Origin of the sequence: Streptomyces sp. NBC_01481, assembly GCF_026339995.1 — a bacterium.
GTDB lineage: Bacteria > Actinomycetota > Actinomycetes > Streptomycetales > Streptomycetaceae > Streptomyces.
In genome coordinates this window covers 114,260-228,595 of record NZ_JAPEPT010000007.1, presented here as the reverse complement: position 1 = coordinate 228,595, position 114,336 = coordinate 114,260, and the positions used below count along the sequence as shown (strand labels likewise).

The window sequence follows — 114,336 nt, the reverse complement described above, 5'->3', positions numbered from 1 at the left end:
CGAGACGGGGTCGCCCTTCTTGCAGGTGTCACGGTCCTCGCTCTGCGAGATGACGCACTTCTGTACGCCCGCGACCTCGGTGGTCTGGGTGGCGAAGCCGTACGCCATAGCGACGCCGAGGAAGATCGCGACGGCGAGGACCAGATTCATGAACGGTCCCGCGAACATCACGATCACGCGCTTCCAGGGCTTGCGCGTGTAGAAGAGACGGTTCTCGTCGCCGGGCTTGAGCTCCTCGAAGGCCGCCGAGCGGGCGTCCTCGATCATGCTGCGGAACGGCGAGGTGGACCGCGACTCGATCCGGCCGTCGTCGCCGGGCGGGAACATCCCGATCATGCGGATGTAGCCGCCGGCCGGGATGGCCTTGATCCCGTACTCCGTCTCGCCCTTGTGCCGGGACCAGATGGTCGGGCCGAAGCCGACCATGTACTGGGGCACCCGGATACCGAAGAGTTTCGCCGTCGACAGATGGCCGAGCTCGTGCCAGGCGATGGAGATCAGCAGGCCCACAGCAAAGAGAGCTATGCCGATAACCGTCAACAGAATCGTCATGCGCGAGCCTCCGCTGTCGCCTTCACTGCCAGTTCCCGCGCCCGTGCCCGGGCCCAGGTCTCCGCTTCCAGGACGTCCGCCACCGTGAGCGGAGTTCCCCTGGCGGGCACACCGTGCTCGGTGACGACTTCGGTGACCGTATCCATGATTCCGTTGAACGGCAGCCGCCCGGCGAGGAAAGCGTCCACGCACTCCTCGTTCGCGGCATTGAACACCGCCGGGGCTGTTCCGCCCAGCTCCCCCACGTGCCTGGCGAGTCCCACCGAGGGGAAGGCCTCGGTGTCGAGCGGGAAGAACTCCCAGGTCGAGGCCTTGGTCCAGTCGAAGGCGGGTGCGGCGTCGGGGACCCGCTCGGGCCAGCCGATGCCGATGGCGATCGGGCCGCGCATATCGGGCGGGGTGGCCTGGGCGAGGGTGGAGCCGTCCGAGAATTCCACCATGGAGTGGACATAGGACTGGGGGTGGACGACGACCTCGATGCTCTCGAAGGGGATGTCGTAGAGGAGATGCGCCTCGATGACCTCAAGACCCTTGTTGACCAGCGTCGCGCTGTTGACGGTGATGACCGGGCCCATCGCCCAGGTGGGGTGCGCGAGGGCGTCCTTGGGAGTGACATCCGCCAGCTCGGCGCGGGTACGGCCGCGGAACGGGCCGCCGGAGGCCGTCACCACGAGCTTGCGCACATCGGCTCTCGTCCCTGCCGCCAGCGCCTGGAAGAGGGCGGCGTGCTCGGAGTCGACGGGGATGATCTGGCCGGGCTTGGCGAGCGCCTTGACCAGCGGCCCGCCCACGATGAGCGACTCCTTGTTGGCGAGGGCGAGGGTGCGGCCCGCTTCGAGGGCGGCGAGGGTGGGCGCGAGGCCGATGGAGCCGGTGATGCCGTTGAGCACGGTGTGACAGGCGGATGCGGCAAGCTGGGTGGCGGCCTCGGGGCCCGCCAGGATCTCGGGTACGGGTTCGGAGCCGTACTGCTCGGCCAGCGCCTCGCGCAGTGCGGGCACCACGTCCTCGCGGGCCACCGCGACCGTGTCGACCCGCAACTGCCGCGCCTGCTCGGCGAGGAGTGCGACCCGCCCGCCGGCGGCGGAGAGCGCGGTGACACGGAAGCGGTCGGGGTTGCGCAGAACCAGGTCGATGGCCTGGGTGCCGATGGACCCGGTGGAGCCGAGGACGACGATGTCGCGGCGGCCTTCGGTCGCGTCGAAGGCGAGATGCGGGTCGGCGAGGGGGGATGGGCTGTCGCTCATGACCCCATTGTGGCCGTAACTGCTGTCCGACTGGACAGTGCGTCCCTATGCGCCGCTCTTCGCGCCCGCAGCGAACTTCTCCCACTGGGCGTTCATGACCTCTTCGGGCACCTTTCCGATGTCCTTGGTACCGAGGAACTCGGCGCGGAAGGACAGGGTGGTCGAGCCGGAGCGGACGACGGTCAGGTACTCGTACAGCTTCAGCTTCCCCTTCACATCCAGGACGGTGAAGCGGTACGCCCTGGCCTCGTCCCCGAAGGCGGGCGCCTTGACGGGCTGCACGGTGAGGACCGTCGCCCTGGCGAGGGCACGCTCCTCGATGTAGCCCCCGGCGCACGAGGTTCCCGCGGTGGCCAGTGCCTTCATGACGGCGGTGGCCCGAGCTTTCTCGTACGACCGCAGCTGTACGGCAACGCTGAGTCCGGCCATCTGTCCGGGTACGTCGACCTCACGGTTGACCTCGGCGGCGGGGTCGTGGGCGGTGGCGCCCTTGGCGAGGCTGACGAGGGGCCGGCAGACGGCGGGATCGGCGGTGTAATCCTCCCCGAGCGGCCCACCGAGGGTGTACTCGGATGCGGTGTACGCGCCGACCTTCTCGCCCTCGGTGAAGGAGACGGCCTTGAGTTGCGCCTCGGTCAGGGCGGCGGGGGCGGCAGCAGGGGGCTTGTCGTCGGACTTCTTCTCCTTGGCGCCGTCGCAGGCGCCGATACCGCCGAGGACGACCGCCACAAGGGCGGCCGTCCCTAGGCCCTGTCCGGCCGATCTTGCCGGGCTCGCGTGCCCTGGCACGGCACCTCGCTGCGTTGTCGTCAGTCGCCTACGCTCCGCGTGGGCTCCTTCCTCCGCCTTGCGATGCACCACGCCAGACCCCGCTCGCTGATCCGGCCTGATCGACCGGACAGGGCCTGGTCGGTCACTCCGATTCCCCGCCCCGAACATCCCTGCCCCGTTTCCGTGTTGACCGTGATCCGTGATCAGAGGTCGATTGTGGGGCAGGGGCGCCGGAGCGGTCGAGCAATCAGCGGATCGGACGGTGGAGGTTGGTGCGTTCGGACGCGCCGGGCGTCGCGTCGGCGATCCAGGGGCCCTCGCCGCTGGGGTCGACGATGCCCTGTTCCAGCCAGGTGTACGAGCCGGACAGCACGCCGTCCACGACCTTGCGGTCCAGGTCGTCGGTGTTGGACCACAGGCGCGTGAAGAGCTCCTCGACGCGGATGCGGGCCTGACGGCAGAAGACGTCGGCCAGTTGGTACGCCGCGCGGCCGTGGTCCTCGCTCGTGCGCAGCAGCTCCGCGCGTACGCATGCCGCGCTCATCGCGAAGAGTTCCGCGCCGATGTCGACGATGCGGCCGAGGAAGCCCTGCTTGGTCTCCATCCTGCCCTGCCAGCGGGACATGGCGTAGAAGGTGGAGCGGGCAAGCTTGCGGGCCGAGCGTTCGACGTAGCGCAGATGGCCGGAGAGATCCGCATGGCCCGCCGGGTGGAACTCGCTGTACGTGCGCGGGAGTTGACCCGGTCCTGCGACCAGTTTGGGCAGCCAGCGGGCGTAGAAGGCGGTTGCGTGGGCGCCGGCCTTGGCCTTGTCGCCGAGCGACTTGTCCGGGTCGATCAGGTCGCCCGCCACCTTGAGGTGTGCGTCGACCGCCTCGCGGGCGATCAGCAGATGCATGATCTCGGTAGAGCCCTCGAAGATGCGATTGATGCGCAGGTCGCGCAGGATCTGCTCGGCGGGCACGGCCCGTTCGCCGCGGGCCGCAAGGGAGTCCGCCGTCTCGAAGCCGCGGCCGCCCCGGATCTGGACCAGCTCGTCGGCCATGACCCAACCCATCTCGGAGGCGAAGAGCTTGGCCAGCGCGCCTTCGATACGGATGTCGTTGCGGTCCTCGTCAGCCATCTGACTGGACAGGTCGAGCACCGCCTCGAGGGCGAAGGTGGTCGCCGCAATGAAGGAGATCTTCGAGCCGACGGCCTCGTGCTTGGCGATCGGCTTGCCCCACTGCTCGCGCGCGACGGACCACTCCCGGGCGATTTTCAGGGCCCACTTGCCGGCCGCTACACAGGAGGCGGGCAGCGAGAGGCGGCCGGTGTTGAGCGTGGTGAGGGCGATCTTCAGACCAGCGCCCTCGGAGCCGATGCGGTTCTCCGCGGGGACCCGGACCTGGTGGAAGCGGGTTACGCCATTCTCGATGCCGCGCAGCCCCATGAAGGAGTTGCGGTTCTCGACGGTGATGCCCTCCGAGGCGGCCTCGACGACAAAGGCGGTGATGCCGCCCTTGTGGCCCTCGCTCTTCGGCACCCTGGCCATGACGACGAGCAGGTCGGCGACGACGCCGTTGGTGGTCCAGAGCTTGACGCCGTCGAGGACGTACGAGTCCCCGTCGGGCAAGGCCGTGGTCGCCAGGCGTGCAGGGTCGGAGCCGACGTCCGGCTCGGTGAGCAGGAAGGCGGAGATGTCGGTGCGGGCGCAGCGCGGCAGAAACCGCTCTTTCTGTTCGGGCGTGCCGAACATCTTCAGGGGCTGCGGTACGCCGATCGACTGGTGCGCGGAGAGCAGCACGCCGATGGCGGGGCTGGCGGATCCGGCAAGGGCCAGCGCCTTGTTGTAGTACACCTGGGTCAGGCCGAGGCCCCCGTACTTCGGGTCGATCTTCATACCGAGCGCGCCGAGTTCCTTGAGTCCGTTGATCACCTCGTCGGGGATCCGCGCCTCGCGCTCGATCAGCGCCCCGTCGATCTTCGTCTCGCAGAAGTCGCGCAGCTTGGCGAGGAAAGCCTCGCCACGCCGGGTGTCCTCGTCCGCGGGCAACGGGTGCGGATGGATCAGATCGAGGCGAAAGCGGCCGAGGAAGAGCTCTTTGGCGAAGCTTGGCTTGCGCCAGTCCTTTTCGCGCGCGGCCTCGGCGACCTGTCGCGCTTCGCGCTCACTGACCTTCGGAGTCTGTGTCGTGTCGAGTGGTGCGGACATGAGGCTCACCTCGCCGCGAGTCGGGGCTTCCGGGGCGTCGGCCGGGGCACACACGCTCTACCGACCGGTGCTACTCGTCCGTAGTACCCGATTCCTGCCCTCTCCACCAGTCCGCGTACCGCAGTGGAGGGAAGTGCGGGAGAAAACGGCAACGGCCGGAGCCCCCGCACAGTGGGCTCCGGCCGTCGGTCTTGACGCGTACGGGTTAAGGGCGCGCGGGCTACAGCGCGAGGCCCGTGAGGACCAGCACCCGCTCGTAGGTGTAGTCGTCCATCGCGTAGCGCACGCCCTCGCGGCCCACGCCGGACTGCTTGGCGCCGCCGTACGGCATCTGGTCCGCGCGGTACGAGGGGACGTCGCCGATGATCACGCCGCCGACCTCGAGAGCACGGTGGGCGCGGAAGGCGGTCTGCACGTCGTGCGTGAACACACCCGCCTGCAGGCCGTACTTGGAGTCGTTGACCGCGGCGAAGGCCTCGGCCTCCCCATCGACCTTCCGGACCGTCAGGACCGGTCCGAAGACCTCCTCGCAGGCCAGCGTGGTGTCCTCGGGGACGTCGGTGAGGACGGTCGGCGCGTAGGAGGCGCCGTCGCGCTTGCCGCCCGCGAGCAGCTTCGCGCCCGCCTGCACGGCCTCGTCCACCCAGGACTCGACGCGCTTGGCGGCGTCCTCGCTGACCAGCGGGCCGACGTCGGTGGCGCTGTCGGACGGGTCGCCGGTGACCTGGGCCTCGACGGCAGCGACGATCTTCGGCAGCAGCCGGTCGTACACCGTGGCGTCGGCGATCACGCGCTGCACGGAGATGCAGGACTGGCCGCCCTGGTAGTTGGAGAAGGTGGCGATACGGGTCGCCGCCCAGTCCAGATCCTGCTCGGACGCGAAGTCGCCGAGGACGACGGCCGCGCCGTTACCGCCCAGCTCCAGGGTGCAGTGCTTGCGCGGCACCGAGTCCATGATCGCGTAACCGACCTTGTCGGAGCCGGTGAAGGAGATGACCGGAAGGCGCTCGTCCTGGACGAGGGCGGGCATCTGGTCGTTCGGGACCGGGAGCACGGACCAGGAACCCACGGGCAGCTCGGTCTCGGCGAGCAGCTCGCCGATGATCAGGCCGGAGAGCGGGGTCGCCGGGGCGGGCTTGAGGATGATCGGCACGCCGACCGCGATCGCGGGGGCGATCTTGTGGGCGCAGAGGTTCAGCGGGAAGTTGAACGGCGCGATACCGAGGACGACACCCTTGGGGAAGCGGCGGGTGAGCGCGAGACGGCCCTGGCCACCGGCGTCGGTGTCGAGGCGCTGGGCCTCGCCGCCGTTGAAGCGGCGGGCCTCTTCGGCGGCGAAGCGGAAGACGGAGACGGCACGGCCGACCTCACCGCGGGCCCATTTGACCGGCTTGCCGTTCTCGGCGGAGATCAGCTGGGCGATCTCCTCGGTGCGCTCTGCGAGCCGGCGCGACACATGGTCGAGTGCGGTGGCGCGTACATGGGCCGGGGTGGCCGCGAACTCGTCCCGCACGGCATGCGCGGCGGCCACGGCCTCCTCGATCTGGGCCTCGGTCGGGACCGAGACCTGGCCGACGAGGCGTCCGTCCCAGGGGGAGGTGACGTCGAGGGCGGTCTCGCCGGTGGCCTCGCGGCCGGCGAGCCAGAAGGCGTGGGTGGAGGTCATGTCCCGGCCCTTCCGAGATAGATGGGGTGTCTCTGCCCCACGGTAGGGGCGGGAGGGCGCGTCGGCGTTTGTCCGGGGTGGAGTGGTGGGCGCGGCGTGTCCGCCGCTTTGGCCAGTCACCGGGATCGTGGTGAGCGTGGGCCGGGGGGCGTTGGCGGTTGCTGTCCGGTGGGTGGTTTCGCGGGCGAACCGCGACGGGAGGACGCGACGCCCGGCCTCAATCGCCGGCCCGGTGGGGAAACTAGCGGCGGCGTTCCGTCGAGACGATCAGGAAGACCCCCGCCACGACGACCGCACCGCCGAGGGCGATCGGCCAGGTCAGCTGCTCGTTCAGGATCAGCGCTCCGAGGAGGACGGCGACCACCGGATTGACGTACGCGTACGTCGCGACCAGGGACAGCGGCGCGGAGTGCAGCAGCCAGGCGTACGCCGTGAACGCGACGACCGAGCCGAAGACGACGAGATAGCCGAGCGCCGTCCAGGAGCGGCCGGAGACCTCGTCGAGGGCGAAGCCGTACTGCTCGCCCCGGCCGAGGCCCACCAGCAGACAGCCGATGCCGCCCGCGACCATCTCGTACGCACTGGCCGCGAAGGGATTGGCAGGCATCGGGATGCGCGAGGAGGAGAAGGAGCCCACCGACCACATGACGGTCGCCACGATCACGGTGAGGACGCCCCACAGGCGCACGTCACCGCTGAGGCCGGGCAGGGTCAGCACGGCCAGGCCCGCCAGCCCGAGCAGCACGCCCAGATAAGCGCCGAGGCCGGGCCGCTCGCCGAAGGCCCTGCGCAGCACGACCACCCACGCGGGCACGACGGCGATCAGCAGGGCGGCGAGCCCGGAGGGCACCGAGGTCTCGGCGAGTACGACCATTCCGTTGCCGCCGAGCAGGAGCAGCAGGCCGACCACGGCCGTGGATGCGAGCTGGACCCGGGTGACCTTGAGAGCCGCCGTCCCCTGCCGCCAGGCCACGAGCCCGGCGAGGATCAGCCCCGCGACGATGAAGCGGGCCCCCGCTGAGAGGAAGGGCGGCATGGTCTCCACGACGACCCGGATACCGAGGTAGGTGGAGCCCCAGACCACGTACACGATGGCGAGCGCGCCCCATACGGCTCCGGATATCCGGCGGCGGGGTTCGGCCGCCACGAGGGCGTCGGAGATGTCGGGCGCGGGGGTGTCCGAGGGGGAAGCGCCTGCCTCGGGGGTGCTGGAGTTGGTGGCCACGAGGCAGGACTTTAGGCACTTCGGCTGGCAAGTTCCAATGATTTTGCCCGACTTCGGGCACGAAATCGGAAGAATCAATGGCGCCCGCCGATTATTCGGTCGACGGGCCCGCCGTCGTCTTCAGCGCCAGCCACAGCTCCATACGTACGTCCGGGTCGTCCAGCGAGCGGCCCAGGATCTCCTCGACCCGGCGCATCCGGTAGCGCAGCGTATGGCGGTGGACTCCGAGGTCGGCGGCTGCCGCGTCCCACTGGCCGTGGCGCGAGAGCCAGGCGCGCAGCGAGGCGACCAGATCGCCCCTGCCGGTCGCGTCGTGCTCGTACAGCGCGCGCAGCATGCCGTCCGCGAAGGCGCGCACCGCGTCGTCCGCGAGCAGCGGCAGGATGGAGCCGGCGGCCAGCTCCTCGTGCTCGACGAGGGCGCGGCCGCGGCGCCGGGCCACCGAGAGCGCCTGTTCGGCCTGTTTGTACGCGCCTGCGGCGGCAATCGGCCCGGTCGGCGCCGAGAGCCCGACGACCACCTCGGCGTCCTCGGCCTCCTTGTCGGCGTACGCCGCGGTGCAGGCCGCGACGACCGCGCCCCCGTCCGCGGCCAGCACCACGAGACGGCCGTCGACGTCGGGGACGACGAGCAGGGGCTCGGGGGCCCGGGACGCCGCGGCCTCCAGCGATTCGGCGAAGGCCGGCAGCGGGTCCTCGGCGGCCGGGTCCGGCTCGCCCGCGAGTTCGGCGATCAGCAGCCGGAAGGGCGCGTCGAGCAGTCCGCCGTACAGGTCCCCGGCGACCGCGCGGGCATGGTCCTGCTGGCCGGAGAGCAGCATGCGCAGCACCGCGGCGCCGAGGCGCTGTTCGGCGGCCTGGAGCGAGCGCGAGCGCTCGGTGGTGAGGGTCAGCAGGGCGACGGCGGAGTGCACGGCATAGCGCTCGGCGGTGCCGAGCGGGGCTCCCGTGCCAACGGCCAGCGCGCCGCGGACCCGACGTCCGCTGCCCAGCGACTGCAGTTCGACCCGGTCGTCGTCGGTGTCGCCGACCACCGCGCTGGCGGGTGCGGGCCGCTCGCGCAGCCGCTCCACGTCGGCGGTGAGCCGCGCGGCCCGGCGAGCGGCCCATTCGGGAGCCGCGGCGACGACGGCACCGGAGGCGTCGTACAGCGCGGCCCAGCCGTCCACGGTCGCGGCGAGCCGGGCGACGACGGCCCCCGGGCCTTCGGCGAGCGCGGCCCGCGTCAGCTCCCGCTGGGCCTCGAAACCGGCCGTCACCGCGCGGTACTGGTCGGCCGCGATCGCCGCCGAGACCGCCTTGCTGATGGCGAGGAAGGGCGTGCGACGCGGCACGGCGAGCAGCGGCAGGTCCTCCTCCTTCGCGGCCTCGACCAGCGCGTCCGGGATGTCCTCGTAGTACACGCCGACCGCGAAGCCGAGCCCGACGACACCGGCGCCCACCAGCCTGCGTACGTAGCGCCGCATGGCCTCGCGGTCCTCGGCGTCCAGAGTCATCGCCGTCACCAGCAGCAGCTCGCCGCCCTCCATGTACGGCACGGGGTCGGCGAGTTCACTGACATGCGCCCAGCGCACGGGCGTCTCCAGCCGGTCCTCCCCGGCGCGCACGGTGAGTTTGAGCGCCGAGTGCTGGACGAGCGAGGCGAGCGTGGGCGGCATGGGGACCGGGGGCCCTTCGAGCAGAGGTGCAGAGGCAGACATGCGGGTGATTTCGCCGTCCCGTATGAACGGCCTACCTCGATTCTGCCAGGGCGTAGCAGTACGGGGATCTGCTCAGGTCCTCAGATCCACCAGAAGCGGCGGTGCGTGCTCGCCCCGTACGGTCGTCAGCGAGAGCACCGCATGCCCGGCGGGCACGGCGTGCGCCAGGTCGGAGGCAGACCAGCGGGCCCGCTCGACCTCGCGGACCGTGACCGCCTCGGCCGTGGCCGCCTTGCCGGTCACCAGGCGGCGCATCATGTGCAGCGCCTTGGTGAGGGGCTCGTCGGAGATGATCTGCCGGTTGGTGACGTCCCTGGTCTGCACCCACTCGGTGCCCCAGGCCTCGGCGAACCGGCCGCCGTCCCAGGGCGCGAGCCCGGCGAACGCCATCCGGCAGCCGACCGCGCCGAGCAGCGGGCCGCGCAGCGGCTCCGGCACGTCCTCCAGCGTGCGCAGCGCGAACACCACACCGGCGTTGGCGGAGCGCAGCCGCTGGACAGCGCGCACCGAGTCGGCGGTCACGGTGTAGGTCGCGTCGTCGAGGACGAGACACGCGAAGAGCGAGCGGTCCGAGCGGGTCAGCGCGGCCTCGTTGAACTGAGCGAGCACCAGGCGCGCCACTATGCGCGAGGCCTCGGCGTGGCCGCGCTCGGGCAGGTCGATACGGACCCGCAGCGGGTGCTCGATGGCGCGCAGCGAGAACTGCCGGCCGCCGCCGTCGGTGCGGAAGAACTCCGCGAACGCGGGCCGGTCCAGGAAGGCGATGCGCTCGGCGAGCAGGACGCCGATGTCGTCGGCGCGGGCCGACTGCCGTTCGCGGGCGTCCAGTTCACGCAGCTGGGCCGCCTCCCCGGCGGCCTCCAGCGCGGTGCGCAGTACGCCCACGGCAGTGGGCGCGCCACCGAGCAGCTCGCGCAGTTCGGGTACGGCCGGGAAGTGGCCGTGGACGCACTGGTAGGGCCCGATCAGCTGCGCCAGCGCGGTGGCGGCGCGCCTGCTGTCGCCGCCGGGCAGGGTGGCGGCGAGATCCCCGACCAGGGCCTCGGCGAGTACGCGGGCGGCCTCGTCGGGGTCCTCGGCGCCGCCGTAGAGGTCGAGGTCATGGGTCGAGTCGGGCCGGCCGACACCGATGACGAGGTCGAAGGCGTCGTCGGGGGCGAGCCCGGTGCCATAGGCCGTGACGGCGACGACGGCGGCGCGGTTGGCGAGCGCGAGCAGACACATGGACTCGACGACGGGCCGCACGAGCCGCACGCTCTTGCCGGACCCGGAGGGGCCGACGGCGAGCAGCGAGGTCCCGAGAAGCGCGGGTTCGAGGGCGACGCCGGTGGTGCGGCGGGCATAGGGGTTGCGCTCGTCGTCGACGGCGGTGCCGATCTTGACCTGGGCGGTGGCCAGATCGTGGGTGGCGGTGCGTACGGGCAGGTCGCGCAGGCCGGAGGGGTGCCCGCAGGCGGCGGCGCCGTGCTTGCGCACGGTGTCGGTGAAGGCGGCGAGCCGGTCCGGGCGGGCATGGACGCCCTGCCAGGCGCGCCGGATCCTTGCGTAGTCGACATCGCCGAGCGCGCCCGAGCGGGTCGCGTCGGTAAGGCTCTGCGCCGCGTCGAGGAGGCCCGCGGAGCGCAGGTCGGGCCAGTCGGCGGGGTCGGCATCGGGGCGCGGCGGCGGGGCGGTGACCGGCTTGTCGCTACGGAGCACGTAGCGTTGCCAGATCTCCGGCACGTGGCCGATCCGGCCGAAGAACACGAGCAGGCCGCCGCCAACGATCGCGTAGTAGGTGTACGAGGCGACGACCTGGGCCATGGTGCCGTTCCAGGAGTCCGGGGTGAGGACGAGGAAGGGCCACAGCCAATAGCGGCCGAGGTAGCCGTTCCACAGCAGTGACCACAGCAGCCAGCCGCTGAGCAGCGCGATGAGGGCGCCGGCGAAGAGCCGCCGGGCCGGAACGAGCTCCGGCTCCTCGTCGGGCCTGGCGCGGTGGCCGAGCCGCCAGACACCGGGCTCGGCGGCCGGGCGGGGGGTGCGCAGCCAGTCGGCGACGGCGGGGCGGGTGGTCGGGGCGTGGCCGGGGACGGCCGGGATCCCGGGCGCGACGGGTGGCCGCGCGGGCCGTGGCACCGGGTTGGACCGTGTGCCCCGTGCGTCGAATGTGCCTTCGGAATCCATGAACCGCTGCCCCCTGACCAGCCAGGCCCGCTCTGTGCACCCGTCAATCTAGTGCCCGCCGCGGGTAGTTCACAGGTTCGCCCCGCCCTGTGCGGTCTCTCCCGGGGGTCCGGGGGTCGCCCCCCGGGAAGACACAGCACAGGTTCGCCCCGCCCTGTGCGGTCTCTCCCGGGGGTCCGGGGGTCGCCCCCCGGGAAGACACAGCACAGGTTCGCCCCGCCCTGTGCGGTCTCTCCCCGGGGTCCGGGGGTCGCCCCCCGGGAAGACACAGCACAGGTCCGCCCCGCCCCGCGCGCTCCGCGCCGGGTGTCCGGGGCGGACTCCGCCTATGTCCGGCGCGGACAACGACACACCCCCAACACTCCCGAACGGCGCATGCCCGCCCCCCTCCCCCGCGCCTAGCCTGCGGAGTAAAGAGAACACGTAGCGTCCAAAGCACCCCCAGGAGCCCCTCATGACCGCAATCCCGCAGGAGCGCCGCGTCGTCACCGCCATTCCCGGGCCGAAGTCGATCGAGCTGCAGGCCCGCCGTACCGCCGCGGTCGCCGGCGGTGTGGGGTCCGTGCTGCCCGTCTTCACCGCCCGCGCCGGCGGCGGTGTCATCGAGGACGTGGACGGCAACCGCCTCATCGACTTCGGTTCCGGTATCGCCGTGACCTCCGTCGGCGCCTCCGCCGAGGCCGTCGTACGCCGGGCCTCCGCGCAGCTCGCGGACTTCACCCACACCTGTTTCATGGTCACGCCCTACGAGGGGTACGTGGAGGTCGCCGAGGCCCTCGCCGAGCTGACCCCTGGTGACCACGCGAAGAAGTCCGCGCTGTTCAACTCCGGCGCCGAGGCCGTCGAGAACGCCGTCAAGATCGCCCGCGCCTACACCAAGCGCCAGGCGGTCGTCGTCTTCGACCACGGCTACCACGGCCGCACCAACCTCACGATGGCGCTGACCGCCAAGAACATGCCGTACAAGCAGGGCTTCGGGCCGTTCGCGCCCGAGGTCTACCGGGTGCCCGTGGCCTACGGCTACCGCTGGCCGACGGGTGCCGAGAACGCCGGTGCCGAGGCGTCCGCCCAGGCCATCGACATGATCAACAAGCAGGTCGGCGCCGACAACGTCGCCGCGATCATCATCGAGCCGGTCCTCGGCGAGGGCGGCTTCATCGAGCCGGCCAAGGGCTTCCTGCCCGCGATCGCGCAGTTCGCGAAGGACAACGGGATCGTCTTCGTCGCGGACGAGATCCAGTCCGGCTTCTGCCGCACCGGCCAGTGGTTCGCCTGTGAGGACGAGGGCATCGTCCCCGACCTGATCACCACGGCCAAGGGCATCGCGGGCGGTCTGCCGCTCGCCGCCGTCACGGGCCGCGCCGAGATCATGGACGCCCCGCACGCGGGCGGCCTCGGTGGCACCTACGGCGGCAACCCGGTTGCCTGTGCCGGTGCGCTCGGCGCCATCGAGACCATGAAGGAGCTCGACCTCAACGGCAGGGCCAAGCACATCGAGCAGGTCATGAAGGGCCGCCTCGCCGCGATGGCCGAGAAGTTCGACATCATCGGCGACATCCGCGGCCGCGGCGCGATGATCGCGATCGAGCTGGTCAAGGACCGGGACACCAAGGAGCCGAACGCGGAAGCGACCGCCGCGCTCGCCAAGGCCTGCCACGCCGAGGGTCTGCTCGTCCTCACCTGTGGCACGTACGGCAACGTGCTGCGCTTCCTGCCCCCGCTGGTGATCGGCGAGGACCTGCTCAACGAGGGTCTGGACATCATCGAGCAGGCCTTCGCCGGCGTCTGACGGGGGTCTGACCGGCGGTAACGGTCGGGGCCTGTGAAGACTCTGTGGGGGGGCGATGGCGGGATGGAGATCCGCCTGTCGGTGACCCAGCGCCTGCCGTACGGTTTCTGCAGATGAGAGAAACACCCCGCTCGCAGGGGACTGCGGGCGACTCCAGGGCGGAGCCTCCCCAGCCCCGACCTGGTCGTGCCCTCGCGCACACCACTGGAGCCTCTGGCTCCGGAACTCCTCACCGATCGGATGGCCGCCCGCCCCAAACCCCCCGGGGCGTGCGGCACACCGGTCCGGCCGGCCGGCTCGGAACCACCCCCCCTGTTCCGAGGCGGCCGGCTTCTCTATTTCCGGCGCTTCCGGCGCTTCTGACGCTGTGCGTCGCTCTCTTCACGCTGATCACCTGGCAGGTGGCCGCCAACGGGCCACTGCGGTCCCTGGACGAACGCGTCGAACTCAGGATCGCCGGCCGCGGCCCCCAGGCACTGGCCGATCGGCTCGCAGACCTCGGCAGCATGCAGGTCGCCCTTCCGGTCCTGGCCGTGGCGGTCGGGTACGCCCTGCGCCATCGCCGCGGGACCGACGCCCTGTACGCCGGGCTCACCATGGCCGCCGTTCCCGCGCTCGTCGTTCCGCTGAAGGCGCTGATCGACCGTCAGGGCCCGCTCACCGAGGCGGTCGGCTTCTACCCGTCGGGCCACACGGCGACCGCGATGGTCGCGTACTGCGGCGCTGCGCTGCTCGTATCGGTGCGGCTGATGCCCGTCGCCGTCCTGCTGACGGGGGCGACGGGCATCGGCCTGCTGTTGCGCGGCTACCACTGGCCCCTCGATGTGCTGGCCAGTTGCTGCCTGGGCGGGGCGCTGCTGCTGATCAGCTCCATGGGTAGGCGTCGAAGTTCTTCGAGAACTCCCACTGGTTGTAGCGGTCCCAGTTGACCGACCAGGTCATCAGGCCGCGCAGCGACGGCCAGCTGCCATGGGTCTGGTACGAGCCGCAACTCACCTTCTTCGTCAGGCAGTCCAGCGCCTTGTTCACCTCGGCGGGCGCGGTGTGGCCGTTGCCCGCCTGGGTGGAGGCGGGCAGTCCGATCGCCACCTGCTCGGGGCGCAGGGCCGGGAAGACCCTGGTGGTGTCGCCGGCGACCGGGAAGCCTGTCAGCAGCATGTCGGTCATGGCGATGTGGAAGTCGGCGCCGCCCATCGAGTGGTACTGGTTGTCCAGGCCCATGATCGAGCCCGAATTGTAGTCCTGGACGTGCAGCAGCGTCAGGTCGTCGCGCAGGGCGTGGATGACCGGCAGGTAGGCGCCCGCCCTCGGGTCCTGGCCGCCCCAGGGGCCCGAGCCGTAGTACTGGTAGCCCAGCTGTACGAAGAAGGTCTCCGGGGCCATGGTGAGCACGAAGTCGGAGCCGTACTTCGCCTTGAGGGTCTTGACCGCCGAGATCAGATTGACGATCACCGGCGAGGTCGGGGAGCGGAAGTCCGTGTCGCCGGTGTTCAGCGACAGTGAGTGGCCCTCGAAGTCGATGTCGAGGCCGTCGAGTCCGTACTCGTCGATGATCTTCGAGACCGAGGAGACGAAGGTGTCGCGGGCGGCTGTGGTGCTGAGCTGCACCTGGCCGTTGGCGCCGCCGATGGAGATCAGCACCTTCTTGCCCGCGGCCTGCTTGGCCTTGATGGCGGCCTTGAAGTCGGCGAGGGACTCGACGTTCGGGCACTCGGAGGCCGGGCAGAAGCTGAAGCGGATCTCGCCCGATGTGACGGACGTCGGTTCGCCGAAGGCGAGGTTGATGATGTCCCAGGAGTCGGGCACGTCCGCCATGCGTGTGTAGCCGGAGCCGTTGGCGAAGCTGGCGTGCAGATAGCCGACAAGGGCATGGGCCGGGAGGCCGGTGCCCGGGTTGCCGCCGCTGGTGGTCGTCGCGCTGACGGCGGCGGACTTCGGGGACTCTCCGGCGCTGTTCGTCGCGGTGACCTGGAAGCTGTACGAGGTGGAGGGGGCGAGCCCGGTGGCGGTGGCCGAAGTCCCGCTGACGGAATGGACCTTGGTGCCGCCGCGGTAGACGTTGTAGCCGGTGGCGCCGGAGACCGGGGACCAGCTCAGCGGGACCGAGCTGGAGCCGGGGGATCCGGCGGTCAGGCCGGTGGGGGCGGCCGGTGTCTGGACCGGGTCGCCGCCCGGGCCGAGCAGGGAGAGGTCGTCGGCGCCGTAGGCGGGGGTGCCGTACCAGCCGTGCGTGTAGATGGTCACCGAGGTGGTCGAGGCGCCGGTGCGGAAGGTCGTCGAGAGCTTCTGCCAGCTCGGCGCCGACGCCGTCCAGGTGGAGACGTCGCTCGTGCCGGTGCCGGAGGCGCCGAGGTAGACATAGCTGCCCTGGACCCAGGCGCTGAGCGTGTAGTCGGAGTTGGGCTTGACGGTGACGGTCTGGCTGCACTTGGCGTTGTCGCTGCCCGCGGGTGTGGCCTTGAGTGCGGAACTGCCGCCGTGGACCGGCGAGTTGACGACGGCGCCGCTGCCCGCCGTGCAGCTCCAGCCGTCGAGACCCGTCTCGAAGCCGCCGTTGCGCGCGAGTTCGGTGTCTGCCGCCCCGGCCGAGGCCGCCGTGGCAACGAGTCCGCTGATGGCGAGGGCGGCCGCCGCGAGGGCAGCCGGAAGTCTGGTGCGGTCCACAACTGCCTCCGGGCATGGGGGGATTGAGTGGGAGCGCGCTCAACATGGTCCAGACCAATCAATGTTGTCAAGACCTCTGGCAGCGCCCGGCTCCCCTCACTCCCCCCATGCCCGGAGCATCCGAAAACGTGCGACCTCTCTAGCTGTCGAAGCCGAGGCCGAGCCTGTCCATCGCCTTCAGCCACACATTGCGGCGGCCGCCATTGGCGTCCGCCCTGGCCAGCGCCCATTTGGTGAGACCGATACCGGCCCAGGCGACGGGCTCCGGCGGGAACGGCAGCGGCTTGCTGCGCACCATCTCCAGCTCCGTGCGCTCGGTCGGCTGCCCGGAGAGCAGATCGAGCATGACGTCCGCGCCGAAGCGGGTCGCGCCGACGCCCAGACCCGTGTAGCCGGCCGCGTAGGCGACCTTGCCGCCGTGCGCGGTTCCGAAGAAGGCCGAGAAGCGCGAACACGTGTCGATCGCACCGCCCCAGGCATGGCTGAAGCGCAGCCCCTCCAGCTGCGGGAAGCAGCGGAAGAAGTGGCCGGCGAGCTTCAGATAGGTCTCGGGCCGGTGGTCCATCTCGGCGCTGACCCTGCCGCCGTACGGATAGATCGCGTCGTAGCCACCCCAGAGGATGCGGTGGTCGGCGGTGATCCGGAAGTAGTGGAACTGGTTCGCGCTGTCGCCCAGTCCCTGCCGGCGCTTCCAGCCGATCGCGGCGAGCTGCTCCGGGCTGAGAGGTTCGGTCATCAGGGCGTAGTCGTAGACCGGGACGGTGTACGCGCGCACCCGCTTGACCAGGGACGGGAAGACGTTCGTGCCGAGCGCGACCTGGCGTGCGAAGACCCGGCCGTAGGGGGTGCGGACCGCCATCCCCGGGCCGGACGCAGCGAGTTGCTGCCCGCTGGTGTTCTCGTAGATCCGTACGCCGAGGTCCAGGCAGGCTTGCTTCAGACCCCAGGCGAGCTTGGCCGGATGCAGCATCGCGACACCGCGCCGGTCCCACAGGCCGCCGAGGAAGGTCGGGGAGTTCACCTCGGCCCGTACCGCGTCCTGGTCGAGGAGTTCGAGCCCGGTGAAGCCGAGCTGTGTCGCCTCCTCGTACATCTCCCGGAGCTCTTCGGCCTGGTGGGGCTCGGTGGCGACGTCGATCTCACCGGTGCGCTCGAAGTCGCAGTCGATGGAGTACGTGGCGACCGCCGCCTCGATGGCGTCGAGATTGCGGCCGCCGAGCTCCTCCAGCTTCGCCATGTCCCCGGGCCAGCGGGCGAGTCCGTTGCCGAGGCCGTGGGTGAGCGATGCGGCGCAGAAGCCGCCGTTGCGGCCCGAGGCGGCCCAGCCCACCTCGCGCCCCTCGATCAGTACGACGTTCCGCCCGGGGTCGCGCTCCTTGGCGAGCAGCGCGGTCCACAGTCCGCTGTATCCGCCGCCGACGACGAGGAGGTCACAGTGCTCGTCGCCGGTCAGTGCCGGCAGTGCGCCGGGCTTCGCGGGGTCGTCCAGCCAGTAGGAGACGGGCTGGGCGTCGGAGAGTGATGAGGCAAAGGTCATGGCAGCTGGGGCCATGGTTTCCACTCCTTCGGAGCTACTTGGACAAGGCGCTGTTCTTCCGCCTGCCGCTGATGATCTGGCCACCGGCCACGATCAGCACGGCGATGGCGAACATCGCTGTGCCGATGACATTGATCTGGACGGGCGTGCCGCGCTGCGCCGAGCCCCACACGAACATGGGGAAGGTGACGGTGTTGCCCGAGTTGAAGTTGGTGATGATGAAGTCGTCGAAGGAGAGCGCGAACGCGAGCATCGCGCCGGCCGCGATGCCGGGAGCGGCGATCGGCAGCGTGACCCGTACGAAGGTCTGCACAGGTCCCGCGTACAGGTCGCGCGCGGCCTCCTCGAGGCGCGGGTCCATCGACAGCACACGCGCCTTGACCGCGACCACCACGAAGCTGAGGCAGAACATGGTGTGCGCGATGAGGATGGTCCAGAAGCCCAGCTCCGCGCCCAGGTTGAGGAACAGCGTGAGCAGGGATGCGGCCATGACGACCTCGGGCATCGCCATCGGCAGGAAGATCAGCGAGTTGACCGCGCCACGCGCCCGGAAGCGGTAGCGGACCAGCGCGAAGGCGATCATCGAGCCAAGGACGGTCGCGCCGATGGTGGCCCACAGCGCGAGCTGGAGGGACAGGGAGAGCGAGCCGCACATGTCGGCGACTCCGCACGGGTCCTTCCAGGCGTCGGTGGAGAACTCCTGCCAGGAGTAGTTGAACCGCCCGGCGGGCTTGTTGAACGAGAACACCATCACGACGATGTTCGGCAGGATCAGGTACGCGAGCGTGAGCAGCCCCGCGATGACCACAAGGTTGTTCCGTATCCAGCGCATCAGACCAGGTCCTCCGTTCCGGCCCGGCGGATGTAGACGGTGACCATGATCAGCACGACCGCCATGAGAATGAACGACAGCGCGGCCGCGGTCGGGTAGTCGAGCACCCTCAGGAACTGCGACTGGATGACGTTGCCGACCATCTTGGTGTCGGTGGAGCCGAGCAGTTCGGCATTCACGTAGTCACCGCTGGCCGGGATGAAGGTCAGCAGGGTGCCGGAGACGACACCGGGCATGGACAGCGGGAAGGTCACCTTGCGGAAGGTGGTGGACCCCTTCGCGTACAGGTCCCCCGCCGCCTCGTGGAGCCGCGGGTCGATCCGCTCCAGCGAGGTGTACAGCGGCAGGATCATGAACGGCAGGAAGTTGTACGTCAGACCGCAGACCACCGCGAGCGGGGTGGCGAGCAGCCGGTTGCCCTCGGTCATTCCGAGCCAGCCGGTGACGTCCAGGAAGCCGACGCTGTCCAGCACGTTCACCACCGGGCCGCCGTCCGCGAGGATCGTCTTCCAGGCGAGCGTACGGATCAGGAAGCTGGTGAAGAACGGTGCGATGACCAGCACCAGCAGCAGGTTGCGCCAGCGGCCCGCCTTGAACGCGATCAGATACGCGAGCGGGTAGCCGAGCAGCAGACACAGGATCGTGGCCGTGCCGGCGTAGAGCACCGAGCGCAGGAACTGCGGGTAGTACTCGGTCAGCGCGTCCCAGTAGGTCTGGAAGTGCCAGGTGACCTTGAAGCCCCCTTCGAGGGAGCCCGTCTGCACGGATGTCGAGGCCTGGTAGACCAGCGGCAGCGCGAAGAAGACGATCAGCCAGAGGATGCCGGGCAGCAGCAGCCAGTACGGGACAAGCTTGCGGCGTACGGACGGTTTGTGGACGACCGGCTCGACGGCGGGCGAGGCGGGCGGTGCCTCGGTGACGGTCATGGCGTCTCCTCCACCGTCTCCACACCGGCGTCGATGTCCTGGGCGGCGTCCAGACCGAAGGTGTGCTCCGGGTTCCAGTGCAGGACGACCTCGGCGCCGGGCACCAGGCGCGGGTCCCGCTCGATGTTCTGTACGTACACCTCAAGCTCCGGGCAGACCGGGCTGTCGATGACGAACTGGGTGGAGACACCGATGAAGCTGGAGTCGGCGATCGTGCCGGTGAACCGGTTGCGGCCGTCGTTGATCGTGCCCGCGTCGTCCGCGTGCGCCAGCGATATCTTCTCCGGGCGCACGCCGACCAGCAGCTTCCCGCCGGTGCGGGGCTGGGTGGCGCAGCGCTGGGCGGGCAGCCGCAGCTTGGCGTCGGCGGCCGTGACGATGACCTCGCCGCCGCTGTTGGACGCGACCTCGGCCTCGATGAGGTTGGAGGTGCCCAGGAAGTTGGCGACAAAAGTGGTCTGCGGGTTCTCGTAGAGCTCGGCGGGCGCGCCGAGCTGCTCGACCCGTCCGCCGCTCATGACCGCGACCGTGTCGGCCATGGTCATGGCCTCCTCCTGGTCGTGGGTGACATGTACGAAGGTGATGCCGACCTCGGTCTGGATGCGCTTGAGCTCCAGCTGCATCTGGCGGCGCAGCTTGAGGTCGAGGGCGCCGAGGGGCTCGTCGAGGAGCAGCACCTGGGGGTGGTTGATGAGCGCGCGGGCCACGGCGACGCGCTGCTGCTGGCCGCCGGAGAGCTGGTGCGGCTTGCGCTTGGCGAAGTCGCCGAGCTCGACGAGGTCGAGCATGTCGCCGACCTGCTTCTTCACCGACTTGATGCCGCGCCTGCGCAGTCCGAAGGCGACGTTCTCGTAGATGTCGAGGTGCGGGAAGAGCGCATAGCTCTGGAAGACGGTGTTGACGGGGCGTTTGTACGGCGGCAGGCCGGTAACGTCCTTGTCGCCGAGGAACACCGTTCCGGTGCTCGGGTCCTCAAGACCGGCGATCATCCGCAGGGTGGTGGTCTTTCCGCAGCCGGAAGCGCCGAGCAGGGCGAAGAACGAGCCCTGCGGGATGGTCAGATCGAGCGGATGGACGGCCGTGAAACTGCCGAAGGTCTTGCTGATCCCGGAGAGGCGGACGTCGCCGCCCTCTGTCTTTTCAGTCATGGGTCGCGGTCCCAGTGGTGTCGAGGGGAGCAGGGGGGGCAGATCAGGCGCCGATGAGCTTGGCGAACTTCTCTTCGTACGCCTTCTCCTCCGCGCTGCTGAGCGAGCGGAAGGCGTGGGACTTGGCGGCCATGGCCTTGTCCGGGAGGATCAGCGTGTTCTCGGCAAGCGACTTGTCTATCTTGGTGAGTTCGGCGGCGACGCCCTCGACCGGGCACACATAGTTGATGTACGCGGCGAGCTGGGCGGCGACGGGGAGCTCGTAGTAGTAGTCGATCAGCCGGGTGGCGTTCTTCTGGTGCCTGGCGTTGGCCGGGACCAGCAGATTGTCGGACGAGGTCATGTAACCGGCCGCCGGGATCGAGAACTTGATGTCGGGGTTGTCGACCTGGAGCTGAATGAGGTCACCGGCCCAGGCGAGACAGGCGGCGATATCGCCCTTGTCCAGGTCCGAGGTGTAGTCGTTGCCCGTGAAGCGCCGGATCTGCTTCTTGTCGACGCCCTTCTGGAGCCGGCCGATCGCCGCGTCGTAGTCGGCGTCGTTGACCTTGGCCGGGTCTTTGCCCATGTCGAGAAGGGTCATGCCGACCGAGTCACGCATCTCGGTGAGGAAGCCGACCCGGCCCTTGAGCGTGGGGTCGTCCAGGAGCTGCGTGACGGAGTCGACCTTCTTGCCGCCGGTCGCCTTGGCGTTGTAGGCGATGACGGTCGAAATGCCGGTCCACGGGTAGGAGTAGGCGCGACCCGGGTCCCAGTCGGGGCTGCGGAACTGGGGGGAGAGATTGGCGTACGCGTGCGGAAGCAGCGAGGCGTCGAGCTTCTGCACCCAGCCGAGCCGGATCATCCGCGCCGCCAGCCAGTCGGTGACGCATATCAGGTCGCGGCCGGTGTCCTGGCCCGCGGCGAGCTGCGGCTGGATCTTTCCGAAGAACTCGACGTTGTCGTTGATGTCCTCGGTGTACTTGACCTTGATACCGGTCCGCTTGGTGAACTGCTCCAGCGTGGGACGGTGCTTCTCGTCCTCGCTGACGTCCATGTACTCGGTCCAGTTGGAGAAGCTGATCCGCTTCTCCGCACTGGAGTGGTCGTCCGAGACCGCTCCCTCTCCCTCGCGCTTCGCGGGCGGGATGCCGCAGGCGCTGAGAGAGGCGAGGCCGCCGACGGTGAGCGCGCCTATACCACCGGCGCGCAGCATCGAACGGCGGGTGAGGGCGCCCCGGCCGCTGGTGATGCTGCGTCGCATCGCTGCCAGTTGGGCTGCGGACAGGACGTCCGGCTCGTGCTGATCCATGCGCTGTGCCCTTTCGGGATGGTGCCGCCGGTCGAGCGGCGCTGGGCTGGCTATCGGTCCCCGAAGATGGTGCGGTGCCAGTCCTTCCTGGCTACCGCGGTGTTGTCGTACATCACGTGCTTGACCTGCGTGTACTCCTCGAAGGAGTACGCCGACATGTCCTTTCCGAAGCCAGAGGCCTTGTATCCGCCATGAGGCATCTCGCTGATGATCGGAATGTGGTCGTTGACCCAGACGCACCCCGCCTTGATCTCGCGGGTGGCGCGGTTCGCGCGGAACACGTCGCGGCTCCAGGCGGAGGCGGCGAGGCCGTAGGGGGTGTCGTTGGCCAGCGCGATGCCTTCGTCGTCGGAGTCGAAGGGGAGGACGACGAGGACCGGACCGAAGATCTCGGACTGGACGATCTCGCTGTCCTGGGCTGCGCCGGCGACGAGGGTGGGCCGGTAGTAGGCGCCCTTCTCCAGGTCACCGCCCGGGGCTTCGCCGCCGGTGACGACCGTGGCGTAGGCGCGGGCACGGTCGACGAAGCCCGCGACGCGGTCGCGCTGGAGGTGCGAGACGAGCGGGCCGAGGTCGGTGGCGGGGTCGAGGGGGTCACCGAGGCGGACGCCCGCCATCAGATCGGCGACACCGCTGACGAAGGCGTCGTACAGCGGCCGCTGCACATAGGCGCGGGTGGCGGCCGTGCAGTCCTGGCCGGAGTTGATCAGCGAGCCGGCAACGGCGCCGTGGATCGCGGCCTCCAGGTCGGCGTCGTCGAAGACCACGAAGGGGGCCTTGCCGCCGAGCTCCAGATGCAGGCGCTTGACGGTGGCGGTGGCGATCTCGGCGACGCGCTTGCCGACGGGGGTCGAACCGGTGAAGGAGGTCATGGCGACATCGGGGTGCCCGACGAGATGCTCGCCCGCGTCCTTGCCCGCGCCGTTGACGATGTTGACCACGCCGTCGGGGATCCCGGCCGCCTTGGCGGCCTCGGCGAACATCAGCGAGGTCAGCGGGGTGATCTCGGCGGGCTTGAGGACGATGGTGTTGCCCGCGGCGATGGCCGGGAGGACCTTCCAGGCAGCCATCTGGAGCGGGTAGTTCCAGGGAGCGATGGAGCCGACGACTCCGATCGGCTCCCGGCGTACGTACGAGGTGTGGTCACCGCTGTACTCACCGGCCGACTGCCCCTGGAGATGGCGCGCGGCGCCCGCGAAGAAGGCCGTGTTGTCGACGGTGCCCGGGACGTCGAACTCGGTGGTGAGCCGGATCGGCTTGCCGCACTGGAGGGACTCGGCGTACGCGAGGTCGGCGGACTGCTCCGCGAGGACGGAGGCGAAGCGGTGCAGGGCGTCGGAGCGCTCGCCCGGGGTGGCGCCCGCCCAGCCGGGGAAGGCATCGCGGGCAGCGGCGACGGCCGCGTCGACATCGGCGGTGGCTGCCAGCTCGTAGCTGTGGACCGTCTCCCCGGTGGCCGGGTCGACGATGTCCTGCGTACGTCCTGAGGTGCCGGGCCGCAGCCGCCCGCCGATGTACTGCGCGCCGTCGGCGTAGCGGTCCCGCGCCTGGAAGCGGTTGCTCATGAAGCTCTCCGTTGTTCCAGCTCGAATTGAGTGCCGATCCTGACAGAGCAACCCGTCTCCAACAAGGGATTCCGTTGTTGCCTTTTGGTTACGCGACGGAATCGGTCGACCATGTGTCGGGTCATGGCGACAAAAGGCGTACGGAGTGTCAGTGCTGGATGCCAGACTCGCGTGCATGGGGATGGAAGAGCTGATCCAGCAGGTCAGCAGCGACAAGCGAGTGAAGTTTCTGCACTTCTGGGGGCACGCGCCGCGCCGGGACGGGAGCATCGGCCCGAGCTGTCTCAGCCAGTGGTGGCCGTCACCGTTCGTGGTCGACGGCGTGCGGTACGCCACGGCGGAGCACTGGATGATGGCGGGCAAGGCACGGCTCTTCGGCGACGCGGAGGCCGAGCGGCAGGCGCTCACCGCGACCAGCCCTGCCGCGGCCAAGCGGGCCGGGCGGCTGGTGCGCGGTTTCGACGACGCGATATGGGAGCGCGAGCGGTTCGCGATCGTGCGCTCGGGCAGTGTGCACAAGTTCGGACAGCATGCCGAGCTGCGCGACTATCTGCTGGGCACGGGGGACCGGGTGCTCGTGGAGGCCAGCCCGCTCGACCGGGTGTGGGGCATCGGGCTGGCCGCGGACGACGAGCGGGCGCAGGATCCCGCGCGCTGGCGCGGGCTCAATCTGCTGGGGTTCGCGCTGATGGAGGCACGGGAGGAGCTACGGAAGCGCGGGTGACGGGGTGACCGGGGCTCCGCCCCGGCAAGATCGGCCGGACAGGGCTTAGCGGGCCACGTCCTGGAGCACGAGCGTGTTCGAGTAGTCGCCGTAGCGGTCGTCCCTGTTCCGCTCGTCGTTGACCGCCTTGGTGATGCCCCAGATCATCAGGCCCACGACGACCAGGCCGAGCACGATGCCGATGGAGCCGGTGATGATGCCCGCGAGCGCCATGCCGCCGTTGGTCGCCTCGCCGCGCTGGGCGCGCTTGCGGCCCAGGATGCCGAAGATCAGGCCGAGCACGCCGAGGACGATCGACACGACTCCGTACAGACAGAACAGGCAGATCGACAGGATGCCGAGCACCATCGCGGTGATGCCCATGCCGTTCGCCGGCTGGGCCTGCCAGCCCGGCTGGCTGTAGCTCTGGTAGCCCGGGTATCCGGGGTAGCCGCCGTACAGATCACCGGTACCGACACCGGGCTGCGGGAGGCTCGGGGCTGCGGGGTAGCCGTAGGGACCCGCGACGGGCTGAGCAGGTCCGCCCGGGGCTATCGGGGGCGGCGGCACGGTACCCGCGTCGGGAACCGGACCGGCACCCGGCATCGACGTGACGGTCGGCTGGTCGTGCACCGGCGACGTCGGCGGGCGCTGGGCGGCGGGCTTGTCCAGCGGCACCCTGTTCTGTGCCGAACCGCTCTCCGGCGGAGCCCACGGATCGCGGTCGCGGGGCTCGGACCCGCCCGTCGGCTGGGCCTGGTTGTCTGACATTGTTCTCCCCCATCGTGGTTCGCCGTCATGCTACGGCCCCTCACCCTGTCCCCGGCCGGGCACCCTACGATGATCCCTGACCCGAGCGGCGCATTGAACACGGAGGACCCCGATGACCGATCTGCACCCCTTCATCGCGGGGCTCCCCAAGGCCGAACTGCATGTGCACCACGTCGGCTCGGCTTCGCCGCGCATCGTCGCCGAACTGGCCGCCCGCCACCCCGACTCGAAGGTCCCCACCGACCCCGAGGCGCTCGCGGACTACTTCACGTTCACCGACTTCGCGCACTTCATCGAGGTCTATCTCTCGGTCGTGGACCTGATCCGCACCCCCGAGGACGTACGGCTGCTGACCTTCGAGGTGGCCCGTGACATGGCTCGCCAGAACATCCGCTACGCCGAGCTGACCATCACGCCCTTCAGCTCGACCCGCCGCGGCATCGACGAGAAGGCCTTCATGGCGGCGATCGAGGACGCCCGCCGGGCGGCCGAGGCCGAGCTCGGTGTCGTACTGCGCTGGTGCTTCGACATCCCCGGCGAGGCCGGGCTCGAAGCGGCCGAGGAGACCGCACGACTCGCTGTGGACCTGCACCCCGAGGGCCTGGTCTCCTTCGGACTCGGCGGCCCGGAGATCGGTGTACCGCGCCCGCAGTTCAAGCCGTACTTCGACCGTGCGATCGCGGCGGGACTGCACTCCGTGCCGCACGCCGGGGAGACGACGGGACCGGGGACCATCTGGGACGCGCTGAACGACCTGCGCGCCGAGCGCATCGGCCACGGCACCAGCGCAACGCAGGACCCGAAGCTGCTCGCCCATCTCGCGGAGCACCGGATCGCGCTGGAGGTCTGCCCGACCTCGAACATCGCCACCCGCGCGGTCGCCGACCTCGACCAGCACCCCATCAAGGAGATGGTCGCCGCCGGAGTGCTGGTGACGATCAACAGCGACGACCCGCCGATGTTCGGCACCGACCTGAACAACGAGTACGCGGTCGCCGCCCGGCTGCTGGAACTGGACGAGCGCGGACTCGCCGGCCTCGCCAAGAACGCCTTGGACGCGTCCTTCCTCGACCCGGCGGGCAAGGCGCGCATCGCGGCCGAGATCGACACCTACACCGCTGCCTGGCTCGCGCGCTGAGCGAACCCGACAATGGGCCCCATGCGCAGAGTCAGTGTTGTCGGCCATCGCGGCGATCCGTACCGCGTCCGTGAGAACACCCTTCCCTCGCTCCGCTCCGCCCTCGAACAGGGCGCGGACGCGGTGGAGATCGACGTACGCCTCACCCGTGACGACGTGCCGGTGCTGCTGCACGACGACTCGCTGAAACGGCTGTGGGGCCACGACCGGCCCCTCGCCGGACTCACCCGGGACGAGCTGCACGAGCTCACCGGCGGCGGGGTGCCCACGTTGAGCGAGGCTCTGAACGCCCTCGGATCGCACCGCGTGATGATCGATCTGCCCGGCGCCTCGAAGGAGTCGGTGCGGACCGTGGTGGGCACGGTCCGCGAGTGCGGCGCGGGCGAGCGGGTGTACTACTGCGCGGGCCCGGTCACCATGCTCACGGTGCGCGCGGCCGACCCGTCGGCCGAGATCGCGATGACGTGGACGTCCCTGGCCCCGCCGCGGCCCGCGCTGCTTGCCGCCGTGGGGCCGCGCTGGCTCAACTACCGGTTCAGCCTGCTCGGCCAGGAGCTGACGGACCGTATCCACCGGGACGGCATGCTCGTCTCGGCCTGGGTGGCGGACACCCGGCGCAGCATGCGACGGCTGGTCCGGTACGGCGTCGACTCGATCACCACCAACCGTGTCGACGCGCTGCACGGTGTTGTCACCCCGCGGCCGAACTCGTAGGCCTGAACCAGGCCTGAACTAGGCCGCGACGGCGGCCGGTTCGGGACCGGCCGCCTGTCCCGTCAAGGCCTCCAGCTGCTTGATCTTCCGGCGCAGGACGTACAGCGGGATCACTCCGAACACCCCGAACGACATGTCGACGACCGACCACCAGACGGGGATCCCGCGGATCGGACCGCAGATCAGGGCGAGCGGGATGATCCCGGCGCAGGCGATCATCCCGAACTCGACGACCCAGATGTTCCGTACGGGATCGCGGTACGGGCCGTAGAAGGCGACCGCGATCACGAGGTGGGCGAAGGCGAGCCAGTCCGTTCCGTACAGCACGAAGGGGTACTTCTCGTCGGTGGCGTCCAGCCCGGCCCGTACCCGCTCGATCCACTCCATCAGCGCCGGGAATGGCCCGCCGGTCCCCAGCGAGTTCAACAGGTCTTCCAGCCAGTGCAGTTCGTGCACCAGGGGGAAGGCCGTCAGCCCGCTCAGCACCAGGCAGACGATGAAGACGATCAACCACACGCGTATGCGCCGCAACAGGGCTCGCTCGCTCATGACCGCAGCGTACGCCCGTTGTGAACGCGTTCAAAAGCGGGGGGTCCCCGTGATCCGGCGCGCGATCGCGTGCGAGACGACCGTGGCACCTGCGGCCAGTACCAGGCCTGTTGCCGCGTCACGGGCCCGTGCAGGGCGGAGCACTCCCCCGCGTCGCAGTCGGCCGCGCGCCCAGAGCGCGAACGGGACCACGAGCAGCGGCGAGGTCGCCGAGCCCGGGGTGTAGCCGCGTACCGCCGCGGCCTGGGCGAGATGGACGAGGCTGTGGAGGCCGAAGCCGTTCAGCACGGCCTGATAGAAGCCGGACCGGCCGCCGGAGTGCCGGCCCGCGACTGCGGCGGACGCGACGATCGCACCCATCACCCCGACGGCGACGGCGAATTCGCGTTCGTCGACCGACTCCATCGAGCGCCAGAGCCTCTCGGGCACGCCGGGGAAGCGTTTGCGCAGCACAGGGACGTTCTCCCGTATCCAGCGCGGCCCCGTGGCCAACTCTTCGGCGTCGTGCAGCAGCCAGGCCGCGAACAGCCCGTAGGTGACAGCGGAGTTCACGTGATCCTCGCTCATGATCGCGAGTCTGCTACAGCCCGACGATGGAGTTCCACCCCTTCGCGAACGGTGCCCGAACGCTGCGTCGATCCGTGCGGAACCCGCCCGACACCCCACCGTCATGGACATGTGTCTATACTTACTGGACATCTGTCCATGAACTGAGGATCCGCGATGAACACAACGGCAAACGTCCTGGTCGGCCTGGTGGCCGCGCTGCACATCTACATCCTGGTTCTGGAGATGTTCCTCTGGGAGCGCAGGCCCGGCCGCGAGCTCTCCGGCTTCGACGCGGAAATGGCCCGCGCGACCGCCCCGCTCGCCGCGAACCAGGGGCTCTACAACGGCTTTCTCGCCGCGGGCCTGATCTGGGGCCTGATAGCCGCCGACCCGACGGGATACCGCGTCCAGGTCTTCTTCCTCAGCTGTGTGCTCGTCGCGGGCCTGTACGGCGGCTTCACCGCGAACCGGCGCATCCTGGTGGCGCAGGCGCTGCCCGGCGCGCTCGCGCTGGCGGCCGTGCTGGTGGCGGGATGAGCGCCCCCGCGGGAGACCCGCGCGCCGAACGTACCCGGGCCAGGCTGCGCGAGGCTCTACTGGAGGAGTGCGCCGAGCGTCCGCTCGCGGAGGTCCGCGTCGCGGCGCTGGTCCGCAGGGCGGGCCTGGGCCGGGCCACGTTCTACCTGCACTACCCGGACCTCGACGCCCTGGCGGTCGACGCCTGCGCCGAGGTCGTACGGGACGCGGTGGACGCCCTTCACGCCTGGCGAGGTACCCCGGATCCGGCCGCTCCCCCGCCGGCCCTGACGGACTTCTTCCGGGACCTTGCCCCGCACGCCGCGCTCTACCGCACGCTGCTCCACGAGGGCGGCAGCGGCCCCCTGGGCGATCTGCTCCACCGCGAACTGCGCGAGCGCAGCCGCAGGGAGCGCGAGCTGGCCGGAGCGCCGTCCGCGCCCCTGATCGCCTCGGCGGTGGCGGCGACCTTCGCGGGCGTCCTGGCGGACTGGCTGCACGGGGCGATCGAGGCGACGCCGGAGCTGATGGCGGCCCAGATCTGGTGCCTGCTGCTGGCGTTGCACCGCACGCCCGTGGCACAGACGGCATGAGAACGGGGCGCGGGAAACAGTCCCCGCGCCCCGTCAACAAGGCTTACGCGTCGAGCGACGTCATGACGTGCTTGATGCGCGTGTAGTCGTCGAAGCCGTACGACGAAAGGTCCTTGCCGTAACCGGACTTCTTGAAGCCACCGTGCGGCATCTCCGCGACCAGCGGAATGTGCGTGTTGATCCACACACAGCCGAAGTCGAGGTTCTTGGACATACGCATCGCGCGCGCGTGGTCCTTGGTCCACACGGACGAGGCAAGGGCGTACTCGACGCCGTTCGCCCACTCCAGGGCCTGCGCCTCGTCCCGGAAGGACTGAACGGTGATGACCGGGCCGAAGACCTCTTTCTGGATGATCTCGTCGTCCTGCTTGAGGCCGGAGACGACGGTCGCGGCGTAGAAGTAGCCCTTCTCGCCGACCTGGTGGCCACCGGCCTCGACCTTGGCGTGTGCCGGGAGCCGCTCGATGAAGCCGCTGACCTGCTTGAGCTGGTTGGCGTTGTTGAGCGGGCCGTAGAGCACGTCCTCGTCGTCCGCCGCACCCGTCTTCGTGTCCGTCGCCGCCTTGGCCAGCGCCGCGACGAACTCGTCGTGGATCGACTCGTGCACGAGCACGCGCGTCGCGGCCGTACAGTCCTGGCCCGCGTTGAAGTAGCCCGCCACCGCGATGTCCTCGACGGCCTTGGGGATGTCGGTGTCCTCGAAGACGACGACCGGCGCCTTGCCGCCCAGCTCCAGGTGTACGCGCTTGACGTCCTTGGCCGCCGACTCGGCGACCTGCATGCCCGCCCGTACGGAACCGGTGATCGACGCCATCGCCGGAATCGGGTGCTCGACCATCGCGCGGCCGGTGTCCCGGTCGCCGCACAGGACGTTGAAGACACCCTTCGGCACGATCGCGCCGATGATCTCGGCGATCAGCACGGTTGAGGCGGGGGTGGTGTCCGAGGGCTTGATGACGACCGCGTTGCCCGCCGCCAGCGCGGGCGCGAACTTCCAGACGGCCATCATCATCGGGTAGTTCCACGGCGCGACCTGCGCGCAGACGCCGACCGGCTCACGCCGGACGATGGAGGTCATGCCCTCCATGTACTCGCCGGCCGAGCGGCCCTCCAGCATCCGCGCCGCGCCCGCGAAGAAGCGGATCTGGTCCACCATCGGCGGGATCTCTTCGCTGCGGGTCAGGCCCAGCGGCTTGCCCGTGTTCTCCGACTCGGCGGCGATCAGGTCCTCGGCCCGCTCCTCGAAGGCGTCCGCGATCTTCAGCAGCACCTTCTGGCGCTCGGCGGGCGTGGTGTCGCGCCAGGCGGGGAAGGCGGCCGCGGCAGCGTCCATGGCGGCATCGACGTCGGCCTGTCCGGAGAGCGGCGACGTGGCGTACGCCTCACCCGTGGCCGGGTTGACGACCTCGATGGTCCGCCCGTCGGCGGCGTCCCGGAACTCCCCGTTGATGTAGTTGCGCAGACGACGCAGCTCGGTGGTCACTGTTGCCACCCCTCCTGTCAGATGTCCGATGGGTGAGACACCCACCCTAATCTCTCGGGTAACGCTTTCGACAGCCCCGACCCTCCACAACTTCGGATTCAGTTAGATTCGACCTCTCGAACAACGAATTTCATCGCTCAGGGGTTGCGGCACAGACGAGTCCCAGTGCAAAGTGAGCCCGTGGCCAGTCGTAACGCAGATTCCAGGAACGGCAGCGGATCGTCCCCGACGATCGACGCCGTCTCCCTCGCGATCATCGAACAGCTCCAGGAAGACGGGCGCCGCCCGTACGCCGCTATCGGCAAGGCCGTCGGCCTCTCCGAAGCTGCCGTACGCCAGCGCGTCCAAAAGCTGCTCGATCAGGGCGTGATGCAGATCGTCGCCGTCACCGACCCACTCACCGTGGGCCTGCGACGCCAGGCGATGGTCGGCATCAAGGTGGAGGGAGACCTCGACCCGGTGGCCGACGCGCTCACCGCCATGGCCGAGTGCGAGTACGTGGTTCTGACCGCGGGCTCCTTCGACCTCATGGTGGAGATCGTCTGCGAGGACGACGACCACATGCTCGAAGTGATCAACAAGCGGATCCGTACGCTCCCCGGCGTGCGCTCCACCGAGAGCTTCGTCTACCTCAAGCTCAAGAAGCAGACCTATATGTGGGGAACCCGATAGCCGTGAGCAAGGACCTCTCCAAGACCGCGTACGACCACCTGTGGATGCACTTCACCCGGATGTCGTCGTACGAGAACGCGCCCGTGCCCACCATCGTGCGTGGCGAGGGCACCTACATCTACGACGACAAGGGCAAGCGCTACCTCGACGGCCTCTCCGGCCTGTTCGTGGTCAACGCCGGCCACGGCCGTCACGAGCTCGCCGAGACCGCGTACAAGCAGGCTCAGGAGCTCGCTTTCTTCCCCGTATGGTCCTACGCCCACCCCAAGGCCATCGAGCTGGCCGAGCGGCTGGCGCAGCACGCCCCGGGCGACCTGAACAAGGTCTTCTTCACCACCGGTGGCGGTGAGGCGGTCGAGACCGCCTGGAAGCTGGCCAAGCAGTACTTCAAGCTCACGGGCAAGCCGACCAAGTACAAGGTCATCTCGCGTGCGGTCGCCTACCACGGCACCCCGCAGGGCGCCCTGTCCATCACCGGCCTCCCCGCCCTCAAGGCCCCCTTCGAGCCGCTGGTCCCCGGCGCGCACAAGGTGCCGAACACCAACATCTACCGTGCTCCGATCTACGGCGACGACCCCGAGGCCTTCGGCCGCTGGGCCGCCGACCAGATCGAGCAAGAGATCCTCTTCGAGGGCGCGGACACGGTCGCGGCCGTGTTCCTGGAGCCGGTGCAGAACGCCGGCGGCTGCTTCCCGCCGCCGCCCGGGTACTTCCAGCGGGTCCGCGAGATCTGCGACCAGTACGACGTGCTGCTCGTCTCGGACGAGGTCATCTGCGCCTTCGGCCGCCTCGGCACGATGTTCGCCTGCGACAAGTTCGACTACGTGCCGGACATGATCACCTGCGCCAAGGGCATGACCTCGGGCTACTCCCCGATCGGCGCGTGCATCATCTCCGACCGCCTCGCCGAGCCGTTCTACAAGGGCGACAACACCTTCCTGCACGGCTACACCTTCGGCGGCCACCCGGTCTCCGCGGCGGTGGGCCTGGCCAACCTCGACATCTTCGAGAAGGAAGGCCTCAACCAGCACGTCCTCGACAACGAGGGCGCGTTCCTCTCCACGCTGCAGAAGCTGCACGACCTGCCGATCGTCGGCGACGTCCGCGGAAACGGCTTCTTCTACGGCATCGAGCTGGTGAAGGACAAGACCACCAAGGAGACCTTCACCGACGAGGAGACCGAGCGTGTGCTCTACGGCTTCCTCTCGAAGGCGCTCTACGACGCCGGCCTGTACTGCCGCGCCGACGACCGTGGCGACCCGGTCGTGCAGCTCGCGCCGCCGCTGATCTCCACGCAGGAGACCTTCGACGAGATCGAAGGCATTCTGCGCAGCGTTCTCGCGGAGGCCTGGACGAAGCTCTAGCCCCACGTTTCACGGCTGGCTGCTTACGGCTATCGGCCCGGGGCACCCCTCACTCATTCGGCCATCCGAGTGAGATGGGGTGCACCCGGGCCGTGTGCTTCCCGCCACCCCGGTTCTGAATCCTTAGCGTGCCGAGTGACCGATCGGCCCTGTCTTCGTTCCCCCGGACGGGGGAGGGGAAATCTGATCAGAACCGAGGTGTACGCCATGGTGGCCCCGCCGGACAACGATGTGCTCTGGGCGCGTTCCCTGCACCACTCCCACAACGGCTCGCCCGCGCTGGTGGGCGTATCGCTGGGCGTACGGGAGGGCGAGATCCTCGCCGTGTACGGGCCCCGCGGCAGCGGCAAGACCACGCTCCTGAGATGCCTGTCCGGTCAACTGGTCGCCCAGGAGGGCGAGGTCTGGTTCAACAGCTCCCCCGTGCACACGCTGAGCCCGCCGCGGCGCGAGCGGCTGCGGCGGGACCGCTTCGGGTGGATCGACTCCGAGCCGACGCTGGTCCCGGAGCTGACGGCCTGGGAGAACGCCGCCCTGCCACTGCTGCTGCGCGGCATCTCGCACCGCGCGGCGAAGACCGCGGCGATGGAGTGGCTGGAGCGGCTCGACATCGGCGCGTGCGCGCGGAAGCGGCCGCATGCGCTGCTGCAGGCGCAGCGGCAACGGGTCGCCACCGCGCGGGCGCTGGCCGCGACGCCGTCGGTGCTGTTCGCGGACGAGCCGACGGCGACGCTGCACCGGGCGGACCGGGCTCATGTGCTGCGTATGGTCACGGCCGCAGCCCGTTCGCACCGCATCACCGTCGTGCTCGCCACGCACGACGCGGAGGTGGCGGCGCTCGCCGACCGTTCGATCGCCCTCGTCGACGGCCGGCGCGTCAACTCCCTCGCGACCGCGGACGCGGAAGGCCGGGCCGAGTGCTCGCTCTCCGTCTAGCCCGAGGCGCGCACCCCCTGGTCCTGCTGCGCCGCCTGATGGTGGCGGCGGCGTCCGCGGGCGTCGGGTTCCTGCTGCTGTGCACGCTGACGTACGCGCTGTCCCACCCCACCGACTCCGGCGCGTCCGCCGTACGGCTGCTGTGGTGCCTGATCCCGCTCGCGGCGACGGTGCACTTCGCGGTGGCGGTGGCGCGTACGGATCCGAGTACACGTCCGAGGTCCGGGCTCTCGGCGATCGGCCTGGGGCCCGCACGGCTGAGCGCGCTGGCCGCGGTGTCGACGGCCGTCTCCGGCACGCTCGGCAGCATGGTCGCCCTGCTGTTCTTCCTCCACCTGCGGGGCGATCTGACGGGGCTGCCGTTCGACGGGGCGGCGGCCGAACTGCTCGCGGCGGAGCGGCCATTGCCGCTGGGCGCAGCGCTGACACTGCTCGCGCTGGTGCCGCTGCTGTCCTCGGTGGCGGCCGCGCTGACGCTGCGCCCGCGACAGTCTCCGCCGCGGTCTGCGCAGTCTTCATCCTCCCCGGTGCCTTCTCCCGCTCCGGGCGGGCTGCCGTGGGGGGTCGCGCTGATGGCGGCGGGCCTGGCCGTCGAGACGTACGCGAGCCGAGGCGCATCGGGTTCACCTCTGCCTCTGCCGGGCGAATCCGACGGCCACTTCGAGGGCAACCCGGCCGGCGTTCTCGTGGGCTGGACCCTCGCCGCCCTCGGCCTCGCCCTGGCCGGCCCGGGCATCACCCGTTTCTGCGGCCGCCTCCTGCAGGCCCTCCGCCCGGGCCCGACCCGCCTGCTGGCGGGCCGCACCCTGATGGAGGAGTCGAGCCGCATCGGCCGCCCGCTGGGCGTGGTCTGCGCGGTCGCCGCGGCGGCGCTCGCGGCCGCCACGCTGTACGACGACGCGGCCCCCCGCCCCGTCGGCCCGCTCACCGGCCTGGGCGCGGCCCTGGTGATCACCTGCACGACGGCGACGCTCCTGGTCTCGGCCCTGGAGGCCAAACATACTCGCGCCACAACGACGGAATCCCTCCGCCGCCTGGGCACTCCGGCCCCCCTCCTCCGCCAGGCGGCGGCCCTGCGAGCGGTAACGCTTCTGCTGGTCTTCGCTCCCCTGACGTGCGGGGTGGGCGCGCTGGCGGCGTTCCCTCTCACGGGCTGAGGGCGCCTCAGCCACGACACGTGGGCGGCGGGCGGCGTCTCGCAGAGGGCACGAGCGCCGCGAGGCCGGGGCGCACGGGTCAGGGGGCAGGGGGCATCAGCCCCCGCATCGCCCCGGCACGCGGGCGCCCGGCACGGCGAGGCGAGGCCGACGGCAGCGCGGTGCCGGTCCCGCAGGACGCCGCGAAGCCGGCACACGGGACCAACGGGGGCGCCAGCCCCCGTATTTGCCCGGCACGGGGTGCCGGATAGGGCAAGGCGCGGCGCAGTCGTCCCGGGGCCCGGGGGCACCCCCGGTTTCGGGAAGGGGCGGGGTAGGGGAAAGAACCCCCCGCCCGACCCACGGCCCCGCCCACCCAACGCCCGGGGGCCCGGGGCCCCGCCCCCGGTTCAGGGAAGGGGCGGGGTGCGGGACAACCCACCCCCACCCCTATCGTGGCCGCATGCCGCCTCCCCCCGAACCCCACCCCGACCGCGAGATCGAATCCCTCGCAGAGTTCGATCTCGCCGTCGCCCACGGCACCCTCGCCGGGCACCGCGTCCAGTCCGTCGACCTCACCGACCGCACCTTCGCGCTGCTCACCGCCGACACCACCGGCGCCGTCTTCCTCGGCTGCCCCATGCAGCCCGACGCCGCCGCCAAGGTCCGGGCCGACGGCGCGCTTGTTTTCCCGCCGGTTCCCGATCTGCATTTCGACCCGTACCGCGGGCTTCTCTACTCCCCCGACGAGCTGTTCGAGGGCCTGGGCGCCAGCGGCTACGAGGCAACTCCCGACGCCCGGGCCTACGCCTGGTTCCAGGAGACCAAGGCCGACGGCGACATATTCGCCTCGATGCTCCGCTCGATACACGACGACGCCATCTCCGACGCCCTCGACGAACACCTCGTCGGCGCACGCGTCGTGGGCGTGATGGGCGGGCACGCCATGGCCCGCGGCACGGACGCCTACGCAGGCGCCGCCCGCCTCGGCCGGGTCCTCGCCCGGAGCGGGCTCACCGTCGCGACCGGCGGCGGCCCCGGCGCGATGGAGGCCGCCAACCTCGGCGCCTACGCCGCACCGCACCCCGACGAGATGCTGGACGAGGCGCTCGAACTCCTCGCCAAGACCCCCTCGTTCACCCCGTCCGTCTCCGACTGGGCCGGCGCCGCCTTCGAGGTGCGCGACCGCTGGCCGGGCGGCGGCGACTCGATCGGCATTCCCACCTGGTTCTACGGCCACGAGCCGCCGAACGCCTTCGCGGGCCACATCGCCAAGTACTTCGCCAACGCCACCCGCGAGGACGGCCTCCTCGCCCGCTCCACCGCGGGTGTGATCTTCCTGCCCGGCGCCGCCGGCACGGTCCAGGAGATCTTCGACAACGCGACCCCGAACTACTACGAGTCCCGGGGCGAACCGACCCCCATGGTCCTCGTCAACCGCGTGCACTGGACGCGGACGCTCCCCACCTGGCCGCTGCTCCAGTCCCTCGCGGCGGGCCGCGCGATGGAGTCCCGTATCGCGCTCGTCGACTCGGTCGACGAGGCTCCGGCCGCGCTGATGAGCCTGACCAGCGGCGATTAATCACCGAAAAGCAACTTCGGAGGCCGAACACGCGTCTGGCAGTCCAGCCGGAGTTGGACTGACCCCACGTGAACGGAGCCCCTGGTGCTGATTGGCCTACTGACCGCTGTCGCGGCCTCGATCTGTTATGGCACGGGGTCGGTGCTCCAGGCCGTGGGATCCCGCAGGTCAGCTCGCGAGGCGGCCGCGTCGGGCGTCACGCAGCACGGCGGGCCGAGCCTGTCGTCGACCGCGAAGGCCGCGATGACCTGGGAGTTCATCGTCGGCACCATCCTGGACTTCATCGGCTTCGGCCTGGGCGCGCTGGCGGCCCGGCTGCTCCCGCTGTTCCTCTCGCAGACCGTGATCAGCGCGAACCTGGTAATCACGGCCGTGCTGAGCGTCAAGCTGCTGGGCATCCGCCTGAACCGCGCCGAGTGGACCTCGATCGCCGTCGTCTGCTCGGCCCTGGTGCTGCTGGGGTCGGCCGCGGGCCCGGAGGGCAGTGGCCACACCCCGATCGCGACGCACTGGTGGCTGCTGGCGATCTCGCTGCTGCTGATGGTCGGCGGGACCGTCGTCGTACGTCTTCTCGGCGCCCGCGCCGCCATCCTGGCCGGTCTGCTGTCGGGTCTCGGCTTCGGCGCGCTGGGTGTCGGCGTACGCGTACTGAACGGCATCGACCCCTTCGACCTGGGTGCTCTGCTCGCGGACCCGGCGCTCTACGCGATCCTGGTGGCCGGGATCGGCGGCATGTATCTGCACACGATCGCCCTTCAGATCGGCTCGGTAAACGGTGCGACGGCAGCGCTGGTGGTGGGCGAGACCGTACTGCCGGGCATGATCGGCGTGCTGTGGCTGGGTGACACCTCGCGCGAGGGCTTCGCCTGGATGGCGTTCCTCGGGTTCGTCCTTGCGGTGGCGGGCGCCGTCGCGGTCGCCTGGTTCGGCGCGCCGGAGGCTCATGGCACGGAGCCACAGCCGCAGGAGCCCGGCGCCGACGAGCTGCGCCCGGCAGAGGTCGTCACCGTTCGCTGAGCACGACCACATCCTCGGCGCCGAAGACCACGCCCACTTCGGCTCCTTCCTCCGGCGCGTCCCGCACGGAGCACTCCGCCTCCAGCGGCGGCGCGCCGGCGGGCCTCAGCCGTACGGCGACATGGTTGCCCCGGAACGTAAGCCCTTCGACTTTGCACGGCAGCCCGGACGATGCGTCGTCCAGCCGTACGCCCGCGGGCCGGACCAGGATCTTGCACTCGCCCTGCGGTGAGCGGTCCGGCACGGGGATCTTGCCCCACACCGTGTCGGCGGCCGTCCCGCTCACCGTCGCCGCCACCACGTTGTCGAAGCCGAGGAAGCGTGCGACGAATTCGGACGCGGGCCGCTGCCAGACCTCCAGCGGAGAGCCCGCCTGGGCGATCCGGCCGTCCCGCATGACCACGACGCGGTCGGCGAGCGCGAAGGCCTCACCCTGGTCGTGAGTGACCGCCAGCACGGTGGTGCCCAACCGCCCGAACAGCTCCCGCAGTTCGACGACAAGCCGCTCGCGCAGCCCCCGGTCCAGCTGGCCGAGCGGCTCGTCCAGCATCAGCAGCCGTGGCTCCGGCGCGAGCGCCCGGGCCAGCGCCACCCGCTGCTGCTCGCCGCCGGACAGTGAGGCCACCGCCCGGCGCTGTGCTGCGGGCAGCCCGACGAGCGTCAGCAACTCATCGACGCGGCGGGCCTGTTCGGTTCGGCCGACACCGCGCATCCGCAGCCCGAAGGCGACATTTCCGCCCACGTCGCGCTGCGGGAAGAGCTGGTGGTCCTGGAACATCAGCCCGACGCCGCGCCGGTGCACCGGCACCCCTGCCTGGTCGGCGCCGGACAGCAGCACCCGCCCGGTGTCCGCGGACTGGAGTCCGGCAACGATCCTCAGCAGGGTGGACTTGCCGCTGCCGCTCGGCCCGAGTACGCAGACGATCTCGTGCTCGGCGACCTCCAGGTCCACCGCGTCGAGCGCCGCGCGCGTCCCGAACCGTACGGTCACATCCTCCAGTCGCAGCAAGGCCATCAGAACTCCCCGGAGGTTTTGTCGGTACGGATGCGTTCGAGGAGCAGCAGCGCTGCCGCGCACACCACCATCAGGATCGTCGAAAGAGCCATCGCCTGACCGTAGTTGAGCTCGCCTGGCCTCCCGAGCAGGCGAGCCACGGCGACCGGCAGGGTCGGGCGGTCGGGCCTGGCGATGAAGACGGTCGCCCCGAACTCACCGAGCGACACGGCGAAGGCGAACCCCGCCGCGATCAGCACCGCACGCCGCACCATCGGCAGATCGACCTCACGCCAGACCCGCAGCGGCGAGGCCCCGAGCACGGCCGCGGCCTCGCGCAGCCGGTCGTCGACCGCTCTGAGGACGGGCAGCATGGTTCGTACGACGAAGGGGACACCGACCAGTGCCTGCGCCAGTGGTACGAGAATCCATGAGGTACGCAGATCCAGCGGCGGCTTGTCGAGGGTGATCAGAAAGCCGAAGCCGACGGTCACCGCGGAGACCCCGAGCGGAAGCATCAGGAGCGCGTCGAACCCGCGCACGAACCGTCCCGCGCGCCGGGTGAGCGCGGCGGCCGCGAGCCCGCCGATGAGCAGTGCGATGCCGGTCGCCGTCAGCGCGTACCGCATCGAGTTCCAGATCGCCTCGATCGGCGGGACGAGGAAGCTGCTGCCGGCGTCGCCGGTCGACTGCAGGGCCCGGTAGAAGTCGAGGCCGTAACCGCCCGGCCCGTCCAGCGAACGTTCGACGAGCACTCCGAGGGGCACCAGGATCAGCAGCAGCACGGTGAGCAGGACCCCGCCGAGCAGCGCCCACTGCCGGGGGCCGCGCGGCCGGCGCGCGGTCTGAGCCGGGTCGACCAGCTTGAGTGCGGTCTCCCGCCGCCGGACCGTCGACGCGTGCACCGCCAGGATGGCGCCGACCGCGGCGAACTGGACCAGCGTGAGCACGGCTGCCGTGGGCAGATCGAGCAGCTGGGCCGTCTGCCGGTAGATCTCCACCTCGAGCGTCGAGAAGGTCGGTCCGCCGAGGATCTGTACGACGCCGAACGAGGTGAAGGTGAAGAGGAAGACCATCAGGGCAGCGGCGGCCACGGCGGGGCCGAGCGCGGGCAGCGTCACCCGCCGCCAGGCCGCGAACCGCCCGGCGCCCAGCACCCGGGCGGCTTCTTCCTGACGCGGGTCGAGCTGTGACCACAGGCCGCCCACAGTCCGTACGACGACGGCGTAGTTGAAGAAGACATGCGCGAGCAGAATCGCCCACACGGTGGTGTCCAGCCGGACGCCCCACAGCTCGTCCAGCAGTCCGCCGCGGCCGAGGAGCGCCAGGAACGCGGTCCCGACGACGACGGTCGGCAGCACGAAGGGAACGGTCACCACCGCTCGCAGCAGCTGCTTGCCCGGGAAGTCGAAGCGGGCGAAGACATACGCTGCGGGCAGCGCGATCAGCAGCGTGAGCGCGGTGGAGGCGAGCGCCTGCCAGGCGGTGAACCACAGCACGCGCTGGATGTCGGCGCGGCTCAGCACCTCGCCGATCCGCCCGAACTGCCAAACCCCGTCGACCTGGAGGCCGCGGCCGACGATCGAGACGACGGGGTAGGCGAAGAAGACCGCGAAGAACACGGCGGGCCCGGCCATCAGCCCGAGCCGCGCCGCATTCCCCCGGAAGGAACCGCGGACGGAACCCCGGACGGACTTCGTTACTTCACTACGAGCGAGGACCATGACTGGACCCACTGCTCACGGTTCTTGGCGATCTTGTCGGGAGCGACGGTCTCCGGCTTGTCGACGACGGCGCCGAACTTGGTGAACGCCTCGGGCAGCTTCGCGCCCTTGACCACCGGGTAGACGAACATGTTGAGCGGCATGTCCTCCTGGAACTGCTTGGAGATCAGGAAGTCCAGCAGGGCCTTGCCGCCCTCCTCGTTCTTCGCGCCGCTCAGGAGTCCCGCGAACTCCGTCTGGCGGAAGCAGGTTCCGGTCGCGACGCCGGTGGGCGCCTCGGTCGGCTGCGGCTTGGCGAAGACCACCTCGGCCGGCGGGCTGGAGGCGTACGAGACGACCAGCGGGCGGTCCGCCTTTGCCTTCCTGCCACCGGCGGAGCCGGAGAACTCGTTGTTGTACGCCTGCTCCCAGCCGTCGACGATCTTGACGCCGTTGCTCTTCAGCTTCTTCCAGTAGTCCTGCCAGCCGTCCTCGCCGTACTTGCCTATGCTGCCGAGGAGGAAGCCGAGGCCGGGCGACGAGGTCGCCGCGTTCTCCGTGACCAGCAGGTTCTTGTACTCGGGCTTGATCAGGTCGTCGAAGGACTGCGGCGGAGCCAGCTTCTTGTCGGCGAAGTACTTCTTGTCGTAGTTGACGCAGATGTCGCCGGTGTCGACGGGCGTGACGCGGTGCTTGTCCTTGTCGAGCTGCACCTCGTCGGGCACCTGGTCCAGGCCCTTGGCCTCGTACGGCGTGAACAGATCGTTGTCCAGGGCGCGCGAGAGGAGGGTGTTGTCGACGCCGAAGAAGACATCGCCCTGCGGGGAGCCCTTGGTGAGGATCTCCTTGTTGAGTGCAGCGCCCGCGTCACCGCTCTGGAGCACCTTGACCGTGTAGCCGGTCTCCTTGGTGAACTGCTTCAGTACGGCGGGCGAGGCGACGAATGAGTCATGGCTGACGAGCGTCACGGTCTTGGATTTCGGACCGCTGTCCGTGGTGGAGTCCTTGGACTCCCCGCACGCGGCGAGCGTCGAGACGCCGAGCGCGACGGCGATGGCGGAAACCGCCACTTTCTTGGTGGTGCTCACTGAATTCCTCCTGGAGTGACCAGGAAGAGACGCGGCCCTGCTCACATGGCGTGAGCAGGGCGCAACAGCTTGAGTGATGACCGAACTTCCTACCCAGAATGACCTGGGCAAGGTTCAGAGGGTCTGCGACCACGTGCTTGTTTCCAAGCATGTGCCGCACTCTCAGCGCTGTGGCGCTCCCCTGTCGGAATATGCAAATGATTCGAGCCCAGACTACCGCTCGGACGCCGCGAGCTGTCCGCACGCTCCGTCGATCTCCTGGCCACGGGTGTCCCGTACGGTCACGGGCACGCCGTGGGCCGCGATCGCCTCCACGAAGGCCTTCTCGTCCTCGGGGCGCGATGCCGTCCACTTCGAGCCCGGCGTCGGGTTGAGCGGGATCAGATTCACGTGGACGCGCTTGCCCTTGAGCAGGCGGCCCAGCAGATCGCCCCGCCACGCCTGGTCATTGATGTCCCTGATCAGCGCGTACTCGATGGAGATACGGCGGCCGGACTTCTCCGCGTACTCCCATGCCGCGTCCAGGACCTCGCGGACATTCCAGCGCGTGTTGACCGGGACCAGGGTGTCGCGCAGCTCGTCGTCCGGCGCGTGCAGCGAGACGGCGAGGCGGCACTTGAAGCCCTCGTCGGCGAAGCGCAGCATCGCGGGCACCAGACCGACGGTGGAGACGGTGATCCCGCGCTGCGAGAGACCGAGACCGTCCGGCTCGGGGTCGGTGAGACGGCGGATGGAGCCGACGACCCGCTTGTAGTTGGCGAGCGGCTCGCCCATGCCCATGAAGACGATGTTGGACAGCCGCGCCGGGCCTCCGGGCACCTCGCCGTCACGCAGCGCGCGCATTCCGTCGACGATCTGGTGCACGATCTCGGCGGTCGACAGATTGCGGTCGAGTCCCGCCTGCCCGGTGGCGCAGAAGGGGCAGTTCATTCCGCAGCCGGCCTGCGACGAGATGCACATGGTCACCCGGTCCGGGTAGCGCATGAGCACGGACTCGACCAGCGTCCCGTCGTGAAGCCGCCACAGGGTCTTGCGGGTGGTGTCTTCGTCGCACGAGATGTGCCGTACGACGGACATCAGATCCGGCAGCAGCTCGGCGGCGAGCTTCTCGCGCGCGGACGCGGGGATGTCGGTCCACTGGGCGGGGTCGTGGGCGTACCGCGCGAAGTAGTGCTGTGAGAGCTGCTTGGCACGAAACGGCTTCTCGCCGATCGCGGCGACGGCTTCCTTGCGCTCGGCGGGCGTGAGGTCGGCGAGATGCCGCGGGGGCTTCTTGGCTCCGCGGGGCGCGACGAAAGTGAGTTCTCCGGGCTTGGGCATGGTGCCACCAGTGTCGCAGACCGAATCTCGTGACCTGCGGCCGTTGACGTCCGGGGTGGGCATTGACGGTCGTTGTTGGTCACCGCTGGGCACCCTCGGACGGCCCACAGACGGCCCAGCCCGGAGCACGTTCCGGCTGGCCAGAACGCCAACGGGGAGTGCGAGCGAACCCCCTGGGTCCGCCGACGACGGCATGGCGAACCTCTCCCCCGCCATGGCCCTCCCTGTCGGACCAGCACTGTCGCGACCTAGACTCGAACACGTGTCCGAACAAGTGCCCGCCTGGAGCGTCTGCGCAGCGTCCGCCAGTGGCTCGCGTGGCAGCTGCTCCGCACCGACGAATCCATCGCGGAACTAGCGCGCCAGGAGGCGGCCGCTGCGCGTGCGCCACGCACTCTGCCCCCGCGCGAGCCTGCGTGGAAGCTGTCGATGCTCCGGGCAGGTGGCAAACCCAGCCCGGACGCGGTGCACACGATCGACGGCCGCATGGCCGGCAACCCCACGAAACGACTGACCCGCGAGCAGGCACTCCGCGCAATCACGGAAGAGGGCATCATGGCGTGCCCGTACTGCCGACCCGACACAGACCTCCGTGTGCTGTGAACCGAGAACCGTCACAGCCTCAAGACGTGGGCATGGCACCAAGCGTCGTGCACTGCGCTACCGGCACATACGCCGGTGAAGATCCGCGCACAGATCGCAGCGCTGCCGGAGAGAGTCGCTGGTCGCGCTCAGGCGGTCGCGATGTCAGGTCAGTACGGCACTGACACAGGTTCTGAGGAGGCCGCGGAAACTTAGCCCGAGAATTCACGACCTCTTCGTCCCGAATAAGGTCCGGGCCCGCGCCGCATCACTTGGTCCGGTTGTTGTCGCATGTCAGGCCTTCGGTACTGGTTGGTATGACACGGTGCCTGGGCAGCGTCTGGGAGAAGATCTTCTCCCAGATTTCTCCCAGAGCCCTGTCACGGCGTGGCGGTGCCATCGGGACGCGGGGGACGTGGCTATTGGCCGAGGTCAATGCAACCCGCCGTAGGGCGCCCTACGGCCGGAGGGCCTGAACTCATGGAGTACTGCGGCAAGTGCGGCTGTTGAAACGAAGCCGGACCATGGCCATTGAGGAGGAGCTGACGGGATCGGCCGCCTGGGGCTGGCCCCATCGACATGATGACCTGTATGGATGCAGGGGTGTTGGTGGGAGCCGTCTTCGGGCTGTGCGGCACGGTGGTCGGGGGCGGACTCTCGATCTGGGCATCGATCATTGCCCAGCGGCAACAGGCAAAGGCAGCCAGGCAACTGGTGATCGCTCAACGTGTCGACACGGCAGTGGACGCGGCAATCCAAGCGTTCTTCCAGATCAAGCAGCACATCCGCGGTAGGCCCTCCGACCATGGGGAGGGAGCGCAACAACGCAACCAGGTCTGGCAGAAGGCGCTTCAGCAGCAGGTGCTTAAGGTTGAACCGACCGTGCTCAGAATCCGGGACGAGGCGGTCCGCATGCGACTCGACAAGATTGCTGAGCTCCTCTCCTGGCCGGACGTGTCCGAGCCAGGACTTGGAGGCTCGGATGGGCTCTTCGCGGCGCTGTGCGATCACGCTCTGGACTGTCTGGGAGCCTGTGCGCGCGACGAACCTCTTCCCGAGGAGAGCAGGGGGCTAAGCCAGGCCCGTGAGGTCGAAGCGAACTACTTGGAGGTGATGGAGGAAAGGGCACGGGAGTACCAGGAGGGCTACCACTGATCTTGGGCTGCCAGGGCGCGGCACCCGCCTACGACCCGTCTCTGAAGTGTCATGCCAGAGGGGCCCCGGCTGGTTGCCGGGGCCCCTCTGCGTGCGTCGTCAGGGATTGCGCTTGATGCACTTCTTCACGAGGAAGGCCAGCACGCCCAACACCATGGCGCCGCCAGCGATCGATCCGTCGACGTACCCCGCCAGGTTGGCGGCCTCGGCTACGCCGATTGTCGCGATGGCTGCGGTCTCCGCGGAGGGCGCCTCGACGTTCCAGCTCGGCCGCAACTTCGGCCGCTCCACGGGCGTCGTGTCAGTCGGACGCTCCGAAAGACGCTGCCCCTGCGGGGGGATCGGCGGCATCTGAGCATTCGACGGACGCGACTGTCCGCCCGTATGGTTCTGCGCGTTCACGTTTTCCCTTTCCTCAGCCCTGAGAAGGGGATCCGCTGGACTCCATAGCGGCCTCCCGTGTGGTGCGGGAGGCCGCTTTTAGCGTTGCCGCCCCCCGGGCGCGTTCGCAGCCTTCGCGATCCGTGCCGGACTCCATGGCGACGGCAACCTGGTGGTGGCAGGGCTCTGTTGGGCCTCAAGTGGAGCTTGAGGACAGAGCATTTCGCCGTCGCCGAAGAGGTAAGCACGGGGTGCGTTTTCCGTCACTTGACGTTCCAGCATGTGAGATAGCTCCCCGAAAAGACCCCCATAAATGGCTCTCCGTAGATATGGAGTCACTTAGCGGAGTGGATTTTTGCATTTTCGATCACCCTGGAAATGCGGCGAGCAGCCCCTGCATCACGGAGGAGATGGGCCGTGCTCGATGCCCTTCGGGCTATGGCTCCGCTGGCCGGGTGGGCGTCACACTGGGAACTGCACGGCAGGCGACGCTGGTGGGGGTGCGGGATGGATGCTGTGACGATGGCGGCTGGGTCGGCGCTGGTGGCGGCGATGGCCACGGATGCCTGGCAGCAGGCCCGGGACGGCGTGGTCGCCCTGTGGCGGCGGATCCATCCTGAGCGGGCCGAGCAGGTGGGCGGCGAGCTGGAGGCACTGCGGACTCAGGTCCTCCAGGCCCGCCACGACCACGACCCCGACACCGAGCAGGCCCTGGAGGGCATGTGGCGGCTGCAGTTGCAGGCACTGCTGCAGCAGGACCCGACGGCGGCCGATGGGCTGCGCCGACTGCTGGATGACCAGCTCGGGCCGGCCCTGAACCCGGGCGAGCGTGAGCGGGTGTACTCCGTCTTCCAGAACACCACCGTGCACGGCGGCACGAGCATCGTCGCCGGGCGGGACGTGTACAGGGAGCCGCCGGCCCCAAAAGTCTGACCCCGCCCGACCAGCCGCCCGCCACGCGCGTCGAGCAGCAGGGCACGGTCCTCGGGCCGGGGGAACTCAACATGCCGGCCGGCGACATGTACAAGACGACGGTGCACGATGCGCCGCCGCCCGCCCGGCCGGTGGTCACCCATGGTCTGCCCCAGGACATCGCGGGCTTCATTGGGCGCGGGCGCGAGCTGAAGTACCTGCTGGCCGCGGCGGCCCCGGGCCGGGTGGTGAACGTGTATACCGTGGACGGGATGCCGGGGGTGGGCAAGACTGCCCTGGTCACCCGCGCCGCACATCGGCTCGCCGAGCGGTTTCCGGACGGGCAGTTCTTCTACGAACTGCACGCCCACACCCCCGGCCAGACCTCCGCCAAACCCGTCGACGTGCTGGCGGTGCTGCTGACCGGCCTGGGCATCGACCCGCGCAACCTGCCCCCGACCCTCGAAGGCCGCTCGCACCTGTGGCGCGACCGGCTCACCGGCAAACGCGTGCTGCTGGTGCTGGACGATGCCGCCGGCCACGCTCAGATCCAGCCTCTCCTGCCCGGCAGTCCCGGCTGCCTGACCCTGGTCACCAGCCGCCGCCGCCTCATCGCCCTCGACGGCGCCGACCCCCTGTCCCTCGACCCGCTCACCCCCGCCGAAGCCGCCGACCTGTTCACCAGCCGCTGCCACCGCGCCCCCACCGGCAGCGAACAGGACGCGGTCGCCGAGGTGGTTCGGCTGTGCGGGTATCTGCCGCTCGCGATCGTCCTGCTCGCCGGCCGCCTGCGCCACAAGGACGAGGAGAAGTGGTCCATTGCCCGGTTCGCCGCCGAGTTCGCCGACGCCCAGGACCGCCTGGGCGAACTCGACGACGGCGAAAACCGCGCCGTGTACACCGCCTTCACTCTCTCCTACCAGGACCTGCCCGAGGGCCAGCAGCGCCTGTTCCGCCGCATCGTCCTGCACCCCGGCACCGACCTCGACGCGTACGCCGCGGCTGCCCTCGACAACACATCCCTCACCGACACCCGCCGCCGCCTGGAGGCCCTCTACACCGACCACCTCCTCGACGAAACCACCCCCGGCCGCTACCAGCCCCACGACCTCCTGCGCGCCTACGCCCAAACCCTCACCTGCAACGACCCGCCCGACGAGCGTGCCCAGGCCACCGAACGGCTCCTGGACTACTACCAGCACACCGCCCTGAGGGCCGACCACCACCTGAGGGCCGACCACCACCTGAACCGCGCCCCCCGCCCCGACACCCCGACCACCGCCCCGCCCGCAGCCGCCCCGGACCTGCCCGACCGGGCGGGCGCCCTGGCCTGGATGCGCACTGAACGCGCCAACCTCCTCGCCTACCTCGACACCGCCACCCAAGGCCAGGCACCCCGCGTGGTCCACCTGACCGCTGCCATGGCCGCCTTCCTCCTTCAGGACGGCCCCTGGCTCCAGGCCGCTACCCTCCACCAACGCGCTGTCACCGCCGCCCGCCACGCCACCGACCCCTCCGGCGAAGCCAACGCCCTCCACGAGCTGGGCACCGTGCGGTACCTGACCTGCGCGTACGCGCAGGCGGTTCGGCTTCAGAAGCAGGCCTTGGCCCTGTATGAGAACCTCGGCCACCGGCTCGGGCAGGCCAACGCCCTCAACGAGCTGGGCCGTGCGCGGCGGGCGTTCAGCGAGTATGCGCAGGCGGTCCGGCTCCTGGAGCAGGCCTTGGCCCTGTATGAGAACCTCGGCCACCGGCCCGGGCAGGCCAACACCCTCCACGAGCTGGGCCATGTGCGGCAGGCGGTCGGCGAGTATGCGCAGGCGGTCCGGCTTCAGGAGCGGGCCTTGGCCCTGTATGAGAACCTCGGCCACCAGCACGGGCAGGCCAACGCCCTCAACGCCCTGGGTCGTGTGCGGTACCTGACCGGCGAGTACGTGCAGGCGATCCGGCTTCAGAAGCAGGCCTTGGCCCTGTATGAGAACCTCGGCGACCGGCTCGGGCAGGCCAACGCCCTCAACGAGCTGGGCCGTGCGCGGCGGGCGGTCGGCGAGTATGCGGAGGCGGTCCGGCTCCTGGAGCAGGCCTTGGCCCTGTTCCAGGAGGTTGGCGATCCGCAAGGAGAGGCCGAGGTGCTGAACAACGTAGGGGCGCTTTTGGCCGATTCCACCGGGCCACAAGCGGCCCTCACCCCGTACCGGAAGGCACTGGAACTAGCACGTCAGATCCGCAGCCCCCTGGACGAGGCGCGGGCGCTCGAAGGAGCGGCCCGCTGTCTGGCTCGTATCGGCGATCACACGGCCGCTGCGCCTGAACTGCGTGCAGCCATCGATATCTACCAGTGCATCGGCGCGGCCGAAGCGCAGTCAGCCGCCGAATATCTGGCCACTCTGGAGGCCGAAGCGGCTGCCGGTGCATCGGATGTGGAGGATTCGATCGATTGATGGACGGCAGGGCAGTCTGCCGAGAGAGGTTCTCTCTCTCGGCTAAGCGGGCAACCAGTCGCTGTCTGCAGCTGTCCCTGAGTTCATGACCTCAACCGCTCCCCCGCCGGAATGGCCGCACTGCGGTGATGGAGCCGACCCGGCTCTCGGCGGCGATCAGGTCGGCTGCCGCGGCCGACGCGTGGACCCGTATAACGCGTGCCTGGTCCACCTCACCACCGAGGACCGAGAGACCTACGTCGCCACTCTCGCTCCCGGCAGCGACCTCGATCATCGCGGCACAGAGTTGGATGAGGGCCTCCTCGGCCAGCTGCTCGATGCAGTACGAGATCCCGGCACTCAGCGCCCAACGATCGGCGACGCCCGGTTCGAGTCGGCCACCTTTACCCGCGACGCCCGGTTCGACTCAGCGACCTTCAAGGGCACCGCCTGGTTCAAGTCGGCCACCTTCAGCGGCGACGCCCGGTTCGGCTCGGCCACCTTCGACGCCCCCGCCTTCTTCGGCTCGGTCGCCTTCACCAGCACCGCCGGATTCGACTCAGCGACCTTCATTGGCAGCGCCGGATTCAACTCAGCCAAGTTCAATGGCAGCGCCGGATTCAACTCAGCCACATTCATCGGCGAAGCACGTTTCGGCTCGGTCACCTTTACCCGCAGCGCCCGGTTCGAGTCGGCCACCTTCAGCGGCGACGCCCACTTCGGGTCAGCGACCTTCAACGACACCGCCCTCTTCACCTCGACCACGTTCACCTGCGGCGCCTGGTTCGGCTCGGCCAGGTTCACCCGCGACGCCCGGTTCGAGTCGGCCAGGTTCACCCGCGACTCCAGTTTCAGTTCGGCCACCTTTACCCGCGACGCCCGGTTCGGCTCAGCCACATTCAGCGGCGAAGCCAGGTTCGCCTCAGCCACCTTCACCCAAGACGCCTGGTTCAGTTCGACCACGTTCACCCGCGACGCCCGGTTCGAGTCGGTCACCTTTACCTGCAGCGCCCGGTTCGACTCGGCCACTTTTTCCCGCAGGGCCCGATTCGGGTCGGTCGCGTTCAATGGCACCGCCGGATTCGGATCGGCCACGTTCAATGGCGCTGCAGAGTTCTCCTCAGCCTCGTTCGACAGCAGCGCCCGGTTCGATTCGGCCACCTTCAACGGCGACGCCCGGTTCGGCTCGGCCGTGTTTGAGCGGGCACCGCAGGTGGGCCCTCTGACATGCGCAGGCGTTTTCGATCTGTCGTCCGCATCGTTCGGGGGTCCGGTCACGATCGAGGCGGCCGCCCGGCACGTGGTTTGCCGCCGCACCCGCTGGTCCTCAGCAGCTGGCCTACGGCTGCGGTACGCCGAAGTGGACTTCACCGACACGGTCTTCGAGTATCCGCTCAGCATCGCCGCCCACGCCCGCCCCCTTCACCCTGGCTCAGGGTGAAGTACTGCAGGAAGGGGTCCTGTCAGAACGGCCTGCGACCGTACGAATGCTGTCGTTACAGGGAGTGGACGCAGCCCACCTGGTCCTCACCGACCTCGACATGAGCAAGTGCCGGTTCGCCGGGACCGTACACCTGGACCAGCTGCGCCTGGAGGGACGCACGTCCTTCGCACAGGTGCCGGAGGGCCTCTACGGGCGCCGAGCGCGCCTCGTGCGGTTCACCCAGCGGCGCACGCTCGCCGAGGAGCAGTACTGGCGTGCTGGGCAGCCAGCGGCCCTTCCCGGCTGGACACCAGCGCCCGAGGGCGCCGACACGGTGGGCCCGGCCGCGCTGGCGGCGCTGTACCGGTCACTGCGGAAGGCCTTCGAGGACGGGAAGAACGAGCCGGGAGCAGCAGACTTCTACTACGGCGAGATGGAGATGCGCCGCGCGGATGAGGAGACACCGCGGGCGGAGCGGTGGTTGCTGGCTGGCTATTGGGCCCTGTCCGGATACGGGCTGCGTGCCACCCGCGCCTTGGTGTGGTTGCTGCTGGCGATGACCGGGACGCTGTTCGCGATGATGCTTTGGGGTCTGCCCGTCGACGATCCAAAGGCAGAGGCGACCGGGAAGGTGACGGGTCAGGACATCCGGCTCACCACCGAAACCCCCGACCCGGTCAACCCCACCAACGCCTACCACGAACGGATATCGACCGATCGGTTCGAGAAGAGCCTGCGCGCGGTGGTCAATTCGGTCATCTTCCGCTCCTCCGGGCAGGACCTCACCACCGCCGGTACCTACACGGAAATGGCCTCCCGCCTCACCGAACCTGTACTACTCGGCCTCGCCGTCCGCGGCCGCATCAAACGGTAGCCGTCGGCGGCAGCTGCCCCAAGCTCACCCGCGATCAGGCGGCGCTGGCTCAGCAGCTGTACGACGCGCGGGAGAAGACGGTCCAGCAGATCGCCGACCTGTTCGGGGTGCCGCGGTCGACGGTGTACGGGCATCTGGACCGGGAGAAGTCTGTGCCCCGGCAGCCGAAGAAGAGGACCGCCTCCTCCACCGAGACGGAGGCGGCGAAAGGGCGGCACTGACCGCCTGACCGAACGCCTCGCCAGCGGCATCCACTTGCGCGGGGTTCCGTACGTCGTGTGCGGCTTCGACGAGGCGCCGGGTGGCAGTTGCCAGGTCACGGTCTGGGTGACGTAGCAGAGGCACGGCCGCGGCCGCGAGCCGATGGGCGGATGCGGTGACGCCGGCCGTGGCGAGCTTTGCGTCGCGGCGGTCCTGGCTCAGCGATCGGCCCGCCGCGGCGAGGCCCGCCGCTCCCCACAGCCGATCCGAGCCGCGCCCGGTCAGGCGGGCGCGGGAGTAGCCGCCTGCCGCTGCAAGGCAGGCCAGCAGGAATGACCGCCATTGCTCGACCGGTCCCTCCCACAGGATGTGGTTGGTGGTGGCGGTCGCCTTCAGATCCGCCACGGCCAGGATCAAGGCGTCGGCCTGCGCCTCCAATGTCGCGCGCTCTGCTTTCGCGTCGGCCTGGTCGCGGGACTTGTTGGTAAGCCACCAGCTGAGGACGGCCACGGGCATGGCGGTGGCGGTGGCCACCAGCGCTTCAATCACCCGCACAGAATGCTGTACGGCCCAGCGTGGCGGATACAGAACGACAGATTCGAACGGGTGTACCTTTCTGGGGTGAGCACCGCCTACCACTTCCCCCCGCGGCTGCAGGCGGTGCAGCTGCACGGCGTCCGCGCCCAGTACGAGCAGCTGTGCCGGTCCCTGCCCTGGTCCGTCGACCCCACCCCCGGCTGGACCTACGAAGAGAAGTCGACGATGGGGCCAGCGACCCGGACCGTGTCCTTCGCCGACTCTCCCGGCTACACCCCCGAGCAGGTAACGCTGGAGCGACAGTTCCGGCGCCGGCTACTCCGGCTCTCGGCCGCCGTCATCACGGATCCGTGGTGGACCAGCGTGCCGAGCGGGGAGCAGGTCGATGCCCGCATGGCGCGCTGAGGCACTTCTATGCGTCCGTTCTGCTGGACGCCGGAGAGAGCATCAAAGCCGTCTGCCAGTACCTGGGGCACTCTGACCCGGCACTCACGCTGAGGGTCTACACACATCTGATGCCAACGAGTCGCGAGCGGACCCGGCGTGCCGTCGATCAGGCGCTACGCAGGCGACGGGCCGTGCCCCGATCGGCGGTACATGGCGCGCGCTCCCAGCTGCCCTCACCGGATGCTCGAACCGGCACTGGGTCCACCAGACCGGTGGTCGCCCTCCGGGTCAGACGAGCGAAAGGGCAACGCGATGAGCGACATGGGAGGCACCTCAGTGATGGCGGACGCCGGCGTCGCAAAGATCCCAGGGGGCGAATACACAGGCCGCTACCTTGTTCTCCTCGACAGTGAGAACCTCACTAGCGGTGTGGCAGCACTGGAAAAACAGGCTGGGATCTCGAAGCCAGAGCATGTTTCCGGAGCGGAAGCCGCGTCGGCTTCGCAAGCGCTCGCCGAAGGCCAAAGCATCGTCCTCGACGACCTGGGCGTCGCGATCGTCTCGGTGGATCTGGACCAGCGCCCGGCGCTGGCGGGGGCCGTGACCGCTAACTCCGCCATCCTCCATGTCGAACAAGAGAGAGTGCTGTACGCCTGCACTGCGGCTGATGAGTACCTCAGGGGGTACGACAGAGGTTACAGAGCTGGACGAGGAGACTGCCCGGACAATCGCGTGGCCGAAGGGGTCCGCACCAAGCACGTCGATGTCGATTGGGGGGAGTCCGAAGCAACCTGGGGCATCCAGGCCGTCCTAGCCCACAGGACTGAGCTGACAGGGAGCGGCGTGGGGGTTGCCGTACTCGACACCGGTTTTGCACCGTCGCACCAGGACTTCGATACACGAATCGCCGATCGCGTTACCTTCGTACCGGGGGAAACGGCGGATGATGGCAACGGTCACGGGACTCACTGCGCTGGAACAGCGTGTGGCCCGAAGCACAGCCCGGGCAGGCCCCGCTACGGCGTAGCCTGCGAGGCCAACCTCTACATCGGCAAGGTCCTGAACGACCAGGGTAGAGGGGAAGAAGGGCAGATCCTCACCGGCCTCAATTGGGCCATCACGCAGTCTCAGGTCAAGGTTGTCTCGATGTCCTTCAGTGCAGCGGTGGCACAAGGGCAGCCTCCCTCCTGGCTCTTCGAGAGAGCCGCTCAGGTAGCGGCACGGCGAGGAAAGCTACTCGTTGCTGCGGCCGGGAACGATAGTTCGCGTCCACACCACAGCGCGCCTGTCGGTCACCCAGCAAACTGCCCCTCCGTGCTGTCGGTGGCCGGCATCGGGCCAGATCGCAGGGTCGCGCCGTTCTCCTGTGCGGGGCTCAATTCTGGCGGTGGTGAAGTTAACCTAGCGGCGCCCGGGGTAGACGTGTTCTCATCCTCACCATCAGGACACAGGCGGCTCTCAGGCACCAGCATGGCAGCCCCGCATGTGGCTGGCGTGGCCGCACTGCTATGGCAAAAGCACCCCCATGCCACGCCAGCAGACATCAAGAACTACCTCATCACGGGCGCATCCCACCTCCACGACGAGGTGGTCGATGTTGGAGCGGGTTTGGTGCAGGCTCCGTAGTGCGTGAGAGGATTGATTAAGTTCGACGGAAACAGGTGGAGCGCAATGAGCGAAGTTGAACGAACAGTCAATATCGTCGTCGCGCTCGACCTCGACCGATACGACGAGGTTCTCGAGTCGGTGCGCAAGGCTGGCCTGATCATCAGGTCCAAGCAGCCAGCGATCGGGACTGTCGTGGGCAGCGCACCTGAAATTTCCCTGCCGAAGCTGCGAGCCGTGGACGGCGTCGAGTCTGTGGAACCTGAGCGCGTCTTCCAAGTTTGATTGGTCGAGTAACCGCCAGGTTGCGGACCCGAGCTACCTCCGGACAGTTTTCCGTAGCCCCACGGCCCACAGACGGCCCCGATGTCTGCAAGCAGCCCTCTACCGGCGGGAAACCGCTGGTAGAGGGCTTTCTTGTCCGCGAGACTATGAGTTCTCCGGGCTTGGGCATGGTGTTACCAGTGTCGCAGAGATACCAAGAGGGGTTCGCCGTCCTGGGGGTACCCCCATGCCCGAAGGGCTATGGGGGAGGGACAACGAACCCCTCGGCCCAAACGCGCAGGTCAGCCGGTCAGCCGGATCCGACGAAGATCACCATCAGCAGCCACACCACGGGAGCCGTCGGCAGCAGGGAGTCGAGCCGGTCCATGATGCCGCCGTGTCCCGGCAGCAGCGTGCCCATGTCCTTGATGCCGAGGTCCCGCTTGATCATCGACTCGCCCAGGTCACCGAGCGTCGCAGTGGCCGCGACCGCGAAGCCCAGCAACAGGCCCTGCCACCAAGTGCCGTCGTCGATCACGAACTCCATCAGCAGCGCGCCCGCCGCCATCGCGAACGTCACCGCGCCGACCAGGCCCTCGCGGGTCTTCCCGGGGCTGATGCGCGGCGCGAGCTTGTGCTTGCCGAAGCGCCAGCCGACGGCGTACGCACCCGTGTCGCTGACCACGGTCAGCACCAGGAAGGTGAGCACCCGCTGCGGTCCGTCGTCGGCGGTGAGCATCATCGCGACGAACGTCGCCAGGAACGGCACGTAGAACGCGGCGAAGACACCCGCCGTGACGTCCTTCAGATATCCCTCGGGCGGCTCCGTCATCCGCCAGACCAGGACCGCGAGCGCCGTGAGCGCCATCGCGACCCAGGCACCCTCCGCACCGCGGACATAACCGGCCACGACCATCGCCGCGCCGCCCACTGCGAGCGGTACCAGCGGCGCCTTGATCTGCTTGCGCTCCTCGAGACGCGAGGTGAGCTCCCACAGCCCGACGACGACCGCGACCGCTATCACGCCTACGAACACGGCTTTGACGATGAACAGCGATGCCACGATCACAGCGCCGAGCCCGACACCGACCCCTATGGCCGCCCGCAGATCACGGCCGGCCCGCTTCTTCTGCGGCGGCTCGGACGCCGGCGGCGGGGTGGGCATGGGCTCCTGCGGAATCTCGTCCCGGAACAGAGGGCCGCTCAGCCGAGCGGCCCCCCGGTCGCGGTCGTCGTTCTGGTCGCGGTCGTTACGGTCTTCGGCGTCTCTACCTGCGTCGGGAAAGTCCGGCACGATGGGCATGGGCCGAGTCTGCTGTGCGTCATGCTCATCGTATGCGGGACCCGCCGGGGCAGGCCCCTGGTCGGGCGGTCCCCAGAAACCGGCTCTCGGCGGGGCCCCCCAGGAAGAGTCGTTCATCAGACCTCGAGCAGCTCGGCTTCCTTGTGCTTGAGCAGCTCGTCCACCTGCGTGACGTACTTCGCGGTGGTGTCGTCGAGCTCCTTCTCCGCACGGCGGCCCTCGTCCTCGCCGACCTCGCCGTCCTTGATGAACTTGTCGATCGTCTCCTTGGCCTTGCGGCGCACGGAACGGATCGAGATCTTGGAGTCCTCGGCCTTGGTCTTGGCGACCTTGATGAACTCCTTGCGGCGGTCCTGCGTCAGCTCCGGGAACACCACCCGGATGATGTTGCCGTCGTTGCTCGGGTTGACGCCGAGGTCGGAGTCGCGGATGGCCTGCTCGATATTGCGCAGCGCGCTCTTGTCGAACGGGGTCACCACGGCCATCCGCGCCTCGGGAACCGAGAACGAGGCCAGCTGGTTGATCGGGGTCAACGCACCGTAGTAGTCCGCCACGATCTTGTTGAACATCGCCGGGTGCGCACGTCCGGTGCGGATCGCGGCGAAGTCATCCTTGGCGACCAGGACGGCCTTCTCCATCTTCTCCTCGGCCTCGAGGAGGGTCTCTTCGATCACCACTTGCTCCTGCGTGTCTTGAGTAGGCCCGGCGTTCGACTGGGCCGGCGGAACCTGCGTCGCGTCTTTTCCCTGCACGGTGTCCGACCGGCAGGACTTTGTCCATCCCTCAAGGGAAGCCCGGGGTCAGGCCCTGGTGCCCTGGTCGCTCACGAGCGTGCCGATCTTCTCACCCTTGACGGCCCGAGCGATATTGCCTTCAGCGAGCAGTTCGAAGACAAGGATCGGAAGGGCGTTGTCGCGGCAGAGAGTGATGGCCGTGGCGTCGGCGACCTTGAGGTTGCGGGAGAGCACCTCGCCGTACTCCAACGCGTCGAACTTCACCGCGTCGGGGTTGGTCTTGGGGTCGGAGTCGTAGACCCCGTCGACGCCGTTCTTGCCCATCAGCAGGGCTTCGGCGTCGATCTCCAGGGCGCGCTGCGCGGCGGTGGTGTCGGTGGAGAAGTACGGCATACCCATACCGGCGCCGAAGATGACCACGCGCCCCTTCTCCAGGTGGCGCACGGCGCGCAGCGGGATGTACGGCTCCGCGACCTGCCCCATGGTGATGGCGGTCTGGACACGGGAGTCGATGCCCTCCTTCTCCAGGAAGTCCTGGAGGGCGAGGCAGTTCATCACCGTGCCGAGCATGCCCATGTAGTCGGAGCGGGCCCGGTCCATGCCGCGCTGCTGCAGCTCGGCCCCGCGGAAGAAGTTGCCGCCACCGATGACGACCGCGATCTGCGCACCGTCGCGGACGACCGCGGCGATCTCACGCGCGATGGCGTGTACGACGTCGGGGTCGACGCCGAGTCCGCCGCCGCCGGCGAAGGCCTCACCGGACAGCTTCAGCATGAAGCGCCCGGCCTTGTTGACGTCGTGGTCGCTCTTGTCGTCGGCTGCCTGGTTGGCGTCCGCGCCCTTGTTCATGGAGATCTCCTCGTGCACATACGAAGAAGGCCATTGCCTTGGGGTTCTGGTGTCCCTGTCGGCAATGGCCTCCTCGTCAGATCTGCGGTCGTCCGGCGCGAGCGCGACCGGCGACTGCGTAAGAAACCCTAGCGGGCTCCCGTGTCGATCGCTTAACGGGTCAGATGCCGACCTTGATGCGCGAGAAGCGCTTCAGCGTGACACCGGCCTCGTCCAGAACCTTCTGGACGGACTTCTTGTTGTCGAGCGCGTAGGGCTGGCCAAGGAGGGTGGCCTCCTTGAAGAAGCCGTTGACCCGACCCTCGACGATCTTCGGGAGGGCGGCCTCGGGCTTGCCCTCGGCGCGGGTGGTCTCCTCGGCGACGCGGCGCTCGGTCTCGACGACCTCCGCCGGGACGTCCTCGCGGGAGAGGTACTTCGGCGCGAAGGCGGCGATGTGCTGCGCGACGCCCTTGGCGACCTCGGCGTTCGCCTTGTCGAGCTCGACAAGGACACCGATCTGGGGCGGGAGGTCAGGCATGGTGCGGTGCATGTACGCCGTGACGTAGGCACCGGAGAACTGCGCGAAGCGGTCGAGGACGATCTTCTCGCCGAGGTTGGCGTTGGCCTCGTCGACGAACGCCTGGACTGTCTTGCCGGCCTCGATTTCGGAGGCGAGCAGCGCGTCGAGGTCGGCCGGAGAGGTCGCGGCGACGTGGACGGCCAGGGCGTTGGCGACGGCCTGGAACTTCTCACCCTTGGCGACGAAGTCCGTCTCGCACTTCAGCTCGACGAGGACACCGGAGGTGTTGTCGTCGGCGATCAGGGAGACGACGGCACCGTTCTCGGCAGAGCGGCCCTCGCGCTTGGCGACGCCCTTCTGGCCCTTGATGCGCAGGGCCTCGACGGCCTTGTCGACGTTGCCCTCGGCCTCGTCCAGGGCCTTCTTGCAGTCCATCATGCCGGCGCCGGTGAGCTCGCGGAGCTTCTTGACGTCAGCGGCGGTGTAGTTCGCCATGTCCTTGAATCTCTCTCGAAAGTCGAAAGTCGAAGATCTACGGGTGAGCGGCGGGGGCCGGCGCTTGTGGCACCGTCCCCCGCCGTCAACTACCGAACCTGTGTGGTCAGGCCTGCTCGGCGTCCGCGGCCGGCTTCTCAGCCTCGGCGGCCGGGGCGGCCTCAGCGGCCGGAGCCTCGGCAGCCGGAGCCTCAGCAGCAGCCTCGGCCGGCTTCTCGGCCTCGGCGGCGGCCGGAGCCTCGGCGTCGTCAGCCTTCTTCTCGCCCTCGAGGAGGTCGCGCTCCCACTCGGCCAGCGGCTCACCGGCGGCCTTCTCGCCCGGCTTGGAGTCACCGGTGGCGACGCCGGAACGGGCGATGAGGCCCTCGGCGACGGCGTCGGCGATCACGCGGGTGAGCAGGGTGACGGAGCGGATGGCGTCGTCGTTGCCCGGGATCTTGTAGTCGACCTCGTCCGGGTCGCAGTTGGTGTCCAGGATCGCGACGACCGGGATGTGGAGCTTGCGCGCCTCACCGACGGCGATGTGCTCCTTCTTGGTGTCGACGATCCAGACGGCGCTGGGCACCTTCTGCATCTCGCGGATACCACCAAGGGTCTTCTCCAGCTTGGCCTTCTCGCGGGAGAGGACCAGGAGCTCCTTCTTGGTGAGGCCGGACGCGGCCACATCCTCGAAGTCGATCTGCTCCAGCTCCTTCAGACGCTGAAGGCGCTTGTAGACGGTGGAGAAGTTGGTGAGCATGCCGCCCAGCCAACGCTGGTTGACGTACGGCATGCCAACGCGCGTCGCCTGCTCGGCGATGGCCTCCTGGGCCTGCTTCTTGGTGCCGACGAACATGATGGAGCCGCCGTGGGCGACGGTCTCCTTGACGAACTCGTAGGCGCGGTCGATGTACGACAGCGACTGGAGCAGGTCGATGATGTAGATGCCGTTGCGCTCCGTGAAGATGAATCGCTTCATCTTCGGGTTCCAACGACGGGTCTGGTGACCGAAGTGGACGCCGCTTTCCAGCAGCTCCCGCATCGTGACGACGGCCATGGCCGTATCTCCTTGGGTTCTCGGTTATGTCCTGACGCCCCGACGCGCCGTGCCACAAGGGACCGAGGAGCGCGGCCACCGACCTGAAGAGGGTGTGGTGGCGGGGCGTGCGAAGTCGACCCGGTGACCCGGATCGCCAGAAGAAGTGTACGGGACCCGCGCAGTGCCGGGTGACGGCGCTGTCCACAACCGGTCGGTACTCCACAGATCGGGACCATGATCCACTCGGCTGCGGGATTCGCGGGACGGTCTGTGCCATGAACCGCGCCCTGTTTCGCAGTCTTCTCGTCCTGCTCGTTCTGATGCTTTCCCTGGCCTGGGCGGGCACTGGCCCCGCCCGGGCCGACGATTCCCGCGGCCGGAGCTGGCCGCTGGGGCCGCCCCGTCCCGTCGTCGCGCGCGGGTGGGAGCCGCCGGCCTCGGCGTACGGGGCGGGGCACCGCGGGGTGGATCTGGCCGCGCCACCCGGCACAGAGGTACGGGCGGCCGCGCCCGGCCGGGTCTCATTCGCGGGCCGGGTCGCGGGCCGCCGCGTGCTGTCCGTGACCCTCACCGGTACGGGTGAGCCGCCGCTGCGCACGACCTACGAACCGGTGCGCCCGCTGCTGCCCGAGGGCGCGGAGGTGAGCGCGGGCCAGGTGGTGGCGACCATGGAGGCGGGGCCGTCGCACTGTGCCTCGGGGTGCCTGCACTGGGGGCTGCTGCGCGGGAGGGAGTATCTGGATCCGCTGTCCCTGCTGCCGCCCTGGCTGCTGCGCCGTCCCCCGTCCCGGCTGCTGCCGGTGTTCGGCGTCCCGGCTCTGGAGTCGACCGCTGCTGCGGATGTTCCTCTGGTGCACGCGCCGGTGCGCGCGCCGGTTCTCGCGGGGGCGGGCGGGGCGCTGCACGCTGTGCTGCTCGCGGTCACGGCCGCCGTGTCCCAGTGGGCGCTGCGGCGTGGCCGGGCGACCGGCCCGCGCGGGCAGGGTCCGCGAGGCTCGTGGCCCGAAACAAGCACGCGCCGGCTCAGCCCCGTACGCCTCGCAGAGCCATCGCCACGGCCGCGTCGGCGATCGCCTCCGGGTCCTCCGCGGCACCGATCTCGATACGGCGCACCGCCGCGTCCACGACACCCTGCAGCAGCATCGCCGCCAGCCGGGGCTGCTCCTGGCCCAGCTCGCCCAGCGCCTCGACGATCATCGCGATCAGCCCGCCGTGCGCGGCACGGATCTTCTCCCGTGCCCCGGCGTCCAGCTCGCTCGCGGAGATCGCGACAACCGCCCGGTGACGCCGGTCGCCCACGAGATCCAGCTGCTTGCGTACGTACGCCTCGACCTTGCCCTCCGCCGTGTCCGCCTGCTGCATCGCGGTCTCGACCTCCGCCGCCCAGACGGGGAAGTCGACGGCGCACAGCTCTTCGACGACCGAGGCCCGAGAGCGGAAGTACTCATAGACGGAGGACCTGGCCAGGCCCGTGCGCTCGGCGAGGGCGGGGAAGGTCAGCGCCTCCGTGCCGCCCTCGGACAGCAAGGAGCGCGCGGCGTCCAGCAGGGCGCCGCGCTGCATCGTCCGGTGCTCGGCCACGGAGGCCGCTCGAATCCTTGGCACGCCTCCACTGTACGGATGCCGGCCGATGAGGCAGGGAGGATTCGGCGTCAGCGCCCGACGTCGGCCAGCTTCGCGCGCAGTTGCAGGACCGACTTCGTGTGGATCTGGCTGACGCGGCTCTCGGTGACACCGAGGACATTGCCGATCTCGGCGAGGGTGAGGCCCTCGTAGTAGTAGAGGGTGACGACGGTCTTCTCGCGCTCGGGCAGGGTGTTGATCGCGCGGGCGAGCAGCCGGCGCAACTCCCGGTCCTCGGCCACCTCGACCGGGTTGTCGGCGGCCGTGTCCTCAAGGGTGTCCATCAGGCTGAGCCGGTCGCCACCCTCGCCGCCCACATGCAGCAGCTCCTCCAGCGCCACAACGTTCGCCAGCGACAACTGGCTGAAAACCGCGTGCAGTTCGTCCACCGCGATCCCCATCTCGGCGGCGACCTCGCACTCCGTGGGCGTACGCCGCAGCTGCGCCTCCAGCGTGCCGTAGGCCCGCTCCACGGCCCTGGCCTTCTGCCGCACGGAGCGCGGAATCCAGTCCAGGGCCCGCAGTTCGTCGATCATCGCGCCACGGATGCGGGTGATCGCGTACGTCTCGAACTTGATCGACCGGTCGATGTCGAACTTCTCGATGGCGTCGATGAGTCCGAAGACTCCGGAGGAGACGAAGTCCGCTTGTTCAACATTGGACGGCAGCCCCACGCTCACCCGTCCCGCGACGTACTTCACCAGAGGTGAGTAATGCAGGATCAACTGCTCCCGCAGCCGCTCGTCACCCGTGGCCTTGTACGACCGCCACAACTCGTCGAGCGACGAAGGAGCGGGGGGCCGCACGGTGCCACGGGCAGCGGGGGGCACTGCCGCGCGGTCAGACCCGGAGGTGTGCTGGGGCATGCGTTGCCTTGAGCCGTTCTGCTGTGAGGGGGGAGGGGGACGAGCGTCTGGGCCGGAACCTTGGTGAGCGTAGCGTGACTGCAGCGTTGCGGTGGGCGAAGGACGAGGGAACGAACCTGTGCGGGTATCTGCTGTCGCCCACACCTTCGAACCGGGGCGGCCACCGCGCGCGCCGGGCTCTCAGATGTCGCCGACAGGCCTGCAAAGCTCATCGGCATCACCTTTTCACCCGAATGCTCCAGGTCAAGGACCGCCTCGCCGCGCGTTCGAACCGCGGATCGCGCCGCGCGTCAAGTGCCATCCGTCTCCATGCCGTTCGACGAACCCCAGCGAGTGCAGTTCGTACAGCCTGCCGAGCGTCTCGTCGGTCGTCGTCCCGGCAGCCCGCGCCAGCCGGCCACCGTCGGCCGCGCCGCGCGCCGGCATGGCCTCAAGAACCCGCGCGCTGACGGGATCCAGCAGATCCCTCGGGAGCACGGGCCCCCGCCGGTCAGGGGCGAGATCACCGATGTCCCCGACCAGCTCGGCCACTTCGGCAGCATCGGTGACCAGCACACCCTCCCCGCGCAGGAGTTCGTGCACGCCCGCCGAGAGCCCGCTGGTGGCCGGTCCCGGGACTCCCATCGTGTAGCGGCCGAGCTTCTGTGCGCTGCGCGCGGTGACCAGCGAACCGCTGCGGTATTCGGCCTCGATGACCACTGTGCCCCTGGTGAGGGCTGCGATGACCCGGTTGCGCAGGACGAATCTGCTGGGCGTGGGATGGTCGCCGGGCGCCAACTCTCCGATGACCAGCCCCTGTTCGGCGATGCGTCCGATCAATTCGGCATGCCCGCGCGGATAGACGACATCGACCCCGCAGGCGAGTACGGCGACGGTGGCTCCGCCCGCGGCGAGTGTGCCCCGGTGCGCCGAGCCGTCGACCCCGTAGGCCGCCCCCGACACCACGACCCAGCCGCGCTCGGCAAGCCCCGAGCCGAGGGTGGCCGCCATGTGCGCCCCGTACGGAGTGCAGGCCCGGGCTCCGACGACGGCGACCGAGCGCAGTGCCCATTTCCGCAGGTCGGCCCGTCCCCGCACCCAGAGTCCGATCGGTCTCGCGTCACGGAGGTCGTCGAGCTGGGTCGGCCATTCCTGGTCGCCCGGGCAGATGAAGCGGCCACCGACCGAGGCGACCGCCGCCAAGTCGCGGTCGGGGTCGGCCCCCGCAGCCCGTATCCGGTAGCCCGCGAGCCGCCTGGCCGTGGCTCCGGTCAGCCCTGCCTCCTCGTGCTCCGCTGCGGTCAGCCGCGCCATGAGCCCTTGAGCGCCGAACTCGCGCAGCCACCGCCCGCCATGCTCGTCCCCCGGCTCGATCACCCGCGTCAGCGCGGCCCGCGCGAACCGCTCACGCTCCCCGGCGACCGCCCGGCGCTCTCCCGCTGCGTCCGGCATCACGGCCCTCCCGCGCCGACGGGCATGGGCGCACCGCGCGCGATGCCCGTACGCAGCTCCAGGGCCAGGTCGACGTCGCAGACCTGCGGCCGGTCCCGCCCCGCGAGGTCCGCGATCGTCCACGCCACCCGCAGCACCCGGTCGATCCCCCGCGCCGTGAGCAGTCCCCGTTCCATGTCCCGCTCGGCCGCGGCCAGCGCCCCGGGCGCGACGAGCCAGCGCGTACGCAGCTCATGCCCCGGCACCTCGCTGTTGACCGTCCACGGCGTGCCCTGCAGCCGGGCCGCGGCACGCTCCCTGGCCTCCCCCACCCGGGCCGCGACGACTGCCGTCGGCTCCCCACGGCCGCCCTGGCACATCAGCTCTCCGCGGTTGACGGGCTCGACCCCGACCCGCAGATCGACCCGGTCGAGCAAGGGCCCGGACAGCCGCGCCTGATACCGCCGGATCACCGACGGCGGGCACTCGCAGCCCGCCCCTTGCAGGGTGTGCCGCCCACACGGGCATGGATTGGCCGCCAGGACCATCAGGAACCGGGCCGGCAGCCGCACCACTCCCGCGCTCCGCGCCACCACCACATGCCCGGATTCCAGCGGCTGCCTCAAGGCATCGAGCGCCTTGCCCGAAAACTCGGGCGTCTCATCGAGGAACAGCACGCCCCTGTGGGCGAGCGAGACCGCCCCGGGCCTCGGCAGGCCGTTTCCTCCGCCGACGAGCGACTGCATCGTCGCCGAATGGTGCGGCGCGCAGTACGGAGCGGTCCGTACCAAAGGCTCGCCCGGCGGCAGGATGCCCGCCACCGAGTGAACGGCGGTGACCTCCAAGGACTCCCGTCTGGTCAGCTGCGGCAGCAAGCCGGGCAGCCGCTCGGCCAGCATGGTCTTGCCCGCGCCGGGCGGTCCGTGCAGAAGGAGATGGTGGCCGCCGGCCGCCGCGACCTCCAGCGCCGTCCGTGCGGCGCGCTGCCCGGCGACATCGGCCAGGTCCGGTCCTTCGCCTGGCTCCCTCGCCAGCCCCGTGCCAACCCCCGCGCCCGGCACCATCAGTCCGGCCAGCATGGGATCCGGTCTGCCTTCCGGGACCGGTTCCTCCTCGGGCACCGGTTCATTGGTCAGTACGGCGATGAGCTGGCGCAGACTGCGGACGCCCAGCACCGAGACCCCCGGCACCAGTGAGGCCTCCCCCGCGGTCTGCTCCGGGACGACCACCTGCCGGTAGCCCGCCTCGGCGGCCGCGAGAACGGCCGGCAGCACTCCGCGTACCGGTCTCACCCGGCCGTCCAGGCCAAGCTCTCCGATCATGACCAGATCGGCGATGTCCTTGGCGTCGATGCGTTCCGCCGCACCGAGCACCGCGCAGGCCACCGCCAGATCGAATCCGCTGCCGCCTTTGGGGACGGAAGCCGGGCTGAGCCCTACGGTCAGTTTCTTCTGCGGCCATTCCGCGCCGGAGTTCACCACCGCTGCCCTCACCCGGTCCCGGCTCTCCGACAGGCTCTTGTCGGGCAGCCCCACCAGCGTGAAGGCTGCCACGCCCGGCTCCAGGTCCGCCTGGACTTCGACCACCACGCCCTCGACGCCGACCAGCGCCACGGAACACGCACGCGCGAACCCCATCAGGCCACCCCCCGCGCATGCTCGACGGTGGGTGCGCCGCGCCTGGGCAGCACCACACCCACCAGGTCGATGCGCACGCCACCGGGCGGCGGCCCCCCGGTGCGCTCCAGCCAGCACTCGGCCAGTCGTCTCAGCCGCTCCGCCTTCGCCGGCGTGACCGCGGCCATCGGATGCTGGAACGTGCCCGCCCTGCGGGTCTTGACCTCGCAGACGACCACGGTGTCGCCGTCCCGGGCCACGATGTCGATCTCACCGGCCCGCCCGCAGCGCCAGTTCCTCGCCAGCACCGTCATTCCGGCCTCGGCCAGCAGCCGCGCCGCCAGATCCTCGCCGTACCGCCCCAGTGCCCCCGTCGCGTTCATATCGGCACCACCTCCGGCACCGACTGTGACGCGTCGGGCGTCCACTGGTGGATCTTGGTGGACAGCCCGTCGATTGTGGATAACTCAGTCACCCAGGAGTGCAAGCACCACGGAGTGCACTCACCCGGGAGTTCAGCCGCTCGGGAGTTCCAGATCGCTCTTGTTGAGCTCTTCGATATTCACGTCCTTGAACGTGAGCACCCGCACCTGCTTGACGAACCTGGCCGGTCGGTACATGTCCCAGACCCATGCGTCCGCCATCGAGACTTCGAAGAAGACCTCGCCCTGCACCGAGTGCACCTGCATCTCGTAGTCATTGGTGAGGTAGAAGCGACGCTCGGTCTCGATCACATATTTGAACAGCCCGACGACGTCTCGGTACTCCCGGTAGAGCTTCAGCTCCATCTCGGTCTCGTACTTCTCGAGGTCCTCGGCGCTCATGGCATGTTCCCCTTCAGCCGTGCGTCCCCCTATTGTGCGCCAGCCCCACGGGCCCCTAGACGATTTCGGGGGCCAGGACAATCGGCGCACTCGGAGGACCCTCGTCGAGCAGCGTTCGCAGCAGCTCGGCGAGCCTGGTCGGATATACCGTCTCACGGGCCGCCGACAGTTCGGCGGAGGTCCACCACCTCAGACCCCCGACACTGCGCCGCTCAAGCTCCGTCAGTCCGCCCGGGGCCGTCGCCGTCTGCGCCGTACGCGCCAGGAAGTACCACTCGTCCTGGTCCCAGCGGCGTCCGTCGAACGGAAAGGAGCAGGTCCGCCGCCACAGCACCGGCCCCAGTTCGACCTCTGTGATCCCCGTCTCCTCGGCCAGCTCGCGCAGGGCGGCCTCCTCCCGGGTCTCCTCGCCCTCCAGTCCGCCGCCCGGCGTGAACCACCAGCGGTCGGCCGGATCCTGCGGCTCGTACCCGTGCATCAGGAGGATGCGGTCGTCGGGATCGAGCAGGACGACCCGGGCCACCTTCCGCAGCTCGCCGAGCGCCGGCTCCTCATCCGACACCGGCTCGCCGTGCGCCGATGGCTCATCCGACACCGGCGGTCGCCTTCTTGCGCCCGGCGCCCGCGGCCCCACGCCGCCTCCCCGACAGCCTGCGCGCGATGGGACCGTACAGAGCCCCGGCCACGATCAGCCCTGCCCCGACCGCCACCGACCCGACCACCAGCTTCACCGGTCCCGGCGGGGACACCCCGCCCGGCAGCGCGGCGAAGCCGTCGGGCCGCTCCAGCAGACCGCCGTCCAGGGGCCATGCCACGGCGTCCAGCCGGGCCTCCACGGCCGAGCGCGGCACCGACCCCTGGCCGGGGTCCTGAAGGTGTACGCGCGAGTCCTGCGAACCCATGCGCTCGTCGCCCAGCAGGAACAGCTGCCCCTTGGGCACGCTCGCCGTGAAGCTGTTCGACGCGGGTCCCTTGGTGCGCAGATACGGTTCCTCGACGGCCTTGCCGTTGACGGTCAGCTTGCCGCCGTCCCCGCAGCAGGCGATCGTGTCGCCGCCCACGCCGACCACACGCTTCACCATCGGCATGTCGCCCCACTGTTTGTCCCGGAAGACCACGATGTCCCCGCGCCGCACCTGGTCGCCGTCTATCCGCTCCGCAAGCACCCGGTCTCCGGCCTGCACGGTCGGCGTCATCGAGTCGGTCGGCACGGTGTACGGCTGGTAGACCACGGCCCCCCAGATGAACCCTCCGAGGAAGAGCACAGAGCCGACGGCCACGGCCAGACCCGACAGTGCATTGCCGAGCCGGCCGTGGCCGTCGTCCGTACGTACTGTTCCGCTCATCCCAGCGCTCCCCACCTCGGAGATTCGGTCCCCGGGCATCGTGCCCCGGGGATCGGCGATCTGGGACGGCACCCTACCCGGCGGTACGCCCGGAGGTCAGCCTCCTCCGGCGCAGGAGCACGATCGGCAGGGCGCCGATCGTGCCCAGCGCCAGGGGCGCGGCCGAGGCGGCAGCCGCGGCAGCGGAGTTGATGCCCGGCTGGTCGAAGGTCTCGGGCACCGGCAGCGTCGCCCAGCGGTCCAGCGGCCAGGCCACCACCACGGCACGTCCGACGACCTTGTCGACCGGAACGAAGCCGCCGTTCACGTCTTCCATGTGGTAGCGGGAGTCACGGGAGTTCTGGCGGTTGTCGCCCATCACCCAGATCCGGTCCTTCGGCACCTTGAAGGGGCCGAAGGGCTGGTCGTCGCAGGCGGTGCTGCCCGGGAAGATGTACGGCTCGTCGAGCGCCTTGCCGTTGACCTTGACCGGGCCGCCCTTCTTGCACTCCACCGTGTCGCCGGCGACCGCGATCGTCCGCTTGATCAGGTCCTTCTCCTCGGACGACGGCATCAGGCCGATGAAGCTGAGGAAGTTCTGCACGGCGTTCGGCTTGGGGGTGGGCTCACCGTCCAGCCAGCCGCCCGGGTCGTGGAAGACGACGACCTCGCCGCGCTCCGGCTCCGAGCCGAACCACGGGGTGAGTTTGTCGACCAGCACCCGGTCACCGCGCTGGAGGGTGTTCTGCATCGAGTCCGAGGGGATCGAGAACGCCTGTACCAGGAAGGTCTTGATGAGCAGCGCGAGAAGCAGCGCGATACCGATCAGGAGCGGCAGTTCCTTCCAGAAGGATCGCTGCTTCTTCTGTCCCGTACCACTGCCCTCGGAGGATCCGCCCCCGGCGCCCTGGACGCTCTCGTCGTCCACGCCGCCCGCCGTCCCCGGCGTACGCGCCGCCGATTCGTCCGTCACAGCTGCGGGTGACTCGGCGGGTTTCCCCGGCCTCTCCTCCGGCCCGTCGTGTCCGGATCGTGCGCCGACCGCCACGTCCCCCACATCCACTCCTCAGTCCGTGCGAACCGCCTGCCCCGGATCCGGAGCAGGCCCACTACTCCCATAACGAGCGGGAGTTCCGCAGGGCTCGGGAGCAGGATCATTCCGTTGAGATCCTGAGGTGACACCCTATTCGACGGGTGGAGTGCTGATGTCGACCCGGCACGCGCGTTCGGCACGGATGCGTACGTCTCGGGCTCCTCCAGCTTCCGCCAGTGGCCGATCGGCCAGGCGATGACCATGGCACGTCCGACGACCTGGTCCTCCGAGACCGTGCCCCGGTCCTTCTCGTCGAGATGGAAGCGCGAGTCGGCCGAGTTGGCCCGGTGGTCGCCCATGACGAAGATCCGCCCGGCCGGCACCTTGACCTCGAACTTCAGCGTCGAGGGAACGTTTCCGGGGTTCAGGTACGGCTCGATGAGCGGTACACCGTTGACGGTGACCCGCCCGTCCTTGTCGCAGCACTTGACGGTGTCCCCGCCGACCGCGACCACGCGCTTGATCAGATCCTGCTCGTCGTCGGAGGGCAGCAGTCCGATGAAGGTCAGGCCCTGCTTGACCTGCTTGACGACGATCGGGTCGTCCGTCTTCGGCTTCTCCTCTTGCCGGAGCCAGCCGCCCGGGTCCCTGAAGACCACGACGTCACCGCGCTGGGGCTTCGAGCCGAACCAGGGAGTGAGCTTGTCCACGAGCACGCGGTCCTGGATCCGGATCGTCTGCTCCATCGAGCCCGACGGGATCACAAAGGCCTGCACCAGGAACGTCTTGAGAACCAGCGCGATCATCAGCGCCACGGTGATCAGGAGAGGTATCTCCTTCACTGCCGAACGGCGGCGCTTGCGCTTCACCTTCTGAGCGAGCCTGCGCCGTTCCGCACGGCCCGGCAGCGTCCGGGAACCGTTCGTCGGCCGGGTCCCGGTGGGCAGCCTGGTGTCGGCCCGGTGGCTCGCTCGACGCCCGCGGTTACCCATGGGCGCCGCCCGGCATTCGTTCCGCCTCCCCGACGCGCGCAAAGGCACCGGACGGCTCCAGCGAGGTCCAGCGGCCGACCGGCCAGCCGATCCAGTCCGCCCGTCCGATCACCCTGTCGACGGGCACCATGCCGCCGCCGGGCTCCCCCAGATGGTCGCGGGAGTCGCGCGAATTGCTCCGGTGGTCCCCCATGACCCACAGAGTGCCCTGTGGGACGACGATGTCGAAGGGAACCTCTGACGGGACGTCACCGGGGTGCAGATATCCCTCGTCGACGGGTACGCCGTTCACCTCGACTCTTCCCCCCTTGTCGCAGCACACCACGCGGTCACCGCCCACGCCGACCACGCGCTTCACGAAGTCGGTCTCGGCGGGTTCGGCCAGTCCCAGCGCTGCGAACACGCCACGCGTCGCCGCACTGACCGGGTTCTCCTGCAGACCCTCCTGTACGAAGGATCCGGTGCCGTCGAAGACGACGACGTCCCCCCGCTCCGGCCCCGAACCGAAACGGTACGCCAGCTTGTTCACCAGAACCCGGTCCCCGACCTGAAGGGTGGGTTCCATCGAGCTGCTGGGGATCTGGAACGGCTGCACCACGAAATGGCTGAACAGCAGCACAACGACCGTGCAGGCGAGACCGAGCAGCCCGGCCCCGCGCCAGGACATCCCGGAGAGACGTTTACCCAGGTGCCCGGAGGGGCGTGATGAACGCACAGAGCGCGACCCCTCTTCCTCTTCCCCGGTGCCGGGGGCGGAAGAGCGGTCGCGCTCCGTGTACTTCGCTTCGGTGTCCATCGGGGCCAGAGCCTATCCGGCCCCTATGTGAACCCGGCGTGAGTGTGAGCCGAAGCTCAGGCGCGAGAGGCGAGCCGAGGCTCAGTTGTCGCGCTTCTCCTTGATCTTGGCGGCCTTGCCGCGCAGGTCGCGGAGGTAGTACAGCTTCGCGCGACGGACGTCACCGCGGGTGACGAGCTCGATCTTCTCGAAGATCGGGCTGTGCACCGGGAAGGTGCGCTCGACGCCGACGGAGAAGGAGACCTTGCGGACCGTGAAGGTCTCGCTGACGCCCGAGCCCTGGCGGCGGATGACAACGCCCTTGAACTGCTGGATACGCGAGCGGTTGCCCTCGATGACGCGCACGTGGACGTTCACGGTGTCGCCGGGACGGAAGGCGGGGACGTCGCTGCGCAGCGAAGCCGCGTTGACGTTGTCGAGCAGGTGAGCCATGTTGGTCTGCTTCCTCGCCGATGCCACAGGTCATCAGCGGAACGATCGAGATGAGAATCAGGGTGCTGGCCGCGTCGGGCGGGCGTCGTTCCCCCTGTGGCAGGGGCGCCGACCGGACGCACAGCAGCGGCCTATTCTTCCACGGCCTCGGGCCTGCGCCAAAATCGGCCGCCGGGCTCCGGCGACCAGCCCAGGATGGACAGGATCTCCCGGTCCTTCTTGTCGAAGGCGGAGGGATCGCAACGCTCAATCAGATCGGGCCTGTTGGCGGCCGTACGCCGCAGCGCCTCGTCCCGCCGCCAGCGCGCGATCTTCCCGTGGTGCCCGCTGACCAGCACGTCCGGAATGGCGCGGCCTCGCCACTCGGGCGGCTTGGTGTAGACGGGGCCTTCGAGCAGATTGGCCATCGCGCCGGGTGCGAAGGAGTCGTCCCGGTGCGACTCGGCATTGCCCAGGACGCCCGGCAGCAGCCGGGCCACGGCCTCGGTGATCACCAGGACGGCGGCCTCGCCGCCGGCCAGGACGTAGTCCCCGATGGATACCTCGTAGACCGGTATCCGGGTCGCGTACTCGTCGATGACCCGGCGGTCGATGCCCTCGTAGCGGGCGGGGGTGAAGATCAGCCACGGCCGCTCGGAGAGCTCGACGGCGAGTTCCTGGGTGAAGGGGCGGCCGCTGGGGGTGGGCACGACCATGACCGGGCCGTGCGCGCCCGTCTCGTAGCCGCTCGCGAGCGCGTCGTCGAGGGCGTCGCCCCAGGGATCGGTCTTCATGACCATGCCGGGACCGCCGCCGTACGGAGTGTCGTCGACGGTGTTGTGCCGGTCGTACGTCCACCGGCGCAGGTCGTGCACATGGACATCGAGCTGTCCACGCGCGCGTGCCTTGCCGACGAGCGAGACGTTCAGCGGTTCGAGGTATTCGGGGAAGATCGTGACGACGTCGAGCCTCATCAGTTCTCGTCCCTCGACGATGCGATCTCGGCCTCACTGTCGTCGATCAGCCCGGGCGGCGGCGTGATGACGGCCCGCTGCTTCTCCAGGTCGATCTCGCTCACGATGTCGCCGACGAAGGGGATCATCACCTCGCTGCCGTCCGGCCGCTCGACGATGAAGAGGTCCTGCGAGGGCAGATGGCTGATCTCGGTGATCCGGCCGATCTCGGTGCCGTCGGCGAGGACGACATCGAGGTCCATCAGCTGGTGGTCGTAGTACTCGTCCGGTTCCCCGGGCAGCTCTTGTGGGTCCACGTCCGCGATCAGCAGGGTGTTGCGCAGGGCCTCGGCCGCGTTTCGGTCCCGTACGCCCTCGAAGCGCAGCAGCAGCCTGCCGCTGTGCACCCGGCCGGTCTCGATCGTCAGCGGCCCCACCGCGGCCGGGTCGGTGGCCAGCACGGCGCCGGGGGCGAGCCGCAGTTCCGGCTCGTCCGTGCGCACCTCGACGGTGACCTCGCCCTTGATGCCGTGGGCCCGGCCGATACGCCCGACTACCAGCTGCACATGCTTCTCCTTCGATACGACTACGGGCCGGGGCGGGCTCGTAAGCCCTCCCCGGCCCGAGCCGGTGTTCAACAACGTGTCAGCGAACCTGGTCCACGTCGACAAGGTCGACGCGGATGCCACGGCCGCCAATGGCGCCCACGACGGTGCGCAGTGCGCGTGCGGTGCGGCCGTTGCGGCCGATCACCTTACCGAGGTCGTCGGGGTGGACCCGGACCTCGAGCACACGCCCGCGGCGCAGGGTGCGCGAGGCAACCTGCACGTCGTCCGGGTTGTCGACGATGCCCTTCACGAGGTGCTCGAGAGCCTCCTCGAGCATGCTCAGGCCTCGGTCGACTCAGCGGCGGACGCCGACGAGGCAGCCTCGGCCTCGTCCGCCTTCTTGTCGGCCTTCTTCGCCTTCGGGGTGATGGCCTCACCCTTCGGCTCGTCGCCCTCGAGGCCCTTGGTGAAGGCCTCGAACGCCGCGCGCTTGTCCTTCGGCTCCGCGACGAGCAGCGGCGCCGGGGCCGGCAGGCCCTTGTGCTTCTGCCAGTCACCGGTGAGCTTCAGGATGGCGAGAACCGGCTCGGTCGGCTGGGCGCCGACGGACAGCCAGTACTGCGCGCGCTCGGAGTCGACCTCGATGCGCGAGGGGTTCTGCACCGGGTGGTACAGGCCGATCTCCTCGATGGCCCGGCCGTCACGGCGGGTACGGGAGTCGGCAACGACGATGCGGTAGTGAGGCGAACGGATCTTGCCCAGACGCTTCAGCTTGATCTTGACTGCCACGGAAGTGGTGTCTCCTGGTCTTGACGTGGTTGGGCACAACGAGATGCCACGTGGGGTTGCGGTACTCGGGTGCCCGATGGACGCGTCAGCCGGAGGCGAGAGGGTTCCTGTGCGGCTGTCGAGTACAGCTAGCCATTGTGCCACACACCTGCGGCGGCCTCGCACCCGACCGGAGTCGCACCGCCCCCGTCGGGCGGCCCGACCCGGCGGGCGTGGCGGTCAGCTCGCCGCGGCGGCCACTTCCGGGATCCGGAAGGGCTTGCCGCAGCCGCCGCAGACAATGGGAGCCTGGGCGAGAACGGACGGAACGACCCGGACATTGCGCCCGCAGTCGCAGACCGCCTTCACGCGCACACCACCGCCGGACGAGCCGTGCCGGGCGGCCGGCCCGCGGAAGGAGCGCTTGGTGTCGGAGGCCGTCGCGACCGTGTGCGCCTTGAGGGCGCGCTGCAGTCTTTCGATCGTGGGTCGGTACCGTCTCTTCGCCTCGGGATTGAGCATGACCAGTGAGAAGCCGCTGCTCGGATGCGGCTCGTCGACATGGTCCAGGCCCATCTCCTCGGCGATCGCCAGGAATCGGCGGTTGTGATAGCGGCCGGCGCGTGAGGTGTCGCGGACACCTCGGGCGGCGGCGATGCCATGGACTGCCTCATGGAGCAGTCGCTCGAAGGAGAGCTCGGCGCCACAGGCGGACGAGGACTCTCCGATCAGGGACTCTGGCGCGGCAAGATCCGGCAGCTCGGGGTGGTGCCGCTGAATATCGGCCCACGCCTGTGCCAGCTCTGCGGCGAGAACAGGTGGTGTCGTGCTCACGTCGTGATAACGAGCCGAAGCGCTTGCGGGTTCCATTCCGGGGCATCCCAAATATTTTGCACGTACCCGTCAGTTGCCATTGATGCGTCCTGACGAGGGCGGGTGCGCTGATCTGCGGAGAAGCCTCGCAGCTCACAACAAGGTGGTACGTAGCGGCGCGTACGCCCCAGCGCGTAGGCAAGCTTCGCGCGCCGGGGCGGCTACCCGCTTGCGGGTAGCTCAAGCCTCAGTAGGCGCGGGCCACGATCGCGACAGTACCGGGGGCGTCGTCGGCCTCCGGCACCGACCCGTCCTCGGCGACCAGACACCGTACGGACACCGCCTGTTCGGCGAGCCGGGCCTCACCCTCCTGGCCCAGCGTCGACCACGGGATTCGCGCCCAGCCGCCCGCGACCGCGGCCTCGGCGGCCTCGTCGATCGTCCGCACCTCGGTCGTACGGGACTCACGGCGCTCCCTCGACTCGCGCAGCAACTGCGCCTGGTCCTCCTGCAGTACCGCGGGCAGCAGCTCGGCCAGGGCGTCGAGGCGCACCGGCTCCTTGCCTCCCGGGATACGGCGGGCCAGCATCGCGGTGCCCGCCTCCAGGTCCCGCGGTCCGATCTCGATCCGTACCGGCACGCCCTTGAGCTCCCAGTCGACCGCGCGACGGCCGAACGGGGTGTCGGTGCGGTCGTCGACCTGTACGCGCAGGCCCGCGGCCTTGAGCCGGTCGCCGATCTCGCGGACCTTGGCGACGGCCTCGTCGCCCTTGATGGCCATGACGACCACCTGGACGGCGGCGAGGCGGGGCGGGACGCGCAGTCCGTTGTCGTCGCCGTGGGACATGATCAGGCCGCCGACCATCCGGGTGGAGGTGCCCCAGGAGGTCTGCCAGGCGAGCTCCTGCCGGCCGTCCTTCGACAGATACGTGGTGTTGAAGGCCTTGGAGAAGTTGGTGCCGAGCTCATGGCTCGTACCCATCTGCAGGGCCTTGCCGTCGCCCATCATGCCTTCGAGCGTGAGGGTGTTGATGGCGCCGGCGAAGCGCTCCCTGGGCGTCTTGCGGCCGAGCACCACGTCGATGCCGAGGACGTTGACCATGAAGTCCGCGTAGACCTCCTTGTGGATGTACGCGGCGTAGTCGCGGGCGTCCTCGTAGGTGGCGTGGGCGGTGTGGCCCTCCTGCCAGAGGAATTCCGTCGTACGGAGGAAGACGCGCGGACGCATCTCCCAACGGACCACGTTGGCCCACTGGTTGATCAGGAGCGGCAGGTCTCGGTAGCTCTGGATCCACTTCGAGAAGTAGTCGTTGATGATCGTCTCGGAGGTGGGGCGTACGACGACGGGCTCCTCGAGCTCCTTGCCGCCCCCGTGGGTGACAACCGCGAGCTCGGGCGCGAAGCCCTCGACGTGCTCAGCTTCCCGAGTCAGGTAAGACTGTGGGATGAAGAGCGGGAAGTAGGCGTTCTGGGCGCCCGCATCCTTGATGCGGGCGTCCATCTCCTGCTGCATCCGCTCCCACAGGCCGTATCCGTACGGTCGGATGACCATGGTGCCGCGCACCGGGCCGTTGTCCGCCAGCTCGGCCTTGTTGATCAGGTCCTGGTACCAGCGTGGGAAGTCTTCCGACTGGGGCGTGAGAACAGGTGCCTTTGCCATGGCGCGCATCGTACGGCGACACCGGTGCCGAACGTGAATCGGCCTGCGTCCTGGGGGCGCACGCCGGTGGCACGCAAGCATTGCCATTCAACCCCTGGACTTGCGGACGCATGCGGAGTTCTCTGGCATACGGGGGGAGCGCAGGCGTACGCACACGGGGGGCTGTCCTTCAGGGCTCGGCTGACCTCTTGGCGGATTGGGGCGCTTTCTGATGACACCGACTCTCGTCCAGCACCGACCCCATGCGGCGTCCGCGGCTCCGTCCCCGGCGGAGGCGTACGCGCGGGCCCGGGACTGGGCCGAGATCCAGGAACGGATGCTGGTGCCGCTCTACGAGGCGGTGTACGAGCGCCTGGAGGTCGGTCCGGGGACGCGGCTGCTCGGTCTCGGCTGCGGGTCCGGTCTGGCGCTGCTGATCGCGTCGGCGCGCGGTGCGAGCGTGACCGGCTGCGACACGGACCGCGAACGGCTGGCGCTGGCGCGGGAACGGATGGCTCCGGACGCGGGTGCGCACCGTGATGTCGAACTGGTGGAAGGCGAGGCGGCGGCGGATCCGGCGCGGCCCGCGTACAACCTGATCACCGCGTTTCAGCCGATCGGCTGTATGGCGGGTGACTCTGAGGGTCTCGTTCCGGCGCTGACGGCAGCCGTGGAACTGGCCGAACACGGCAGCGCGGTGGTCCTGAACGGCTGGGGCCCGCCGGAGCGGTGCGCCACGTCGGGCGTCCTGCGGGTGGCGGGCCGGCTGACGGACCCCCTGCGCACGGGCGGCTGGCGCGCGGCCCGTCGGGACGACCTGGAGGACGTCGCGTCCCGGGCCGGCCTGAAGCCCGACGGCTCGGGGCGGGTGGCGTGCCCCTTCGGCTACGCGGACATGGAGAGCGCGGTGCGGGGGCTGCTGTCGACGGGGCTGTACGGGGCGGCGGTGCGGGCGACGGATGTGTCGCAGGTGGAGAAGGAGATGACGGAGGCGCTGCATCCGCATCGGCGGCGGGACGGGACGGTGTGGATGCCGAATGTGTTCCGGTACCTGATTGCGCGGACGCGCTGAGGGGGCGGGGCAGTTCGGGTGGCGCGGGGTGGGGTGGGGCCGCTGCGCGGGGCTTTCCCCTACCCGCCCCTTCCCACAACCGGGGCAAGCCCCGGACCCCACGGGGGCGGCAGCCTCGCGCCGCGGGGTGCGGGCCCGTGCGCGACGCACGGTGCGGCTCGGACTCGACGCCGGAGCAGGCCCTGCGGCCACACCGGGTGGCAGCTTCGCGCCGCAGTGCGCGCCGGTTCGCGCCGTCCCGGGCCGACCCGGCAGGCGGCACTTCGCGCCGCACTGTGCGGACGCGTGCGTGAGTGGCGCAGCTTGCGGGCCGGTTCGCGTCAACACTGCTCACTACCCGGGCAGGCCCCCGGAACCCCACGGGCGGCAGCTTCGCCGGGCACTCTGTGGGCCCGTTGCTCCGCAGCGGTGTGCGCGGGGCCGCAGCTTCGCGCCGCAGGGTGCGGGCTGCCGGTTCACGCCGCCATGGCCGACCATCAGGCGGCAGGCCCCGGATCCATGAGCGGCAGCGCCGCACTGTGCGTGCCCTTGCGCATGGCGGGACGCAGGCCCGCCCCACCGGGCAGCAGCTTCGCAGCGCACTGTGCGCCCGTACGCGGCGCACGGCGCGGGCCCCCGCGCCCTACCGGGCGGCAGCTTCGCGCCGCAGGGTGCGCGCCGGTTCAAGCCGCCCCGCCGACCATCGGGGGGAGGCCCGGAGCCCCCAAGGCGGCAGCTTCGCGCCGGACCAGGCGGCGCCGTTCGCGGCGCCAGGCCCGACTATTGGGGGCAGGCCCCCGGCCCCACGGGGGCGGCAGCTTCGCGCCGCAGGGTGCGCGCCGGTTCAAATCGCCCGGCCGACTATCGGGGCAGGACCGAAGCCCCGCAGGCGCAGCTTCGCGCCGGACCATGCGGCGCCGGTTCGCTGCGCCAGGCCCGACTGTTGGGGCAGGCCCCCGGCCCCAAGAGGGCGGCAGCTTCGTGCCGCAGGCGCCGACCGTGACGCCCGTTCGCGGCGCATGGCGCGCGGCGCAGTTCGCGGCGCCTACGTGTCCTGGGTGAGGCGTGCGATGCCCGCCGCGCGGTAGGCCGCTTCCTCGTCGAGTGTCTCGTGGGTCAGGAGCGCCTCCGCCAGGGCGTCCAGGCGGTCGCGGTTGTCGCGGAGTTGGCGGCAGGCGCTCTCGTAGCACTCGTCGACGATGCGGCGCATCTCGTGGTCCACCGCGTCCAGCGTCGCTGGCGCCGCCGTGAGGCCGTACGGCTGCTGGGCGTCCCCCGGGATCGCGGTCAGTCTGCCGACGCGCTGGCTCAGGCCCCAGCGGCCGACCATGCCCCGGGCCAATTGGGTGACCTGTTCGAGGTCGCTTTCCGAGCCCGTCGTGATCACGTCGAAGACGACATGCTCGGCCGCCATACCACCCAGCGAGCCGACGATGCGGCCGCGCAGATACTCCTCCGTGTACGCGTACCTGTCGGCGTCCGGGGTGGAGATCGCGACACCAGGCGCCCGGCCGCGCGGCACGATGGTCACCTTGCGGACCGGGTCGGCGCCCGGCTGGAGCATGCCGAGAAGGGCGTGGCCGCTCTCGTGGTAGGCGGTGCGACGGCGTTCCTCCTCCGGCATCACCAGTGCGCGTTCCGCGCCGAGTTGGACCTTCTCCAGTGCGGCGAAGAGGTCGGACCGGGTGACCGCGGGCTCCTTGCGCTTGACCGCGAGGAGCGCCGCCTCGTTCGCCAGCTTGGCGAGTTCCGCGCCCGTCATCCCCGGTGTCGCACCGGCGATCCGGCCCAGGTCGACGTCGTCGGCGAGCGGGATCTCCCGGGTGTGGATCCTCAGGATCGCCTCCCGGCCGCCCCTGTCCGGCGGTGAGACCTGGACGACCCGGTCGAAACGGCCGGGCCGGGTCAGCGCGGGATCGAGCACGTCCGGCCGGTTGGTGGCGGCGATGACGACCACGCCCTCCGAGCCGGTGAAGCCGTCCATTTCGCCGAGGATCTGGTTGAGCGTCTGCTCGCGCTCGTCGTGCCCGCCCAGGCCCGTCCCGCCGCCGCGCGCCCGCCCGATTGTGTCGATCTCGTCGATGAAGAGGATGGCGGGGGCCGCCTCGCGGGCTTCGGCGAAGAGTTCACGGACCCGGCTCGCGCCGACCCCGACGATCATCTCGATGAACTCCGACGCCGATGCCGAGAAGAACGGCACGCCCGCCTCCCCCGCCACCGCCCGCGCGAGCAGCGTCTTCCCGGTCCCGGGCGGCCCCGCGAGCAGCACGCCGCCGGGCATCCGGGCGCCCATCCTCCCGTACGCCTGCGGGTTCTTGAGGAAGTCGACGACATCGTTGAGCTCCGCCTCGACCTCGTCGATCCCGGCGATGTCCTCGAACGTGGTGCGTTTGCCCGCCTCGAACTCGACCGGTCCGGACGGCGGCTTGGGGGCGAGCATGCCGCCGCCCAGCGGGGCGCCCATGCGACGGGCGAAATACACCCACAGCAGCACGAGAAGCGCCATCGGTGCGAGGGAGATCAGCAGATTGGCCAGAATGCTGCGCTCCTGGACGACCGGCTGGGCCGTCACGGTGACCTGCTGCCTGCTCAGCTCGTCCCACAGCCTGTCGTCGGCGAAGGCCGGACGCTGGGTCTTGAAGGTCGTGTAGTCGCCCTCGCCGTCGGGGGCCGGGGCCTTCTGCTTGAGCCTGCCCTGGATCGCGTCGCCTTCGGAGTAGATCTTGGAGACATTGCCGGCCGCGACCTGCTTGCTGAACTCCGTGTACGGGATGGTGGGCTCGCCGACGCCGTTGAAGAAGGACAGCAGAAGGTTGGCGATCAGATAGACGACGAGCGCGGCAAGGACCAGCCCGATCCAGCCGCCGGGCATCCTCTTCCTCGGCGCAGGCGGTGGGGGCGCGCCTTCCGAGCGCCACGGATGGTCCGTCCGGTCGCGTGGGGGTACGGGGTTGGCCACGCCTGTTCTCCTCCGCCCTGCCTCGGCCCCTGTGCCCATGACCGCATGGATCCCCTGGCGTCGCCAGCCGAGGACGTATCCGGGGGTACTCGCGCGGGGCGGGACAGCAAAAGGGCCCGCGGCCGGTCCGGCCGCGGGCCCTTCAGAACTGCTGTCAGCCCATGAACTTCTTGAACTCGTCGGGCAGTTCGAAGTCCTTGCCCTGCTCACCGGCCGGCAGTCCGAATGCCCCGCCCTGCGCCGCCTGCTCGCGGCGGGCCGCTGCCGCCTGCTCCTCGGCCCTGCGCTTCATCGGGTTGCCGCTCTTGCGCTTGCCCTTGGCCTGCTTGATCTGCTTCTTCTGACGGCCGGGGCCGCCACCCATGCCCGGCATCCCGGGCATTCCCGGCATCCCGCCGCCCTGGGCCATCCTCGACATCATCTTGCGGGCCTCGAAGAACCGCTCCACCAGGCTCTTCACGGCGCTGACCTCGACACCCGAGCCCTTGGCCACACGGGCCCGGCGCGAGCCGTTGATGATCGTCGGGTCCTGGCGCTCGGCCGGGGTCATCGACTTGATGATCGCGGCGGTACGGTCCACGTCCCGCTCGTCGATGTTGTTGATCTGGTCCTTGATCTGACCCATGCCGGGCAGCATTCCGAGCAGCTTGGAGATGGAGCCCATCTTCCTGACCTGCTCCATCTGGGCCAGGAAGTCGTCGAGCGTGAAGTCCTTGCCCTTACTGCTCGCCAGCTTCGAGGCCATCTTGGCGGCCTCTTCCTGGCTGAAGGTCTGCTCGGCCTTCTCGATCAGGCTGAGCATGTCGCCCATGCCGAGGATGCGGGACGCCATGCGGTCCGGGTGGAACGCGTCGAAGTCGTCCAGCTTCTCGCCGTTGGAGGCGAACATGATCTGGCGGCCGGTGACATGCGCGATGGAGAGCGCCGCACCACCGCGGGCGTCGCCGTCGAGCTTGGAGAGCACCACGCCGTCGAAGCCGACGCCGTCGCGGAAGGCCTCCGCGGTGTTGACCGCGTCCTGACCGATCATCGCGTCGACGACGAAGAGGACCTCGTCGGGGCTGACGGCGTCGCGGATGTCCGCGGCCTGCTGCATCAGCTCCTGGTCGATGCCGAGGCGGCCGGCGGTGTCGACGATGACGACGTCGTACTGCTTGGCCCTGGCGTGCTCGATGGAGTCCTTGGCGACCTTGACCGGGTCGCCGACACCGTTGCCCGGCTCCGGCGCGTAGACCGCGACGCCCGCGCGCTCGGCGACGACGGCGAGCTGGTTGACCGCGTTGGGGCGCTGCAGGTCACAGGCGACGAGCAGCGGCGCGTGGCCCTGGCCCTTGAGCCAGAGGCCCAGCTTTCCGGCGAGCGTGGTCTTACCGGCACCCTGGAGACCCGCGAGCATGATCACGGTCGGCGGCTGCTTGGCGAAGCGCAGGCGCCGCGTCTCGCCACCGAGGATGCCGACGAGCTCCTCGTTGACGATCTTGATGACCTGCTGGGCCGGGTTCAGTGCCTGGGAGACCTCGGCGCCGGTCGCGCGTTCCTTGATCTGCTTGATGAAGGCACGGACGACGGGCAGCGCCACGTCGGCCTCGAGCAGCGCGATACGGATCTCGCGCGCCGTGGCGTCGATGTCCGCCTCGGACAGGCGGCCCTTGCCCCGGAGGTTCTTGAATGTCGCGGCAAGGCGGTCGGAGAGGGTGTCGAACACGGTGGTCGCGGATCCTCAGATGTCGGGAGCGGGCGGACAGTGTCCCCCAGGGTATCCGGCCGCGCGAGGTGGGGTCTGCCCCGTGGGGAGTCTCACGTCATGACCGCAGCACGGCCTCCAGGGCACGGGCGGTCCGGGCGGCCTCCTCGGCGGGCAGTGGCGCCCCCTCGGGATCGGTCACATAGAAGGCGTCGACGGCGTTCGAGCCGAGGGTGGAGACATGGGCGCTGCGCACCCGTACCGCCTCGTCCTCCAGTGCCCGGCCGATCCGGTGCAGCAGGCCCGGCGCATCCTGGGCGCGGACCTCGATGACCGTGGCCAGGCTCGAACCTGCAGCGGCCACCGTCACCTGCGGTGGCGGAGCCTGCACCCCGCGGCGGCGCGGGTAGGCCGACTCCCGCTCGGCGAGCCTGGCCGGGATGTCGAGCGAGCCGTCCAGCGCCCGGACGAGATCGCTGCGGAGGCGGGCGGCCTGCGGAAGGGAGCCGTACTCGGCGGCGACGCGCCAGCTCAGCAGCAGTACGCCGGCGGGTCCGCCCAGTTCACTGGGCAGCTCGATGGAGCTCAGATCGGCGGCGCGTACGGTCAGCCGGTGCAGGGCGAGCACTCCGGCGGCGGCGGGCAGTACGCCCGGCTGGTCGGGCAGGGCGATCAGCAGCTCGACGCCGACCGGTTCGGGTTCGTCCCCGGCGGGTGCCTCGGTCTGGGCGTGCAGCGCGAGTACGGGTTCGCCGGTACGCAGCGCCTCGATGGCGAGCCGTTCCTGTTCGGCACTGGGCGCCGCCGGCTCCGGTTCGGCCGGGGCGTTGCCCGCGAGGACCGCCGCCACCCGCTTGACCAGGTCGGTCACGAGCGAGCCGCGCCAGGCCGACCAGGCCGCGGGCCCGGTGGCGAGCGCGTCGGCCTCGGTGAGGGCGTGCAACAGCTCCAGGGTGCTCACCGATCCCACGACCTCGGCGACGGAGGCGACCGTCGCGGGATCGTCCAGATCGCGCCGGGTGGCTGTTTCGATCAGCAGCAGATGGTGGCGTACGAGGGTGGCGATGACGGCCACGTCGGCCCGGTCGAATCCGATCCGGGTGGCGACGTCCCGCGCGATGGTCTCGCCGGCCACCGAGTGGTCGCCGGGCCAGCCCTTGCCGATGTCGTGCAGCAGGGCGGCGATCAGCAGCAGGTCGGGGCGGCCGACGCGGCGGGTCAGCGCCGAGGCCTTGACCGCGGCCTCGACGAGATGCCGGTCGACGGTCCAGGTGTGTACGGCATTGCGCTGCGGGCGGCACCGTACGCGCTCCCAGTCGGGCAGCAGCCGGGTGATCAGGCCCTCGGCCTCCAGCGCCTCCCACACGCCGATCGTCGACTCCCCCGCGCCGAGCAGGGTGACGAGCTCCTCGCGCGCCTCGGCGGGCCAGGGCACGGGCAGTGGCCGGGTGGTCGCGGCGAGTCGCCGCACCGCGTGAAGCGAGATCGGCAGATCCGACTGGGCGGCCGCGGCAGCGGCCCGCAGCGGGAGCACGGGGTCGCGCTCGGGCTTGGCGGTGCGGGCGAGCACCACCTCGCCGTCCTGCTCGACGACGCCTTCGGCGAGCGGAGTGCGCTCGGGCTGCTGTCCGCGGCCACCGCCGAGCATGGCGCGCAGCCGGGGCCGTACGGCCCGTGACCTGAGCACCCGGTTCACCTCGCGCCAGGTGACATCGGTGGCGTACGAGACGGTGCGCGCCGCCTCGTACACCTGGCGCAGCAGCGCGTCGGCGTCCAGCAGGCCCAGCTCGGCGGCGACCTGGTCCTGCTCCTGGAGGGCGAGGCGGTCGGTGGCCCGCCCGGTCGTCAGATGCAGCGCGTCGCGGGCGTCCAGCAGCGTCCGGCGCGCCTCGGCGAGCCCTTCGCGCGGCGCGTCGGCGAGCCAGGAGGCGGCGACGGCGCGCAGTGCGGTGGCGTCGCGCAAGCCGCCGCGCGCCTCTTTCAGGTCGGGCTCCAGAAGGAACTGCAGCTCGCCCTGGCGCTCGGCCCGTTCGCGGCAGAGCTCGTCGAGCTGGGGCAGCCGTTTGGGGGCCTGGTTGCGCCAGTCGGCCAGTACAGCGGTGCGCAGCCCGGCGACCAGACCCAGATCACCCGCGACCGGGCGCGCGTCCAGCAGCCCCAGCTGCACCTTCAGATCCTCGCCCGCGGTCTTGCGGGCCTCGGCAGGGGTGCGTACGGAGTGGTCGAGGGCGAGCCCCAGGTCCCACACCGGGTACCAGATCCGGTCCGCGAGCGCGGCGAGCGCGCCCGCTCCGGCGCTCCCGTCGTGCAGCAGGAGCAGATCGAGGTCGCTGCGCGGGGACAGCTCCCCGCGTCCGTAGCCGCCGACGGCGACGAGCGCCGCGCCGCGCACCTTCGCCTCCTTACAGGCGGTGGTGAAGAGCGCGGACAGCCACTCGTCGGTCAGCGTGGCCAGGGCCGCACGGCGCGGCGGCCCGGACTGCTCCTTCTCGTTGAGAAGGTGCAGCCGGGCCGCCGCATAGCCGCTGGGTCCCGAGTCTTCCGCTTCGGTGGTCACTTCGAGGCTCGTCACCCAGTAGCTCCTGATTCTGTAGAGCGGTCCGCGACTCAGAGCGCGTCGGGGCCGCGCTCGCCTGTCCGCACCCGTACGGCCGTCTCGACCGGGACGCTCCAGACCTTGCCGTCGCCGATCTTGCCGGTGCGGGCCGCCTTGACGACCACGTCGATGAGCTGTTCGGCGTCGTCGTCCTCGACCAGTACCTCGATACGGATCTTCGGCACGAGGTCGACGGTGTACTCCGCGCCCCGGTAGACCTCGGTGTGACCGCGCTGGCGGCCGTATCCACTGGCCTCCGTGACCGTGAGGCCCTGGACGCCGAAGGCCTGCAGGGCCTCCTTGATCTCGTCCAGCCGGTGTGGCTTCACGACTGCGGTGATGAGCTTCATGCGTCCACCTTCTTGTTCTCTGCAGCTGCCACGGAGTCGGCCGGCGCGGGCGCGGCCTTGCGGGAGCCGGCGCCGCCGCCCGCACCGCTGAAGTCGTACGCCGTCTCGGCGTGCTCGTCCTGGTCGATTCCGGAGATCTCGACGTCCTCGTCCACCCGCATACCGATGGTCTTGTCGAGGATGAAGGCGAGGATCGCCGATGCCACCAGAGAGTAGGCCAGCACCGCGCCGACACCGATGGCCTGCTTGCCGAGCTGGTCGAGGCCGCCGCCGTAGAAGAGGCCCTTGGCGTCGGACTGCACGCCACCCGTGGCGAAGAAGCCGACGAGCAGGGATCCGACGACACCGCCGACGAGGTGGACGCCGACGACGTCCAGGGAGTCGTCGTAGCCGAGCTTGAACTTCAGGCCCACCGCCATGGCGCACAGCACACCGGCGATGACACCGATGGCGATCGCGCCGAGCGGCGAGCAGGAGCCGCCGGACGGGGTGATGGCGACCAGACCGGCGACCGCGCCGGAGGCGGCACCGAGGGTGGTGAACGCACCGTGGCGGATCTTCTCGTAGGCGAGCCAGGCGAGCATCGCCGCGGCCGTGGCGACCTGCGTGTTGACGAACATCACCGCGCCGACACCGTCGTCGTTGCCCAGCCACGATCCGGCGTTGAAGCCGAACCAGCCGAACCACAGCAGACCGGCGCCGAGCATCACCAGCGGCAGGCTGTGCGGCCGCATCGGGTCCTTCTTGAAGCCGACACGCTTGCCGATGACCAGGATCACGCCGAGAGCCGCGGCTCCGGCGTTGATGTGGACGGCGGTACCGCCGGCGAAGTCGATGACACCGAGCTCGAAGAGCCAGCCGCCCGCGCCCCACACCCAGTGCGCGACCGGGAAGTACACGACGGTGACCCAGAGCGTGATGAACAGCGCCCAGGCGGTGAACTTGACGCGGTCGGCGAGCGCACCGCTTATCAGCGCGGGCGTGATGATCGCGAACATGAGCTGGAAGACGGCGAAGACGTACACCGGGATGGTGTAGCCGTCCCACAGCTGGGTGAGGCCGAGGCCGCTCAGTCCGACGTAGTCGGAGGTCCAGCCGATGAGGCCACCCTTGTCGGTGCCGAATGCGGCGCTGAATCCGTAGAGCACCCACAGGATCGTGACGATCCCGAGGCTGATGAAGCTCATCATCAGCATGTTCAGGGTGGACTTGACCCGGACCATGCCTCCGTAGAAGAAGGCCAGGCCCGGTGTCATGATCATCACCAGGGCGGAACAGATGAGCATGAAGCCGGTGTTGGCTGCCGACAGCGTCGGGGTGTCTGCTGCAAGCGTCGAGATGCCTGTTGGCATCGGCGTCTCCTCGTCGTCGGTGCGGCCGCGTGCGGGCGAAGCCTGAGCGGAAGGGCGGGCCGGTTATGCGCCCTGAGATTGGCCCAATGCGGTTTCCGTCGATGCCCCACGATGTTTCGCCGCAGTGACGAAGAGGTCCGGCGTGTTACACCGCCATGAACAGCGGGGTCACGAGTACGTAACGGGAGTACCCTCTGCGCACGTCACGGGCCCCCGGAGAAGAGCCCCTTCAGCCGCCCCGCAGAACCGGCCGCGACGTCACCCGGCTGACCTGGCAAATGGGGGAGCCGAGTCGGGCTGTTTCGAGGTGAACGTCGCGGCCGGGGCCTGCTGGGCGCAGCCCTCTCAGACCGCTTCAGCGGTCTCGGGCAGCTGGGAGGTGAGCTGGTCGGTGAAGTGGGCGACCTCGGCCACGTCGCCGAAGTCGCGGGCCGCGGTGTCGACGGTCTTGCGCAGCCGGGTGTTGACGCGCTCGGAGCGGATCCGCTTGGCGACCTTCAGCGCCTGCCCGGCCAGGTCCGTCGACTGTTCGGGCTCCCTCTTGAGCAGATGAACGGTGGCCATGCCGATCAGATTCAGTGCGTACGACCGCTGGTGCTCCTCGTCCTTGCCGAAGAGCTCCACGGCGCGCTGCATTATCGGCTCGGCGAGCGAGGCGTACGTGGGGCTGCGGCCCGCCACATAGGCCAGATCGCGGTACGAGTGCGCGTTCTCGGCATTGAGCTCGGCCTCGGAGAAGAAGCGGATCCAGTCGGGCTCGGGCTCGCCGTCGAGACCGGCGTCGGCGAAGGTGTCCTCGGCCATCCGGACGGCTCGCTTGCACTTGCTGGGCTGGCCCATATTGGCGTACGACCGGGCCTCCATCGCATACAGCATCGCCTGGGTGCGCGGGGTCGCACAGTCGCGGCTGCCGTACTGCGCGAGATGGACGAGCTCCAGGGCGTCGTCCGGCCGCCCCAGGTGGATCATCTGGCGGCTCATGGACGACAGGATGTACGAGCCGAGAGGCTTGTCGGCCGCCTCCTTGGCGGCATGCAGCGCGAGCACGAAGTACTTCTGCGCGGTGGGCTGCAGGCCGACGTCGTAACTCATCCACCCGGCCAGCTCGGCGAGCTCGGCCGCGCACTTGAACAGCCGCTGGGCGGTGGCTTCGGGCTGCGGCTCCTGCAACAGGTCGGTGACCTCGTGCAGTTGGCCCACCACGGCCTTGCGGCGCAGTCCGCCGCCGCACTGGGCGTCCCACTGGCGGAACATCGCGGTGGTGGACTCCAGCAGATCGAGCTCGGGCCCGGAGAGCCGCGAGGACCTGCGCGCTGCGCTCGGCGGCGCTCCCGGCTCGCCGGCCGGGGAGGGCACCAGCCAGCGCTGCATCGGCTCGACGAGGGCGGGGCCCGCGGCCAGGGCGAGCGAGGTGCCGAGGAAGCCGCGCCGCGCCAGCATCAGATCGCTGCGCGAGAACTCACTGAGGAGGGCGACGGTCTGCTCGCCGGCCCACGGCAGGTCGACCCCGGACACCGACGGTGACTGGTGCGCCGAGCGCAGACCGATGTCCTCGATGGCGACAACACACCCGAAGCGCTCGGAGAACAGCTCGGAGAGGATGCGCGGGATCGGCTCGCGCGGCTGTTCGCCGTCGAGCCAGCGGCGCACCCGCGAGGTGTCGGTGCTGATGTGGTGTGCGCCCATCTGGCGTGCCCTGCGGTTCACTTGGCGCGCCAGCTCGCCCTTCGACCAACCGCTGCGCACGAACCACGAACCCAACTGCTCGTTCGGGCGCTTGCCGGTATTCGTACCGCCTGCGCCGGTGCCGCCCACTGGATTGCCCCCATCCGCCGAAAAGCTCTGTCGCCCGAACCCTTACCAGAATGCCCTGAGTTGAGGCTCTCCGGAGGGAGGTTGCGCCCCATCGAACAGGAAACCGACTTGCCTCCGGCATACCCGCGGATGCGCAGAACTCCAGGGTTCGTGTACTGAAAGTAGTCCTACGATCACCCCTCCAGCGAGGGCGATTCCAGAAACGCCACCATTCGCCACCCCTTCGAATGAACTCCCCTGCCGCCAGGCGCGATTCACTTGACACACGACGATCAGGAGTCAGCGGAGCGGTGCACGCACAGGCGCGCGACCCGGGCCGCACCACCCCTCTCGCCACTGTGCGCCGCCGGAGCTTCACCGATTGCGACGCAGTGTCACGAGCAGACTTCGGGTCGTAACCACCGGCGATTCGACCCGTTGGAGGGGGCATGGGCTTCACAATCGGCGGCAGCCGGGGGATCAGTCAGATCAGGCCCGGCTCACGGCGCCGTGCGCGCACCGCGGAGTGCACCGTGGTGGCGGAGTACACGGGGCTGTGGGGCTGGGACGTGGCGCCGGGGGCGCGAGCGGCTTCCGGCGAGTGTTCCTGCGGGGCGGGCGACTGCGCGTCCCCGGGGGCTCATCCACTCGGCTTCGCCCCCGAGGTCCCCGCGGGCGCCACGCTGGACGAGGTCGCCAGGGCATGGGCCCGGGTACCGGGCGCGGCGCTGCTGCTGCCGGTCGGCCGCACCTTCGACATCCTGGACGTCGCCGCCCCGGCGGGCCGGCGGGCGCTGGTGCGCCTGGAGCGGATGGGCCTGCCGCTCGGCCCGGTGACGGCCACGCCGGAGGGCCGCTGCCAGTTCTTCGTCGCGCCGGGCGCGGCCGACGAACTCCCGCAGCTGCTCTACCGGATGGGCTGGGACGACGCGGATCTGGACCTGCACTGCCTGGGCCCGGGCGCGCACATCACGGCACCGCCGTCGGACCACGCGGGTCTTGGGCCGGTCAGCTGGCTGCGGCCGCCGTCGCTGGACACGGCGGCGGCGCCGCCGGAGGCGCGGCTGCTGCTGGGGACGCTGGCGTACGTCTGCCACCGTTCCTGAACCGGGGGCTCCGCCCCCCGGACCCCCGCTCCCCTGCCGCACATCCAGCCCGTCCGGCGTTTGAGGACATGCGGCCGAAGGTCGCATACGGGGTCCGGGGCGGAGCCCCGGTAAAGGGCGAGCTACTCGCCGATCAGCGCGTCGACGAACGCCTCCGGCTCGAACGGTGCCAGGTCGTCCGGCCCCTCGCCCAGGCCCACCAGCTTCACCGGAACGCCCAGCTCGCGCTGGACCGCGACCACGATGCCGCCCTTGGCCGTGCCGTCCAGCTTGGTCAGCACGATGCCGGTGATGTCCACGACCTCCGCGAAGACCCGGGCCTGCACCAGGCCGTTCTGACCCGTAGTGGCGTCCAGGACCAGCAGGATCTCGTCCAGCGGGCCGTGCTTCTCGACGACGCGCTTGACCTTGCCGAGCTCGTCCATCAGGCCCGTCTTGGTGTGCAGCCGGCCCGCGGTGTCGATCAGTACGACGTCCGCGCCCTCGGCGATGCCCTCCTTGACCGCGTCGAACGCGACCGACGCCGGGTCGCCGCCCTCGGGCCCGCGCACCGTGCGCGCGCCGACCCGCTCGCCCCAGGTCTGGAGCTGGTCCGCGGCCGCCGCGCGGAACGTGTCCGCCGCACCGAGAACCACCGAGCGGCCGTCCGCGACGAGCACCCGCGCCAGCTTTCCGGTCGTGGTGGTCTTTCCGGTGCCGTTGACACCGACGACCATGACGACGCCCGGGGTGTCCAGACCGCTCTCGGTCTTCACCGCGCGGTCGAAGTCGGTGCCGAGGAGGTGCAGCAGCTCCTCGCGCAGCAGCCCGCGCAGGTCGTCGGGCGTACGCGTGCCGAGCACCTTCACCCGCTCGCGCAGCCGCTCGACCAGCTCCTGGGTCGGCGCGACGCCGACGTCCGCGGTGAGCAGGGTGTCCTCGATCTCCTCCCAGGTCTCCTCGTCGAGGTGCTCGCGCGACAGGAGCGTGAGCAGACCCTTGCCGAGGGAGTTCTGGGAGCGGGCGAGACGCGCGCGCAGCCGGACCAGCCGGCCCGCGGTCGGCTCGGGAATCTCGATCTCGGGGGCGAGGGGCTCCTCGACGACGACCGGAGCCGTGGCTCCCGTGGCGTCGGGGAGATCGACCTCCTCGATCGTGCGCCGCGGCTCCTCGACCGTCGGGGCGGCGTCCTCACCGACCTGAGGCTCGGCGGGCGGGGCAGTGATGGTCGGCGTGCTCGACGGTGCCGAGGGCGGCAGCTGCTTCTTCTTGCGGCTGCTGACCACGAGCCCGCTGATCGCGCCGACCGCGACCAGGGCGATGACTACAGCAAGGATGAGGATTTCCATAACCCGACCAGTATGCGTGACCTCGCAGATGGCCGTTCGCTCCCGCTGCGGGGCTGCACGCCCTGCGGGAAGGGCCGGTCCGCCGCCCGGTCTCGTGCGCGAGCCCGGGCTGAGCGGCCACCGTCGTGGTCGCCGAGCCGCTCGAAGAACCCGGGTCCGCCGCTCTATCAATCTGACGCAACGTCAGCTACCGTCCCTCTTCGCCGTGCTCATACGCTGCGGAGGGGGACGTTCCCATGGCCTTCACGGTGGCCCGCTTCAATCTCGTCGATCCCGACGCGACACCCGAGACCCTCGCGGCCCGCTATCGCGCCGCCCTGGAGATGGCCGCGTACGCCGACGACCGCGGCATCGACACCATCCAGACCGAGGAGCACCACGGCGCCGGCAACAACTGGCTGCCCTCCCCGTTCGTCTTCGCCGGCGCGGTCCTCGGGTCCACCCGCCGTATCGCGGTCACCGTCTCCGCGATCATCGGCCCGCTCTACGATCCGCTGCGGCTGGCCGAGGACATCGCCGTGCTCGACCTGATCGGCAAAGGACGACTGGTCACTGTCGCGGGCATCGGCTACCGGCCCGAGGAGTACGAGGCCCACGGCGTCGACTGGGGCAGGCGCGGCAAGATCCAGGATCTGCTCCTGGAGACCCTCCTCAAGGCATGGACGGGCGAGCCCTTCACCTACGAGGGCCGTACGGTACGGGTCACCCCGCGCCCGTACACCCAGCCCCACCCGCTGCTGCTCGTCGGCGGCTCGTCGAAGGCGGCGGCCCGCCGCGCCGCCCGCCTCGGGCTGCCGTTCTTCCCGAGCGCGCATCTGCCGGAACTTCAGGCGTACTACCAGGACAGGCTCGCCGAATACGGCACCGAGGGCTGGACGATGATGCCCGCCGAGAAGACGCCGCTCCTGCATCTGTCCGACGACCCGGACCGCACCTGGGCCGAATACGGAAAGCACTTCCTGCACGAGGCCCGGATGTACGCCTCGTGGCAGTCCAAGGACATCCGCTCGGCGGTGAAGTCCGCCGCCACCACCGTCGACGAGCTCCGCGCCGAGGGCGTGTACCGGATCGTCACGCCGGACGAGTGCGTGGCGCTGGGCGCCGAGAGTCTCGTACTGCATCCGCTGTGCGGCGGCATGCCGGTGGACGAGGGCTGGCGCAGCCTGCAGCTGATGTGCGAACAGGTACTGCCCCGGCTCACTGGATGAGCCGGGGCAGTTCCGTGGCAAGGAGAGGGGCAGCGGGGATTAGCCCATCTCCTCCAACGCCTTGCCCTTCGTCTCCTTGACGTACCTGAGCACGAAGGGGATCGAGAGCACGGCGAAGGCTGTGTAGATGACGTACGTGCCCGAGAGGTTCCAGTCCGACAGGCTCGGGAAGCTCGCGGTGATGGCCCAGTTGGCGATCCACTGGGCGGAGGCGGCGACGCCGAGCGCCGCGGCGCGGATCCGGTTGGGGAACATCTCGCCCAGGAAGACCCAGACCACAACGCCCCAGGAGAGCGCGAAGAAGAGCACGAAGACATGGGCGGCGACCAGGGCCACGACGCCCTGGGTGGTGGGCAGCTTGCCGTCGACGAGATCGGCGGAGAAGGCCCAGGCCTCGAAGGCCAGCGCGATCGCCATGCCGGCCGAGCCGATGAGGGCGAGCGGGCGGCGGCCGACCCTGTCCACGAAGACCATCGCGATCACGGTGCCGATGATGTTGATGATCGAGGTGGTGAAGGAGTAGAGGAACGAATCGGTCGGGTCGATGCCGACGGACTGCCACAGCGTCGAGGAGTAGTAGAACGCGACGTTGATGCCGACGAGCTGCTGGAAGACCGAGAGTCCGATGCCGACCCAGACGATGGGCAGGAAGCCCAAGCGGCTGCCCAGCAGGTCCTTGAAGGTCGACTTGTGCTCGCTGCGCATTGCCAGGTCGATCTCGGCGACGCGGGCGTCCAGGTCCACGCTGTGGCCCTCGACCTCGCCGAGGACCTCCTTCGCCCGGTCGGTCCTGCCGACGGAGATCAGGAAGCGGGGCGACTCGGGGATCGCGAAGGAGAGCAGTCCGTAGAGCACCGCGGGCACGACCATGACGCCGAGCATCCACTGCCAGGCCTCGAGCCCGGCGATCTCGCCGCGCTGCTCACCGTCGGCGAGCTGCAGGATGCCGTAGTTCACCAGCTGGGACACGGCGATGCCGATGACGATCGCGGCCTGCTGGAAGGAGGCGAGCCGGCCGCGGTAGGCGGGCGGGGAGACCTCGGCGATATAGGCCGGGCCGATGACCGATGCCATGCCGATGGCGAAACCGCCGACGATGCGCCAGAAGGCGAGGTCCCAGAGGGCGAAGGGGACGCAGGAGCCGACAGCGCTGACGGTGAAGAGCGCGGCGGCGATCTGCATACAGCGGATGCGGCCGATGCGGTCTGCGATCCGGCCGGCGGTGGCGGCGCCGATGGCGCAGCCGATCAGGGCGACCGCGATGACCTGGGCGAGCGTTCCGGAGCCTATGTCGTAGCGGTCGCGGATGGCCTCGACAGCGCCGTTGATGACCGAACTGTCGTAGCCGAAGAGGAAACCGCCCATCGCGGCGGCGGCCGTGATGAAGATGACATGGCCGAGGTGGTCGGGGTGGGCCTCACGGGCTCCCGATACAGGTGGTGGCTGCGCGGTGCTGGTCACATGTACTCCTCGGGCGTCCGGCAGCGCCGCCGGGCGTGGGGGGCGAGCCCTTCAAGCGGCGTACAACAAGCCGCCGCCCACCACTTGAAGGTAAAAGCAACGTTGCAGAGACTATTCGTTCAAGTTTCGAAGTCAAGAGGGGAGATCAAGCCGACTCGCGCAACATCGATCTCAGTCTTCATTCAAGTGTTGAAGAAGTGTTCACCGTGTGGAAGAAGCGTCAGCGAAGGCGCTGACTGATGACCTTGGAGACGCCGTCACCCTGCATGGACACGCCGTACAGCGCGTCCGCGACCTCCATCGTCCGCTTCTGGTGCGTGATCACGATCAGCTGCGAGGACTCCTGGAGCTCCTGCATGATCCGGATCAGCCGCTGGAGGTTGGTGTCGTCGAGCGCCGCCTCGACCTCGTCCATGACATAGAACGGGCTCGGCCGGGCCTTGAAGATCGACACGAGCAGCGCCACCGCGGTCAGCGACCGCTCCCCGCCCGAGAGCAGCGAGAGCCTTTTCACCTTCTTGCCGGGCGGCCTGGCCTCGACATCCACACCCGTGGTGAGCATGTTGTCGGGATCGGTCAGAATCAGCCGTCCCTCACCACCGGGGAAGAGCCGCGAGAAAACGCCCTCGAACTCGCGGGCGGTGTCCCGGTACGCATCGGTGAAGACCTGCTCGACGCGCTCGTCGACCTCCTTGATCACCTGAAGGAGGTCGGTCCTGGTCTTCTTGAGGTCTTCGAGCTGCTCGGAGAGGAACTTGTGGCGCTCCTCCAGTGCCGAGAACTCCTCCAGCGCGAGCGGATTCACCTTCCCGAGCTGCTGGTAGGCGCGTTCGGCGGACCTGAGGCGCTTCTCCTGCTCGCCGCGTGCGAAAGGTTTCGGCAGGTTCCGCGGGTGCTCGGGGTCCTCCGGCAGTTCCTCGCCCTCGGCGGGCGGTGAGGGCGGCACCAGCTGGTCGGGCCCGTACTCCGAGATCAGCCCGGCCGGTTCCACGCCGAGCTCCTCCAGAGCCTTGGTCTCCAACTGCTCGATCCGCAGCCGCTTTTCGGCCCCGAGCACCTCGCCGCGGTGCACCGAGTCGGTCAGCTTGTCGAGCTCGCCCTTGAGGTCGCGCCCCTGGTTGCGGGCGGCGCTCAGATCCTGTTCGCGCTCGGCCTTGGCCGCCTCGGCGGCGACCCGTTCCGCCTCGGCGCGCACGAGGGAGACCTCGACATGGGCCAGCAGCTGGCGGGCGCCGCTCGCCACCGCGGAGGCCACCTCCGCCTCGTGGCGCAGCCGGGCGCGCCGCTGTTCGGCCCGCACCCGCGCCTCGCGCTCGGCGCGCGCTCCCCGGTCGAGCGAGTCCGCGCGTCCCGCGAGCCCCTTGACGCGCTCCTCGTGCGTACGGACCTGGAGGCGGGCCTCCATCTCGGTCTGGCGGGCGTTGGCGCCGTCGGCCGCGAGCCGGTCCCGTACATGCGTGTCCGGTTCCTCCTCGGCGGGAGCCTCCTCGGCGACCAGCAGCCGCTCGGCCAGCTCCTCGGCCTCCTCGCGAGCCCGCTCCAGCGCCTCCTGCGCCCGGGCCACGGCCGCGGTCGTCCGCTCGGCCTCGCCCGCGGCGCCGCGCGCCTGGCCGGCGAGCCGCCCGAGCTGCCCCGACACCGCGGACTTCTCGCGGTCTGCGGCTCGGCGGCGCTCCCCCAGCTCCTCGACCAGCGCGGCGCATTCGCGGCGGCGGGCGGTGGCCTGCTGCTGGGTGGCGGCCAGTTCCTCGCACTGGACGGCCAGCTCCTCCAGCTCGGCGGCGGCCTCGTCGACGGATGCCTGCACCTCCAGCAGGCTGGGCGCACCGGCGGAGCCACCCTGCGCGAAGTGCGCGCCGAGGACGTCGCCCTCGGCGGTCACGGCGGTGAGTTCGGGCCGCCCGTAGACCAGATCCTCGGCGTCCTCCAGCGTCCCGACGACGACGATGCCCCGGAGCAGTCTGCGCACGGCGGGCATCAGCTCCTCGGGCCCGCGCACCAGATCGGCCGCGTACGGGGAACCGTCCGGGCGCCGCTCGGGCGCCGCGGACTCCGGGGCGCCGCTCAGCAGTATCGCGGCGCGCCCGGCGTCGGCCTTGCGCAGCAGCCGCAGCGCTTCGGCGGCCGTCGCCGGGCTGGACACGGCCACGGCGTCCGCGGCCGCGCCGAGCGCCGCGGCCACCGCAACCTCGTAGCCGGTGGCCACCGTCAGCAGCTCCGACGCCGGTCCCAGCAGTCCGCTCAACCGGTCCTTCGCGGCGAGCAGCGCGCCCGTGCCGTCCTTGCGGCGCAGGCCCAGGGCGAGTGCTTCACGGCGGGCGGCGACGGCGGCGCGCTTGCGTTCGGCGGCGGTGAGCGCCTCACGGGCCGCGCCGAGTGCGGCCTCCGCCTCGGACAGCTCCCGCTTGGCCGCGTCGTGCTGCTCGCCGAGCGCGGAGTCATCGGCGTCGAGCCCGTCGACCTCGGCCTTGAGCTGCTCGTACTCCTCCTGCGCGGCGACGGCCCGCTCCTGGGCCTCGTCGCGTGCGGCGGCCAGCCGGTCGATCTCGGCCTGCGCCGAAGCGGCCCTGCTGCGTGCCGCGTTGACCTGGCCGTTGAGCCGGGCAAGACCCTCGCGCCGGTCGGCGATCGCCCGGGCGACGTCCTTGAGCCGCCGCTCCTCGACCGTCAACTCCCGCTCCAGCTCGGCGCGGTGGGCGACGGTGTCCTCCAGGGCGCGCTCGGCCGCCTCCAGCGCGGCCTCCAGCTCCGCCTCCTGCTCACGGATCCTGGCGGCCTCGCGCTCCATGTCCTCCGGGTCGCGGCCGCGCCGTTCGTCCGCGGGCACGGCGCTCGCGCTCTTGACCCGCGCGTCGGCCAGCGAGATCGTGCCGCGCACCCGCTCGGCCAGCTGGGAGAGCTCGTACCAGCTCTGCTGGGCCTGCTGCAGCCGTGGCGCGAGCCGCCGTACCTCGTCCTCCAGCTCCGCCTCGCGCGTCAGCGCGGCCTTGAGCTCCGCCTCGGCCGCGTCCTTACGTTCCTTCAGCGCGGCCTCGTCGGCGATCTCGCTGCGCAGCGCCTCGCGCAGCCGTACGAGATCGTCGGCGAGCAGCCGCAGCCGGGCGTCACGCAGATCGGCCTGGATCACGGCGGCCCGCCGGGCGACGGCGGCCTGCCGTCCCAGCGGCTTGAGCTGGCGGCGCAGTTCGTCGGTCAGATCCTGTACGCGCGCGAGGTTGGCCTGCATCGCGTCAAGCTTCCGCAGCGCCTTCTCCTTGCGCTTACGGTGCTTGAGGACGCCCGCGGCCTCCTCGATGAAGGCCCTGCGTCCCATCGGATCGGCGTGCAGTACGGAGTCGAGCTGGCCCTGGCCGACGATGACGTGCATCTCGCGGCCGATGCCGGAGTCGGACAGCAGCTCCTGGATGTCGAGGAGCCGGCAGGTGTCGCCGTTGAGCTGGTACTCGCTTCCGCCGTTGCGGAACATGATCCGTGTGATGGTGACTTCGGCGTAGTCGATGGGGAGCGCGCCGTCGGAGTTGTCGATGGTGAGGGAGACCTCGGCGCGGCCCAGCGGGGGCCGCCCGGTCGTCCCGGCGAAGATGACGTCCTCCATCTTGCCGCCGCGCAGCGACTTGGCCCCCTGCTCACCCATGACCCAGGAGAGCGCGTCCACCACATTGGACTTGCCCGACCCGTTGGGCCCCACGACGCAGGTGATGCCCGGCTCGAAGCGCAGCGTCGTGGCGGACGCGAAGGATTTGAACCCGCGCAGGGTCATGGCCTTGAGGTGCACGCGGCCGGACTCTACCGTGCGCTTCGCTCGAAAGGCCGGAGCACGTTGGCTCGGGCCCGCCACGAGGCGTTTTCTGCCGGGGGTCCGGGGGTTGCCCCCGGGAAGACACAGTGCTCGCGGTTTCACCTATGAAGGTGCAGGGCACATCAGACGGTAAGGGAAGGACTGTAAGGGGCGGAGCGCAAAAGAAAGAAGGGACGCCGAGGCGTCCCTTGCATATCTTGTGCGCGATGATTCTCCAGCGAACGCCGTGCTCAGGTGAGCGCAGGCTCCGCCTGGGGTACGTCGATGTCGATGCCTTCGAGCAACGACTCTCCAGGGTGCTGAGCGACGGCAGCGTTGAGCGCGTCGTTCTCGGACTGAATCCGTACAAGCTCGGATTCGAGGTCCTGGACGCGCTGCTGAAGCCGTCGCATCTCGGCGAGGAGTCGCGGGTCGTTACCGCCGACGTAACCGAGAAGCGCCTTTGCCATGATGGATGGTCCTCCACACTGAGTGACCGACCGAAGCGGTGTGGGTCGTGAGGGATTCGCACCCGCGGTGCTCGACAGTGCTTGTTAGTGCTGAATACGGCTGCGGTTCTTACTGCCAAACAGCTAAGGTGCGCGGGGCTTCCAGAGTCTCACCAAAAAGTTTGACGGTCAACACGATCACGCCCCGCGTCGGCGGGCAAACCCGGGGGCGTACGGCCGCGGAACGTGCGGCGAAGCCTCTCAGCGGGGCCCAGGGGGCGTAGAGATCATTCTTACTGGCGCAGCCTGGCACGACAAGCCCTTCTTGGCAACCACCAGCCAATTTCTGCCGCGGCAGGTGCCCGCGGCATGCCCGCAGGACCGACTTTCGCGAGGAAATGCGCGATGACCTCAGCGGATCGCGAAGCCTTCGTAGCCGCCGCGCGGGGTGTCCCAGATCTCGGTGACACCTTCGACCCGCCCGGGTGTGTCGTCCGAGCGCAGCCACTCCAGCAGTCGGTGGCAATTCTCACGTGGCCCCTCTGCCACAACCTGCACTCTGCCGTCGTCGAGATTGACGGCGAATCCCGTGAGGCTCCCGATCTGAAGAGCGTTCGCCCTGGTGAACCAGCGGAAGCCCACTCCCTGTACCCGGCCGCGTACCCAGGCGGTGAGCCGTGCGTCATCGTTCATGCGTGCAAGGTAACGGGCCAATTGCACACAGAGCACTTCACCCCCACGCGTCATGGCGTACAGTCCCGTCGAAATGAGCTTCACCCATATGGGTGAGTCAGTTTGACGTTTGACCGTCGAGCTTCGTCGAGCATCAGGAAGGCACAGCAGATGGGACGCCATCGACGCTCCGCCGACGCACCCGCCGCGCACGACCATGCGGACGGAGCCGCAGGCCGGCACCGGGGTGGTGCACGCCGGAAGAAGCGGTCGGGCATGCCCGTGCGCACCGGGCTGCTCGGCGCCTCCGCGGCCATGGCCGTAGGCGCTGTCGCCGTCGCGTCCGGCCTGCTGCCGGGCGGCGACAAGTTCGACGTCAGCGGCGGCAGCGAGCCGAGCGGGCAGATACGCAGCGAGGGCTCCGCCCAGCTGCAGACCCAGGGCGACGCGAGCGCCGAGCCGACGAAGGGGACCTCGGCACCCGCGAGCCCCACCGCGCCGCGCCCGCAGGCACCGTCGAAGACCCCCTCCCCCACGCCGACCAAGCCGTCGGCGACGCCGTCGAAGCAGACGAAGGCCCCGCAGGCGGAGAAGAAGACGACGGCCCCGACCCGTACCGAGACCCGCGCCTCCGACCGTTCGTCCGAGCGGGCCAAGCCCCCCGTCTCGGGCGCGGCGGCCGCCGAGGCCGAGGTGCTCACCCTGGTCAACAAGGAGCGCGCGAAGGTGGGCTGCAGCCCGGTGCGCCCCGATGCCGGTCTTGGGGATCTCGCCAGTGACTTCAGCGCCGACATGGCCGCGCGCGGCTTCTTCGACCACACCGACCCCGACGGGGACACTCCCTGGGACCGCGCCGACCAGGCGGGCGTCAAGGGACTGGGCGGCGAGAACATAGCCCGCGGGCAGGCCGACGCCGCCGCGGTGATGAACTCCTGGATGAACAGCGACGGTCACCGCGCCAACATCCTCAACTGTGACTACAAGACGCTGGGCATCGGTGTGGTCATGGGCGACGGCGGCCCCTGGTGGACCCAGGACTTCGGCTTCTAGCCGCTCCTGCAACGCTTACGAATAGTTAGTACACCGGAGTAGGGTGGCCGTCATGGACGACGACGGCCACCCCTTCGACGTTTTCTCCAAGCAGTGCCCCTCACGCGGCACGCTCGAGCACGTGACGGGCCGCTGGGGCAGCCTGACGATCGGGGCCCTGTACGAAGGGTCCCTCCGCTTCAACGAACTGCGCCGGCGCGTCGACGGTGTGAGCGAGAAGATGCTCTCCCAGACGCTGCACGCGCTGGAGCGCGACGGCCTGGTCCACCGGGAGGCACAGACCACCAATCCCCCGCGTGTGGACTATGAACTCACCGCGCTGGGACGCTCCGTCGCCGAGCGACTGCTCGGGCTGATCCACCTGGTCGAGGGCCGGATGCCCGAGGTGCTCGCCGCGCGCGAGCGCTACGACGAGGTGCGCGAAGGTCTCGGTGCCCGCTGACAGCGGGGGCAGAAGTAGCTGGAACGGTTCATCCAGGGACGGCGGCGCATGGGTGTGCCGCAGCGTCGGCAGGGCTCGTCCTCGCGGCCGTACGCATCCAACGACCGGTCGAAATAGCCCGATTCGCCGTTCACGTTCACATAGAGGCTGTCGAAGCTGGTGCCGCCGACGGCCAGGGCCGCGTTCATCACGTCCCGTACATGACTGAGCAGTTCGGCCGAGCGGGGGCGCGTCAGGGTCGCGGTGGGGCGCTCGAAGTGGAGCCGGGCGCGCCACAGTGCCTCGTCCGCGTAGATGTTCCCGACGCCGCTGATCAGCGACTGGTCGAGCAGCGCGCGCTTCACCGTCGTACGGCGCAGCCGCAGCGCGACATGGAAGGCCGCGTCGTCGAAGGCCGGGTCCAGCGGATCGCGGGCGATATGGGCGATCGCGTCCGGGAGCCCCTCAGGAGTGTTGTCGTGCAGTGACAGACCGCCGAAGGTGCGCTGGTCGACGAAGCGCAGCTCGGTGCCGAGCCGGTCGTCGAAGCGGATCCGGATCCGCAGATGCTTCTCGTCGGCAGCGTCCTCGGGCTGCACGAGCAGCTGGCCGCTCATGCCGAGATGGCCGAGGATCGAGGTGTCCGTGTCCGCAAGCGGCAGCCAGAGGTACTTGCCGCGGCGGCGGGCGATCCCGACGCTGTGGCCCTTGAGCCGGGCCGCGAAGTCCCCGGCGCCGGCCGGATGGCGGCGGACCGCGCGCGGGTGCAGCACCTCCACCTCGGCGATCGTCCGCCCGCTGACCCAGCGCTGGAGTCCGCGACGTACGACTTCGACCTCGGGCAACTCGGGCACGGGGCTCCTTCGGGCAATCTCAGCGTGACGCCCGCAGCGTACCTCCGCGCCTGAGGCGGAAAACCGCGAAGCCCCTGCGCTCCTGAAGAGCGAGGGGCCCCGCGGGGGAAAGCGGAAACGCGGACTCAGGCCGAGGCCCGGTCCCCGGATTCCGAGGCCGAAGGGGCGTCGGCGGCCCCTTCGTCATCAGCAGCGGTCGCTTCGGCTTCCGCGTCGGCCAGAGCCTCCGCCTCGGCCCGGGCCTTGGCCCCGGCCTCCGCTTCGGCCTTCGCCGCAGCCGCGCGCTCGTCCGCGGCGGCACGGATCTCCCGCCATGCGGACTCCGCCGCCTGCTGCTCCGCTTCCTTCTTGCTGCGGCCGGTGCCGGTGCCGTACGAGACACCACCGACGCGGGCGGCAGCAGTGAAGGTCTTCTCGTGGTCCGGGCCGGTCTCGGTGACGAGATACTCCGGAACTCCGAGCCCCTCGGCGGCGGTGAGCTCCTGGAGACTGGTCTTCCAGTCCAGGCCCGCGCCCAGGTTCGAGGACTTCTCGATCAGCGGGTCGAAGAGCCGGTGCACCAGCTCCGAGGCCGCTTCGAGGCCCTGGTCGAGATAGACCGCACCGATCACCGCTTCAAGGGTGTCGGCGAGGATGGACGCCTTGTCCCGGCCTCCCGTGCCCTCTTCGCCCCGGCCGAGCCGGATGAAGAGGCCGAGTTCGAGGCCGCGGCCGACCTCCGCCAGCGCACGAGAATTGACCACCGCGGCCCGCAGTTTGGCCAGCTGGCCTTCGGGCAGGTCGGGGTGGGTGCGGTACAGCGTGTCCGTGACCACCAGGCCGAGCACCGAATCCCCGAGGAATTCGAGACGCTCGTTGGTGGGCAGACCGCCGTTCTCGTACGCGTACGAACGGTGGGTCAGCGCACGCACCAGAAGGGCGGACTCGAGGTGATACCCGAGCCGCCCTTCCAGAAGCGTGTGGGACGAGGCTGCGTTGACGTTGTCCGCCTGCTTCTTGGCATTGGACAGCTCAGACATCGGGCCTCTCACCAGCCGCTCAGACCTCGAGGACCTGGCGCTTGTTGTAGGTGCCGCAGCTCGGGCACGCGATGTGCTGCTGCTTCGGCTCCTGGCAACGCTCACACGAAACCAGGGTGGGGACCGCAGCCTTCCACTGCGACCGGCGGTGGCGCGTGTTGCTGCGCGACATCTTCCGCTTCGGAACAGCCACGGCTACTTCTCCTGCTTCTCGTCGACGCCCGCTTCGGCGCCGCCCATGTTGTCCTTCTCGCCGTCCTGAATGGTCTCGGCGAGTCCCTGCAGTGCCGCCCAACGAATGTCGACGGCGTCATGGTGGTGGTCCGGGTTCTCATCCAGCCTGATCCCGCATTCGGGACACAGACCGGCACAGGTCTCCCGGCACACCGGCTGCATCGGCAGTGCGAGCACCACCGCATCACGCAGCACGGGCTCGAGGTCGAACATGCCGTCCTCGAGAAAGAGCACGTCCTCGTCCTCGGCGTCGTCGACCGGCTCCGCAGTGCGACTGCGGCCCCGGTCATCGGCGTCGGGGTACGAAAACATCTCCTGGAAGTCCGCCGCGACCTCTTGGCTCAGCGGCTCCAGACACCTTACGCACTCCCCTTCGGCCGATGCACGGGCGGTGCCTGTGACAAGCACACCTTCCATGACCGACTCCAGACGGAGGTCGAGCTTCACGGGTGCGCCTTCCGGCACACCGATGACCCCTGCGATACCGAAGTCCTTGGGGGCATCGACCGAGCGGGTCAGCCGCTGGAGGGCACCAGGACGCCGCCCCAGCTCGTGTGTGTCGAACACGAGGGGGTTGCGGTGGTCGAGGCGCGTGCTCAGGGTTTTTCCTGCTTTCGGATCGTGAGGAAGGGCCGTCCCGGGCTTCTCGGTGCGAAGCGGGCAGCCGTGATCGCGGAGCTACGCGCGACCGAAGAGCCAGGATACTGGACGGGCCGCCGTAGACCCAATCCGCGCCTCCCGGCAGCCGTTCAGCGCCCCTGCTCGTACCGGCGCAGCTGCTCCAGGTCGATCATGCTGGTGTCGAACAGGCTGGTCTCGTCAAGGGCGGCGCCCTGCTGCCGGACCTGCTGCTGCGGCTGGTGCTGGGCCTGCTGCTGGTAGGCGTACGGGTCCTGCTGGGCGTACTGCTGCTGGTCGTAGCCCTGCTGCTGGTACGCGGCGTACGGGTCGGCCTGATAGCCGGCGTACGCCTCCTGCGGCTGGTAGGTATACGGATCCTGCTGGGCCGGGATCTGGGGCTGCTGTTCGGCCACCGGCTGGTACTGGTGCTGGGGCTGAGCCTGCGGCTGCGGCTCGGGCAGCTCGGCGAGCCCGGCCAGATAGTCGGCGTCGCTGGCGTGCTGCTGGGTGCCCGCCGCGTCCTGGGCGGCCATGTGCTCGCCGAGGGCGTCGCTGGTGGTCCGGCCGTGCAGCTTCTGGCGGCCGCGGCCGACGGCGTCGAGAGTCTTGGAGAGCACGGCCTCGAAGGCGCCCAGCTTGGTGTCCACGTAGGCGTCGGCCCGCTGGATCAGGGTCTGCGGGTCAGCGCTGTACTCAGGGGCGTCCTCGTCGGCGAAGCCCTGCTCGTCCAGGCCGGGGCCACGGCCCAGCAGCTTCTCGCGGCCGCGGTCGACCGAGCCGATGGTCTTGGTGAGGACGACCTCGAAGTTGGCGAGCTTGGAGTCGACGTAGTCGTCGGCCTCGGCACGGATCTCCTCGGCCTCCCGGCGGGCCTCCGCGAGGATGCGGTCGGCCTCCTCCTGGGACTGGCGGGCGACGTGGGTGTCCGAGACCAGCGAGCCGCGCTCGGCGTGGGCGGTCTCGATGATCCGCTCGGCCTCCTGGCGGGCCTGCTCGACCATCTGCTCACGGCCGCCGATCAGCTCCTGGGCCTGGGCCAGGGAGCCCGGCAGGGCCTGACGGACCTCTTCGAGCATGGCGAGCAGCTCGGCGCGGTTGACCACGCAGGAGGCCGACATGGGCATGGACCGGGCGTTGCCGACCGCCTCGACGATCTCGTCGAGCTTCTTCTGGACGTCCACCGTGGGTTCGCCACTCTCTAGAACTGATGGGAGACGGACGGGACGACTGTACGGGCAGTCGGCGCCCGCCCGACACCGGGTGACGGACTGTCAGTTCGTCACTTCGGGGCGAGGCGCCGGGTCAGGGCCTCGTGAACAACCGGAGGCAGCAGGTGAGAGACGTCGCCGCCCCAGGCGGCGACCTCCTTGACGAGGCTGGAGGACAGGAAGCTGTAGGTGGGGTTGGTCGGGACGAAGAGGGTCTCGACACCCGTGAGCCCGTTGTTCATCTGGGCCATCTGCAGCTCGTAGTCGAAGTCGCTGACCGCGCGCAGACCCTTGACGATGGCCGGAATGTCGCGCTCCTTGCAGAAGTCGACGAGGAGGCCGTGGTGGGACTCCACGACGACGTTCCCGTACTCGCTGGTGACCTGGCGGATCATCTCCATCCGCTCTTCGACCGTGAACAGTCCCTGCTTGGACTGGTTGATCATCACCGCGACATGTACGACGTCGTACAGCTTGGAGGCGCGGGCAATGATGTCGAGGTGCCCATTGGTGATGGGGTCGAATGACCCCGGACAGACTGCGCGGCGCAACTGAAGTCCCTCGCTCTCCGAACCGGTCATCGTGCGTCTTCGCACGTAGAGGCGGCGCGACCGTACCAAAGCGTGCCCTCGCCGTAGCGACGGGCCCGCAGTGGCTCAAAGCCCTGCGGCCAGACGAATTCGCCGCCTCTGGTGCTGCGCTCCACGGTGGCGAGAGCATCGTCCGCGAGCCAGCCCTGGCGACGGAGTGTGAGCAGAATCTCCCGAAGATCGTCATCGGTGACGGCGTACGGAGGGTCGAGGAAGACGACGTCGTACGGGAGCTCGGGCGCCGGGCCTGTCACGATCTGTTCCGCTTTGCCGGTACGGACCTCGGCACCGGGCAGTCCGAGCGCCCGGACGTTCTCCCGGACGATGCGGGCGGCGCGGTTGTCCGCCTCGACGAGGAGGGCGTGGGACGCGCCCCGGGACAGTGCCTCCAGGCCGACGGCGCCGGAGCCCGCGTACAGGTCGGCGACACGGATGCCGCCCAGGGTGCCGAGGAGGGACTCCCAGCTGGAGAAGAGCCCCTCGCGAGCGCGGTCGGATGTGGGGCGGGTGCCGGTGCCGGGCGGGACGGCGATACGGCGCCCGCCGGCCGCGCCGGCGATCACGCGGGTCATCTGAGTCTGGGTCCTTCGAGACGGAGGCGGATGAGGCTGAGGCTGCGGCTGAGCAGATCGCTGAGCTGTGGTGCTGAGCTGTGGTGCCGAGCGGATGCGCTGACCGGATGTGCTTAAACGATAGGCCGTCGCACGGGTTCAGTGGGCTCAGGTTCGGACCGCTCCGTATCAGTCCGCGCTGCCCAGCTGCTCCAGGCGGCCCGCCAGGAAGTCGCTCTCGACGGCGTTCTCCGTGAGCAGGAGCGCCTCCTCGTACGCCGATCTCGCCTCCGCGGTGCGGCCGAGCCTGCGCAGGAAGTCGGCGCGGGCCGCGGCCAGATAGCCGTACCCCGCCAGCTGGGGCTCGGCGGCCAGCGCGTCGACCGCGGCGAGCCCGGCTGCCGGGCCGCCCGCGAAGCCCACCGCCACGGCCCGGTTGAGGGCCACCACCGGCGACGGCCAGATCTGCACCAGCAGGTCGTAGAGCGCCACCACCTCCCGCCAGTCGGTCTCCTCCCAGCTCGGCGCCTCGGCGTGGACCGCGGCGATGGCCGCCATGAGCGCGAAGCGCCCCGGAGGTCTGCGGCGCAGGGCCTCGCGCACCAGCGCGATCCCTTCCCCGATCGCGGCGCGGTCCCATTGCGTACGGTCCTGCTCGGCGAGCAGCAGCAGCCGCCCGTCGTCGCCCGAGCGGGTGTCGCGGCGCGCGTCGGTCAGCAGGATCAGGGCCAGCAGTCCGGCGACGCCCGCGTCGTCGGGCAGCAGCGTGCGCAGCATCCTGGCGAGGTCGAGCGCCCGTTCCACGAGGTCGCGGCGGACGAGGTCGGCGCCTGCAGGAGCGGTGTGCCCGGTGGTGAAGAGCAGATGCACCACGGTGAGTACCGCTTCGATACGGGCGGGCAGCTCGTCGGCGGGCGGCACCCGGTAGGGGATCCGCGCGGCGGCGATCTTCTTCTTCGCCCGGGTGATCCGGGCGGCCATCGCGGGCTCGCCGACCAGAAAGGCGCGCGCCACCTCCGCGGTCGTCAGGCCGCACAGCAGCCGCAATGTGAGGGCGACCTTCGCCTCTTCGGCGAGCGCGGGGTGGCAGCAGGTGAAGATCAGCCGCAGCCGGTCGTCGGGGAACTCCTCCGGCCCGTCCCCGTCCACCAGAGCCTCCGGTTCCGTGAAGGGATCGCCAGAGAGGTCCAGGAGCTGGGGCAGCGACCTGCGCAGGGTCGCGTCCCGCCGGAGCACGTCCAGTGCCCGGTTGCGGGCGGTAGTGGTCAGCCAGGCGCCGGGGCGGCGCGGGATGCCGCGCTCGCCCCACACTGTCAGCGCCTTGGCGTACGCGTCCTGCACGCACTCCTCCGCCAGGTCGAGGTCGTGCGTCAGGCGCGCTGTCGCGGCGAGCACGAAGGCCCACTCGCGGCGGTGCGCGTCCGCGACAGCGGCGGCGACCGCGGGGTCCGTGCGGACCCCGCCGGCCGCGCCGTCCCTGGCCACCGGGGGCCTCCCGTCAGTGGAAGATCTGAACGGGCCGTACCTCGATACCGCCGAAGGCCATCGGGCACTGCTTGGCCACGGCGATGGCCTCGTCCAGGTCGGCGGCTTCCACGAGGTAGTAGCCGCCGAGCGCCTCCTTCGTCTCGGCGAACGGTCCGTCCGTGACGGCCAGGGCACCCGAGTCGTCCGTGCGGACGCAGGTGGCCGTGGCGGTCGGGTGCAGGGCGTTGCTCCCGAGGATGGCTCCCCCGTTGGCCTCCTGGAAGGCGCGGTGCTCCTTCAGAGTCCGGTCCCACACTTCCTGCGGGGCATCCGCCCAGGCCTGCTCGTCGTGGTAGATCAGGATCAGGTACTGCGCCATGGCGCGATCCCTTCTCGCTCGTGGGCCCGCCGCTCGGGCCTTCTGATGATGCCGACGTACGGCACCCGCCCGGATCGACAGCCTCTCCCCAGCAATTTTCCTGCGGTCTGTGTCGATTCGCCCCCTCCCCGCCCGTCGAGGGAGTGAGACGGATTCCGAGACAACGATCCGCAAGGAGCGGAAAGCCATGCCGCAGGAAAACGTGCCGTACGAAACCACCCCCCGCGTCCCCGCCGCAGTCGGCCCCCACAAGGGATGGACCTTGGTCCTGGCCTCCTTCGGGCTGTTCATGGTCGCCCTCGACACCCTCGTCGTGGCCACCGCGCTGCCCGTGCTGCGCGTCGACCTGGACGCGAAACTCACCGACCTCGAATGGACGGTCAACGCCTACAACCTGAGCTTTGCCTGCCTGCTGTTGACCGGGGCCGCGCTCGGCGACCGCTTCGGCAGGCGGCGTATGTACGCCATCGGGCTCTTCGCCTTCGCCGTCGCCTCGGCCGGGGCGGCCCTCTCGACCTCCGTCGGAGCACTGATCGCGGCCCGCGCGGTGCAGGGCGGAGCCGCCGCGATCGTGATGCCCCTGACGCTCACCCTGATCAGCCAGGCCTTCCCGGCGGAGAAGCGCGGGATGGCCATCGGGCTCTGGGGCGGCATCGCCGGAACGGCGGTCGCCATGGGACCGGTCGTCGGCGGAGCCATCACCAACGGTCTCGACTGGCAGTGGATCTTCTGGCTCAACGTCCCGATCGGTCTTGTCCTGGTCCCGCTGGCGCTCCGCCGGCTGACCGAGAGCTTCGGGCCGAGGCCCCGCCTCGACCTGCTGGGACTCGCTCTGGCCGGAGCGGGCTTCTTCGGCCTGACCTGGGGGCTGGTGCGCGCGAACACGGTCGGCTGGGAGAGTGCCGAAGTGATCTCCTCGCTGCTGGCCGGGGCAGCGCTCGTGGCCTGCTTCGTCGCCTGGCAGCGGCGTGCCCGCAATCCGATGGTTCCCCTCGGCCTGTTCCGGCTGCGCGGCTTCGCCACGGCGAACGGCGTCAGCTTCTTCATGTACGCCTCGCTCTTCGGCGCGCTGTTCCTGATGTCGCAGTTCCTGCAGATCGGGCTCGGCAACTCGCCGCTGGCGGCCGGGCTGTGGATCCTCCCCTGGACCGCGACGCCCATGCTGATCGCGCCCGTTGCGGGCACCCTGGCCGACCGCTGGGGCAACCGCCCCTTCATGGCCGCCGGACTGGCACTGCAGGCGATCGGACTCGGGTGGGTCGCCGCGATCGCCGACCCCGGTATGGGCTACGCGGAGCTGAGCGCCGCCCTCACGGTGGCCGGCGTCGGGACGTCGATGTGCTTCCCGACCGTGGCCAACGCGGTGATGGGCTCCGTGCCGCAGCAGGAGGCCGGAGTCGCCTCGGGGACGAACAGCGCGGTCCGTGAACTCGGCGGCGTCTTCGGTATCGCCGTCCTCGCGGCCGTCTTCACCGGCCCGGCCGTCTACGGATCGCCCGACGCGTTCGTGGACGCCTTCAAACCGGCCCTGTGGGTCGGAGCGGGTCTGGCAGCGGTCGGCATCGTCTCGGCGCTTCTCGCACCCCGGCACGAGGGGCCGCATCCGGTCGAGGCGCCGGGCTCTGCCACTCGCGCCGCCGACGCCCAGGCCATGCCCCAGATGGCGCGGACCGACTCGTAGGAACTCTGCGGCGCTCGCAGGCACTGTGCCGCGTGAACCTGCCGCAGCCGAACCCCGGGTTCAGCCGTTCTGCGCGAACCCCGCGGCGCGAATCGCCACGGTGTCGTGGATCTGGCGGATCCGGGTGATCCGGCCGGCGGCGACGGTGAAGTGTTCCGCCACACGCAGCGTTCCCAGCCCCTGGACATCCATGTCGTAGAGCAGCATTGCCTCATCTTCTCCGTAGAGCTCCGAGAGCAGTGCCACGCGAGTGGCGAGCCCGCCGAAGGCAGCGAGGGCCCCGGCGAACGACTCGGTCGTGGGGTAGTCGTTGACAGGCACCTCGACCTTGAGGCCGGGGGAAAGCAGGCCGACCGCGGTCTCGAAGTCCCCACGGGTCCAGGCATCGTGATAGGCGCGCACTACCGAGCGGGGGTCAGTGCCGGAGTCCATGGCGGCACCCTCCTTTCCGGTACGCCGTCTCCCACTCGCCACCTTCCCACCGGCGACACTTTCCCGCAGGTCAGCCCTTGTCGAGGTACTGCTCCCGCTCGGTGTCGAGCAGCGCGTCCAGCGCCGTACGCAGGTCCGGCTGGTGCTCGAGCTCCGGATCCGCGGAGACGATCGCGACGGCCTCCTCCCGGGCCGCCGCGATGATCTCCTCGTCGTCGATGACGGTGAGCATCCGCAGCGAGGAGCGGACGCCGGACTGGGCCTGGCCCAGCACATCGCCCTCTCGGCGCTGTTCGAGGTCGATACGGGAGAGCTCGAAGCCGTCGAGCGTGGCGGCGACCGCGCCCAGCCGGGCACGGGCGGGGGCGGCCTCGGGCATCTCGGTGACGAGCAAGCACAGCCCGGGGGCCGAGCCACGGCCGACCCGGCCGCGCAGCTGGTGCAGCTGCGAGACTCCGAACCGGTCCGCGTCCATGATCACCATCGCAGTGGCGTTGGGGACATTGACACCGACCTCGATGACGGTGGTGGCGACCAGGACATCGACAGCGCCCGCGGCGAAGCGGCGCATGACGTCGTCCTTGTCGTCAGGCTGCATCCGGCCGTGCAGGACCTCCACCCGCAGGCCCTTCAGCGGGCCCGCCGCGAGCTGGCCGGCGATCTCGATCACGGCCAGCGGAGGCCGCTTCTCGGCCTCGTCCTCCGCGGACTTCTTCTTCGGCTCGTCCTCACCGTCACCGATGCGGGGACACACCACATAGGCCTGGTGGCCGCTCTCCACTTCTTCGCGCACACGCTCCCAGGCGCGCGCGAGGAAGTGCGGCTTGTCCTGGGCGGGGACCACATGGCTGGCGATCGGCGAGCGCCCGGCAGGCAGCTGGTCCAGGACCGAGGTCTCCAGATCACCGAAGACCGTCATCGCGACCGTACGCGGAATGGGGGTCGCGGTCATGACCAGGAGATGCGGCGGCTGCTTGCCCTTGGAACGCAGGGCGTCGCGCTGCTCCACGCCGAAGCGGTGCTGCTCGTCGACGACGACCAGCCCCAGATCGTGGAACTGCACCTTGTCCTCGATCAGCGCATGCGTACCGATCACGATCCCGGCCTCACCGGTCACCAGATCGAGCAGCGCCTGCCTGCGCGCGGCCGCGCCCATCGAACCGGTCAGCAGCACCACCTTGGTGGCGTGCTCGGCGCCGCCGAGCATCCCTCCCTCCGCGAGCTCGCCCATCATCTCGGTGATCGAGCGGTGGTGCTGCTGGGCGAGGACTTCGGTGGGCGCGAGCATGGCCGCCTGACCGCCCGCGTCGACGACGGCGAGCATCGCCCGCAGGGCCACCATGGTCTTGCCCGAGCCGACCTCGCCCTGGAGCAGGCGGTGCATCGGATGCTCGGTCGCCAGGTCGTCGAAGATCTCCTTGGTGACCTTCTGCTGGCCATCGGTCAGGGTGAAGGGCAGCTTGGCGTCGAAGGCGTCGAGCATCCCGTCCGGCCGCGGTGTGCGGGCCACCGCGGGCAGTTGGGTGTCGGCGTACCGGCGGCGGGCGAGGGCGACCTGGAGGACGAAGGCCTCGTCCCACTTGAGACGGTCGCGTGCGACCGCGATGTCCGCCTTGGTGTGCGGCCGGTGGATCTTCAGCAGGGCCTCGGGGAGCGGGACGAGGTCGCGTCCTTCGCGCAGTGCGTCCGGCAGGGGGTCGACGGCCTCCCGGGCCCTGGGCAGTGCCGCGTCGACCGCCTTGGCGATCTTCCACGACTCGAGTTTCGTGGAGGCCGGATAGATCGGGATGAGGGCTCCGGCCCAGGAGTCGACGGCCTCGTCGCTGTCTCCGTGGAGCAGTTCGTACGCGGGGTGGGCGAGCTGCAGCTTGCGGTTGAAGACCGACACCTTGCCGGCGAACATCGCGCGGGTGCCGGGCAGAAGATCCTTGTGGGGCTTGTGAACACCCTTGCCGAAGAAGACCAGTTGCAGCTGACCGCTGCCGTCCGTGATGACGACCTCCAGCCGCTGGCCCCGCCCCTTCGAGCCGCTGAAGGTGAGCACGCGGGCGCTCGCCACCTGGGCGACCACGGTGACGTGTTCGTCCAGCGGCAGATCGGACAGGTGCGTGAGCTCGCCCCGCTCCGCGTACCTGCGCGGGTAGTGGTGCAGCAGATCACCGAGGGTGTGCAGGTCCAGATGCTCGGCCATCACCTTCGCGGTGGCGGCTCCGAGCGTCTTCTTCAGGGGTTCGTCGAGCGCGGACACGCGATCCATTGCACACCACAGCACTGACAGACGTCGCGCACCTGTGGATAACCGCTGGTCACACCGGTGCCGCGAACCGGGCACCGGCATGGCGGTCCGCCGGGCGGCCCCGTCCCCCTACTCCACCCCGATCAGCAGCGGTGACGCCCCCCGGCCGCCCAGGTAGACCACCGTGTCCACCGCCAAGTGGCCTTCCCTGACGTGCCGTTCCAGGCGCTCCGCCACCGCGTCGCCCTCCGGTACGTCCTCGCCCAGGATCAGCGTCACCAGTTCGCCGCCCGCCGCCAGCATCCGGTCCAGGACCGCCTCCGCCGTGCCCGGCAGGTCCGCGCCGATCACCGCCACGTCGCCGTCGATCAGACCGAGGACGTCACCGGCCTGGCACACGCCCGCCGTCGTCCACGACTGCCGTTCCGCGACGGCCAGTTCGGCGTAGCGGGTCGCGCCCGCCGCCGCTGTCATCGCGACGACGTCCTCGTCGAAGCGGCGGTCCGGTTCGTGGACGGCGAGCGCCGCGATGCCCTGGACCGCCGCGCGGGTGGGGATGAGGGCGACCCGTACGCCCTCCGTACGGGCCTGTTCCGCGGCCGCCGCCGCGGTGTGCCGCAGCTCCGCGGAGTTCGGCAGCAGAACCACCTCACGGGCATGCGCGCGCCGGATCGCCTCGACCAGTTCGCCGCTGGCCGGCGGCTCCCCCGGACGCGCGAGCACCGTCGTCGCGCCCGCCTCGGCGCACAGGTCCGCCAGGCCCTCCCCGGGGACGACCACGACGACCGCCCGCTGCACCTGCTCGCGCGGCACCCCCGCGGCGCTGTCGAAGTGGGTGATCCGGATCCGGTACGGCCGTCCGGCCTCGACGCCCGCCTCGACCGCCGCGCCCGCGTCGTCGACGTGCACGTGTACGTTCCACAGCCCGTCACCGCCGACGACGACCAGCGAGTCACCTAGCCCGTCCAGCCGGGTCCGCAGCCGGGCCACGGCCGCGTCGTCGGCCTCCAGGAGGTAGATCACCTCGAACGCCGGCCCTCCGTCCGCGCACGGTTCGCCGCCTCCCGCCGCGACGGCGGCAACTACCGGGGGGTGTACATGCGTGGGACCGGGCGCGGAAGGAGCCTCCCCCGTCACCGCCTCCACGAGCGCCCCCAGCACCGCCAGCAGCCCGCGCCCGCCCGCGTCCACGACCCCCGCGCGGTCCAGCACCGCAAGCTGTCCCGGCGTCGCGTCGAGCGCGGCCCGGGCCCCCTCGTACGCGGCGCGCACGGGATCGTCCGGTGAGGCCTCCGCCGCGTCCGCCGCCGCCGCCGCGACCGTGAGGATCGTGCCTTCGACGGGATGCGCGACCGCCTCGCGCGCCAGCCCGGCGGCCCGGCGCAGCGCGTCTACGAGGTGGTCTCCGGCACCGAGCCGTTCCGCCATGCCCCGCAGCAGCTGCGCCAGGATCGTCCCGGAGTTGCCCCGGGCGCCTATCAGCGCGCCGTGGGCCATCGCCCGCACCACATCGGCGGGCGCGGGCGCCGAGTGTTCGGTCTCGTGCGCGGAGAAGACCGCCTCCACGGCCTGGGCCGCAGACTCGACGGTCAGATACAGGTTCGTTCCGGTGTCCCCGTCCGCGACCGGGTAGACGTTGATCGCGTCGATCTCCTCGCGCTCCCGGCCCAGCGCTTCCAGTGCCAGTGAGCACCAGGTGCGTACCGCTGCGGCGTCGAGGGTCTGCGGCACCTGGTGATCCTCCTTGAACGGCCGGAAGGGCCCTGAGCAGCGGGTTGCACCGCAGGGTAGACCCCTGGCGGGAGCGGGGTCCGGGGCGGGGGCGGGAGAAGCCATGGTAGTTTCGTATCTCGGACGCAGTCGTTGTATGCTGCTCCGGTTGCCCGATGAGAGTCGGGCCATTCCCCCGGCAAAGCCACCAATCAGATCACTGATCCGGCGCGCCGGAATTCACTGTAAGTGCATCTGAAGTCTTTGGAGTGACCCGTGGCTGCCAACTGCGACGTCTGCGGCAAGGGGCCGGGCTTCGGCAACAACATTTCGCACTCGCACCGCCGTACGTCCCGTCGCTGGAACCCCAACATCCAGCGTGTGCGTGCCGTGGTCGGTCGGACGCCGAAGCGGCTCAACGTCTGCACCTCGTGCATCAAGGCCGGCAAGGTCTCGCGCTAACCGCGACGTTTCGTCGTAGCGCAGCCCCTCCGGTTGCCTTGAAAGCCGGTCCACCTCGGTGGACCGGCTTTTTGCCGTGCCCGGACGGCAGTCGCTGAGACAACCCGGCGATCAGCGCAGGCGCCAGCCGTGATCAACCGGGCCGATCCCGTGCCCCAGCGCGAACCCCGCGGCGATCGCCCCCGTGACGTACTCCTTCGCGGCCCGTACGGCCCCCGGAACCTCCATCCCCTTCGCCAGCCCCGAGGCCACCGCCGACGCCAGCGTGCAGCCCGTCCCGTGCGTGTGCCGGTTGTCGTGCCGGGGCGCGCGCAGCCAGTGCTCCTGCGCGCCGTCCGTCAGCAGGTCCACCGCGTCGCCCGCGAGATGCCCGCCCTTGATCAGCGCCCACCGCGGCCCGAAGCCCAGCACCGCGTCCGCCGCCCGGCGCAGATCCGCCTCGGCCTCCACCCGCACGCCTGTGAGCTGCTCGACCTCGTCCAGATTCGGCGTTGCCACGGTCGCGAGGGGCAGCAGCTTGGTGCGCACGGAGTCGAGCGCGGAGGCGGCCAGCAGCGGATCCCCGTGCTTGGAGACGCCCACCGGGTCGACGACGACCGGCGCGTCCGTTCCGGCCAGCAGCTCGGCAACCGTCTCGACGAGGGGCGCAGACGCCAGCATGCCCGTCTTCACTGCCTGTACGCCGATGTCGTCGACGACGCTGCGGTACTGGGCCCGTACCGCATCGACGGGCAGTTCCCACGCGCCCTGCACACCCAGCGAGTTCTGCGCGGTGACCGCGGTGAGCACGCTCATGCCGTGCACACCGAGTGCCAGCATCGTCTTCAGGTCGGCCTGAATGCCCGCACCGCCGCCGGAGTCGGACCCGGCGACGGTGAGCACACGAGGAGGCAGGGCGGGTATGTCCATGCCCCCGAATCTACTTGCCGTCCTCGATGTCCCCGAAGTGGTCCCAGCCGCTCTTCTTGGTCCACGGCGCACCGTCGACCGTCACCTGCGGCAGCGCCGACGGGTTGAGCACCTCGCCGATCACCTTCCAGCGGGCCGGAAGCTTCGCGTCCGGCGGGAAGGTCGCGACGATCGCGTGGTCCTCTCCCCCGGTCAGCACCCACTGCAGCGGGTCGACGCCGACGGCCTGGCCGATGTCGTTCATCTGCGAGGGGATGTCGATGGAGCCCGAACGCAGATCGATACGGACCTTGCTGGCCTCCGCGATATGCCCGAGGTCGGCGACGAGTCCGTCGCTGACGTCAGTCATGGCGGTTGCGCCGAGTCCGGCCGCCGCGGGGCCCGCGTGGTAGGGCGGCTCGGGCCGCCGGTGCGCCTCGACGAAGGCGCGCGGCGAGCGGAAGCCGCGTGAGAGCACCGCGTGCCCGGCGGCCGACCAGCCCAACCAGCCGGTGTACGCGACGACATCGCCGGGCTGGGCGCCGGCCCGGGTGACCGGTTCGTGGTTGCGCAGATCGCCGAGCGCGGTGATCGCGAGCGTGATGAGGTCGCCGCGTACGACATCGCCGCCGACCACCGCCGCCCCGGCCACCTGGCACTCGTCGCGGATGCCGTCCATGAGCTCGGTGGCCCAGGTGACGGGGAGTTCGGCCGGGACGACGAGGCCGAGCAGCAGCGCGGTCGGGACCGCGCCCATGGCCGCGATGTCGGCCAGATTCTGTGCGGCGGCCTTGCGCCCCACGTCGTACGCCGTCGACCAGTCACGGCGGAAGTGCCGCCCCTCCAGCAGTACGTCCGTGCTCGCCACGACCCTGCGGTCGGGTGCGGCCACGACCGCCGCGTCGTCACCGGGTCCGAGCCGGACCGCGGGGGTGGAGGTGAGCCGTGAGGTGAGCTCCCTGATGAGCCCGAACTCCCCCAACTCGCCCACAGTGCCCTTCACCGAGTCTCACCTCTCCGTCGTCCTGCCGGGACCTCCGGCAGTGCTGCTCGCTTGCGGTCGCGAGCCGTACGCGCCCTGGGTACCGTCAAGAGATACGTCAACTTCTGCCTTCCGTACGCCACGCTGCGGGCGTCACCCGGCGCGCGGGTCTCCCCGCGGCCCGCGGCGACGCGATACCGTGGCGTCCCTTCCCCCCACATGATCCTCGTGGCCGCCCTGGAGGTTCCGTGGTACAGGCGTACATCCTCATTCAGACCGAGGTGGGCAAGGCGTCGACCGTCGCCGAGACCATCGGCAAGATTCCGGGAGTGATTCAGGCCGAGGACGTGACCGGTCCCTATGACGTGATTGTGCGCGCCCAGGCCGAGACGGTAGACGATCTCGGTCGCATGGTGGTCGCCAAGGTCCAGCAAGTGGACGGCATCACCCGCACCCTGACCTGCCCGGTCGTGCACCTGTAGCCCCCGTCTACGCTTGGCCGGTGACGTCTTCCCGCCGCCGGCCCTTCTTTCTGTCCGCTGCCGCCCTGGTGCTGCTGGCTGCCGCGGGCTGCTCCTCCACGGACGCAGCGTCGTCGGTCACGGTTCCCAGCCCGCCGTCGAACGAGGCAGCCCTGTGCGGTGCGCTGGACAAGGAGCTGCCGAAGTCCGTGGCCGGTGAGGACCGCAGCGACCCTGAGCCGGCTTCCGATCTGACCGCCGGCTGGGGCGATGCGGCGATCGTACTGCGCTGTGGTGTCCCGCGGCCCGCGAAGATGAGCGACGCACAGTCGAAGGCCGTGGAGGCGGACGGAGTCAACTGGCTGCTGGAGGAGGAGCCCGACGGCCCCCGCTTGACCACCACGTACCGCAAGACCTATGTCGAGGTCACGATGGACAAGCGGTACGCCCACGACATCACGCCGCTCGCCGAACTGGCCGACGCCGTCAAGAAGACGGTGCCGGCCAGACTCGAGGTCCCGTAAGGCCCTAGGGCCTGTCGTTCGGATCTTGCCGGGTTCGCGTGCCCTGGCACGCACTCCCCCGTAGCCCTTCGGGCACGGGAGGTGCCCCCATGCCGCGTTGCGTCAGTCGCCGACGCTCCGCGTCGGCTCTCCCCCTGCCTTCGGCGGGGGGACCCCCCATCCTCCGGCCTGCGATCGCACGCACCACAGTGACATCAGCCGCTCCGCGGCGGGCCGCTCACTGATCCGGCCTGATCGACCGGACAGGACCTAGCGCAATCCGGTCGGGCGGCGCAGCGCCGCCTGGATCAGCCGGTCGACGAGCTCGGAGTAGCCGACGCCGGTCTCCTGCCACATCCGCGGGTACATCGAGATCGGCGTGAAGCCGGGCATCGTGTTGATCTCGTTGATGACGAACTCGCCGTCCTCGGTGAGGAAGAAGTCCGCCCGCACCAGGCCCTCGCAGGACGCGGCGTCGAAGGCCTCGACCGCGAGCCGGCGTACTTCGGCGGTCTGCGCCTCGGTCAGCGGCGCGGGCACCAGACCGGCTGCCGAGTCGATGTACTTGGCCTCGAAGTCGTAGAACTCGTGGGCCGTGACGGGCGGGATCTCGGCCGGGACGCTGGCACGCGGGCCGTCCTCGAACTCCAGCACCCCGCACTCGATCTCGCGGCCGCGCAGCAGCGACTCCACAAGGATCTTGGGGTCGTGGCGCTGCGCCTCCGTGATCGCCTCGTCCAGGCCGGAGATGTCGTCGACCTTGGTGATGCCGATGGAGGATCCGGCACGCGCGGGCTTGATGAAGAGCGGCCAGCCGTGCTCGCCCGCGAAGTCGATGATCTTCTTGCGGGCGGCGGACGGGTCGAGCTCCCACTCGCGGGGGCGGATGACCGTGTACGGGCCGACGGGCAGGCCGAAGGAGATGAAGACGCGCTTCATGTACTCCTTGTCCTGGCCGACTGCCGAGGCAAGGACGCCCGAGCCGACGTACGGGACGCCGGAGAGCTCCAGGAGGCCCTGGAGGGTGCCGTCCTCGCCGTACGGGCCGTGCAGCATGGGGAAGACGACGTCGACCTCGCCGAGCGCCTTGGGGACGGCGCCGGGCTCGCTGTAGACGACCTCGCGGTTGGCGGGATCCACGGAGAGCACCACGCCGCCCTCGGTGGAGTCCGCGAGCTGCTCGACACTCGGCGTACGGCGGTCGGTGATGGCCATCCGCTCCGGCTCGTCGGCGGTCAGCGCCCACCGGCCGTCCGTCGTGATGCCGATCGGCAGCACGTCGTACTTCGTACGGTCGATGGCGCGCAGTACGGCGCCGGCGGTGACCACGGAGATCCCGTGTTCGGAGCTGCGACCGCCGAAGACGACGGCTACGCGCGGCTTGCGCGGCTGCTGCTCAGGGCTCTGGGGGAGGTTCTCGCTGCTCATATCGCGATGAGA

Annotated in this window: 104 protein-coding genes, 3 pseudogenes and 1 riboswitch (1 of these 108 running past the window's edge); of the genes and pseudogenes, 34 read left to right on the top strand and 73 right to left on the bottom strand. The window is 70.0% G+C overall.

The window, feature by feature from the left end; translation table 11 throughout:
* The 8 genes from OOK40_RS32960 to OOK40_RS32925 all read right to left on the bottom strand — a co-directional run.
* Positions 1-552, bottom strand: partial view of an RIP metalloprotease gene (locus tag OOK40_RS32960; protein WP_266488944.1) — the beginning only. It extends 750 nt beyond the left edge of the window; 552 of the gene's 1,302 nt are visible here — the first part of the coding sequence; it begins with the start codon at positions 550-552; its stop codon lies beyond the left edge, outside the window.
* Entirely contained in the window at positions 549-1,799 is a 1,251-nt protein-coding gene (gene dxr / locus OOK40_RS32955; RefSeq protein WP_266488941.1) for a 1-deoxy-D-xylulose-5-phosphate reductoisomerase, read from the bottom strand. The genes OOK40_RS32960 and dxr overlap by 4 nt, the downstream gene beginning before the upstream one ends.
* 45 nt (positions 1,800-1,844) lie before the next feature.
* On the bottom strand, positions 1,845-2,528 hold the full coding sequence (locus OOK40_RS32950) for a hypothetical protein (protein ID WP_266488939.1): 684 nt from the start codon (positions 2,526-2,528) through the stop codon (positions 1,845-1,847).
* Positions 2,529-2,817: 289 nt separating this feature from the next.
* Positions 2,818-4,764, bottom strand: coding sequence for an acyl-CoA dehydrogenase family protein (locus tag OOK40_RS32945; protein WP_266488937.1), 1,947 nt, complete (start codon positions 4,762-4,764; stop codon positions 2,818-2,820).
* Between the two features lie 220 nt (positions 4,765-4,984).
* Entirely contained in the window at positions 4,985-6,430 is a 1,446-nt protein-coding gene (locus OOK40_RS32940; RefSeq protein ID WP_266488935.1) for an aldehyde dehydrogenase family protein, read from the bottom strand.
* A 241-nt stretch (positions 6,431-6,671) separates the two neighbouring features.
* Positions 6,672-7,592, bottom strand: a complete 921-nt coding sequence (locus OOK40_RS32935) for an EamA family transporter (protein ID WP_266489299.1) — start codon at positions 7,590-7,592, stop codon at positions 6,672-6,674.
* Positions 7,593-7,746: 154 nt separating this feature from the next.
* Positions 7,747-9,312 carry a PucR family transcriptional regulator gene (locus OOK40_RS32930; RefSeq protein ID WP_266489297.1) on the bottom strand — a complete coding sequence of 522 codons (1,566 nt, stop codon included), beginning with the start codon at positions 9,310-9,312 and terminating at the stop codon, positions 7,747-7,749.
* A 114-nt stretch (positions 9,313-9,426) separates the two neighbouring features.
* Positions 9,427-11,520, bottom strand: coding sequence for an ATP-binding protein (locus OOK40_RS32925; RefSeq protein WP_266488934.1), 2,094 nt, complete (start codon positions 11,518-11,520; stop codon positions 9,427-9,429).
* A 454-nt stretch (positions 11,521-11,974) separates the two neighbouring features.
* Between OOK40_RS32925 and gabT the strand changes: the two genes are divergently transcribed.
* Positions 11,975-13,309: a 4-aminobutyrate--2-oxoglutarate transaminase gene (gene gabT / locus OOK40_RS32920; protein ID WP_266488933.1), complete on the top strand. Its 1,335-nt coding sequence runs from the start codon at positions 11,975-11,977 to the stop codon at positions 13,307-13,309.
* Positions 13,310-13,710: 401 nt separating this feature from the next.
* A complete protein-coding gene (locus tag OOK40_RS35380) occupies positions 13,711-14,238 on the top strand; it encodes a phosphatase PAP2 family protein (RefSeq protein WP_323136142.1) in 528 nt (175 codons plus the stop codon).
* Here the strand turns inward: OOK40_RS35380 and OOK40_RS32910 are convergent.
* The 7 genes from OOK40_RS32910 to OOK40_RS32880 form a co-directional block, all read right to left on the bottom strand.
* Complete coding sequence (locus tag OOK40_RS32910; protein WP_266488931.1) at positions 14,174-15,973, bottom strand: chitinase; 1,800 nt, start codon at positions 15,971-15,973, stop codon at positions 14,174-14,176. The two genes, OOK40_RS35380 and OOK40_RS32910, sit on opposite strands and share 65 nt — an antisense overlap.
* 139 nt (positions 15,974-16,112) lie before the next feature.
* Positions 16,113-17,525: an FAD-binding oxidoreductase gene (locus tag OOK40_RS32905; RefSeq protein ID WP_266488930.1), complete on the bottom strand. Its 1,413-nt coding sequence runs from the start codon at positions 17,523-17,525 to the stop codon at positions 16,113-16,115.
* Between the two features lie 19 nt (positions 17,526-17,544).
* A complete protein-coding gene (locus tag OOK40_RS32900; RefSeq protein WP_266488929.1) occupies positions 17,545-18,342 on the bottom strand; it encodes an ABC transporter permease in 798 nt (265 codons plus the stop codon).
* A complete protein-coding gene (locus OOK40_RS32895) occupies positions 18,342-19,268 on the bottom strand; it encodes an ABC transporter permease (RefSeq protein WP_266488928.1) in 927 nt (308 codons plus the stop codon). The genes OOK40_RS32900 and OOK40_RS32895 overlap by 1 nt, the downstream gene beginning before the upstream one ends.
* Positions 19,265-20,416 (bottom strand): ABC transporter ATP-binding protein, encoded by a 1,152-nt coding sequence (locus tag OOK40_RS32890; RefSeq protein ID WP_266488925.1) that lies wholly within the window; start codon positions 20,414-20,416, stop codon positions 19,265-19,267. The genes OOK40_RS32895 and OOK40_RS32890 overlap by 4 nt, the downstream gene beginning before the upstream one ends.
* Positions 20,417-20,459: 43 nt before the next feature.
* On the bottom strand, positions 20,460-21,707 hold the full coding sequence (locus tag OOK40_RS32885; protein ID WP_266488924.1) for a PotD/PotF family extracellular solute-binding protein: 1,248 nt from the start codon (positions 21,705-21,707) through the stop codon (positions 20,460-20,462).
* 50 nt (positions 21,708-21,757) lie between these two features.
* Positions 21,758-23,272 carry a gamma-aminobutyraldehyde dehydrogenase gene (locus tag OOK40_RS32880; protein WP_266488922.1) on the bottom strand — a complete coding sequence of 505 codons (1,515 nt, stop codon included), beginning with the start codon at positions 23,270-23,272 and terminating at the stop codon, positions 21,758-21,760.
* 175 nt (positions 23,273-23,447) lie between these two features.
* On the opposite strand from OOK40_RS32880, the gene OOK40_RS32875 reads away from it, so the two are divergent.
* The gene (locus tag OOK40_RS32875) at positions 23,448-23,996 is read left to right on the top strand and encodes an NADAR family protein (RefSeq protein WP_266488920.1); all 549 of its coding nucleotides are present in this window, start codon (positions 23,448-23,450) and stop codon (positions 23,994-23,996) included.
* A gap of 45 nt (positions 23,997-24,041) precedes the next feature.
* Here OOK40_RS32875 and OOK40_RS32870 read toward each other — a convergent pair whose 3' ends face one another.
* Complete coding sequence (locus OOK40_RS32870) at positions 24,042-24,746, bottom strand: DUF4190 domain-containing protein (RefSeq protein WP_266488917.1); 705 nt, start codon at positions 24,744-24,746, stop codon at positions 24,042-24,044.
* Positions 24,747-24,858: 112 nt separating this feature from the next.
* On the opposite strand from OOK40_RS32870, the gene OOK40_RS32865 reads away from it, so the two are divergent.
* Both OOK40_RS32865 and OOK40_RS32860 read left to right on the top strand, forming a co-directional pair.
* A complete protein-coding gene (locus OOK40_RS32865) occupies positions 24,859-25,884 on the top strand; it encodes an adenosine deaminase (RefSeq protein ID WP_266488914.1) in 1,026 nt (341 codons plus the stop codon).
* Positions 25,885-25,905: 21 nt separating this feature from the next.
* Entirely contained in the window at positions 25,906-26,598 is a 693-nt protein-coding gene (locus tag OOK40_RS32860) for a glycerophosphodiester phosphodiesterase (RefSeq protein ID WP_266488912.1), read from the top strand.
* A gap of 18 nt (positions 26,599-26,616) precedes the next feature.
* Here the strand turns inward: OOK40_RS32860 and OOK40_RS32855 are convergent, their stop codons facing one another.
* Together OOK40_RS32855 and OOK40_RS32850 are read right to left on the bottom strand one after the other, a co-directional pair.
* Complete coding sequence (locus OOK40_RS32855) at positions 26,617-27,147, bottom strand: hypothetical protein (protein ID WP_266488909.1); 531 nt, start codon at positions 27,145-27,147, stop codon at positions 26,617-26,619.
* Positions 27,148-27,177: 30 nt separating this feature from the next.
* Positions 27,178-27,714: an HXXEE domain-containing protein gene (locus OOK40_RS32850; RefSeq protein WP_266488907.1), complete on the bottom strand. Its 537-nt coding sequence runs from the start codon at positions 27,712-27,714 to the stop codon at positions 27,178-27,180.
* A 156-nt stretch (positions 27,715-27,870) separates the two neighbouring features.
* On the opposite strand from OOK40_RS32850, the gene OOK40_RS32845 reads away from it, so the two are divergent.
* Positions 27,871-28,233, top strand: a complete 363-nt coding sequence (locus tag OOK40_RS32845; RefSeq protein WP_266488906.1) for a DUF1304 domain-containing protein — start codon at positions 27,871-27,873, stop codon at positions 28,231-28,233.
* On the top strand, positions 28,230-28,805 hold the full coding sequence (locus tag OOK40_RS32840) for a TetR/AcrR family transcriptional regulator (protein ID WP_266488904.1): 576 nt from the start codon (positions 28,230-28,232) through the stop codon (positions 28,803-28,805). The genes OOK40_RS32845 and OOK40_RS32840 overlap by 4 nt, the downstream gene beginning before the upstream one ends.
* Before the next feature lie 43 nt (positions 28,806-28,848).
* Here OOK40_RS32840 and OOK40_RS32835 read toward each other — a convergent pair whose 3' ends face one another.
* Positions 28,849-30,288: a gamma-aminobutyraldehyde dehydrogenase gene (locus tag OOK40_RS32835; RefSeq protein ID WP_266489296.1), complete on the bottom strand. Its 1,440-nt coding sequence runs from the start codon at positions 30,286-30,288 to the stop codon at positions 28,849-28,851.
* Positions 30,289-30,453: 165 nt separating this feature from the next.
* Between OOK40_RS32835 and OOK40_RS32830 the strand changes: the two genes are divergently transcribed.
* From OOK40_RS32830 to OOK40_RS32805, 6 genes are all read left to right on the top strand, one after another.
* On the top strand, positions 30,454-30,960 hold the full coding sequence (locus OOK40_RS32830) for an Lrp/AsnC family transcriptional regulator (RefSeq protein ID WP_266488899.1): 507 nt from the start codon (positions 30,454-30,456) through the stop codon (positions 30,958-30,960).
* Entirely contained in the window at positions 30,945-32,324 is a 1,380-nt protein-coding gene (locus OOK40_RS32825) for an aspartate aminotransferase family protein (RefSeq protein ID WP_266488895.1), read from the top strand. Before OOK40_RS32830 ends, OOK40_RS32825 begins: the two co-directional genes overlap by 16 nt.
* Positions 32,325-32,531: 207 nt before the next feature.
* On the top strand, positions 32,532-33,260 hold the full coding sequence (locus OOK40_RS32820) for an ABC transporter ATP-binding protein (protein ID WP_266488893.1): 729 nt from the start codon (positions 32,532-32,534) through the stop codon (positions 33,258-33,260).
* A complete protein-coding gene (locus OOK40_RS32815; protein WP_266488890.1) occupies positions 33,242-34,417 on the top strand; it encodes a hypothetical protein in 1,176 nt (391 codons plus the stop codon). Before OOK40_RS32820 ends, OOK40_RS32815 begins: the two co-directional genes overlap by 19 nt.
* 442 nt (positions 34,418-34,859) lie before the next feature.
* Complete coding sequence (locus OOK40_RS32810; RefSeq protein WP_266488887.1) at positions 34,860-35,978, top strand: LOG family protein; 1,119 nt, start codon at positions 34,860-34,862, stop codon at positions 35,976-35,978.
* 84 nt (positions 35,979-36,062) lie between these two features.
* On the top strand, positions 36,063-36,995 hold the full coding sequence (locus OOK40_RS32805; protein ID WP_266488885.1) for a hypothetical protein: 933 nt from the start codon (positions 36,063-36,065) through the stop codon (positions 36,993-36,995).
* On the opposite strand, the gene OOK40_RS32800 is transcribed toward OOK40_RS32805, so the two are convergent.
* The 4 genes from OOK40_RS32800 to rlmN form a co-directional block, all read right to left on the bottom strand.
* A complete protein-coding gene (locus OOK40_RS32800; RefSeq protein WP_266488884.1) occupies positions 36,982-38,010 on the bottom strand; it encodes an ABC transporter ATP-binding protein in 1,029 nt (342 codons plus the stop codon). The two genes, OOK40_RS32805 and OOK40_RS32800, sit on opposite strands and share 14 nt — an antisense overlap.
* Complete coding sequence (locus OOK40_RS32795; RefSeq protein ID WP_266488882.1) at positions 38,010-39,626, bottom strand: iron ABC transporter permease; 1,617 nt, start codon at positions 39,624-39,626, stop codon at positions 38,010-38,012. The genes OOK40_RS32800 and OOK40_RS32795 overlap by 1 nt, the downstream gene beginning before the upstream one ends.
* A gap of 62 nt (positions 39,627-39,688) precedes the next feature.
* A complete protein-coding gene (locus tag OOK40_RS32790; protein ID WP_266488880.1) occupies positions 39,689-40,780 on the bottom strand; it encodes a thiamine ABC transporter substrate binding subunit in 1,092 nt (363 codons plus the stop codon).
* Between the two features lie 68 nt (positions 40,781-40,848).
* A riboswitch (TPP riboswitch) is annotated at positions 40,849-40,973 on the bottom strand.
* A gap of 20 nt (positions 40,974-40,993) precedes the next feature.
* Positions 40,994-42,100, bottom strand: coding sequence for a 23S rRNA (adenine(2503)-C(2))-methyltransferase RlmN (rlmN, locus tag OOK40_RS32785; RefSeq protein ID WP_266488878.1), 1,107 nt, complete (start codon positions 42,098-42,100; stop codon positions 40,994-40,996).
* A gap of 429 nt (positions 42,101-42,529) precedes the next feature.
* Between rlmN and OOK40_RS32780 the strand changes: the two genes are divergently transcribed.
* Together OOK40_RS32780 and OOK40_RS32775 are read left to right on the top strand one after the other, a co-directional pair.
* On the top strand, positions 42,530-42,703 hold the full coding sequence (locus tag OOK40_RS32780; RefSeq protein ID WP_266488875.1) for a DUF6233 domain-containing protein: 174 nt from the start codon (positions 42,530-42,532) through the stop codon (positions 42,701-42,703).
* 570 nt (positions 42,704-43,273) lie between these two features.
* Positions 43,274-43,837, top strand: a complete 564-nt coding sequence (locus tag OOK40_RS32775) for a hypothetical protein (protein WP_266488873.1) — start codon at positions 43,274-43,276, stop codon at positions 43,835-43,837.
* A gap of 99 nt (positions 43,838-43,936) precedes the next feature.
* Here OOK40_RS32775 and OOK40_RS32770 read toward each other — a convergent pair whose 3' ends face one another.
* Positions 43,937-44,239 carry a hypothetical protein gene (locus tag OOK40_RS32770; protein ID WP_266488872.1) on the bottom strand — a complete coding sequence of 101 codons (303 nt, stop codon included), beginning with the start codon at positions 44,237-44,239 and terminating at the stop codon, positions 43,937-43,939.
* 501 nt (positions 44,240-44,740) lie between these two features.
* On the opposite strand from OOK40_RS32770, the gene OOK40_RS32765 reads away from it, so the two are divergent.
* The 9 genes and pseudogenes from OOK40_RS32765 to OOK40_RS32725 all read left to right on the top strand — a co-directional run bounded on the left by OOK40_RS32765 (position 44,741) and on the right by OOK40_RS32725 (position 52,862).
* Positions 44,741-45,151 carry a hypothetical protein gene (locus tag OOK40_RS32765; RefSeq protein ID WP_266488870.1) on the top strand — a complete coding sequence of 137 codons (411 nt, stop codon included), beginning with the start codon at positions 44,741-44,743 and terminating at the stop codon, positions 45,149-45,151.
* 71 nt (positions 45,152-45,222) lie between these two features.
* Positions 45,223-47,571, top strand: coding sequence for a tetratricopeptide repeat protein (locus tag OOK40_RS32760; RefSeq protein WP_266488867.1), 2,349 nt, complete (start codon positions 45,223-45,225; stop codon positions 47,569-47,571).
* 181 nt (positions 47,572-47,752) lie between these two features.
* A complete protein-coding gene (locus OOK40_RS32755; protein ID WP_266488865.1) occupies positions 47,753-48,991 on the top strand; it encodes a pentapeptide repeat-containing protein in 1,239 nt (412 codons plus the stop codon).
* A gap of 64 nt (positions 48,992-49,055) precedes the next feature.
* A complete protein-coding gene (locus tag OOK40_RS32750; RefSeq protein ID WP_266488863.1) occupies positions 49,056-49,847 on the top strand; it encodes a hypothetical protein in 792 nt (263 codons plus the stop codon).
* A 44-nt stretch (positions 49,848-49,891) separates the two neighbouring features.
* Positions 49,892-50,068, top strand: a complete 177-nt coding sequence (locus OOK40_RS35375; protein WP_323136143.1) for a helix-turn-helix domain-containing protein — start codon at positions 49,892-49,894, stop codon at positions 50,066-50,068.
* A gap of 601 nt (positions 50,069-50,669) precedes the next feature.
* On the top strand, positions 50,670-50,990 hold the full coding sequence (locus tag OOK40_RS32740) for a hypothetical protein (RefSeq protein ID WP_266488858.1): 321 nt from the start codon (positions 50,670-50,672) through the stop codon (positions 50,988-50,990).
* Positions 50,984-51,139: pseudogene (locus tag OOK40_RS32735) on the top strand (tyrosine-type recombinase/integrase); the annotation flags it as partial. The gene OOK40_RS32740 and the pseudogene OOK40_RS32735, both read left to right, overlap by 7 nt.
* Before the next feature lie 145 nt (positions 51,140-51,284).
* The gene (locus OOK40_RS32730; protein WP_266488856.1) at positions 51,285-52,598 is read left to right on the top strand and encodes a S8 family serine peptidase; all 1,314 of its coding nucleotides are present in this window, start codon (positions 51,285-51,287) and stop codon (positions 52,596-52,598) included.
* A 45-nt stretch (positions 52,599-52,643) separates the two neighbouring features.
* Positions 52,644-52,862 (top strand): hypothetical protein, encoded by a 219-nt coding sequence (locus OOK40_RS32725; protein WP_266488853.1) that lies wholly within the window; start codon positions 52,644-52,646, stop codon positions 52,860-52,862.
* Between the two features lie 289 nt (positions 52,863-53,151).
* Here OOK40_RS32725 and OOK40_RS32720 read toward each other — a convergent pair whose 3' ends face one another.
* The 5 genes from OOK40_RS32720 to rpsB all read right to left on the bottom strand — a co-directional run bounded on the left by OOK40_RS32720 (position 53,152) and on the right by rpsB (position 57,760).
* Positions 53,152-54,261, bottom strand: coding sequence for a phosphatidate cytidylyltransferase (locus OOK40_RS32720; RefSeq protein ID WP_266488850.1), 1,110 nt, complete (start codon positions 54,259-54,261; stop codon positions 53,152-53,154).
* Complete coding sequence (frr, locus tag OOK40_RS32715; protein WP_266488847.1) at positions 54,261-54,818, bottom strand: ribosome recycling factor; 558 nt, start codon at positions 54,816-54,818, stop codon at positions 54,261-54,263. The genes OOK40_RS32720 and frr overlap by 1 nt, the downstream gene beginning before the upstream one ends.
* 126 nt (positions 54,819-54,944) lie before the next feature.
* On the bottom strand, positions 54,945-55,727 hold the full coding sequence (gene pyrH, locus OOK40_RS32710) for a UMP kinase (protein WP_266488844.1): 783 nt from the start codon (positions 55,725-55,727) through the stop codon (positions 54,945-54,947).
* A 160-nt stretch (positions 55,728-55,887) separates the two neighbouring features.
* On the bottom strand, positions 55,888-56,724 hold the full coding sequence (gene tsf / locus OOK40_RS32705; protein WP_266488843.1) for a translation elongation factor Ts: 837 nt from the start codon (positions 56,722-56,724) through the stop codon (positions 55,888-55,890).
* A 106-nt stretch (positions 56,725-56,830) separates the two neighbouring features.
* A complete protein-coding gene (gene rpsB / locus OOK40_RS32700; RefSeq protein WP_266488841.1) occupies positions 56,831-57,760 on the bottom strand; it encodes a 30S ribosomal protein S2 in 930 nt (309 codons plus the stop codon).
* Between the two features lie 302 nt (positions 57,761-58,062).
* Here rpsB and OOK40_RS32695 point away from each other — a divergent pair.
* Positions 58,063-58,557, top strand: a pseudogene (locus OOK40_RS32695) (M23 family metallopeptidase); the annotation flags it as partial.
* A gap of 208 nt (positions 58,558-58,765) precedes the next feature.
* Here the strand turns inward: OOK40_RS32695 and OOK40_RS32690 are convergent.
* The 18 genes and pseudogenes from OOK40_RS32690 to proS all read right to left on the bottom strand — a co-directional run bounded on the left by OOK40_RS32690 (position 58,766) and on the right by proS (position 73,380).
* A complete protein-coding gene (locus OOK40_RS32690; RefSeq protein ID WP_266489294.1) occupies positions 58,766-59,323 on the bottom strand; it encodes a TetR/AcrR family transcriptional regulator in 558 nt (185 codons plus the stop codon).
* 71 nt (positions 59,324-59,394) lie between these two features.
* Positions 59,395-60,231 carry an RNA polymerase sigma factor WhiG gene (whiG, locus tag OOK40_RS32685; protein ID WP_266488838.1) on the bottom strand — a complete coding sequence of 279 codons (837 nt, stop codon included), beginning with the start codon at positions 60,229-60,231 and terminating at the stop codon, positions 59,395-59,397.
* Between the two features lie 243 nt (positions 60,232-60,474).
* Complete coding sequence (dprA, locus tag OOK40_RS32680) at positions 60,475-61,662, bottom strand: DNA-processing protein DprA (RefSeq protein WP_266488836.1); 1,188 nt, start codon at positions 61,660-61,662, stop codon at positions 60,475-60,477.
* Entirely contained in the window at positions 61,662-63,278 is a 1,617-nt protein-coding gene (locus OOK40_RS32675) for a YifB family Mg chelatase-like AAA ATPase (RefSeq protein WP_266488834.1), read from the bottom strand. Before OOK40_RS32675 ends, dprA begins: the two co-directional genes overlap by 1 nt.
* Positions 63,278-63,640 carry a YraN family protein gene (locus tag OOK40_RS32670; protein WP_266488833.1) on the bottom strand — a complete coding sequence of 121 codons (363 nt, stop codon included), beginning with the start codon at positions 63,638-63,640 and terminating at the stop codon, positions 63,278-63,280. Before OOK40_RS32670 ends, OOK40_RS32675 begins: the two co-directional genes overlap by 1 nt.
* A gap of 132 nt (positions 63,641-63,772) precedes the next feature.
* On the bottom strand, positions 63,773-64,081 hold the full coding sequence (locus OOK40_RS32665; protein ID WP_003993268.1) for a DUF2469 domain-containing protein: 309 nt from the start codon (positions 64,079-64,081) through the stop codon (positions 63,773-63,775).
* 55 nt (positions 64,082-64,136) lie between these two features.
* Positions 64,137-64,643, bottom strand: a complete 507-nt coding sequence (locus tag OOK40_RS32660) for an NUDIX hydrolase (RefSeq protein WP_266489292.1) — start codon at positions 64,641-64,643, stop codon at positions 64,137-64,139.
* A 22-nt stretch (positions 64,644-64,665) separates the two neighbouring features.
* Positions 64,666-65,427, bottom strand: a complete 762-nt coding sequence (gene lepB, locus OOK40_RS32655) for a signal peptidase I (protein ID WP_266488830.1) — start codon at positions 65,425-65,427, stop codon at positions 64,666-64,668.
* A gap of 73 nt (positions 65,428-65,500) precedes the next feature.
* The gene (gene lepB, locus OOK40_RS32650; RefSeq protein ID WP_266488828.1) at positions 65,501-66,454 is read right to left on the bottom strand and encodes a signal peptidase I; all 954 of its coding nucleotides are present in this window, start codon (positions 66,452-66,454) and stop codon (positions 65,501-65,503) included.
* Positions 66,405-67,431, bottom strand: a pseudogene (gene lepB / locus OOK40_RS32645) (signal peptidase I); the annotation flags it as partial. The pseudogene lepB (OOK40_RS32645) and the gene lepB (OOK40_RS32650), both read right to left, overlap by 50 nt.
* Positions 67,424-68,227 (bottom strand): signal peptidase I, encoded by an 804-nt coding sequence (gene lepB / locus OOK40_RS32640; protein WP_266488827.1) that lies wholly within the window; start codon positions 68,225-68,227, stop codon positions 67,424-67,426. The pseudogene lepB (OOK40_RS32645) and the gene lepB (OOK40_RS32640), both read right to left, overlap by 8 nt.
* An 81-nt stretch (positions 68,228-68,308) precedes the next feature.
* Positions 68,309-68,659, bottom strand: coding sequence for a 50S ribosomal protein L19 (rplS, locus tag OOK40_RS32635; RefSeq protein ID WP_266488825.1), 351 nt, complete (start codon positions 68,657-68,659; stop codon positions 68,309-68,311).
* 131 nt (positions 68,660-68,790) lie between these two features.
* Positions 68,791-69,612, bottom strand: coding sequence for a tRNA (guanosine(37)-N1)-methyltransferase TrmD (gene trmD, locus OOK40_RS32630; protein ID WP_266488822.1), 822 nt, complete (start codon positions 69,610-69,612; stop codon positions 68,791-68,793).
* Positions 69,612-70,157 (bottom strand): ribosome maturation factor RimM, encoded by a 546-nt coding sequence (gene rimM / locus OOK40_RS32625; protein ID WP_266488821.1) that lies wholly within the window; start codon positions 70,155-70,157, stop codon positions 69,612-69,614. The genes trmD and rimM overlap by 1 nt, the downstream gene beginning before the upstream one ends.
* Positions 70,158-70,236: 79 nt before the next feature.
* On the bottom strand, positions 70,237-70,476 hold the full coding sequence (locus OOK40_RS32620; RefSeq protein WP_003980229.1) for an RNA-binding protein: 240 nt from the start codon (positions 70,474-70,476) through the stop codon (positions 70,237-70,239).
* A 2-nt stretch (positions 70,477-70,478) separates the two neighbouring features.
* Positions 70,479-70,928, bottom strand: a complete 450-nt coding sequence (gene rpsP / locus OOK40_RS32615; RefSeq protein WP_266488820.1) for a 30S ribosomal protein S16 — start codon at positions 70,926-70,928, stop codon at positions 70,479-70,481.
* 219 nt (positions 70,929-71,147) lie between these two features.
* Positions 71,148-71,741 (bottom strand): hypothetical protein, encoded by a 594-nt coding sequence (locus OOK40_RS32610; protein WP_266488818.1) that lies wholly within the window; start codon positions 71,739-71,741, stop codon positions 71,148-71,150.
* A 226-nt stretch (positions 71,742-71,967) separates the two neighbouring features.
* On the bottom strand, positions 71,968-73,380 hold the full coding sequence (gene proS / locus OOK40_RS32605) for a proline--tRNA ligase (RefSeq protein ID WP_266488817.1): 1,413 nt from the start codon (positions 73,378-73,380) through the stop codon (positions 71,968-71,970).
* 211 nt (positions 73,381-73,591) lie between these two features.
* On the opposite strand from proS, the gene OOK40_RS32600 reads away from it, so the two are divergent.
* On the top strand, positions 73,592-74,431 hold the full coding sequence (locus OOK40_RS32600; protein WP_266488816.1) for a methyltransferase domain-containing protein: 840 nt from the start codon (positions 73,592-73,594) through the stop codon (positions 74,429-74,431).
* Between the two features lie 1,024 nt (positions 74,432-75,455).
* Here OOK40_RS32600 and ftsH read toward each other — a convergent pair.
* The 6 genes from ftsH to OOK40_RS32570 form a co-directional block, all read right to left on the bottom strand.
* On the bottom strand, positions 75,456-77,369 hold the full coding sequence (ftsH, locus tag OOK40_RS32595) for an ATP-dependent zinc metalloprotease FtsH (RefSeq protein ID WP_266488814.1): 1,914 nt from the start codon (positions 77,367-77,369) through the stop codon (positions 75,456-75,458).
* A gap of 154 nt (positions 77,370-77,523) precedes the next feature.
* Entirely contained in the window at positions 77,524-79,074 is a 1,551-nt protein-coding gene (gene ffh, locus OOK40_RS32590) for a signal recognition particle protein (protein WP_266488812.1), read from the bottom strand.
* A gap of 97 nt (positions 79,075-79,171) precedes the next feature.
* Positions 79,172-81,625, bottom strand: a complete 2,454-nt coding sequence (locus OOK40_RS32585) for a [protein-PII] uridylyltransferase (protein ID WP_266488809.1) — start codon at positions 81,623-81,625, stop codon at positions 79,172-79,174.
* A gap of 35 nt (positions 81,626-81,660) precedes the next feature.
* Entirely contained in the window at positions 81,661-81,999 is a 339-nt protein-coding gene (locus tag OOK40_RS32580) for a P-II family nitrogen regulator (RefSeq protein WP_101390346.1), read from the bottom strand.
* Positions 81,996-83,351 (bottom strand): ammonium transporter, encoded by a 1,356-nt coding sequence (locus OOK40_RS32575; RefSeq protein ID WP_266488802.1) that lies wholly within the window; start codon positions 83,349-83,351, stop codon positions 81,996-81,998. Before OOK40_RS32575 ends, OOK40_RS32580 begins: the two co-directional genes overlap by 4 nt.
* Before the next feature lie 345 nt (positions 83,352-83,696).
* A complete protein-coding gene (locus OOK40_RS32570) occupies positions 83,697-85,166 on the bottom strand; it encodes a hypothetical protein (RefSeq protein ID WP_266488801.1) in 1,470 nt (489 codons plus the stop codon).
* Between the two features lie 428 nt (positions 85,167-85,594).
* Between OOK40_RS32570 and OOK40_RS32565 the strand changes: the two genes are divergently transcribed.
* The gene (locus tag OOK40_RS32565; RefSeq protein WP_266488798.1) at positions 85,595-86,251 is read left to right on the top strand and encodes a bifunctional DNA primase/polymerase; all 657 of its coding nucleotides are present in this window, start codon (positions 85,595-85,597) and stop codon (positions 86,249-86,251) included.
* Between the two features lie 122 nt (positions 86,252-86,373).
* Here OOK40_RS32565 and ftsY read toward each other — a convergent pair whose 3' ends face one another.
* Positions 86,374-87,579 carry a signal recognition particle-docking protein FtsY gene (gene ftsY / locus OOK40_RS32560; protein WP_266488795.1) on the bottom strand — a complete coding sequence of 402 codons (1,206 nt, stop codon included), beginning with the start codon at positions 87,577-87,579 and terminating at the stop codon, positions 86,374-86,376.
* Positions 87,580-87,815: 236 nt separating this feature from the next.
* On the opposite strand from ftsY, the gene OOK40_RS32555 reads away from it, so the two are divergent.
* The gene (locus OOK40_RS32555) at positions 87,816-88,787 is read left to right on the top strand and encodes an LLM class flavin-dependent oxidoreductase (RefSeq protein ID WP_266488794.1); all 972 of its coding nucleotides are present in this window, start codon (positions 87,816-87,818) and stop codon (positions 88,785-88,787) included.
* 39 nt (positions 88,788-88,826) lie between these two features.
* On the opposite strand, the gene OOK40_RS32550 is transcribed toward OOK40_RS32555, so the two are convergent.
* From OOK40_RS32550 to OOK40_RS32535, 4 genes are all read right to left on the bottom strand, one after another.
* Positions 88,827-90,248, bottom strand: coding sequence for a sugar porter family MFS transporter (locus tag OOK40_RS32550; RefSeq protein WP_266488792.1), 1,422 nt, complete (start codon positions 90,246-90,248; stop codon positions 88,827-88,829).
* Positions 90,249-90,468: 220 nt separating this feature from the next.
* Positions 90,469-94,023, bottom strand: a complete 3,555-nt coding sequence (gene smc / locus OOK40_RS32545; RefSeq protein WP_266488790.1) for a chromosome segregation protein SMC — start codon at positions 94,021-94,023, stop codon at positions 90,469-90,471.
* A 254-nt stretch (positions 94,024-94,277) separates the two neighbouring features.
* Positions 94,278-94,496: a hypothetical protein gene (locus tag OOK40_RS32540; RefSeq protein WP_142213425.1), complete on the bottom strand. Its 219-nt coding sequence runs from the start codon at positions 94,494-94,496 to the stop codon at positions 94,278-94,280.
* 390 nt (positions 94,497-94,886) lie between these two features.
* Positions 94,887-95,168, bottom strand: coding sequence for an acylphosphatase (locus tag OOK40_RS32535; RefSeq protein WP_266488787.1), 282 nt, complete (start codon positions 95,166-95,168; stop codon positions 94,887-94,889).
* A 150-nt stretch (positions 95,169-95,318) separates the two neighbouring features.
* On the opposite strand from OOK40_RS32535, the gene OOK40_RS32530 reads away from it, so the two are divergent.
* Together OOK40_RS32530 and OOK40_RS32525 are read left to right on the top strand one after the other, a co-directional pair.
* Positions 95,319-96,197: a CAP domain-containing protein gene (locus OOK40_RS32530; RefSeq protein ID WP_266488784.1), complete on the top strand. Its 879-nt coding sequence runs from the start codon at positions 95,319-95,321 to the stop codon at positions 96,195-96,197.
* Positions 96,198-96,249: 52 nt separating this feature from the next.
* Positions 96,250-96,639 carry a helix-turn-helix domain-containing protein gene (locus OOK40_RS32525; protein ID WP_266488783.1) on the top strand — a complete coding sequence of 130 codons (390 nt, stop codon included), beginning with the start codon at positions 96,250-96,252 and terminating at the stop codon, positions 96,637-96,639.
* On the opposite strand, the gene mutM is transcribed toward OOK40_RS32525, so the two are convergent.
* The 9 genes from mutM to OOK40_RS32480 all read right to left on the bottom strand — a co-directional run bounded on the left by mutM (position 96,603) and on the right by OOK40_RS32480 (position 103,541).
* On the bottom strand, positions 96,603-97,472 hold the full coding sequence (gene mutM / locus OOK40_RS32520) for a bifunctional DNA-formamidopyrimidine glycosylase/DNA-(apurinic or apyrimidinic site) lyase (RefSeq protein ID WP_266488779.1): 870 nt from the start codon (positions 97,470-97,472) through the stop codon (positions 96,603-96,605). The genes OOK40_RS32525 and mutM overlap by 37 nt on opposite strands.
* A 125-nt stretch (positions 97,473-97,597) precedes the next feature.
* The gene (gene rnc / locus OOK40_RS32515; protein ID WP_266488775.1) at positions 97,598-98,491 is read right to left on the bottom strand and encodes a ribonuclease III; all 894 of its coding nucleotides are present in this window, start codon (positions 98,489-98,491) and stop codon (positions 97,598-97,600) included.
* Between the two features lie 19 nt (positions 98,492-98,510).
* Positions 98,511-98,684, bottom strand: a complete 174-nt coding sequence (gene rpmF / locus OOK40_RS32510) for a 50S ribosomal protein L32 (protein WP_026165248.1) — start codon at positions 98,682-98,684, stop codon at positions 98,511-98,513.
* Between the two features lie 2 nt (positions 98,685-98,686).
* Positions 98,687-99,325, bottom strand: coding sequence for a DUF177 domain-containing protein (locus OOK40_RS32505; protein ID WP_266489290.1), 639 nt, complete (start codon positions 99,323-99,325; stop codon positions 98,687-98,689).
* 149 nt (positions 99,326-99,474) lie between these two features.
* Positions 99,475-100,527 (bottom strand): ATP synthase F0 subunit B, encoded by a 1,053-nt coding sequence (locus OOK40_RS32500; protein WP_266488774.1) that lies wholly within the window; start codon positions 100,525-100,527, stop codon positions 99,475-99,477.
* A gap of 98 nt (positions 100,528-100,625) precedes the next feature.
* Complete coding sequence (coaD, locus tag OOK40_RS32495) at positions 100,626-101,105, bottom strand: pantetheine-phosphate adenylyltransferase (RefSeq protein ID WP_266489288.1); 480 nt, start codon at positions 101,103-101,105, stop codon at positions 100,626-100,628.
* Between the two features lie 26 nt (positions 101,106-101,131).
* Positions 101,132-101,716, bottom strand: a complete 585-nt coding sequence (gene rsmD, locus OOK40_RS32490; protein WP_142213436.1) for a 16S rRNA (guanine(966)-N(2))-methyltransferase RsmD — start codon at positions 101,714-101,716, stop codon at positions 101,132-101,134.
* Positions 101,717-101,884: 168 nt separating this feature from the next.
* The gene (locus tag OOK40_RS32485; protein ID WP_266488772.1) at positions 101,885-103,180 is read right to left on the bottom strand and encodes an RNA polymerase sigma factor; all 1,296 of its coding nucleotides are present in this window, start codon (positions 103,178-103,180) and stop codon (positions 101,885-101,887) included.
* 13 nt (positions 103,181-103,193) lie between these two features.
* Entirely contained in the window at positions 103,194-103,541 is a 348-nt protein-coding gene (locus OOK40_RS32480) for a YciI family protein (RefSeq protein ID WP_266488770.1), read from the bottom strand.
* A gap of 187 nt (positions 103,542-103,728) precedes the next feature.
* Between OOK40_RS32480 and OOK40_RS32475 the strand changes: the two genes are divergently transcribed.
* Entirely contained in the window at positions 103,729-105,222 is a 1,494-nt protein-coding gene (locus OOK40_RS32475; protein WP_266488768.1) for an MFS transporter, read from the top strand.
* Between the two features lie 60 nt (positions 105,223-105,282).
* On the opposite strand, the gene OOK40_RS32470 is transcribed toward OOK40_RS32475, so the two are convergent.
* From OOK40_RS32470 to OOK40_RS32460, 3 genes are all read right to left on the bottom strand, one after another.
* Positions 105,283-105,654 (bottom strand): nuclear transport factor 2 family protein, encoded by a 372-nt coding sequence (locus OOK40_RS32470; protein ID WP_266488765.1) that lies wholly within the window; start codon positions 105,652-105,654, stop codon positions 105,283-105,285.
* Positions 105,655-105,724: 70 nt separating this feature from the next.
* The gene (recG, locus tag OOK40_RS32465; RefSeq protein WP_266488763.1) at positions 105,725-107,911 is read right to left on the bottom strand and encodes an ATP-dependent DNA helicase RecG; all 2,187 of its coding nucleotides are present in this window, start codon (positions 107,909-107,911) and stop codon (positions 105,725-105,727) included.
* 108 nt (positions 107,912-108,019) lie between these two features.
* Positions 108,020-109,621 carry a DAK2 domain-containing protein gene (locus tag OOK40_RS32460; protein ID WP_266488761.1) on the bottom strand — a complete coding sequence of 534 codons (1,602 nt, stop codon included), beginning with the start codon at positions 109,619-109,621 and terminating at the stop codon, positions 108,020-108,022.
* Positions 109,622-109,876: 255 nt separating this feature from the next.
* On the opposite strand from OOK40_RS32460, the gene rpmB reads away from it, so the two are divergent.
* Positions 109,877-110,062 carry a 50S ribosomal protein L28 gene (gene rpmB / locus OOK40_RS32455; protein WP_003957616.1) on the top strand — a complete coding sequence of 62 codons (186 nt, stop codon included), beginning with the start codon at positions 109,877-109,879 and terminating at the stop codon, positions 110,060-110,062.
* 111 nt (positions 110,063-110,173) lie between these two features.
* Here rpmB and thiD read toward each other — a convergent pair whose 3' ends face one another.
* Entirely contained in the window at positions 110,174-110,971 is a 798-nt protein-coding gene (gene thiD, locus OOK40_RS32450) for a bifunctional hydroxymethylpyrimidine kinase/phosphomethylpyrimidine kinase (RefSeq protein ID WP_266488758.1), read from the bottom strand.
* Positions 110,972-110,981: 10 nt separating this feature from the next.
* Positions 110,982-111,953 carry a thiamine-phosphate kinase gene (locus tag OOK40_RS32445; RefSeq protein WP_266488756.1) on the bottom strand — a complete coding sequence of 324 codons (972 nt, stop codon included), beginning with the start codon at positions 111,951-111,953 and terminating at the stop codon, positions 110,982-110,984.
* 227 nt (positions 111,954-112,180) lie between these two features.
* On the opposite strand from OOK40_RS32445, the gene OOK40_RS32440 reads away from it, so the two are divergent.
* Positions 112,181-112,414 carry an Lrp/AsnC family transcriptional regulator gene (locus OOK40_RS32440; RefSeq protein WP_108152814.1) on the top strand — a complete coding sequence of 78 codons (234 nt, stop codon included), beginning with the start codon at positions 112,181-112,183 and terminating at the stop codon, positions 112,412-112,414.
* Positions 112,415-112,434: 20 nt separating this feature from the next.
* Complete coding sequence (locus tag OOK40_RS32435; RefSeq protein ID WP_266488750.1) at positions 112,435-112,917, top strand: DUF3515 domain-containing protein; 483 nt, start codon at positions 112,435-112,437, stop codon at positions 112,915-112,917.
* A 249-nt stretch (positions 112,918-113,166) separates the two neighbouring features.
* Here OOK40_RS32435 and OOK40_RS32430 read toward each other — a convergent pair whose 3' ends face one another.
* On the bottom strand, positions 113,167-114,324 hold the full coding sequence (locus OOK40_RS32430; RefSeq protein WP_266488749.1) for a D-alanine--D-alanine ligase family protein: 1,158 nt from the start codon (positions 114,322-114,324) through the stop codon (positions 113,167-113,169).
* Positions 114,325-114,336: the final 12 nt, after the last annotated feature.

Coding starts and splice junctions, on each gene's coding strand:
- dxr (WP_266488941.1), bottom strand. CDS start 1,799: ATGAGCGACAGCCCATCCCCCCTCGCCGACCCGCATCTCGCCTTCGAC.
- OOK40_RS32945 (WP_266488937.1), bottom strand. CDS start 4,764: ATGTCCGCACCACTCGACACGACACAGACTCCGAAGGTCAGTGAGCGC.
- OOK40_RS32940 (WP_266488935.1), bottom strand. CDS start 6,430: ATGACCTCCACCCACGCCTTCTGGCTCGCCGGCCGCGAGGCCACCGGC.
- OOK40_RS32930 (WP_266489297.1), bottom strand. CDS start 9,312: ATGCCGCCCACGCTCGCCTCGCTCGTCCAGCACTCGGCGCTCAAACTC.
- OOK40_RS32925 (WP_266488934.1), bottom strand. CDS start 11,520: ATGGATTCCGAAGGCACATTCGACGCACGGGGCACACGGTCCAACCCG.
- gabT (WP_266488933.1), top strand. CDS start 11,975: ATGACCGCAATCCCGCAGGAGCGCCGCGTCGTCACCGCCATTCCCGGG.
- OOK40_RS32905 (WP_266488930.1), bottom strand. CDS start 17,525: ATGGCCCCAGCTGCCATGACCTTTGCCTCATCACTCTCCGACGCCCAG.
- OOK40_RS32900 (WP_266488929.1), bottom strand. CDS start 18,342: ATGCGCTGGATACGGAACAACCTTGTGGTCATCGCGGGGCTGCTCACG.
- OOK40_RS32895 (WP_266488928.1), bottom strand. CDS start 19,268: ATGACCGTCACCGAGGCACCGCCCGCCTCGCCCGCCGTCGAGCCGGTC.
- OOK40_RS32890 (WP_266488925.1), bottom strand. CDS start 20,416: ATGACTGAAAAGACAGAGGGCGGCGACGTCCGCCTCTCCGGGATCAGC.
- OOK40_RS32885 (WP_266488924.1), bottom strand. CDS start 21,707: ATGGATCAGCACGAGCCGGACGTCCTGTCCGCAGCCCAACTGGCAGCG.
- OOK40_RS32880 (WP_266488922.1), bottom strand. CDS start 23,272: ATGAGCAACCGCTTCCAGGCGCGGGACCGCTACGCCGACGGCGCGCAG.
- OOK40_RS32875 (WP_266488920.1), top strand. CDS start 23,448: ATGGGGATGGAAGAGCTGATCCAGCAGGTCAGCAGCGACAAGCGAGTG.
- OOK40_RS32870 (WP_266488917.1), bottom strand. CDS start 24,746: ATGTCAGACAACCAGGCCCAGCCGACGGGCGGGTCCGAGCCCCGCGAC.
- OOK40_RS32865 (WP_266488914.1), top strand. CDS start 24,859: ATGACCGATCTGCACCCCTTCATCGCGGGGCTCCCCAAGGCCGAACTG.
- OOK40_RS32860 (WP_266488912.1), top strand. CDS start 25,906: ATGCGCAGAGTCAGTGTTGTCGGCCATCGCGGCGATCCGTACCGCGTC.
- OOK40_RS32855 (WP_266488909.1), bottom strand. CDS start 27,147: ATGAGCGAGCGAGCCCTGTTGCGGCGCATACGCGTGTGGTTGATCGTC.
- OOK40_RS32850 (WP_266488907.1), bottom strand. CDS start 27,714: ATGAGCGAGGATCACGTGAACTCCGCTGTCACCTACGGGCTGTTCGCG.
- OOK40_RS32845 (WP_266488906.1), top strand. CDS start 27,871: ATGAACACAACGGCAAACGTCCTGGTCGGCCTGGTGGCCGCGCTGCAC.
- OOK40_RS32840 (WP_266488904.1), top strand. CDS start 28,230: ATGAGCGCCCCCGCGGGAGACCCGCGCGCCGAACGTACCCGGGCCAGG.
- OOK40_RS32820 (WP_266488893.1), top strand. CDS start 32,532: ATGGTGGCCCCGCCGGACAACGATGTGCTCTGGGCGCGTTCCCTGCAC.
- OOK40_RS32810 (WP_266488887.1), top strand. CDS start 34,860: ATGCCGCCTCCCCCCGAACCCCACCCCGACCGCGAGATCGAATCCCTC.
- OOK40_RS32800 (WP_266488884.1), bottom strand. CDS start 38,010: ATGGCCTTGCTGCGACTGGAGGATGTGACCGTACGGTTCGGGACGCGC.
- OOK40_RS32795 (WP_266488882.1), bottom strand. CDS start 39,626: ATGGCCGGGCCCGCCGTGTTCTTCGCGGTCTTCTTCGCCTACCCCGTC.
- rlmN (WP_266488878.1), bottom strand. CDS start 42,100: ATGCCCAAGCCCGGAGAACTCACTTTCGTCGCGCCCCGCGGAGCCAAG.
- OOK40_RS32780 (WP_266488875.1), top strand. CDS start 42,530: ATGCTCCGGGCAGGTGGCAAACCCAGCCCGGACGCGGTGCACACGATC.
- OOK40_RS32775 (WP_266488873.1), top strand. CDS start 43,274: ATGGATGCAGGGGTGTTGGTGGGAGCCGTCTTCGGGCTGTGCGGCACG.
- OOK40_RS32765 (WP_266488870.1), top strand. CDS start 44,741: ATGGCGGCTGGGTCGGCGCTGGTGGCGGCGATGGCCACGGATGCCTGG.
- OOK40_RS32760 (WP_266488867.1), top strand. CDS start 45,223: ATGCCGGCCGGCGACATGTACAAGACGACGGTGCACGATGCGCCGCCG.
- OOK40_RS32730 (WP_266488856.1), top strand. CDS start 51,285: ATGAGCGACATGGGAGGCACCTCAGTGATGGCGGACGCCGGCGTCGCA.
- OOK40_RS32725 (WP_266488853.1), top strand. CDS start 52,644: ATGAGCGAAGTTGAACGAACAGTCAATATCGTCGTCGCGCTCGACCTC.
- OOK40_RS32720 (WP_266488850.1), bottom strand. CDS start 54,261: ATGAACGACTCTTCCTGGGGGGCCCCGCCGAGAGCCGGTTTCTGGGGA.
- pyrH (WP_266488844.1), bottom strand. CDS start 55,727: ATGAACAAGGGCGCGGACGCCAACCAGGCAGCCGACGACAAGAGCGAC.
- tsf (WP_266488843.1), bottom strand. CDS start 56,724: ATGGCGAACTACACCGCCGCTGACGTCAAGAAGCTCCGCGAGCTCACC.
- rpsB (WP_266488841.1), bottom strand. CDS start 57,760: ATGGCCGTCGTCACGATGCGGGAGCTGCTGGAAAGCGGCGTCCACTTC.
- whiG (WP_266488838.1), bottom strand. CDS start 60,231: ATGCCCCAGCACACCTCCGGGTCTGACCGCGCGGCAGTGCCCCCCGCT.
- dprA (WP_266488836.1), bottom strand. CDS start 61,662: ATGCCGGACGCAGCGGGAGAGCGCCGGGCGGTCGCCGGGGAGCGTGAG.
- OOK40_RS32675 (WP_266488834.1), bottom strand. CDS start 63,278: ATGGGGTTCGCGCGTGCGTGTTCCGTGGCGCTGGTCGGCGTCGAGGGC.
- OOK40_RS32670 (WP_266488833.1), bottom strand. CDS start 63,640: ATGAACGCGACGGGGGCACTGGGGCGGTACGGCGAGGATCTGGCGGCG.
- OOK40_RS32665 (WP_003993268.1), bottom strand. CDS start 64,081: ATGAGCGCCGAGGACCTCGAGAAGTACGAGACCGAGATGGAGCTGAAG.
- lepB (WP_266488830.1), bottom strand. CDS start 65,427: ATGAGCGGAACAGTACGTACGGACGACGGCCACGGCCGGCTCGGCAAT.
- lepB (WP_266488827.1), bottom strand. CDS start 68,227: ATGGACACCGAAGCGAAGTACACGGAGCGCGACCGCTCTTCCGCCCCC.
- rplS (WP_266488825.1), bottom strand. CDS start 68,659: ATGGCTCACCTGCTCGACAACGTCAACGCGGCTTCGCTGCGCAGCGAC.
- trmD (WP_266488822.1), bottom strand. CDS start 69,612: ATGAGGCTCGACGTCGTCACGATCTTCCCCGAATACCTCGAACCGCTG.
- OOK40_RS32620 (WP_003980229.1), bottom strand. CDS start 70,476: ATGCTCGAGGAGGCTCTCGAGCACCTCGTGAAGGGCATCGTCGACAAC.
- proS (WP_266488817.1), bottom strand. CDS start 73,380: ATGGCAAAGGCACCTGTTCTCACGCCCCAGTCGGAAGACTTCCCACGC.
- OOK40_RS32600 (WP_266488816.1), top strand. CDS start 73,592: ATGACACCGACTCTCGTCCAGCACCGACCCCATGCGGCGTCCGCGGCT.
- OOK40_RS32580 (WP_101390346.1), bottom strand. CDS start 81,999: ATGAAGCTCATCACCGCAGTCGTGAAGCCACACCGGCTGGACGAGATC.
- OOK40_RS32575 (WP_266488802.1), bottom strand. CDS start 83,351: ATGCCAACAGGCATCTCGACGCTTGCAGCAGACACCCCGACGCTGTCG.
- OOK40_RS32565 (WP_266488798.1), top strand. CDS start 85,595: ATGGGCTTCACAATCGGCGGCAGCCGGGGGATCAGTCAGATCAGGCCC.
- ftsY (WP_266488795.1), bottom strand. CDS start 87,579: ATGGAAATCCTCATCCTTGCTGTAGTCATCGCCCTGGTCGCGGTCGGC.
- OOK40_RS32555 (WP_266488794.1), top strand. CDS start 87,816: ATGGCCTTCACGGTGGCCCGCTTCAATCTCGTCGATCCCGACGCGACA.
- OOK40_RS32540 (WP_142213425.1), bottom strand. CDS start 94,496: ATGGCAAAGGCGCTTCTCGGTTACGTCGGCGGTAACGACCCGCGACTC.
- OOK40_RS32535 (WP_266488787.1), bottom strand. CDS start 95,168: ATGAACGATGACGCACGGCTCACCGCCTGGGTACGCGGCCGGGTACAG.
- OOK40_RS32530 (WP_266488784.1), top strand. CDS start 95,319: ATGGGACGCCATCGACGCTCCGCCGACGCACCCGCCGCGCACGACCAT.
- OOK40_RS32525 (WP_266488783.1), top strand. CDS start 96,250: ATGGACGACGACGGCCACCCCTTCGACGTTTTCTCCAAGCAGTGCCCC.
- rnc (WP_266488775.1), bottom strand. CDS start 98,491: ATGTCTGAGCTGTCCAATGCCAAGAAGCAGGCGGACAACGTCAACGCA.
- rsmD (WP_142213436.1), bottom strand. CDS start 101,716: ATGACCCGCGTGATCGCCGGCGCGGCCGGCGGGCGCCGTATCGCCGTC.
- OOK40_RS32480 (WP_266488770.1), bottom strand. CDS start 103,541: ATGGCGCAGTACCTGATCCTGATCTACCACGACGAGCAGGCCTGGGCG.
- OOK40_RS32475 (WP_266488768.1), top strand. CDS start 103,729: ATGCCGCAGGAAAACGTGCCGTACGAAACCACCCCCCGCGTCCCCGCC.
- OOK40_RS32470 (WP_266488765.1), bottom strand. CDS start 105,654: ATGGACTCCGGCACTGACCCCCGCTCGGTAGTGCGCGCCTATCACGAT.
- recG (WP_266488763.1), bottom strand. CDS start 107,911: ATGGATCGCGTGTCCGCGCTCGACGAACCCCTGAAGAAGACGCTCGGA.
- thiD (WP_266488758.1), bottom strand. CDS start 110,971: ATGGACATACCCGCCCTGCCTCCTCGTGTGCTCACCGTCGCCGGGTCC.
- OOK40_RS32430 (WP_266488749.1), bottom strand. CDS start 114,324: ATGAGCAGCGAGAACCTCCCCCAGAGCCCTGAGCAGCAGCCGCGCAAG.